The sequence below is a fragment of the Klebsiella sp. 141162 genome, assembly GCF_050600755.1.
GTDB classification, from domain to species: domain Bacteria; phylum Pseudomonadota; class Gammaproteobacteria; order Enterobacterales; family Enterobacteriaceae; genus Klebsiella; species Klebsiella aerogenes.
Map to the genome: position 1 here is coordinate 167568 of NZ_JAQIRI010000003.1, position 115343 is coordinate 282910.

Consider the following 115343-nt stretch of genomic DNA (forward strand, 5'->3'; position numbering starts at 1 on the left):
TGCACCCGCGCGAGGGGTGGCTACAGGGACATCCGCAGGCGGTTTTCGCGGGCGTGGACGGCGAATTACCCGCCATTCCCGATACCTTTAGCGCCCATCGTTCGCGCAATAATCAACTGCTGCTGGCGGCGCTGGCGCAAATTCAGCCGCAGGTGGATGACGCCATCGCCCAATACGGGCGTGAACGCGTTGCCGTAGTGCTTGGCACCAGCACCTCGGGGCTCGACGAAGGTGACGCGCACGTCACGTTGACCCTTAGCGGCGCGGAAAGCGCGGCCTGGCAATATCCGCAGCAGGAGCTGGGAGACCCGTCGCGTTTTCTCAGCCACTGGCTGGCGCTGGATGGCCCGGCATTTACGCTGTCAACCGCCTGCTCATCCAGCGCCAGAGCCATTATCAGCGGACGCCGACTGATTGAAGCCGGGCTGGCGGATGTGGCGATTGTCGGCGGCGCGGATACCCTCAGCCGAATGCCGATTAACGGCTTTCACAGCCTGGAGTCGCTCTCCACGACTCAGTGCCAGCCGTTTGGCCGCGATCGCTGCGGCATCACTATCGGCGAAGGGGCGGCGCTGATGCTGCTGACCCGCGAGCCGCAGCCTATCGCGCTGCTGGGTATCGGCGAGTCCAGCGACGCCTGGCATATTTCCGCCCCGCATCCTGAGGGAGAAGGGGCAATTCGCGCTATCCAGCAGGCGCTGGACGATGCGGGCATCGCCCCTGAACAGGTGGGCTATATCAACCTGCACGGCACCGCCACACCGCTGAACGATCGGATAGAGTCTCACGTCGTCAACGCGCTATTTGGCGAGCAGGTGCCATGCAGCTCCACCAAACATCTGACCGGGCATACGCTGGGCGCGGCGGGGATCACCGAAGCCGCCATCGGCATGCTGATCCTGCAACGCAATCTGCTGCTGCCGGCGCAGGACTTCAGCCAGTCGCCGCGCGACGCGACCCTTCCGCCGTGCGGGATTATCGAACGTCCCCTACCGTTGCCGCGGCCGATTATCCTGTCGAACTCGTTTGCCTTTGGCGGTAATAACGCCAGCATTCTGCTCGGGAGCATTTAATGAGCCACTACTTATCGCCCGGCGCTTATCTACCGCACAAGCCGCCAATGCTGCTGCTGGAAGAGGTCGTCAATGTCACCGACGAAACCGCTACCTGCCGGGTCACGGTCTCGACCCATGGCGTCCTGGCGCCGTTTATTGATGCCGAGGGCAATCTCCCCGGCTGGTTCGCCCTGGAACTCATGGCGCAAACCGTTGGCGTCTGGTCCGGATGGCACCGCCAACAACAGGGGCAAACGTCCATCTCACTAGGCATGGTGCTTGGCGCGCGCGAGTTAGTCTGCGCGGCAGGATACCTGCCGGGCGGCAAGGCGCTGTCCATCACCGTAAAGCTGTTAATGCAGGACGAGCGTTTCGGCAGCTTCGAATGTGCCATTACGGCAGACGATGAAGAACTGGCAAGCGGACGGGTCAATACTTTCCAGCCGACGCCAACAGAACTTAACACCCTATTTCAACAAGGAGCGTCAGAATGAGTCGTTCAGTTTTGGTCACCGGCGCCAGTAAAGGCATCGGTCGCGCTATCGCCCGTCAGCTGGCGGCGGATGGCTTTGTGGTCGGCATCCACTATCATCGCGATGCGTCGGGCGCACAGCAAACGCTGGAGGCGATTACCGCCGCTGGCGGCTCGGGTCGTCTGCTGAGCTTTGATGTCGCCAACCGCGCGCAGTGTCGCGACGTGCTTGAGCAGGATATGGCCGAACACGGCGCATGGTACGGCATTATCAGCAACGCCGGCATCGCCCGCGACGGCGCTTTCCCGGCGCTCGGCGAAGAGGACTGGGACGCGGTGATCCACACCAACCTCGACAGTTTCTATAACGTCATTCATCCCTGCATCATGCCGATGATTAGCGCGCGCCAGGGCGGGCGTATCATCACGCTCTCGTCCGTATCCGGCGTCATGGGCAACCGGGGTCAGGTCAACTATAGCGCCGCTAAGGCGGGGATCATCGGCGCCACCAAAGCGCTGGCCATTGAACTGGCGAAGCGTAAAATCACCGTCAACTGCATCGCCCCGGGGCTTATCGACACCGGGATGATCGAAATGGAAGAGACTGCGCTAAAAGAGGCGATGTCGATGATCCCGATGAAACGCATGGGACAGGCGGACGAGGTGGCAGGGCTTACCAGTTATTTAATGTCGGATATTGCGGGATATGTCACCCGACAGGTCATTTCAATCAATGGAGGGATGTTATGACACGTCGTGTGGTCATTACCGGGATGGGCGGCGTCACCGCCTTTGGCGACAACTGGCAGGATGTTTCGGCGGGGCTGCAGCGTTATAAAAACGCCGTGCGCGCCATGCCGGAGTGGCGTATTTACGAGGGTCTGCATACGCTACTGGGCGCGCCAATCGATGATTTCACCCTACCGGCCCACTATACCCGTAAGCGTATTCGCGCGATGGGCCGCGTGTCGCTACTTTCTACCCGCGCCACTGAACTGGCGCTCGAGCAGGCCGGGCTTATCGATGATGCCGTGCTGAGCAACGGCGAAACCGGCATCGCTTACGGCTCGTCAACCGGCAGTACCGGCCCGGTGAGCGAGTTCGCCACTATGTTGACGGAAAAGCACACCAACAATATTACCGGCACCACCTACGTGCAGATGATGCCCCACACCACTGCCGTTAATACCGGGCTGTTTTTCGGTCTGCGCGGCCGAGTTATTCCAACGTCAAGCGCCTGTACCTCCGGTAGCCAGGCGATTGGTTACGCCTGGGAAGCGATTCGTCACGGCTATCAAACGGTGATGGTCGCCGGCGGCGCGGAAGAGCTATGCCCGTCGGAAGCCGCGGTATTCGACACCCTGTTCGCCACCAGCCAGCGTAATGAACAGCCCGACCTCACCCCCGCCCCGTTCGATGAACAGCGCGATGGGCTGGTGATCGGCGAAGGCGCCGGTACTCTCATACTGGAAGAGCTGGAGCACGCCAAAGCGCGCGGCGCGACTATCTACGGTGAAATCATCGGCTTCGCCACCAACTGCGATGCCGCGCATATCACCCAACCGCAGCGTGAAACCATGCAGATCTGCATGGAACAATCGTTAAAAATGGCAGGCTTAAGCGCCCGGGATATTGGCTACATTTCGGCCCACGGCACCGCAACCGATCGCGGCGATGTCGCCGAAAGCCAGGCGACGGCGGCGATTTACGGCGACAGCGTGCCGATCTCCTCGCTGAAAAGCTATTTCGGCCATACCCTTGGCGCCTGCGGGGCGCTGGAGGCGTGGATGAGTCTGCAGATGATGCGCGAGGGCTGGTTCGCGCCTACGCTGAATCTGCATAAGCCGGATGCTAACTGCGGCAATCTTGACTACATCATGGGCGAATCGCGCAAGATTGATTGTGAATTCCTGCAGAGCAACAACTTCGCCTTCGGCGGCATTAACACCTCAATCATTATTCAGCGCTGGCCGTAAGATGTATCAGCTTATCCTCGGCCACATCTCAGCCCTTAGCGCCCTGCCGCTGCCGCCTGTGCTGATGGCGCAGGCGCCGGACGGCCCGCGGCGGGCCAGCTGGCTTGCCGGGCGCGCGCTGCTGGCGCATGCGACTACCCCGCTAATGGATATTCAGTATGGCGAACAGGGTAAACCGGCATTCCCGCCCGGTAGCGGGCGGTGGTTTAACCTTAGCCACAGCGGCGACCATATTGCTCTGCTGTTGAGCGATGAAGGCGAGGTTGGCTGCGACATTGAAGTGATTCGTCCGCGCAACGGCTGGCAGCGGCTGGCTAACGCCCTGTTCAGCGAAGGCGAGCACCAGGAACTGGAGCGTGAACCGCCGGAGCGGCGGTTAGTCGCCTTCTGGCGTATCTGGACGCGCAAAGAGGCCCTGGTGAAACAGCGCGGCGGCAGCGCCTGGCAGATGGTCTCTGTTGACAGCGCCTTTCACGGCGCGCTGTCTTTAAGCCAGATTCAGTATGAAGGGTTAAGTATTGCGGTCTGTACGCCAACGCCGTTTTCATTGACGGCGGCGCGCATTCAATGTTTTAACGGCGCGGCTTAACCGGCCAGAAGATAGTCAGCACGCCAGCGATAATAATCAGCACGCCCAGCAGCGATTGCCAGTAAAACGGTTCATGCCAGCCGGGCAGCCAGATGGCGGCGGCCCACACCAGAATGTAGCTCAGGCTTAGCAGCGCGTAAGCTTTGGCCAGCGGTAAGCGGTGTAGCGCGAAATACCAGCAGACCATCGACAGCAGATAGCCAACCAGGCCGAAACCCAGGCTGAAGGTACCAGTGCGAAAATGCAGCAGATGATTGAGGAAGGTCAGGATATCGGTCAACGGCGGCAGTTCGACCATCGCGCTGCGCAACAGCAGCTGTGCGCCGCTGACCAGGCCAACGCTCAATAACGCCCAGATTAAACCCATCAGACGCTACTCCCCAGAACGGCGATACCGACGACGATCAGCCCGACGCCAAGCCAGTGGCGGCGCGCCACTGGCTCGCGCCAGATGCCCCATGCCGCCAGCGTCACCCAGACAAAATTGAGGCTCAGCATCGGATAGGCAATACCGACCGGGATTGCCTGCAGTACCCCCAGCCACAGCAGCATACCGCCGCCGAGCGCCAGCAGGGCTAATCCCAACCAGACCAGGATATGCCGCCCGCGCCGTCCGCTACGGGACGGCCGGGTTGCCTGCTTCTGGCACAACTGACCGGCGCAGCTAAGCAGGCTGGCGAGTACCAGACAGAACCAGACACTCATTGCGGCAGATACTGAATAAATACCACGCGCCCCAGCACGTAGGAGTTATCAGGTTTCGGTAACGCCAGTTCGTTCATCGTTTCACCTTTATCCATCAGCAGCACCAGAGAGATGGGTCCCTGCTGGCGGTGCGCTGCCAGCCAATCAGCAAATTCGTGAGTCGCCAGGAATTTGCTCTGCGCATCCGGCCAGCCGAGGCCATATTTTAGCTCCCCCTGCTTGTCATACAGGATGATGTCGTCACGCTTGAGCTCCCACGCCAGCCCCGCGCCGATACCGACGCTGTTGGTCAGTACATAGCGGCTTGGCGCCAACGATTCACTCACGATATCCACCAGGAACTGCGGCTGTTTACTGTCAATAACCCGATCCGGAATAGCGAAGCCCACCAGCAGCGCCAGCCCCAGCGGGCAGATGGCGGCCAGCGGCCAGCGACGACCGTTGTCCTTGATTGCCAACCAGCCCATTAGCGCCCATACGGCAAAGGCGATCGCCGCCAGCAGACATTTATACAGCTCGATCTTCGTCCACACCGGTTTATGCATGACGCCCCACGGTGAGACCACCAGCACCGCGACCAGGCCAATCAGACCAAAACCGAGGTTGATCATGCCGTTGATGCGCAGCGCTTTCGCCCCCGCCTTCGCGGCATCCAGCGCGTAGCGGGCCATCAAAATCGACAGCGGCATAAAGCACGGCAGAATGTAGGTCGGCAGTTTTCCTTTGGCGATGCTGAAGAACAGGAACGGCATCGCCACCCAGCCTAGCAGATACAGCGCGCCGCGGGCATCATCGCGTTCGCTCCAGCCGCGCTTGAGCGCGCCCGGCAGCAGCGCCAGCCACGGCAGGCTGCCGGCTATCAGGAACGGAATGTAGTACCAGAAGGGCGCTTTATGCTGCGCGTCTTTCTCGGCGAAACGTTGGATATGTTCGACCCAGAAGAAATAGCGCCAGAAATCCGGTTCGCGATTAGCGATAGCCAATCCCCACGGCAGCACCACCAACGTACAGACCACCACCGCCAGCCAACCGTAGGTTAGCACCTCGCGCCAGCGCTTACGCGCAATCACCCACGGCAGCACGCCAACTACCGGTACCGCCAGCGCCAGGAAACCCTTGGTCATCACCCCCATCCCGCAGGCGAAGCCCAGTACGATATAACCCAACAACTTCCCGCCGCGGCTCTGCGCCTGGGAGGCACCCCAGAAGCTGCACATCGCCAGCGCCATCCACATGGTGATCATCGGATCCAGCACCGCATAGGTGCCAATCGCGTAGACCAGCATCGCGGTGAGGAAGATAACCGGCGACAGGATCGCCACGCGTTTATCGCGGAAAATACGCCACGCCAGCCACGCCACCAGCAACGCGCTGACGGTAATGGCGAAAACCGCACCGAAACGCACGCCGAAGTTATTATGGCCGAACAGCCACTGGCCAATACTGTTAATCCAGTAACCGGCAATCGGCTTTTCAAAGTAACGCAGGCCCAGCAGATGCGGCACCACCCAGTCGCCGGAGGCCAGCATTTCACGGCTGATCTCGGCATAACGGGTTTCATCAGGCTGCCACAGCAAACGGAAATTTAACGGCAATAAGTAATACAGCGCAAAGAGTACAACCAGAGAGACGCCATAACGAATGCTTTTCATACACCCGAGCCCAGTAATTGTTCACGTCCAAGCCAACCTTCCCGGCCAGCCAGTTCACCACGGACCACTTTGCCTGACGGCAGCTCGCTAAAGTCAGCGGGCAACAGCTGGCTCAGTGGGCAAAATTGTATTTCTTCTTCCTCCGCCATGGCCAGCAGCGCATCGAACTGGTCGGCGTAGGCAATGCCTTCCACTTCGGCGTGGATGGTATAGACCGGCGTTCCCTTGTCGCGATGGATGCAGTCCAGCAGATAGCGGTTAAAGCCAGCGCTATCTACGGCGCTACCGACCACTTCATCCCAGGTGGGAAGCGTCACCGGGATTTGTACGGTGCCGGAGGCCCCGCCGCCAAGCTGCGGCAGGAATGGCCGCGTGCCGCGACAATCGCTGTTGTAGAGGAAATCGAAGGATTCTTTCGCTTTTACCACCCGCTGGTCGGCACGCCAGCCGGCGACGGCTGAGCAGGTTACCGGGCGACCGATAATGCGTTCCAGTTCGAGCAGACCGCGTTCCACTTCCAGCGTCAGACGTTCCTGCGGCCACACGCCGCTCCATGCCTGCCAGCTGTAGTGGTCCCAGGCATGCAGGCCCACTTCATGGATCTGCGCGGCGGCGCGAATAACCTCTTCGTTACCCGCGCCAATCCTGCGCCCCGGCCACGCGGTACCGGCCAGCAGAATATCCCAGCCGTACAGCGACGCCGCGTTAGAGCGCAGCATTTTCCACAGAAACTTCGGTTTTACCAGGCGCCATAAATGGCGCCCCATATTGTCCGGCCCGACGCTGAAAAAGAAGCTTGCCTGAATTCCATGCTTGCCCAGCAGGGCCAGCAGCCGCGGTACGCCATCACGCGTCCCGCGAAAGGTATCGACATCTATGCGTAAGCCGACTTGTTTCATGAGTTTTTATCGTCCGTGAGCTCAACGGTGCGCAGGAAGAAGTCCAGAGTATGCTCAACGGTCTCTTCCATCTCGACGGTCGGTTCCCAGTTCAGGCAGCGTTTTGCGTTACGAATGCTCGGCTTACGATGCTCAACGTCCTGGTAGCCTTTACCGTAGTAATCGCTGCTTTCCACTTCACGGAAGCCGGCGAACGGCGGGAAGCGATCGCGTAGCGGATGACGCTCGAAGCAGTCGAGCAGCATTTCCGCCAGCTCTTTGATGCTCGCCTCGTTTTCCGGGTTACCGATGTTGATGATCTGTCCATCGCAGCGACCATCTTTATTCTCAATGATGCGGAACAGCGCTTCGATACCATCGCTGATATCGGTGAAGCAGCGCTTCTGCTTGCCGCCTTCGATAAGCTTAATCGGCGAACCTTCCACCAGATTAAGGATCAGCTGAGTGATGGCGCGGGAGCTACCGATACGCGCGGCATTAAGGTTATCCAGACGCGGCCCCATCCAGTTGAACGGACGGAACAGGGTGAACTTGAGGCCATTCTTATCGCCGTAGGCCCAGATCACGCGGTCCAGCAGCTGCTTAGAAACCGAGTAGATCCAACGCTGTTTGTTGATCGGCCCGACCACCAGATTGGAGGTATCTTCGTCGAAATTTTTGTCGGTGCACATGCCGTACACTTCCGAGGTCGACGGGAAGATGATGCGCTTATTGTATTTCACGCAGTCGCGGATAATTTTCAGGTTCTCTTCGAAGTCCAGCTCGAACACGCGCAGCGGGTTACGGGTGTATTCGATAGGCGTGGCGATCGCGACCAGCGGCAGTACCACGTCGCATTTCTTAATGTGGTATTCGATCCACTCGGAGTGGATACTGATATCGCCTTCCACGAAGTGGAAACGCGGGTTATCGAGGAAACGGCTGATGGCGTCAGAGCCGATATCCAGGCCGTAAATCTCATAGTTGTCGTCCTGCAACAGACGTTCGGTCAGATGGTTACCGATAAAGCCATTAACGCCGAGAATCAGCACGCGGGTACGGCGCTTCACCGCCACCACCGGTTTGCTGCTCAGCACCGCGCTGGTCACCAGCCCCAGCGCCTGCGCCAGTTGGGTACCCTGCATATAAACGCCGCGTTCGGTCTGGCCGGTGACAATTTCCAGCGCCCCCTGCTGACAGGCAACCACCAGCGGCGCGACAGAGATCACGGTGCCGGGCTTGGCTGCCGGCAGGTCGGCGCGCACGCGGGATTTCCAGACGATAAATTTGTTCGCGCCGGCATAGGCGAAGGCGCCAGGCCATGGATCGGACACCGCGCGCACCAGATTGTGCAGAGTCTGCGCCGGTTTGTCCCAATCGAGACGCCCATCTTCCGGGGTACGACGGCCAACGTAGGTCGCCTGGCTGTGGTCCTGCGCGCGTTCCTGAGTCTTACCCTCACGAATAGCCGGCAGCGCCTGGCCCAGCAGATCGGAGGCGGCGGCGCACAGTTTACGGTGCAGCGCCAGCGCCGCTTCATCCGGACCGATAGCCACAGCTTGTTGGGCGACGATATCGCCCGCGTCGGCGCGGTTAACCATTCGGTGCAGGGTCACGCCGGTTTCACTTTCGCCGTTGACCAGCACCCAGTTCAGCGGCGCACGACCGCGGTATTTCGGCAGCAGAGAACCATGCAGGTTGAAAGCCCCTTTCGGCGCGATATTCAGGATCTCATCGCACAGCAGGTTGCGGTAGTAGAACGAGAACAGCACATCCGGCTTCATCTCGCGAATACGTTCAATCCACAGCGGATGGTTAACATCTTCCGGCGCCCATACCGGGATACCTTGCTCGGCGGCAATACGGGCAACGGAACCAAAGAAATGGTTTTCGCCAGGGTTATCCGGATGGGTAAAAATAGCGGCGATTTCATAACCGGCATCCAGCAGTGACTGAATACCTGCGCAACCCATATCGTGATAAGCGAAGACTACTGCTTTCATGAACGATCTTCCTCTTGAGACGCCGTTTCCGGCTGACGAACAACACGTTGAATAAAGTAACGGGGACGGGCGCGGACATCGTTATAGATGCGGCCGATATACTCCCCGAGCAGGCCCATACCGACAAACTGGGCGCCGATAAACATGAACAGCACGGCGAAGAGCATGAACACCCCTTCCGCCGCCCACTGTGGACCGAAGGCCAGACGCAGCACCACCAGCAGCAGGCCGAAGGCGAAGCCCAACAGGGCTATCACGCTGCCGAAAATGCTCAGTAAACGCAGCGGGGTGGTGGTCAGACAGGTCACCAGGTCATACATCAGGTTAATCAGACGCATGAAGCTGTATTTGGAGTCGCCGAATTCGCGCTCGGCGTGCATCACCGGGATCTCGACCGCCCGGCGGGCGAAAGTATTCGCCAGAATCGGGATAAAGGTGCTGCGCTCATGGCAGTTGAGCATGGCGTCGATGATATGGCGGCGATAGGCGCGCAACATGCAGCCGTAGTCCCCCATGGCTTTACCGGTGGTACGCTGGATCAGGCGGTTAATCATCTTCGAGGCAGATTTACGGAAGATGCTGTCCTGACGGTTCTGGCGCACGGTACCGACCACGTCGTAGCCTTCATCGGCTTTTTCCACCAGCCGCGGGATCTCTTCCGGCGGGTTTTGCAGGTCGGCATCGAGGGTGATGATCAGATCGCCGGTGACATGGCTGAAACCGGCCATAATCGCCGAGTGCTGGCCGTAGTTACGGTTCAACAGCACCGCCACCACGTGGCTGCCTTCGGCTTCGGCGGCCTCGGTCAGCATGCGCGCGGAATCGTCGCTGCTGCCGTCGTCGATCAGCAGAATTTCATATTGGCGCCCTAGCGTCGCACAGGCGGCGTCGGTACGACGCAGCAGCTCCGGCAGACTATCCTGTTCGTTATAAACCGGGATAACCACCGAGACTTTTTTTACGGGAGGATAAGTAAGCATATCAACGTCCTGACAACTGATGCAGCGCGGTAATGACGCGGGTGACATCGTCGTCGGTCATATCCGGGAACAGCGGGATGGAACAAATGCGCGCGCTGTTCCATTCGGTATTCGGTAACGAAACTTCAGGAAAACGCTCGCGGTAATACTTTTGCGTATGGGCCGCGCGGAAGTGCAGACCGGTGCCTATGCCCATGGCTTTGAGTTTTTCCATCAGGGCATCGCGGCTGATGCCGCAGGCCGCTTCATCAACGCGGATAATAAACAGGTGCCAGGCGTGCTGGTGATCCCATGCCGGAACGGTCAGCGGCTTAAACGGGGTATCAGCCAGCTCGCGCAGGTAGCGCTGGGCGATTGCAGCGCGACGTTGATTCGCCTGCGCCAGCTTATCCAGCTGCACCAGCGCCAGCGCGGCGTTGATATCGGCCAGATTGTATTTGAAGCCGGGGGTAATCACTTCCGCCTGCGGCGCGCGGCCGTGGGTCTGGCGGTCGTAGGCGTCAACGCCCAGGCCGTGGAATTTGAGGCTGCGGATGCGGGAAGCCAGCTCGTCATCATCGGTGACGATAAGCCCCCCTTCGGCGCAGGTCATATTTTTGATCGCGTGGAACGAGAAAATCGCGGTGCCGCGCCAGCCGACGTGGCGGCCCTTATAGTGCGTTCCCGCGGCATGCGCGGCATCTTCGATAACCGGAATACCGTGGCGCTCGCCAACGGCGCGGATCGCATCGATATCCGCAGGTGCGCCCGCGTAGTGGACGGGAATAATCGCTTTCGTCCGCGAGGTGATCGCCGCTTCCACCGCCTCGGGGGTAATCATCAGATTATCGTGATCGACATCGATCATCACCGGCGTAGCGCCCAGCAGACAGATCATATTCAGCGTCGACACCCAGGTTTGCGAAGGGGTGATCACTTCGTCGCCAGGGCCAATGCCCATCGCCATTAGCGTGACGTGCATACCGCCGGTAGCGGAGCTGACGGCGATGGCGTGGCGGTTGCCGGTCAGTTGGCAAAATGCCTCTTCCAGCGCCTGGTTTTTAGGACCGGTAGTAATCCATCCTGATTGCAAAACTTCACGCAGCGCAGCCAGCTCTGCGTCGCCCATCGACGGGCGCGAAAACGGCAGAAATTCGCTCATCTTTTTCCTGTTCTATTAATAACCCACTAAAAAAGGGGGCCGGTAGAAAGAAATATCCTGCGCCAGCGGACTTAAACAAAATGAAAATGAAGTCGGTTCACCGCCACATTTCATTCCAGGGTATTTCGACGGTTATAAATCTAGTCGCTGTTGCTTAGGATAATATTAAGAAATTAATATTTTTCGCGAGAATAGTAATATCTCATTGAGAATCAGATAGATAGTATTTTCTTATGACAGGAATCAGCAGCAAAAAGCCCCAGTTTCATAGAGAAAACTGGGGCTTAACGGGTGAAAGTAAACGAATCGTCAACCAGCCCGCAATAAATATTTATTTACGTTTTAATCTATCGGTAAAAATTAGTGTTAGATCACAGAATTATTTCTGCTGTATTACAAATTTGCAGGAAAATCTGCGGGTAATTCATTAGCCGGGCAATTAATTACATCGTTATTATCCGCGCCACAATCGCGAACAAAGGTGATAGTCGCGAATTCATCAATCACTTCGGTCGGGTAGGCCGGGCCGGCGTCACGATAGGCGTTCATTAACGGAATATGATCGTTCTGGAAGCAGACGGTTTTTTCCGGGTTATTCATGATCCAGCGGGGGAAGAATATAGTGCCGTGGAACAGTTTGTCGCCCAGGTTGACGATCAGGCTGACGTCGGTACCGGTTGGTTCGGTCCAGGAAATTTTATAAATGCTTTCGCCTACCCGCACGATGTACGCATGCTGGTCTTTCACCCAACGGTTGGCAACGATGCCGCTGTGAATACGATAGTCCAGAGTGGTGCCATTTTTAACGTAAATTTCGTAGTTCCAGCCGTTGTCGTAGGTATAAACCAGATGTTTACCGATAAAGCCGCTGAGGTCATGTTTGTCAAAAGTGCTCATTATTTATTCTCCTCTGTTTCGTTGAGGTAAGAATACGGCTTTAAAAATTGAATGAATAACGCTATGTTTGGATGAAAATAATCTAATTTTTAGATGAATCATGCACAAGACCACGCTGGAACAATGGGCGCTATTGGAAAAAGTGATTGAGCTGGGCAGCTTTGCCAAAGCCGCGGAAGAGACCAACCGCAGCCAGTCTTCGGTGAGCTATAACCTGGCGCTGCTGCAGGAACGTTTAGGAGTGGCGCTGCTGGCGCCGTCCGGACGGCGAGCGGTGCTGACGCCCGCTGGCGAACTGCTGCTCAATCAGGTGAAACCGTTACTGAAGGCCTTTTCGTGGGTTGAGACCCACGCCGCGACGCTGCGCAACGGTGTGCGCACCCGTCTGGATCTGGTCGTCGACAGCATTTTCCCCCGCCAGCGGCTGTTCGCCATTCTGCGTCAGTTTCAGCAACGCTACCCGCAAACTCAGGTTCGGCTGACCGAAGTGCTGGAAAACGTCGATGAGGCAAGCGCCGCCCGCAGCGAGGCCGACGTGATGGTCTTAACCCGTCGCCAGGATATTACCGGACGCGGCGAATGGCTGATGAATATCGACTTTATCGCGGTCGCCCATCGCGACCATCCGCTGTCGCAATCGGATGAATTGCTGGACGACAACGCGCTGGCCCCCTGGCCGCTGATCCGCATTGCCGACCGTAGCGGCGATGCCTCATCCACCCGCGATGCCTGGACCTTTTCTACTATTGATGCCGCCATTGATGCGGTGCTGTATCAGGTGGGATTCGGCTGGTTGCCGGAGGAGCGGATACGCGCACATCTGGAACAGGGCGTGCTGAAAGCGCTGCCGCTGAGCCATGGCGCCCGCCGCGCCACGCCGCTGCATTTGATAGTCAAGCAGGACCTGGCGCCGCTCGATGAACAGGTCACCACCCTGCTGGATTTGTTCAGACAATCGTAATCATATGCTACATATGATTTTGTTATGGTTTTCTCCAAACATATTGATCCAGGTTACTCCTTAAGTATGACAAATTATTAAAATCGTCATACTTTTCGTTCCTTCTGGATGTAAACCTTGTCTATTTTCCGCACCACCTTGCTGGCGCTTTGCGCCTGCATTCCTCTGCTCGCGCCCGCCGCCATGCATGAAATCGCCATCGCCTGGCCGGTTAACGTCGGTCCTCTCAATCCACATCTGTATACGCCGAACCAAATGTTCGCCCAAAGTATGGTGTATGAGCCGCTAGTCAAATATCAGGCTAATGGCCGGGTTACCCCCTGGCTGGCTACCCGCTGGATCCACTCAGCCGATGGTAAAATCTGGCGTTTCACCCTACGTGATGATGTCTACTTCTCCAACGGCGAACCTTTTAACGCCCAGGCCGCGGTGGCCAATTTTCAGGCGGTGCTGGCCAACCGCCAGCGGCACGCCTGGCTGGAGTTGACCAATCAGATAACGGACGTTCAAGCGCTCAGCGATAACGAACTACAAATCACCCTGAAAAGCGCCTACTACCCGTTCCTGCAGGAACTCGCCCTTCCCCGCCCGTTTCGTTTTATCGCCCCCTCGCAGTTTGTTGACGGTAGTACCCAACGAGGCATCAAGGCGCCCATCGGCACCGGTCCGTGGATGCTGGCCAGCTCGCAGCTTAATCAGCAGGATGTACTGGTACGCAACCCGCGCTACTGGGGAAAAAAACCGGCGCTTGAGAAAGTCACCGTGAAAGTGATCCCCGATGCCACCAGCCGGGCGGTCGCCTTTGAAACCGGTGAAGTTGATCTGCTGTATGGTGATGAAGGGCTACTGCCGCTGGATACGTTCGCCCGTTTTCGCCAGCAGGACGCGTACCGCACGCGTCTTTCCGCCCCGACGCAAACCGTGATGCTGGCGCTCAATACGCTGCAAGCGCCAACGAATGAACTGGCGGTACGCGAGGCGCTTAACTATGCCGTCAATAAACAGGCGCTCATTGACGGCGTGCTGTACGGCACTCAGCAGGTCGCCGATACGCTTTTCGCGCCCTCGGTACCTTACGCGCCGGATAACCTGCTGGCGCGCCGCTTCAATCCGGATAAGGCCCGTACGCTACTGGAAAACGCCGGCTGGACGCTAACGCCCGGCAAGGATATTCGTGAAAAAGACGGGCGCCCGTTGCGACTTGAACTGGCTTTTATCGGCACCGATGCGCTGGCTAAGTCGATGGCGGAAATCATCCAGGCCGACCTGCGCCAGGTAGGTATCGATGTCGGGTTGGTCGGCGAAGAGGAGAGCAGTATCTATGCCCGCCAGCACGATGGCCGCTTCACGATGATCTTCAACCATACCTGGGGAGCGCCGTTCGACCCGCACGCGTTTATGAGTTCGATGCGCGTCCCTTCGCACGCCGACTATCAGGCGCAGCGTGGCCTGCCGGATAAGGCAATCATTGATCAAGAGATAGGAGAGGTCCTGACCACCACCGACGAGAGCCGCCGTCGCGAACTGTATCGCGATATCCTCACCCGTCTGCACAACGAAGCGGTCTATCTGCCGATAAGCTACGTCTCGCTGATGTCCGTCGCCCGCAAAACGCTGGGCGAAGTGCCCTTCGCGCCGGTGACCACCGATCTGCCGTTAGAGCTGATTACGCCGGTGGCGCCATGATGCTGAAATATCTTCTTCGCCGCCTGCTCCCGCTGCCGTTGATGCTGCTTGCCGCCTCGGCGATCATCTTCCTGTTGTTACGTCTTGGCGCCGGCGACCCGGCGCTGGACTATTTGCGCCTCTCCAACGTGCCGCCCACCAGCGAAATGATTGCCGCTACCCGCGAGCAGCTCGGGCTCAATCAGCCGCTGGCGCGGCAGTATCTACACTGGCTGTGGCGCGCGCTACATCTCGATTTCGGCGTCTCCTACGCCAGCCAGCGCCCGGTGCTGGACGACCTGCTGCATTTTCTGCCGGCGACGCTGCAGCTCACCGGCGCGGCGCTGGTGATTATTCTGCTGACCTCGCTGCCGCTGGGGATCTGGGCCGCGCGCCATCGCGACCGCTTACCCGATTTCGCCGTACGATTGATTGCCTTCCTCGGCGTCTCAATGCCCAACTTCTGGCTGGCGTTTTTGCTGGTAATGTTCTTTTCCGTCCATCTGCGCTGGCTACCGGCGATGGGCTACGGCGGCTGGCGACATCTGCTGCTGCCGGCGTTCTCCATCGCCCTGATGTCGCTGGCGATCAATGCTCGCCTACTGCGCGCCAGCATGCTGGAAGTGTCCAGTCAGCGCCACGTGGTCTGGGCGCGTCTGCGCGGGCTGAGCGAAGGTCAGATTGAGCGGCGACACGTGCTGCGTAACGCGACCTTGCCGGTGGTGACGGCGCTGGGTATGCACATCGGCGAGCTGATTGGCGGCACGATGATCATCGAAAATATCTTCGCCTGGCCCGGCGTCGGTCGCTATGCGGTTTCCGCGATTTTCAATCGCGACTACCCGGTAATCCAATGCTTTACCCTGATGATGGTGGCGGTGTTCGTGCTGGCCAATCTGGCGGTCGACCTGCTTAACGCCGCGCTCGATCCGCGCCTGCGCCGCCATGAGGAGGCCGCCGTATGACGCTGTTCGCGACCTTCCGCTGGCCGGTAAAACTGGCGCTACTCATTATTGTGCTGTTGGCGGCAATCGCCATGAGCAGCGGCTGGTGGCTGCCCTATGACCCGGCGGCCATCGATCTCCATCAACGTCTGCTCTCTCCAGGCGAGGCCCACTGGCTCGGTACCGATCACCTCGGCCGTGATATTTTCTCGCGCCTGCTGGCCGCCACCCGCGTCTCGCTGGGCGCGGTGATGGCCTGCCTGCTGCTGGTGCTGCTGATAGGCCTTACGGTCGGCGGCAGCGCCGGGATGGTGGGCGGCCGCGTCGATCGCGGCCTGATGCGCCTGGCCGAGCTATTTATGACCTTCCCGACCTCAATACTTTCGTTCTTTATGGTCGGCGTACTCGGTACCGGTCTTAGCAACGTGATTATCGCCATTGCGCTGTCGCACTGGGCCTGGTACGCAAGGATGGTGCGTAACCTGGTGGTCTCTCTGCGCCAGCGCGAGTTTATTCTCGCCGCACGCCTGAGCGGCGCGGGCCATTGGCCATTGTTCCGTGACCATCTGGCCGGTGCGGTGCTCCCTTCGCTGCTGGTGCTCGCCTCGCTGGATATCGGTCATATGATGCTCCACGTAGCCGGGATGTCGTTCCTCGGCCTCGGCGTCAGCGCGCCAACGGCGGAATGGGGGGTGATGATCAACGACGCCCGCCAGTACATCTGGACGCAGCCGCTGCAAATGGTCTGGCCCGGACTGGCGCTGTTTATCAGCGTGATGGCTTTTAATCTGGTGGGCGACGCGCTGCGCGATCGTCTCGATCCTCAGCTGATCGCGGAGCATAACCACTGATGCCGCAAAAGATCCAACTGGAACAACTTTCGCTCGTCGCCGACCGTCCGCTGGTCAGCGACGTTTCCCTTACCCTGCGCCGCGGTCAGGTGCTGGCGCTGCTCGGCAGTAGCGGCAGCGGTAAATCGCTGACCTGCGCCGCCACGCTCGGTATTTTACCGCCCGGCGTCAGGCAAACCGCGGGCCGGGTGCTGCTCGACGGTATCCCGGTGTACGGCGAACAGCTGCGCGGCGCGACCATCGCCACCATTATGCAAAATCCGCGCAGCGCCTTTAATCCGCTGCACACCATGGCGGCGCATGCGCGGGAGACCTGCCGGGCGACGGGTTACGAAGTCAACAACGCCGCCCTGCTGGCAACGATGGAAGAAGTGGGGCTGGAAAATCCGCTCTCGCTGCTCAAGCGCTACCCCTTCGAGATGAGCGGCGGCATGCTGCAGCGGATGATGGTGGCCCTGACCCTGCTCAGCCGCGCGCCGTTTATTATCGCCGACGAGCCGACCACCGACCTTGATGCCGTCGCCCAGGCGCGCATTCTCGACCTGCTGGCGGATATCGTCGCCAACCGCGGACAGGGACTGCTACTGGTGACCCATGATATGGGCGTTGTCGCCCGGCTGGCACATGACGTGGCGGTGATGGAAAACGGTCGTCTTGTTGAACGCTGCGACGTTAACACGCTATTTAGCGCCCCGCAGCACTCGCTCAGCCAGCGCCTGCTGGCCGCTCATCTGGCGCTGTATGGCCTGGAGAAAACACCATGAATTTACTCAGCGTAAACGCAGTGAGCCACGATTACCCCCATCATGGCCCGGTATTGCGCGATATCCAGTTCGACATCGCCTCCGGTGAAACGATGGCGCTGCTCGGGCGCAGCGGCTGCGGCAAAAGTACCCTGGCGCGGATGCTGGTCGGTCTCGAAACGCCGCGGTATGGCGAGGTCGCCTGGCGCGGCGCGTCGCTGACCTCCCTGAAGGGGGAGGCGATCGGCGCCTTTCGCCGCGATATTCAGTTGGTGTTTCAGGATGCCATTAGCGCGGTGAATCCGCGCAAAACGGTGCGCGAGATTATCAACGAGCCGCTGCGGCACCTGTTTAGTTTATCGCACGATGAGCGTACGCAGCGGGTGGAGGAGATGCTGCTGGCGGTTGACCTCGCCCCGGCGCTGCTCGACAAGCGTCCGGCGCAGCTCAGCGGCGGACAGCTGCAGCGCGTGTGCCTGGCGCGGGCGCTGGTGGTCCGGCCGCAGCTATTAATTCTCGACGAAGCGGTATCGAATCTCGATCTGATGCTTCAGGCGGAAATTATCGCCCTGCTCAAACGCCTGCAGGCGCAGTTCGCCACCGCCTGCCTGTTCATCACCCACGACCTGCGGCTGGTGGAGCGTTTTTGCCAGCGGGTGCTGGTGATGGAGAGCGGACGTATCGTCGAAACGGCAACGGTTAGTCTGCCGCTGCGCCTTACATCCGCTGCCGGACAGGCGCTACAGCGCGCGGTGCTCCCGCCCTTTCCCCACACTCTGCTTAACGAGGCCATGCCATGCAGCGCGTAACCCTGACTCTGGATGATGACCTGCTGGCCGCGCTCGACGCGCACAGCGCCCGCCGCGGCTATCACAACCGCTCAGAAGCGGTGCGCGATATTCTGCGTGACGCGCTCCACCACAATCCGCTGCAACAGGCGGCGCAGCGCGGCTATGCGGTCCTGTCGTACGTGTATGAGCATGAAAAACGCGAACTGGCGAGCCGGCTGGTCGCCTCTTCGCATCAGCATCACGATCTCTCGGTCGCCACGTTACATGTCCACATCAATCATGATGACTGTCTGGAGATCGCGGTGCTAAAAGGCAACATGGACGAAGTACAGCATTTTGCCGACGAGGTGATTGCCCAGCGCGGCGTGCGGCATGGGCATTTGCAGTGTTTAGCGGATGATAATTAAAACGATGGCAATTTGATGCAGACTGTTTTAAGCCTGTTTGAGACGTTCATTGAGCGTCTCAAGGATCCAGGTATTTACGGAAACCTGCTCCTCTGCAGCGGCGGAGCTAAGACGCTCACCAAATGATTCAGGATAGCGCAATGTGAAGGTTTTCAGCTTTTCCGGCTGAGCGTAAGGCTCGATGCCCGCTTCACGACAATCAGCAAGATATTCCTGTAATGATATCTCGCCCTCCTGTTGTAACCCTTGAATGCTATCGGAAACAAAATCGCAATATCCTGATAATCCCAGGAACTTACCGCGGAATGCATTGAGTTCAGGCACGTAGTTGATAACTGCAGGCTGCCCGGCAATCTCCATTGAATTTGGCGTTTTAGGTTTGATCATGGTTTTACCCCTCCTTGCCGCATGAGTTCACCTACTGAAATCATTTTTCTGATAGCACAATGTGAAGTCAACTTCTTACCAGGCAAACTTTGTTTATCAACAGTTGATAAACCACATAAACTATACACTTTGTTAATTATCCCTGTTCGCCAATAATGGCGCCTCATTTAACGATCTCGTTATGGCGAGGCTCCTGCATAAATACAAGTTACCGCCCTGTTGGTATCGAGAGAGACCACTCAGGGAAATACAGGCTTCCATCGAATCAAGGTGTTGCCAAGGTAACTTCTGGCGGTATTAACCGTTCAGATACGTTATGCAGTGCTAAAACCAGGACGTAGGGATCTGCCTGCGCTAACCCTGTCTTGTTCGCCCCTATGAGTGATTTTTTATAGGGATTTTAATCATGTCTTCCATTCAACTCTGCGCCGCGCATCAGGCGACCTCTGGCTTCGACGGCGATGCGATCGCCCAGTACATGCGTACCGATTTTATTACGTTGCAGGAACATTTCAGCGTCCATGAGGCGCGTGAACACTTTATCTCGCAGCTCGCCAGCGACGATATCCCCGGCCAGGTATTTGTCGTCGCCGGTAACAAGCTGCGCGGCAGCTTATCAGTCAAAAAACTATTGCAGGAGGTAGAGGTAGGCCAGTCTATTCGCTACCTGATGGACAGCTGTCTGTTCCGCGTTAAACCCGACGATGAGCGCCCTCAGGTCATTGCCGAACTCACCGAGCGCGGCCTCGATCTGGTGCCGGTTGTCGATAAAGGCGAGCTGGTCGGCTGCCTGATGGAAAAGGAGATAGCCCATCTGCTGGAGGATGACGTCACCGAAGACGCCCAGCTGCAAGGGGCGACGCTACCGCTGGAAAAACCGTATCTGGAAATCAGTCCGTGGACGCTGTGGAAGAAACGCTCGGTCTGGCTGCTACTGTTATTTGTTGCCGAAGCCTACACCAGCAGCGTGCTGCAGCATTTTGAAGAGGCGCTGGAATCTGCCATCGCGCTGGCCTTCTTCATCCCGTTACTGATCGGCACCGGCGGCAACAGCGGAACTCAGATAACCTCAACGCTGGTGCGTTCGATGGCGTTGGGTGAAGTCCGCTTACGTGACATGGGACGGGTTATCCGCAAAGAGGTGTCGACCTCGTTTCTGATTGCCCTGACCCTGGGTCTGGCGGGCTGCCTGCGCGCCTGGATGATGGGGATTGGCATGGAAATCACGCTGATCGTCAGCCTGACGCTGGTCTGCATTACTCTGTGGAGCGCGGTGGTGTCTTCGGTTATTCCGATGTTGCTTAAGCGGATCGGTATCGACCCGGCGGTGGTTTCCGCGCCGTTTATCGCCACGCTGATTGATGGCACCGGGCTGATTATCTATTTCAAAATCGCCCAGTATTTTCTTGGGCTGAACTGATCGAAACAGCCCGGGCGCCAGGGTGCCCGGGCTCTCGGATTAAATTTCCGCCAATGCCTGCGCGCAGGCCCAGGCGCTTGACCACGCCCACTGGAAGTTATAGCCGCCGAGCCAACCGGTGACGTCCATCACTTCACCGATAAAGTAAAGCCCCGGCGCTTTGCGCGCCTCCATGGTGCGTGACGAAAGCTCGTTGGTATCCACGCCGCCGAGCGTCACTTCCGCAGTACGATAACCTTCAGTGCCGTTCGGCTGCACGCGCCACGCGGTTAGCGTCTCCACCAGTGCCTGCTGATCGCGAACGTTCAGTTGCTTCAGTGTCACATCAGGTATTTGCCCAAGCTGCTGTAAACATTCGACCAGCCGCTTCGGCAACTGCATCGCGAGGGTATTTTTCAGGCTTTGGTTCGGATGAGCGCCCCGCTGCTCGTTGAGGAACGCCTCAAGATCGCAGTCCGGCAGCAGGTTGACGGTGACAAACTCGCCGGGCTGCCAGTAGCTGGAAATCTGCAGCACCGCCGGGCCGGAAAGGCCGCGATGGGTAAACAGCAAATTTTCGCGGAACAGCGTACCGTTCTCGGCGGTAATGGTAGCAGGAACCGAAACGCCGGAAAGCACCTGCAGCTGTTCAAGCAGCGGTTTATGCAGGGTAAACGGCACCAGCCCGGCGCGGGTCGGCAATACCTTCAGGCCAAACTGCTCGGCTACCTTGTAGCCAAACGGCGACGCGCCGAGCCCCGGCATCGACAGGCCGCCGGAGGCGATCACCAGCTTCTTCGCCGCCAGCGTTTCACCGTTAACCTGTAGCCGGTAGCCTTGTTCATCGCGCTCGACGCTAAGAATTTCGCTGCGCAGACGGATCTGTACGCCGCCCTTTTCACATTCCGACAGCAGCAGATTGACGATTTGCTCCGCTGAATCATCACAAAACAGCTGGCCCAGCGTTTTCTCATGCCAGGCAATGCCATATTTACCGACCAGTTCTATAAAATCCCACTGGGTGTAGCGCGCCAGCGCAGATTTGCAAAAATGCGGGTTTTGGCTGAGATATGCCGCGGGTTCGACATACATGTTGGTAAAGTTGCAGCGTCCGCCGCCGGACATCAGGATTTTGCGCCCCGGCTTTTTGCCATTATCGAGCAGCAGCACCCGGCAGCCCAACTGCCCCGCCTGCGCCGCACAAAACATTCCCGCCGCACCGGCGCCGATCACAATGGCATCAAACCTTTCCACTCAACTTTCCTCATTCCCGAATTGTCGGGAATTGTAAATATTTCACTCTGGTCACACCAGCACGAAAAAAACAACATTCAGTTACGTCTTTGAAAGATATAGGATTACTCCCAACCGGGTAAAACCCAAACAGGAAGAAAATCAAAAAAAGTCTATATTTCACTTTGCCCGCGCCGCTAAAGTCACTGATAATGCGCCGCGTTCATGTCCTCAAAATGGCGTAACGTCCTATGCTACATTTATTTGCCGGTCTGGATTTACATACCGGACTATTATTATTGCTTGCTTTAGCTTTTGTACTGTTTTACGAAGCGATTAACGGTTTTCATGATACCGCAAACGCTGTTGCAACGGTGATCTACACTCGCGCAATGCGGTCGCAGCTTGCTGTTGCGATGGCGGCACTCTTCAACTTTTTCGGCGTTCTGCTGGGCGGTCTCAGCGTAGCCTATGCCATCGTGCATATGCTGCCAACGGACCTGCTGCTTAACATGGGTTCCGCACATGGCCTCGCCATGGTGTTCTCTATGCTGCTGGCGGCCATCATCTGGAACCTCGGAACCTGGTATTTTGGCCTCCCGGCCTCCAGTTCTCACACCCTGATTGGCGCCATCATCGGTATTGGTTTAACCAATGCGCTGATGACCGGTACGTCAGTGGTTGATGCGCTGAATATCCCGAAAGTCATCGGCATTTTTGCCTCGCTTATCGTCTCGCCGATCGTTGGCCTGGTGGTAGCGGGCGGCCTGATTTTCATTCTGCGTCGTTACTGGAGCGGTACCAAAAAACGTGCTCGTATCCACCTGACCCCAGCGGAACGCGAAAAGAAAGACGGTAAGAAAAAACCGCCGTTCTGGACCCGTATCGCGCTGATCCTGTCCGCTATTGGCGTGTCGTTCTCGCACGGCGCCAACGATGGGCAGAAAGGCATTGGTCTGGTCATGCTGGTACTGATTGGCGTCGCGCCGGCGGGCTTCGTGGTCAACATGAACGCGTCAGGTTACGAAATCACTCGTACCCGCGATGCGGTCAACAACGTGGAAACCTTCTTCCAACAGCGTCCTGAGCTGCTGAAGAAAGCCACCGGCGTTGATCAACTGGTTCCGTCACCGGAAACCAACACCGCGGCCAACGGCGAGTTCCACTGCCATCCGGCGAACACCATCAACGCGCTTGACCGCGTGAAGACGATGCTCACCGGAACGGAAAGCTACGATTCGCTGTCAGTGGATCAGCGCGGCCAACTGCGTCGTATTATGCTCTGCATCTCCGACACCACCGACAAAGTGGCCAAACTGCCGGATGTGAGCTCTGACGACCAGCGCCTGCTGAAGAAACTGAAAACCGATATGCTGAGCACCATCGAGTACGCGCCAATCTGGATCATTATGGCGGTCGCGCTGGCGCTGGGTATTGGTACCATGATCGGCTGGCGCCGCGTGGCGACCACTATCGGCGAGAAGATTGGTAAGAAGGGTATGACCTACGCGCAAGGTATGTCCGCACAGATGACCGCTGCGGTGTCTATCGGCCTTGCAAGCTACACCGGGATGCCTGTTTCTACCACCCACGTGCTCTCCTCCTCGGTTGCGGGGACGATGCTCGTTGATGGCGGCGGCCTGCAGAAGAAAACCGTCACCAGCATCCTGATGGCATGGGTCCTCACCCTGCCGGCAGCCATTTTGCTGTCAGGCGTGCTGTACTGGCTGGCTCTGAAGCTTATCTAAGCAGTAGTCATGCGAAAAATGGGTCAGGAAACTGGCCCATTTTTTTTTGCCGTCTATTCAGCGCAGCTCAATGCCAGATAAGCAGCGCAATCATACTCACCAGCACCAGACCACATAGCGCGCTGGTCAGGATGAACTGCCGGCGAACACGCTCACAGCGACGAATAAACTCGTCATCATGATGATCGCGATATCGTTGGGCATAGATATACCAAACCAGCCGCATTTGTTTACTGGGCTGCCCATGCGAGGTGAAAAAACCTCCGCCATCAACATATTGATAGAGCAAGGGATCGCAACCACGTAGCACAACCAATAATGCACGCAACGATGAGAAGTAGCGTGCCATATTCACCACACAAACGATACACAGGGCCCAAAACAGCGCAACAGTGCTGATCATACTTCCTCCCCGGCGACCCATCCACGGAGATCCCTCCGGGACTACCGCTCCCCAATATCATCCAACCCACCGTACAGTAAAAGAGTGCGATACCGGTCACGTTTATTTATCCAACCGGCTCATTAAATAGTGTAGGAGATCAGTTAATTTTTTTACCACAAGGTTAATCGTTATCAATACGTAAGACGGAATAATTTGTTTAACTAACGGTGAACCAGGTGCATTGACGGAGTGCGAGGGGCGCTATATTGTAGAAATTATCTTCTACAATTAAGTCCTTAAAGGCTTAGCCCCCCGCGAATCTAGCTTGCAGGACGCGGGCGAATCGGCAGCACAGGCTGTCTGGTCCAACGGTCATCGACAACTTATGGAAGGAGTAACACTATGGCTTACAAACACATTCTTATTGCAGTAGACCTATCACCGGAAAGCAAAGTGCTGGTAGAGAAAGCGGTTTCTATGGCGCGTCCCTACAATGCGAAAGTTTCCCTGATTCACGTGGATGTGAATTACTCCGACCTCTACACCGGTCTTATCGATGTCAATCTGGGCGACATGCAGAAACGCATCTCTGAAGAGACGCACCACGCGCTGACCGAGCTTTCCACTAACGCCGGCTACCCGATTACCGAAACCCTGAGCGGCAGCGGCGATCTTGGCCAGGTGCTGGTCGACGCGATCAAAAAATACGATATGGACCTGGTGGTCTGCGGTCACCATCAGGACTTCTGGAGCAAGCTGATGTCCTCCGCGCGTCAGCTGATCAACACCGTTCACGTTGATATGCTGATCGTACCGTTGCGCGACGAAGAAGACGAATAATCCGCTTCTCCTCGCCAGCCAACGCCCGCACCTGCGGGCGTTTTTGTTTTTATGCTGTATCCCGCCTGAAGCGCACCGACCACATCAGGATATCAATCCAGATAATTAATGTCGGTTAGTGTGATCAACCATTTATTAGAAATAATATCTATATAATAATCTATGCATTCAGCCAATGACCGCATCATCATGGGTCATCAGACTTTTTCGGCGCGTTTTGGCAGACGCGTTCATACTTTTTGGGATAGCACTAAAAGGCGAAGGAATATGAAAACAACTGCACCTACGGGCTTGCTGCAGCAACCCCGTCCGTTCTTCATGATCTTTTTTGTAGAGTTATGGGAGCGTTTTGGCTATTACGGCGTCCAGGGCATCCTGGCGGTGTTCTTTGTTAAACAGCTTGGTTTCTCTCAGGAACAGGCATTTATCACCTTTGGCGCCTTCGCGGCGCTGGTCTACGGCCTCATTTCCATTGGCGGCTATGTCGGTGACCATCTGCTGGGGACCAAACGCACGCTGGTGCTCGGCGCCGTCGTGCTGGCTATCGGCTACTTTATGACCGGCCTGTCGCTGCTCAAACCCGATCTTATCTTTATCGCGCTTGGCACGATCGCCGTCGGCAACGGTCTGTTTAAAGCCAATCCCGCGAGCCTACTGTCAAAATGCTATCCGCCTAAAGATGCCCGTCTCGACGGCGCCTTCACCCTGTTTTATATGTCGATTAACATCGGTTCGCTGCTGTCGCTGTCGCTGGCGCCGGTTATTGCCGATAAGTTTGGCTACGCGGTAACCTACAACCTGTGCGGCGCCGGGCTTATCGTCGCGTTGCTGGTCTACTTCGCCTGCCGCGGAATGGTGAAAGATATCGGTTCCACCCCGGACCATCAGCCGCTGAGTTTCCGTAATCTGCTGTATGTGCTGGTCGGCACCGTGGTGATGATTTTCCTCTGCGCCTGGCTGATGCATAACGTTAAAATCGCCAACCTGGTGCTGATTGTGCTGTCCATCGTGGTGACGATTTTCTTCTTCCGCGAAGCTTTTCGCCTCGATAAAACCGGCCGCAACAAGATGTTCGTCGCCTTCATCCTGATGCTCGAAGCGGTGGTGTTTTATATCCTGTACGCCCAGATGCCGACCTCGCTCAACTTCTTCGCCATCAATAACGTGCATCACGACATTCTCGGCATGACGATTAACCCGGTGAGTTTCCAGGCGTTGAATCCGTTCTGGGTGGTGGTCGCCAGCCCGGTACTGGCGGCTATCTACACCCGTCTTGGCAACAAAGGCAAAGACCTGACCATGCCGATGAAATTCACTCTCGGCATGTTCCTGTGCGCGCTGGGCTTTCTGACCGCCGCGGCGGCCGGGATGTGGTTTGCCGACCCGCAGGGACTGACCTCGCCGTGGTTTATCGTGCTGGTTTATCTGTTCCAGAGTCTCGGCGAACTGCTGATTAGCGCCCTGGGACTGGCGATGGTTGCCGCGCTGGTGCCGCAGCGGCTGATGGGCTTTATTCTGGGGATGTGGTTCCTGACCCAGGCCGCCGCGTTCCTGATGGGCGGCTATGTCGCGACCTTCACCGCGGTACCGGAAAATATAACCGACCCGCTGCAGACGCTACCGATCTACACCAATGTGTTCAGTAAAATTGGCCTCGTGACCCTGGCGGTGACGGTGGTGATGGCCTTTATGGTGCCGTGGCTGAACCGGATGATAAATACCCCAGCCAGCGCCGAGTAACCCGTTAGCCGCCCCGGCGACAACCGCCGGGGCGAGAATAAAAGGCGGCAACGGCCGCCATTATTTTAATCTAGAGAACAAATGAAAAGCTGGCTTTAATATATATTTATAATATGTCTGTAGTAGAGCAAGCATAATTCTCAGTTTTCTCCCCACCACACTTTTTCCCCGCCTTATTATGCTAGAGTACATTACAGCGCGTCAGGCCTCACCTCATAAAAATGGCAAACTACGTTCATATTTATACGTAATCATGCGGCGAATAATATAAAAGGAATTATTATGAATAATGGGTTTAAAAGGGATAACTTGCTCCAGATACTGAGCGAATTATTGCCAAATGAAACCATTGATGAACGGAAATATGTTCATGGTCTTATTCGTTCGAAGCCAGCGGTGCTGTACTTCGCCGATACACAAATAGTCCAGCTTAATCTTTCATTGTTTTATGATTACAAAGATAATTACCAGCGCATCCCTTATACTGATATACGCGAAATTAAAATGCGCAACGTTCTCTGGCGAAAGTTCGCGCTCATATATACCAATCCGATCGCGCCCATTGAAGTTGAAATGCCCGGCAAATGCCTCGGTTGCCCATGGCAGGCTGAAAACTTAAGCTATCTATTAGAGAATGATTTCTTTCAGAATAGTTGGCCTCATTAGGCCTTATTAAGTAGATACTGTTATCGGTTTGCAACTTTTTAAGGGTTTTTCCCGGACGCGGCGCGTTGCGCCTTCTCCGGGCTACCAAATCGCATCGTGCTGTAGCCCCGGTAAGCGGCAGCGCCACCGGGGGATTTTGAGATCGCCAGCACCAGTAGTGTCAGCCATCATGGTGAATTAATTAAAGGCAGGCCGCACGGACCGTAGGTCGGGTAAGGCGTTAGCCGCCACCCGACAAAAAACGACACCGCGAGTAGCGAGCCCAGGTAAGGCGTAAGCCGTAGCCCGGATAAGGCGCGTTGCGCCGCTATCCGGGAGATACCATCACGGCGTAATATTACTCCGGCGTACCGGCATAAATATCAAACCGATGCCCTTTGGTGACCACCGCGTTCGGCGTGGCGACATCCGCCAGCGGCGGCGCATAATCCGGACGCTTCACCACCACTCGTTTGGTCGCCAGCTGTCGCGCCGGCGCCAGCAGGCCATCGGCGTCTAAATCCGGCCCCACCAGCGACTGAAATACCCGCATCTCTTTTTTGACCAGCGCGCTTTTCTGCTTATGGGGAAACATTGGATCCAGATACACCACCTGCGGGCGCGGGGTGATATCGGTCAGCGCATTCAGACTGGAAGCATGAATCAGCTGCAGGCGCTCCTGCAGCCAGCCGCCGATCTCCGCATCGGCATAGCCACGTTTCAAACCATCGTCGAGCAGCGCGGCGACCACCGGATTACGCTCCAGCATCCGCACGCGGCAGCCGACCGACGCCAGCACAAAGGCATCACGCCCCAGGCCGGCGGTGGCGTCGACAACATCCGGCAGATAATCGCCTTTAATGCCGACCGCTTTGGCTACCGCTTCGCCGCGGCCGCCGCCAAACTTGCGCCGATGGGCCATCGCCCCGCCGACGAAATCGACAAAGATGCCGCCAAGTTTGGGCTCATCACGCTTGCGCAGTTCCAGATGCTCGGCCGTCAACACCAGCGCCATCGGATTCTCAGCATCATGCTCCAGCCCCCAACGGGCGGCCAAAACAGATAAGGCGCCGTCACCGGCGCCTGTTTCATCAATTAAGCAGATCTTCACGTAGCAATCAGCCTTTGATCCCGTAATGCTCAAGCATCGCGTCCAGCTGCGGCTCGCGCCCGCGGAAGCGTTTGAACAGCACCATCGGCTCTTCGGAACCGCCGCGGCTCAGGATATTGTCGAGGAATGACTGACCGGTTTCGCGGTTGAAAATCCCCTCTTCTTCGAAGCGCGAGAAGGCATCCGCCGCCAGCACGTCGGCCCACAGGTAGCTGTAGTAGCCCGCCGCGTAGCCGCCCGCAAAGATGTGGCTGAATGCATGCGGGAAGCGGCCCCAGGTTGGGCCAGGCACCACGGCGACCTGCTTTTTAATCTCGGCCAGCGTCTCGAGGATTTTCGCCCCCTGCTCCGGCGAGTATTCCGCGTGTAGACGGAAATCGAACAGACCGAACTCCAGTTGGCGCAGAATAAACATCGCCGCCTGGTAGTTTTTCGCCGCCAGCATTTTCTCCAGCAGTTCCTGCGGCAGCGGTTCACCGGTTTCGTAATGACCGGAGATAAAGGCCAGCGCTTCCGGCTCCCAGCACCAGTTTTCCATAAACTGGCTCGGCAGCTCGACCGCATCCCACGGCACCCCGCTGATGCCGGAAACGCCAGCGGTATCAATGCGGGTCAGCATGTGGTGCAGACCATGGCCGAACTCGTGGAACAGGGTAATTACTTCATCGTGCGTGAACAGCGCCGGTTTGCCGTTTACCGGGCGGTTGAAGTTACAGGTCAGATAAGCGACCGGTTTTTGCAAGGAGCCATCCAGTTTACGCATCTGGCCGACGCAGTCGTCCATCCACGCCCCGCCGCGTTTATGTTCGCGAGCATACAGGTCGAGATAGAAGCTGCCGCGCAGCTCGTTATTTTCGTCATACAGCTCGAAGAAACGCACTTCCGGATGCCACACATCGACATCGGTACGCTCTTTGGCGGTGATGCCATAAATGCGCTTAACCACTTCAAACAGGCCGTTAACGGCTTTGTTTTCCGGGAAATACGGGCGCAGCTGCTCATCGCTGATGCTGTAGAGATGCTGTTTCTGTTTTTCGCTGTAGTAAGCGATATCCCACGGCTGCAGTTCATCGACGCCAAACTCGGCTTTGGCGAAAGCACGCAGCTGAGCTAGCTCTTTCTCGCCCTGAGGACGCGCGCGTTTTGCGAGGTCGGTCAGGAAATCGAGCACCTGCTGCGGGTTTTCGGCCATTTTGGTGGCCAGAGATTTAAAGGCGTAGCTGTCAAAGCCCAGCAGTTGCGCCAGTTCGTGACGCAGCGCGAGGATCTCCGCCATCACCGGGCTGTTATCCCATTTCCCAGCGTTCGGGCCCTGATCGGAGGCGCGAGTGGAATAGGCGCGATACATCTCTTCGCGCAGCGCCTGATTGTCGCAGTAGGTCATCACCGGCAGATAGCTCGGGATATCCAGCGTCAGCAGATACCCTTCCTGCTCTTTCGCCTGCGCCTGGGCCTGAGCGGCGGCCAGCGCGCTTTCAGGCATGCCAGCGAGATCGGCGACGTCGGTCACCAGCTTGTTCCAGCCCATGGTGGCATCAAGCACGTTGTTGCTGTACAGATTGCCAAGCTCAGAGAGGCGCGCGGCGATTTCGCCGTAGCGTTTCTGCGCTTCTGCCGGCAGGCCAATACCGGATAATTCGAAATCGCGCAGCGCGTTATCGACCGCTTTTTTCTGCGCGGTATTCAAGGTGGCGTAGTTATCGCCGTCGCGTAGGTCGCGGTAGGCTTTATACAGGCCTTCATGCTGGCCGACCCAGGTGCTGTACTCGGAGAGCAGCGGCAGCGTCTGTTCGTAGGCTTCACGCAGCTCCGGGCTGTTTTTTACCGAATTTAAATGGCTGATTGGCGAGAAGATGCGTCCCAGCACATCGTCCACTTCCGCCAGCGGCTGGCAAAGATTTTCCCAGCTATACGGCGCGCCGTGCGCCACCGCGCTTTCCACCGCGGCCCGGCAATCATCCAGCGCTTTGGTGACCGCAGGGACCACGTGCTCTGGTTTAATCGCAGAAAAAGGCGGCAATGAAAAAGGCGTCAGTAATGGATTGGTCATATGCGCTGTCCTGTTGAAGAAGGTGAATGAAGCGCGCGTTCCGGCGCTTTTGCATGAGATCTAGAATGGGGGATAGTTGCGGGAATTTCAATGACAGGCGGTGCGACAGCGGCAATCCTGGGCGAACTGCGGTAAACTGTCGGTTAACTTGTTTACTTCCCGGAATCTCTGCATCCATGCTCAGTTATCGCCACAGCTTTCACGCAGGCAACCACGCCGACGTCCTTAAACACACCGTTCAGAGTTTGATCATTGAATCGCTGAAAGAGAAAGAAAAACCGTTTCTCTACCTGGACACCCACGCCGGCGCGGGCCGCTATCAGCTGAGCGGCGAGCACGCCGAACGTACTGGCGAATACCTTGAAGGCATCGCCCGTATCTGGCAGCAGGACGATCTGCCGACCGAGCTGGAGCCGTATATTTCGGTCGTCGAGCACTTCAACCGCAGCGGCCAGCTGCGTTACTACCCGGGTTCGCCGCTTATCGCGCGCCAGCTGCTGCGCGAGCAGGACAGCCTGCAAATGACCGAATTGCACCCGAGCGACTTCCCGCTGCTACGCGCCGAGTTCCAGAAAGACAGCCGCGCGCGCGTCGACAAAGCCGATGGCTATCAGCAGCTGAAGGCCAAGCTGCCGCCGGTTTCCCGTCGCGGTCTGATTCTTATCGACCCGCCATACGAAATTAAAACCGATTATCAGGCGGTGGTCACCGGGATTAACGAAGGTTATAAACGCTTCGCCACCGGCACCTACGCGCTGTGGTATCCGGTGGTGCTGCGCGCGCAAATCAAACGCATGATTAAAGATTTAGAAGCCACAGGTATTCGCAAAATTCTGCAAATCGAGCTGGCGGTGCGTCCGGACAGCGACCAGCGCGGCATGACCGCCTCCGGGATGATCGTCATCAACCCGCCGTGGAAGCTGGAACAGCAGATGAATAACGTGCTGCCGTGGCTGCACAGCAAACTGGTTCCAGCCGGTACCGGTCACGCGACCGTGAGTTGGATCGTACCGGAGTAATCGCAACCATCGGTGGAACCTTTTAAGCCTCGCGCTACAATCGCGGCAATTAACGATTAAGGACATATGGGCATGAGCAAACATTATGATTACCTCGCCATCGGCGGCGGCAGCGGCGGTATCGCCTCGATTAACCGTGCGGCGATGTACGGCCAGAAGTGCGCGCTGATTGAAGCCAAAGAGCTGGGCGGCACCTGCGTCAACGTCGGCTGCGTGCCGAAAAAAGTGATGTGGCATGCGGCGCAGATCCGCGAAGCGATTCATCTGTATGGCCCGGATTACGGTTTCGATACCACCATCAATCATTTCGACTGGGATAAGCTGGTCGCCAGCCGCAGCGCCTATATCGACCGTATTCATACCTCTTACGACAACGTACTGGGTAAGAATAAAGTTGATGTTATCAAAGGCTTCGCGCGCTTTGTCGATGCCCGCACCGTGGAAGTCAACGGCGAAACCATTACCGCCGATCATATCCTGATCGCCACCGGCGGCCGCCCGAGCCACCCGAACATTCCGGGTGTGGAATACGGTATTGATTCCGACGGTTTCTTCGAACTGCCGGCGCTGCCGAAGCGCGTAGCGGTAGTCGGCGCGGGCTATATTGCCGTTGAACTGGCTGGCGTGATTAACGGCCTGGGCGCCGAAACCCACCTGTTCGTGCGTAAACACGCGCCGCTGCGCAGCTTCGATCCGCTGATCGTTGAGACTCTGGTGGAAGTGATGAACGCCGAAGGCCCGCAGCTGCACACCAACGCTATTCCGAAAGCGGTAGTCAAGAATGCCGACGGCAGCCTGACTCTGGAGCTGGAAGATGGCCGCAGCCAGACCGTAGATTGCCTGATTTGGGCGATTGGCCGCGAACCGGCGACCGATAACTTCAACCTGGCGGCAACGGGCGTTAAAACCAACGATAAAGGCTACATCATCGTTGATAAGTTCCAGAACACCAACGTACCGGGCATCTACGCGGTGGGCGATAATACCGGCGCCGTCGAGCTGACGCCGGTCGCCGTGGCCGCAGGCCGTCGTCTGTCCGAACGCCTGTTTAACAACAAGCCGGAAGAGCACCTCGACTACAGCAACATCCCGACCGTAGTCTTCAGCCACCCGCCAATCGGCACCGTCGGCTTAACCGAGCCGCAGGCGCGCGAGCAGTACGGCGATGACGCCGTGAAGGTGTACAAATCGTCCTTCACCGCGATGTATACCGCCGTGACCTCTCACCGCCAGCCGTGCCGTATGAAGCTGGTCTGCGTCGGTCCGGAAGAAAAGATTGTCGGTATTCACGGTATCGGCTTCGGAATGGATGAGATGCTGCAGGGCTTTGCGGTAGCGCTGAAGATGGGCGCCACCAAAAAAGACTTCGACAACACTGTTGCCATTCACCCGACCGCAGCGGAAGAGTTTGTCACCATGCGTTAATCCGCACAGCCCCGTCTCAGGACGGGGCTTCATTATTGCTCCGTCACCAGATTACGCAGGATCTGATGGCCGATGTAGTTACTCCAGTTAAAGCTGTTTTGCAGCACCACCACCGCATTCTGATTCGCTTTATCGAAGCCGATATAGCTTGAATAGCCGCCGATGTAACCCACCTGATAGGTCAATTGCTGCTGACCAAACGTATCGGTCACCCAGGCAATGTTCGCTGCTTCAATTTGCCGCGGATAATAATCGACGCTAACGTCCCTGAATGCCTTATCCAGCGCCGTCTGCCCCGTGGGCGCGAAGTGAGCGCGGGCATAATTAATCAGATCGCCGGCGTCGCTGTACAGACTCGCCGCGCCAACCATGTTATTGGTGAACTGCCAGTCCGGCGTCAGCGCGCCGCGCGGTTTAAATTTCGGCTGATCGCCTGCATGTCCCAGCGCCCGCCACGGGTATTCGCGCAGCGTTTGCGGCTGGAAGCTGGTATTCCCCATCGCCAACGGCCGGAAGATCATCCGTGAAGCCAGCGTCTCAATCGATTCGCCGGTTTGGTATTTGAGGATATATCCCAGTATCGCAAAACCAAGGTTGGAGTAGCCCGGCTCGCGTTCCTGCGGCGCATTGAAGTTGCTCAGATAGCTCAACACGCCATCGGCATCGAGCTCGTGATAGAAGTTTTCACCGTCGTTAAGATAGGCCAATAGATGCTCAAGCGACAGCATATTCATCGGCTGACGCGGCAGCCCGGAGGTATGGGTGACCAGCTGCAGCAAGGTTATCTTACGGGCATCTTCGCTCAGCGCCGTACCCGGCGGCAGCAGAGTTTGTAAGGTGTCGTTCCAGTGCAAGCGTCCCTTGTTAACCAGCATCGTCACCACTTCAGCGGTTACGCCTTTACTTAACGAGCCGAGGGCAAAAAGCGTTTGCGGGATTATCGGGTAGCGCTGCTTATCATCTGTCACGCCGAAGCAGTGAAATTCAGCCGGACCGTTGTGATGAATAACCGCCACCACCACGCCGCTAACCTGCTTTTCACGCATGTAATGGCTGACGAAAGCGTCGATGGAAAGCCGCTGCCCATCATTTCCCACCAGGCTGGTTTCATTGCTGGGCGGACTCATTTGCGACAGCGTACCGGAACAGCCTGAAACCAACAGTAATGCCAATAGCACAAGGCCTAACCGCCTGTTCAAACTTCACCTACCTGCCGCGCATTTTGGGATGAGATAAAAAATAGACGCGGATCGTAGCGGTATTACTCCGCCAGCGCAAAGCGAATACGCTGAAAAATAAATAAGCTCCAGGCTTAGGACGCTACGCCACGCCGTTATTGCCGTGGCGCATAAATGCCGGACGCTGGTTAAGGGCCATATACCAGCGTTCGACGTTTGCCATCTCCGGGTGGGCGAACGGCGTCATTTTCCAACGGTGCACCGAAAGCCCCAGCACGATATCCGCCAGCGTAAACGTCTCGCCGGTCAGCCACGCGCCGGTGCGCTGTAGCTGGTTGTCGACAATCTGTACGCAGCGCGTCCACGCGGCGATACTCTCTTTAATGGCCGAGGGGTCCTGGAAACGCGGGTCTTTACGCACCAGCCCCGTGAAAGCGTAGCGCCAGGCGCTATTAAACTCCGTCGCCTGCCAGTCCATCCAGTGCTCTACCTGCGCCGCGGCACGTAACGCCGAGGGTAGCAAATCCTCACGTCCGGCCTTACGCGCCAGATAGCGGCAGATGCTGTTCGACTCCCAAAGGACAAAATCGTCATCCACCAGCACCGGCACTAACGCATTCGGATTGAGCGCCAAAAATTCCGGCGTATCAAGCGGGCTATAGCCGCTGCCATAATCTTCCTGCTGATACTCGATCCCCGCCTCTTCGCAGGTCCAGAGGACTTTACGCACGTTAATAGACGAGCGTTTACCCAAGATTCTTATCATCGTCAGCAACCCTTTTTCGTAATATGGCAGACATGAAGCTTGCCGGATAATGTGTATAGTGGATTGCAGAATAATTATCCACTACAGGTACTCTTACACATGGTCACTCCCTTCAACATTTTAACGCCCGGCAATATCCGCTTTGGCCGCGGGCAGGCCCGCAGCGCCGCGCCGTGGCTGGCGCAATATGATGCCCCGGTGCTGCTGGTTCACGGCGCGACCAAAAGCCGCGCCCAGTTTTTATTGAGTGAACTGACCGCATTGCATCTTCAGGTCAGCACGTTTGCTATCGCCAATGAACCCACGCTGGACGATATAGAACGCGGCGTACGGCTGGCGCGCGAGCGCGGCGTCGGCGCGGTGGTCAGCCTTGGCGGCGGCGCGGTCATTGATGCCGGTAAAGCCATTGCCGCGCTGGTCCCGGCAAGCGGGCCTGCCGTCGACTATCTGGAAGTCGTCGGAACGGGGAGAATACTGGAAGCCAGCCCGCTACCGTTTGCCGCTATTCCCACAACGTCCGGCACCGGCGCGGAGGTCACTAAAAACGCGGTCATCAACGTCCCGCAGCAGCAACGCAAAGTCAGCTTGCGTGACGACCGCATGCTGCCGCAGCTGGCGATTGTCGATCCGGCGTTAACGGATAACGCCCCCCGCGCCGTCACCCTCGGCTCCGGCCTTGATGCCTTAACTCAGGTTATCGAACCCTGGCTGTGCACCCGGGCGACGCCCTTCACCGATGCTCTGTGCCGTGAGGCGATCCCCCGCGGCATCGCCGCGTTAAAAACGCTGATGGAAAAAGAGTGTGCCGACAGCCGCGACGAGCTGGCCTGGGTCAGCCTGTGCGGCGGGCTGGCGCTGGCCAACGCCGGGCTGGGCGTGGTTCACGGTCTTGCGGGGCCGCTTGGCGGGCTAAGCGATGCCTCCCACGGCGCGCTCTGCGGCTGCCTGCTGCCCTTTGGGCTGGAACTCAATGAGTCGCAGGTAACCAATCCGGCGCTGCGCCAGCGTTTCCTCGACGTGCGCCAGTGGATCGCTGCCGGACTCGGCGTCTCGCCGGATGACGCCTGGCAAAGCCTGCGCGAATGGAGCCAGCGCTCGGGGCTCGGCAATTTACGCGACCTCGGCGTGCCGCGCGAAGCGCTGGAACCCGCCGCGCTGGCGGCCAGTAGTTCATCGTCGATGAAAGCCAATCCGGTCACGCTGGATTCAGAGCAACTGCTGGAGATGCTGGAAGCCGCCTGGGAATAAACGAGCCAACCGCCTGCGTTTACCCGGGGCGGTTCAAATTTTGTTGCATAATGAATGCTCCGAATTTCGTTTTCGCGCATTCACGATACCGGTAAATATTCACCCTTTAATTTCAAAGACCTGCTCTACTTCCCTGTCGTTTTTATGCACTGAAAAGCGTGACCTGACGCACAGTTTGTCTTCCGCAGACCGAAGCGAGTGTCTACGCTTATTAGAGAGCCCGGGCATGCCCGGCCCCTAAACTCACGCTATCCGGAGGCCTGTATCGCTATGTTCAGCCAGAAACTACGCAACGTTGATGACGACGAGTTGAGGATCGAAAACGATCCGTGCTACGAAGCCGATCCGTATGAGTTAAAACTGGATGAAATGTTCGACGCCGAACCGGAGCCGGAGATCATCGAAGGGCTACCGGCGTCCGACGCGCTGACCCCCGCCGACCGCTATCTCGAGTTGTTTACCAACGTCCAAAAGTCGCGCATTTTTCTTGATAGTAAAACCTTTCCCGACTGCGCGCCGAAACACGATCCGCTGGATATCCTGATGCACTATCGACGGGTTAAGCGTACGCCGGAGTTCGATTTGCGTCAGTTTGTGGAAGACAACTTCTGGCTGCCGGATAACCGCGCCGATGATTACACTTCTGATCCGAAACTGACGCTAAAAGAGCATATCGATAAGCTCTGGCCAGTCCTCACACGTGAACCGCAGGATCATATTCCGTGGTCGTCGCTGCTGGCGCTACCGCAGTCATATATCGTCCCCGGCGGGCGTTTTAGCGAAACCTACTACTGGGATTCCTACTTCACCATGCTGGGGCTGGCGGAAAGCGGCCGTGAAGATTTGCTCAAATGTATGGCCGACAACTTCGCCTGGATGATTGAAACCTACGGCCACATTCCCAACGGCAATCGCACCTACTATCTCAGCCGCTCCCAGCCGCCGGTGTTCGCCCTGATGGTTGAACTGTTTGAGGAAGATGGCGTTCGCGGCGCGCGCCGCTATCTTGACCATCTCAAATTAGAGCACGCCTTCTGGATGGACGGCGCGGAATCGCTGATCCCTAACCAGGCCTACCGTCACGTGGTACGTATGCCTGACGGTTCGCTGCTTAACCGCTACTGGGACGACCGCGATACGCCGCGCGATGAATCCTGGCGAGAAGATGTAGAAACGGCAAAACATTCCGGCCGCCCGCCGAACGAGGTCTATCGTGACCTGCGCGCCGGCGCGGCTTCCGGCTGGGACTACTCCAGCCGCTGGCTGCGCGATATCACCCGGCTGGCGAGTATCCGCACCACCCAGTTTATTCCCATCGACCTCAACGCTTTTCTGTTTAAGCTGGAAAATACCATCGCCAATCTCTCCGGCCTGAAGGGCGATCGCGAAGCTGAAGCCGAATTTCGCCGTAAAGCTAACGCACGCCGGGAGGCGGTGACCCGCTATCTGTGGGATGAAGAGTGCGGCTGTTTTCGCGATTACGACTGGCGCCGTGAGCAGTTGGCCTTGTTCTCCGCCGCCAGTATCGTCACGCTATATGTCGGGATGGCGACTCACGCCCAGGCCGAACGGCTGGCGGATGCCGTACGCGCGCGTCTGCTCACCCCTGGCGGCATCATGGCGACGGAATATGAAAGCGGAGAACAGTGGGATAAACCCAACGGCTGGGCGCCGCTGCAGTGGATGGCGGTACAGGGATTCAAAATGTACGGCCACGACCCGCTCGGCGATGAAATCGCCCAGAGCTGGCTGCAGACGGTGAATCAATTTTATCTCAAACACCACAAGCTGATTGAGAAATATCATATCGCCAGCGGCGTCCCACATGAGGGTGGCGGCGGGGAGTATCCGCTGCAGGATGGCTTCGGCTGGACCAACGGCGTGGTACGGCGACTCATCAGCCTGTACGGCGAGCCGAGGTCTTCATGAGGCACTTTCCGTCGGCATGCTGTGCTGCTAAGGTTTTATTTTCCCCTTGCCAGAGCCGACAACATGCCCGAACTGCTTACGCCGCGGCTGCGCTGCTCGCCGCTGCAGCTTGACGACTGGTCTTTTTTTCTCAGCCTGCAACAGGATCCGCAGGTGATGCTCTATGTCGCGGATAACCGGCCCATCGCCGATATCCGCGCCGCGTTTGATACGCGCCTGCCGGCCTGGTCGCCTAAGGCCGCGCACTGGTTATGTCTGGTGGTTCGCGATCGGCAAAGCCATACGCCCCTCGGCCTGACCGGCTATTGCCACCACGATGATGATATTGCCGAAGTGGGCTTTCTCTTCGCCCCACAGGCGCAGGGCCAGGGCTACGGATATGAATCACTGCGGGCGCTATGTGATTACGCGTTTTCTACAGGCGGCATCCGTCGCCTGACCGCCAGCGTCACCGCCGGGAACCAGGCCTCAAAACAACTGCTGCTAAAAACAGGATTTATTCAGGAAGGAGAGCTACGCGAGAGCTACTGGCTACATGGCCGTTGGCACAATGACTGGCTGTTTGGCCTGATGCGCCACGATTACCAATAAGGCCCTGGGCCATCCGGCGAATGGGGGCAACCCCGCTTTTCCTCTACACTGCCGCCAACCACAGAGGAAAAGATCATGACCGTCACCACGTTAAGCCTGCCGGGGCTGCGTTTTATCCAGCAGACGCAAGGGCTGGCGCTACTGCCGTATCAGGACAAATTTGGGCAATGGCGGGTCGGCTACGGCCACGCTATCGGTGAAGATGAGAAAGAGACGCCCATCACCGCCGAACTGGCGATGATGCTATTGACGCTAGACCTGCTGCGGTGCCAACAGATATTACAGCGAAGGTTAGTCGTGGAACTGACTCAGCCGCAGTGCGATGCCCTGCTGGCGCTGGTATTCAGTTTAGATGGCAGCGCCCAACCGGAGTTGGAGGCTATTTTGCGTTCACTTAACAGCCACAACATAACGCAGGCGCTGGCGATATGGCGGAAAATTGACCGCGATAACGCCTTCCGCCTGCAGGAGTGCGAGTGGTTTTCTCAGACCAGTTAATTTTCACCGACGCTATTAAATGCCATCGCCGCCTGGGTCCGATTTTTCACATCCAGCCGCCGATATAACGACTCAAGATGCGCTTTCACGGTCCCGGCGCTGATATTTAACGTACGGCTAATTTCCTTATTAGAGCTGCCTTCCGCCAGCAGTTTTAAAATTTCCTGCTGGCGACGACTTAAATGCACAGCGTGTTTCCCGCGCTCCGCCGAAGTCATTAACCAGGTGCCAGGCAGACACATCATACCCAACATGATGCTATTAATGATCTGGGCAAACATATCGGCGCTATCCTCACGTTGGGCAATGGCGCGCACGTTCCACGCCAGCGCTCGTTGCAGCCAGCTTTTATTATCATCCGAAACCACTAATAATACTTTGGCATGCGGAAAACGCTGCTGCTTCTCCTGGAGCAACCAGCAACAAAATTCACTATTCAGGTCGCCATCAAGGATAAGAAGCGCCTGCGGATGAGCCGTGAGCAGTTGCCACAGCTGTTCTGCCTGACAGGTGCTATGAATATTAATTTCAGGAATACGTTGTTGTAAGCCGACCTTCATTCCATGAATAAATATTGACTGCCTGTCAAACATGATTACTTGCATGGACTGCTCTCCATCGAAAAAATACCCCTTAAAAAGTGGGGGAAGGGTAATATCAGCCGACAAAAATAAGAACTCGCCGTATGACCTAAGCCATTTTACCGATGGAGTAGATGATATAAACATCATGAAGATGAATAGTTACACGCCAGCGCGGAACGATTACCCATTCATAATATTTATTACATTTGATGTAAGGAATTCCTTAATTAAACGGACAGCTAAGCGGAAAATAATATTATTTCCGCCAGTGTAATCCACTCGCGAAAAATCAGCGATATGCATGAGGAAAAAGAGTGTTACGGAATAATAAAACGCACAATATGAAGGCGCCCTACGCTATTATGCGCAGGGCGTTCTCATTACAAAAACATTCCGCCGGAAACCTCAATGCGCTGAGCGTTCATCCAGCCAAGCTCGTCGCTCAGCAACGCGGCGATAGCATCGCCGATATCATCCGGCAGACCGACGCGTCCCAGCGCCGTCTGGGCGGCAATATGCTGGTTAAGCTGGGCATTATCACGCACCGCACCGCCGCCAAAGTCGGTTTCAATTGCCCCGGGAGCGATAATATTGACCGATATCCCGCGCGCGCCGAGCTCTTTGGCCTGATAACGGGTTAATACCTCCATCGCGCCTTTCATCGCCGCATAAGCGGAATAGCCCGGCAGCGCAAAACGCGCCAGCCCGCTGGAGACGTTCAGAATGCGCCCGCCATCTTTAATCAAAGGCAGCAGCTGCTGGGTAAGGAAGAACGGTCCCTTAAAGTGGATGCTCATCAGCTCGTCAAACTGCGCTTCGCTGGTCTCGCTAAACGGCGCAGTCAACCCGATGCCGGCATTGTTCAATAAATAATCGAAGCTATCGCGCTGCCACTTCTCCTTCAGACATTGCGTCAACTGTTGCGTAAAGCCAGCAAAACTGGCGCTATCGCCGACGTTAAGCGGTAATGCTGCTGCTTTCGCGCCTGTTTGCTCAATTTCGCCCACCACTTCCAGCGCCGCCTGCTGGTTACTGTGGTAGGTCAGAATAATATCGGTTCCCTTGGCCGCCAGCTTCAGCGCCGCGTTTTTTCCCAGACCGCGGCTGCCGCCGGTCACTAAAGCGATACGTTGTGTCATCAGAAACCTCTTCGTCATTACGTGTGTGTGAATAAAGAGCTTATTAGCAGACGCAGTAACAATAAATGGGCTAAATTACGTTTTACTGTTTCAGTATTAACAACAATAGGCAGTAAGTATGGATAAAATTCACGCAATGCAACTCTTCATCCGCGTCGCGGAGCTGGAGAGTTTCTCTCGCGCCGCCGATACCCTTGGGTTGCCCAAAGGTAGCGTATCGCGACAGATCCAGGCGCTGGAAAGCCATCTCGGCGCCCGCCTGCTCCACCGCACCACCCGCCGGGTGCAGCTGACTCAGGACGGCATGGTCTATTACGAACGCGCCAAAGACCTGTTAAGCAATATCGAAGAGCTGGATGGTATGTTTCAGGGCGATCCGTCGAGCATCAGTGGCCGCCTGCGTGTCGATATGCCGATCAGCGTCGCCAAAAAACTGGTCATCCCGAAACTTCCCGCGTTTTTACAACAGTATCCCGGTATTGAAGTCGAACTGAGCAGTAGTGACCGGCTGGTCGATGTGGTGCGCGAAGGTTTCGACTGCGTGATCCGGGTGGGTACGCTTAAAGACTCGGGACTCATCGCCCGCCCGCTCGGCAAGCTCACGCAAATTAACTGCGCCAGTCCGCATTATCTGGCGCGCTTCGGCTACCCGGAAAGCCTCGACGATCTGGCGGATCATGCCCTGATCCACTATGCCAGCAACTTCGGCGCGCGGCAGTCAGGTTTTGAGGTCGTCAGCGACGGCGTCGTGCGCTGGGTCAAAATCGGCGGCGTGTTGACCGTCAATAGCACCGAAACCTACCAGGCCGCCTGTCAGGCCGGGCTCGGCATTATTCAGGTTCCGCGCATTGCGGTACGCGAACCGCTGCGTACCGGCGAGCTGGTTGAGATCCTGCCGCAGTACCGCGCCGAACCGATGCCGGTGTCGATTATCTATCCACATCGGCGTAATCTCTCCCGCCGCGTACATCTCTTTATGGAGTGGCTGGGCGGATTGATGAAAGGTTATGTCGATTAATCGGCGCGGGTCGTCAACACCCGTCGGGCCGATGGGCGCCTGCAAGATGCGTCGTTTAAGGTATACTTTTGGCTGAATATCGCTGTAAAGAAAGGAAGAAATCACTTATGACGCCGGAAAACGACGATCGCCAGCCGCCACAGGAAACGGACCAGCTGCCGGAGAAAAACAAAAGTACGCTCGCCGCCATCAACGATTCCGCCGTTGGGCAGAAAGCTAACCAGGCGCTGAAAACGGTCACCGGAACAGCGGCGAAAGTCCAACGAAATCCGGTGATAGCCCACCTGCTGCGCGCCGCCGAGCGCTTCAATGACAGGCTTGGCAATCAGTTTGGCGCGGCCATTACCTATTTCTCATTCTTGTCGATGATCCCGATTCTGATGGTCTCGTTCGCCGCCGCCGGTTTCGTACTGGCCTGGCATCCGACCCTGCTGCAGGACATCTTCGATAAAATTCTGCAGAACGTCAGCGACCCGACGCTGGCGGCAACGCTTAAAAACACCATCAACACCGCCGTGCAGCAGCGTACCGCCGTCGGGCTGGTCGGCCTGTTGGTCGCGCTCTACTCCGGTATTAACTGGATGGGCAACCTGCGTGAAGCGATTCGAGCCCAGTCGCGCGACGTGTGGGAACGTACGCCGCAGGATCAGGAAAAAATCTGGGTAAAATACTTCCGCGATCTGATCTCGCTGATTGGCCTGCTGGTCGCGCTGGTGATCACCCTGTCGATTACCTCCGTCGCCGGATCCGCGCAGCAGATGATCATCTCCGCGCTGTATCTCGATTATATTGAATGGCTTAAACCCGCATGGCGCCTGATTGGCCTGGCGATTTCCATCTTCGCTAACTATCTGCTGTTTTTCTGGATCTTCTGGCGATTGCCGCGCCACCGTCCACGCCGCAAAGCGCTGTTCCGCGGTACGCTAATTGCGGCGATTGGCTTTGAGATTATCAAAATCGTGATGACCTGGACGCTGCCGGCGCTGGTGAAATCCCCATCCGGCGCCGCCTTTGGCTCGGTACTGGGGCTGATGGCCTTCTTCTACTTCTTCGCCCGTCTGACCCTCTTCTGCGCCGCGTGGATTGCGACCGCAGAGTATAAAGACGATAAGCGGATGCCGGGGAAAACCCACGATTAAAGTCATTATCGGGCTGAATAAAGACGCAAAATTCAGCCCGACCTATCATTTCAGCAGATAAATCCAGTGCGTAACTTTTATTTAACCTAAAACTGGTTTTATTCTCTAATATTTTAATTATGTGAAGCATTTCATAGAAGATATTTTCTCAGGGCGAAAATTATCCGCTTTTTGCCTGTTTTTTGCGCAATGGCGAGTTTTGTTACAGATTGAAATGTCTCTTTTGCTGTGGCTATATGGCTTTTCGTTCGCTCAAAAATAAGAAAGATCTATGCAAGCCACAGCCACTACTATCGACAACGCGCAAGACGCCACGCCGGTTAACTCGCGTAATAAAGTCGTCGTCGCCTCGCTCATCGGCACCGCCATTGAGTTCTTCGACTTCTATATTTACGCCACCGCCGCGGTTATCGTCTTCCCCCATATCTTTTTCCCACAGGGTGATGCCGCCGCCGCGACGCTCCAGTCGCTGGCGACGTTCGCCATCGCCTTTGTCGCGCGCCCGATTGGCTCAGCGCTATTCGGCCACTTCGGCGACCGTGTAGGCCGGAAGGTCACACTCGTCGCCTCGCTGCTGACCATGGGGATATCCACCGTGGTCATCGGCCTGCTGCCGGGCTATGAAAGCATTGGCATTCTGGCGCCGATGCTGCTGGCGCTGGCGCGCTTTGGTCAGGGTCTCGGCCTGGGCGGCGAATGGGGCGGCGCGGCGCTGCTGGCGACGGAAAACGCTCCGCCGCGCAAACGCGCGCTATATGGCTCCTTCCCGCAACTGGGGGCGCCAATCGGCTTCTTCTTCGCCAACGGCACCTTCCTGCTGCTGTCGTGGCTGTTGAGCGACCAGCAGTTTATGGAATGGGGCTGGCGCGTGCCGTTCATCTTCTCTGCGGTACTGGTCATTATCGGTCTGTATGTTCGCGTGTCGCTGCATGAAACCCCGGTGTTCGCCAAAGTGGCGGCGGCGAAAAAACAGGTCAAAATCCCGCTGGGTACGCTGCTGACTAAGCACGTACGCGTGACCGTGCTCGGCACCTTCATCATGCTGGCGACCTATACCCTGTTCTATATCATGACCGTTTACTCCATGACCTTCAGTACCGCTGCCGCGCCGATTGGTTTAGGTTTGCCGCGTAACGAAGTGCTGTGGATGCTGATGATGGCGGTCATTGGTTTTGGCGTGATGGTGCCGGTGGCGGGCCTGCTGGCGGATGCCTTTGGCCGTCGTAAGAGCATGATCATCATCACCACGATGATTATTCTGTTCGCGCTGTTCGCCTTTAAACCGCTGCTCGGTTCCGGCAACCCGCTGCTGGTCTTCGCCTTCCTGCTGCTGGGCCTCAGCCTGATGGGGCTGACCTTCGGCCCGATGGGCGCGCTGCTGCCGGAGCTGTTCCCGACGGAAGTACGTTATACCGGCGCCTCTTTCTCCTATAACGTGTCGTCGATCCTTGGCGCGTCGGTCGCACCGTATATTGCCGCCTGGCTGCAGGGCAATTACGGCCTGCCGGCTGTCGGTATCTACCTGGCGGCGATGGCGGCGCTGACGCTTATCGCCCTGCTGTTGACCCACGAAACCCGCCATCAATCGCTGTAAGCTGCAGGCCCTGACGCTGTTGCCGTCAGGGCCATCACTCATCCCATCCTTACTTTTTCATCTGTGACAAAATCGTCCGGCACTGATTCGCCTCGCCTTCCGCCGGCGAGATCAGCGCCAGTAAAGCGGCCGCCGGCGTAACCAACGTCGCCAACGCTGCCGCCACCGCGCCGCGGGCAATCAGCGGCCCGGCTTTCACCCCGGCATCCGGCGATTTAAATGTGCCGCGCACGTACAGCGGCGAGCGCAGGGTAATCACCCGCAGGCCCTTACTTTCCGGGTCAACGGTCAGATCCAGCTGTTCAGAGGCAAAGCTGGCGGTGCCGGTCACGTTAATCAACGCGTTCTCGGTATCGAAGGCGAAAATTTGCGGTCGCGCCACGCCGTTGACCACATCGATATTAGCCGCCGCACAGTTCACCCGAACCTCCTCATCGCCGAAAATCTGCCCGATGATAAAATTACCGACATTTAAGCCGAGAATTTCCATCAGGTTGCGGCTAATCAGACCATCATTCATCAGCAGCTTAAGGTTGCCGTTGCTGTTGCCAAGCAGCGCCGCCACCGAGTTACCGCTGCCGCGCAGTTGCACATCGCCGCTCATCTCACCGAGCGTTTTCTGCATCATCTCGACGTTCGGCATCAGCGCCTTAAGCTTAAGCCGCCGCGCCTGAAGATTGGCCTCGCCCTGTAGCGGTTTTTTATCGCCCTGCAGATGCACGCTGCCGGCAATCGAACCGTTGGCCAGGCCAAAGCGCACCGGCTGCAGGCGCAGGTCGCCGCGTTCAAGAATAATATGGGTCGCCAGGTCGCTGATGGGCAGAGTACCGCCGTGTTCGATTCGCCGCCCCTTGAAGCGCACATCGGCGTCCATCACCTGCCATTTATCCGTCTCAAAGCGATCGGCCGGCAGGACTTTCCCCGCCGGCTGTACGGCATCGCCCGCTTTACGTGATGAGGATTTCTTCGCCCCGCCGCCGGAATCAACGCCAATCAGCGGGCCGAGGTCCGCCAGCCGCAGCTGTTTAGACTCCAGATCGCCGGTGAGCTTCGGTCGCGGTTTGCCGGTGGTATAGGTCAACGAACCGTGGATATCGCTGTCGCCAATCCGGCCGTTAAAGTCGCGATAGGCAAAACGCATGCCGTTTTTGTGCTTAAAGTCGGCGCGCAGGCGGCCATCGGTGGAAAAGGACGGCGTTTCCGGCAGCAGAACGCCGGTCAGATCGTAGAGGTCGCGCAGCGAGTCGCCGGCGAATTTCAGCCGCAGATCGAGCCCGCCGACGTTAAGCGGATCGCTGACCGTGCCGCTAAACGCAATCCGGGTATTACCAGAGTGAAAATCCCCTTGTAGCGGGAACGGCGTACTATCGCTACGCAGCGCCAGCATGCCGCCAATTTTGCCGCTGCCGCTCAGCGGCTGGCCTTTATAGCGCCCCTTCACCGACAGGCCAAAGATATAGTCGCCGGCTTTTTTCGCCTGCGCTTTGTCGCCCGCACCGGTAACTTCGCTAAACGGCAGCGCTTTGCCGAGCGGATCGACCACGATCGCGATATCGCTGCGGGTTACCTTATCGTCAATGGCGATGTTACCGCGGTCGAAGAGAATATTATCAAGGCGGAAAGACCAGGCCGATGGCGGGTTGGCTTTTTCGGGTGCCGGGTCAGAAGCTAATTTAAAGGTCCAGTTATTGCTGTTTTCCGTCAGCCTTATCAGCCGGACGTCAGGCTGTTCGAGCTTAATCCACGGCAAATAGACCGTTTTGCTCAGCAGCGCCAGCGGGGCCAGCGTCGCTTCCACGCGCGGCAGATGCACCATCGTCACTTGCGGAATGTCGGGTGGGTTACCCAACACGATATCTTCGGCATGCACGTGCGGCCACGGGATCCAGCTGCGCCAGCCGCGCTCCTCGGGCTGTCGCTCCCACACCACGCCAAGGTCGCCGCGAATGGCGAATGGCCGATTGAGTTCGGCGGAGACTTTCTGATTGATCGTCGGCTTGAGCCGGTTCCAGTCAAAGGTCGCCAACACGATGAAAAAAAGAACGATTAACAGCACAATCGTTCCCGAGATAATAGCAATCGTTTTACGGGTTCTGGTCATCCCCTCTCCGCTCCTTTTGCGTCTCGTCACTCCTCACTATAGTTGAAGAGCGGAGATTCATCCGCCAAATGCGCTTTTCGTCACATTTTGCGCGTCAGGTCAAAAAATAATGGAACGATGTTTTAATATGATTGACCCTGCCGGGTGCCCAGCGCAAACTACCGCTAATTTCGATTCAATTTCAGGTCAGCACTATGTCTAAGAAAATTGCCGTGATTGGCGAATGCATGATTGAACTGTCAGAGAAAAACGCGGCGGTGAATCGCGGTTTCGGTGGCGACACCTTAAACACATCGGTCTACATCGCGCGCCAGACCAGCGCGGATGCCCTTAGCGTGCACTACGTGACCGCGCTGGGCACCGACACCTTCAGCCAGCAGATGCTGGAATCCTGGCAGGGCGAGCAGGTAAAAACCGATCTGATTCAGCGCATGGCTGACCGCCTGCCTGGCCTCTACTACATTGAAACGGACGAGACCGGCGAGCGCACCTTCTACTACTGGCGCAACGAAGCGGCGGCCAAATTCTGGCTCGAAAGCGAGCGCGCGGACGCCATCTGTGAAGAGCTGGCGACCTTTGATTACCTTTATCTGAGCGGTATCAGCCTCGCCATCCTCAGCCCGTCCAGCCGGGAAAAGCTGCTCACGCTGCTGCGCGAATGCCGCGCTAACGGCGGGAAAGTGATTTTCGATAACAACTACCGTCCGCGCCTGTGGGCCAGCCAGCAAGAGACTCGCCAGGTGTACCAGCAAATGCTGGAATGTACCGATATCGCTTTTCTGACGCTGGATGATGAGGATGCGCTGTGGGGAGCGGTACCGGTTGCCGAGGTTATCGCCCGTACCCACGCCGCTGGCGTCGAAGAGGTGGTGGTGAAGCGCGGCGCCGACTCCTGTCTGGTGGCGATTGCCGGCCAGCCGCTGCTGGAGGTGCCCGCGGTGAAGCTGGCGAAAGAGAAAGTGGTGGATACCACCGCGGCGGGCGATTCGTTCAGCGCCGGCTATCTGGCGGTGCGCCTGACCGGCGGCGACGCGGAATCCGCGGCGAAACGCGGACACCTCACCGCCAGCACGGTTATCCAGTATCGCGGGGCGATTATCCCGCGCGAAGCGATGCCGGACTAAGCTCCGATTCCCCCTGCTTGCGCTGCGCTTAGCAGGGCTACCAAATCGTACAGTGCTGTAGCCCCGGTAAGCGGTAGCGCCACCGGGGATTTTGAGGCCACCAACCGCGGCAGTTTCAGTAGCCATGGGGACAGAGGTAGAGTTAACAACTCCAGCTCGCAATGGCACGAACCGTAGGCCGGATAAGGCGTAGCCGCCATCCGGCGCAAAAGCGGATCCGCACCCGCTTCCTGTGTTACTGCGCTGGAGGAATATCCGTCGCCTCATTATGCGCATCAGCCGCATCCGGCGTGGCGCTCACCGCCGCAGCGGGCGCTGGCGCCATCAGTTTTTCCCACGTCGCTTTCAGATCCTTCATGTTGTACTCCGGCTCGCCTTTCGGCTGCTGCAGCACCAGCGCCATATCCTGCGATAACTGCTGGCGCAGATACTGGTTCAACATGTCGACCGTCAGTGAATTGAGGAACTCCTGGCGCAGTTTCTGATACTGCTCCGGCGCGATATCCACCACCTGATTTTGCAGCGAACGCATGCGTTGGCTAATCAGAATATCGGTATCCGTGCGCGCATAGGTAGCGAACAGCTTTTGCAGTTCGAGGTTTTTCTGCGCAATCAGCGCATCAAACTCTTCCTGCGGCAGGCCGTTGTCGCGCACCTTCGCCAGCTCGCGCGATACCGCGCTCAGGTTGGCGTTCAGGCGTTCGCCCGGCGAGTCGATATTGATTGCGCACTGGGCGCGCTGGTACAGCACGCGGCAATCAAAACCGAGGCCGATATCTTTTACGTTGCTTTTGCTCAGGTTCTGCTGCACATGCCAGAACAGCGCTTCCCGAGCCAGGTCATCGCGCCAGTAGCGCTGCAGCGCGGCGGAATCGCGGATCGGCTGCCATGGGGAATCCCACATGATCGACAGCTTATCCTGACGCACGGCATCGGTCATGATGCTGACCGGCGTAGCCGGCAGAGGTGACAGCGTTGGCACCGCCGCCGGCGTCTCGCGTTTACCTTTCAGTTCGCCGAAGATTTTGTTGATTTGCTCCGCGACGCTGCGGCTATCGACGTTGCCGACGACAATCAGCGTCATCGCGTCCGGGGTGTACCATTTCTGATAAAATTCTTTCAGCTGTTTAATATCAACCGGTTGTTTCAACGGCGCCGCCGGATCGTGGCCGAGCATCGTCGAGCCCTTCAGGCGATAGCGCCACCAGCCTTCCTGAGTATCCAGCGGCCAGGTCGCCACCATATCGCTGCCCTGCAGCGCATGATTGACCGCTTGCTGGGTGATGCTCAACTTACCGTTAGCATCCGCCAGCCAGTTCAACGCCTCTTTAAGCAGGTCGTTGCGGTTGTTCGGCAGGCTCAGATTAAACAAGGTGAAATCGTACGAAACGATCGCCGGCGGCAGAGGACGCTTCGGGTCAATACTCTGCTGCCACAGCGAACGCGCCTGCATCGTCGGGAGGCTGCCGCTTTGGGTCAGCGCCAGGCGCGGAATGAAATGACTGAAGCCGCTCTGCTGAGTGCTTTCGCTCAGCGAGCCAATATTCACAGCCAGGCGGACTTCGACGCGATCGCTAGGACGCTGCGGCGTGGCCAGTACCTGCCACGAAAAACCGTTCGCCAAAGTCCCCTGTTGCCAGGCCGGGTCCGGCTGGAGCGCTTCTGCCTGCACAGAACCGGCCGTCGCTATCATCAGCAAACCACCGGTTAAGAGTCGAATTTTTGTGCCCTGCATGTGAACCCCTGATGAACATTCCTGGTTACATAGGCAACCCATCGTCGGATTGCCGAAAAAGGTGGTGAATCAAATACGTCGGTTAGACCACGCGAAGGCGAAAATGTCACATGAAGACGTAAAATAATCATGAGGTATCATTCCCCCAGAAGGGGAATGATACCTAATTTTGCGCAGGAGCCCATAGTTCATGGGCATAACATGAGGAATTACGAGGATAATTCTTGTGATTTGTCCGCGGGAACGCGGTTATTCAACACATCATCGAGCTGTTTGGCATCGAGTTCTTTCACCCATTTCGCGACGACCACGGTCGCCACGCCGTTACCCACCAGGTTGGTCAACGCGCGCGCTTCCGACATAAAGCGGTCGATACCGAGAATCAGCGCCAGACCCGCCACCGGCAGATGCCCCACCGCGGAGATGGTTGCCGCCAGTACGATAAATCCGCTACCGGTAACGCCCGCCGCCCCTTTCGAAGAGAGCAGCAGCACCACCAGCAAGGTAATCTGATGGAAGATATCCATATGGCTATTGGTGGCCTGGGCGATGAACACCGCCGCCATCGTCAGGTAGATGGAGGTACCGTCGAGGTTAAAGGAGTAGCCGGTCGGTATTACCAGCCCCACCACCGATTTGCGGCAACCCAACTTCTCCATCTTATCCAGCATTCGCGGCAGCGCGGACTCCGAAGAGGAAGTACCCAGCACAATCAGCAGCTCTTCGCGGATATAGCGAATGAACTTGAAGATGCTAAAGCCGGTGGCCCGCGCGATAGAACCCAGCACCAGCACCACGAACAGAATACAGGTGATGTAGAAGCAGATGATCAGTTGGCCCAGCTGTACCAGAGTACCGACGCCGTATTTACCGATGGTAAATGCCATGGCCCCGAAAGCACCGATCGGCGCCAGGCGCATAATCATGTTAATGATGCCGAAAATGACCTGCGAGAAGCTTTCAATGACGTTGAAAATCAGCTGGCCTTTGCTACCTAAACGATGCAGCGCAAAGCCAAACAGGACGGCAAACATCAGTACCTGCAAAATATTACCGCTGGCGAAAGCGCCAATCACGCTGCCCGGGATAATATCGAGTAAGAAGGCGACAACACCCTGATCTTTAGCCTGCTCGGCGTAGACCGCCACCGCATGCGCGTCCAGCGTCGCCGGATCGACGTTCATGCCCGCGCCGGGTTGCACCACGTTGACAATGATAAGACCGATAATCAACGCAATGGTACTCACCACTTCAAAGTAGAGTAACGCCACCGCACCGGTACGACCGACGGCCTTCATGCTTTCCATTCCGGCAATCCCTGTCACAACGGTACAGAAGATAACCGGAGCAATGACCATTTTAATCAGTTTTACGAAGGCGTCGCCGAACGGTTTCATCTGCGCGCCAAGTTCCGGGTAGAAATGGCCCAGCAAAATACCGATGGCTATGGCCGATAAAACCTGGACATAGAGGCTTTTGAAGAGAGAGAGTTTCATAGGGTGTCCTTTGGGAATAACCACAGACAATGAAAGGTTATCTGTGTCTGTGGCTTAAAAATAACACCCTGGAAACATTTCAGAAATAAGTAACCGCGAAGTTGCAACGGAATTGTTAAAATATTTGAGCTGACTCGCACAAACAACTAAAAATGTTACAAACTTGCATCATCCTTTTCAGCGTGCAGGAAGCGCTGCATAAAGCTTTCCAGCGGTAAGGCGCAACCAAACAGGTAACCCTGAGCGATGTCCACCCCCGCCGCTTGCAACCATTTCAGCTGTTCTTCTTTTTCGACGCCCTCAGCGACAATCCGCAGCTTGAGCCCGCGTGCGAGCTGAATTATCGCCGGGACCATGCTGGTATCATCCGGCACCATATCAATAAACGCCTTGTCGATTTTCAGGATATCCACCGGCAGCGATTTCATATGTTGCAGCTGGCGCAACCCGGCATAACCCATGCCGAAATCATCCAGCGCAATGCGCGTACCGGCGTCGCGCAGCGGGCGCAGCAGGGCAATCACCGCCTGCGGATCGTCAAGACGGCGGCTTTCCGTCACCTCCAGCACCAGCGTGCCCGGGGCGATACGGTAGCGTTCAATGAGCGCCAGTAGCTCAACGCCGCGCTCGGGATGCAGCAGTTGCAGGAGAGAGACGTTCACCGACAGCGGCAGCATGATCCCTTGTTGCTGCCAGGCTGCCAGTTGACGGCAGGCTTCTTCCATTACCCAATAACCTACCGGCACCATCAACCCGCAGTTTTCAATACGCTCGATCAGATCGCACGGTAGCGACCAGCTGCCATCGGCCTGTCGCTGACGCAGCAGAACTTCCGCACCGCAAATATCGCCGCTGGCAATATCCACCTGCGGCTGGAACCAGATGGCGAACTGCTGATTATCGAGCGCGGTGAGGATGTCATGCTCTTCCATTAACCGGCGCTGGGCTTTTTCCATCTGCTCAGGGTCAAAGAACTCGATCTGATTTTTACCCTTACGCCGCGCCGTCACCGCGGCGGAAACCGCACGGCGATAGAACTGCTCGGCATTCAGCTCGCTATTAAACATCGCGATGCCAACGCTGGCGCAAGGGCGCAGCTGGACACCGTGCAGCGGCAATCGCTCGCTAATAGAAGTGAGCACTCGCTTACTTAGCGACACCGCTTCCCAAGGCTCGCTAAGTCCGGGCGCGTAAATGGCGAAATCGTAACCGCTCACCTGCGCCAGTACCATATTGGCCGGGATAACCGCTTTTAGTTTCTCGACCAGCGTTAAGAGCAGCATCTCGCGCTGGCTCTCTTTCAGGACGCCCGCGGCATCTTGCAGGGTTTCACACGCCACCACCAGCAGCGCCGAAGGCTGCGGACGGGTCGCGGTCTGCTCCAGCATCGCCATCAGAAAGGCTTTGTTGGGGAGCTCAGACACCGGAAAACGGGTCGATTGCAGCGATAGCTCATCATGCTGGCGCAACAAGGACTGCTGATTGCGGTTGTAGCAGCGCACCAGCATGCCGATTTCATCGTCCTGGTGCAGTCGCGGTAGGCTCAGTTGATGCCCGAGACGATCCTGAGGCGGAATATCGTTGAGCTCGCGAGCGATGGCGCGCAGCGGGCGAACAATCAGTCGGTTGATGCACCAGGTGAGCGCTACCGTTAAAACCAGCACCAAAAGTAAGTAAGTAGTCACTAACGTCGCAAGCGCGCTCATGACGAATTTGTACATGCGATAGGAATCCGCCTGCAGCACCAGATAAGCCAGCGGCTGCGGGTTAGCCGGACGTTCCAGCGAGTAGATTGGCAGAGATATCTGCACCGGCAGTTCAAACAGGCGAGTGATCATCACCGGCACCGGGCGTTCGGGAATAAAGCGCATCCGCAGCGCCTGGAATTGATTCGGTAGCACCACATCCGCCCGGCTGACGATGCCAGCAGGCTGAATGCGGCCCAGAATGGCTTCCGCTTCGGGAATGTCGGCTTTCAAAATTGCCGCCGACAGCGGTTCGCGAACGGAACGGGCGATACTTTCTAATTGCGTGGCCGTGGTATAGCGACTCTGTTGCACAAAGTGAAACAGTAAAATGGAACAAAAGACCAGGACAAACGCCATGGACACGCTCGCGACCATCGCCATCTGTTTAATTGTAAGTGAGCGGCTGACGCGCAACTGTGTTCTCCACTGAAACTGAACGACTATCCGGCGAGATCCATCACTACCGGTCGTTTTCAGGCTGATTATATACGCAAATTGTTCGCTCTCGCCCGCAAGACGGGTTCTTCCCGAAAGCGGCGGGCGAGGTACGGCGAGTATACGCGAACAGCGGGGTGGATTGGCGATTAGCCGTAGAAATCAGGCTAATCTGCTACCAATCCGCATAAGGCACCAACGGCTGCGGCGGCATATCCATGTCGCCCTGCCAACCGGAAGCGGAATAGCGCACGTACAGCAGCGCGTGGCTCGGCGTGTAATCTTTGGCCTGCTGAATATCCACCGCCGCGCCGACAAACCAGTTGCCGGTAACTCGCCGTTCCACCAGCGCCCGTGCGGTATAACCGAAGCCCTGGCTGCTGCCGCCCTCTTCTTTTAGCTGGCTGGCCTCGTAGCGATACTGCGACGGAATCAAATTCAGCAACGGATAGCGCGCCTGAGTTTGCGTGCGCGAATGGGACCATGACACCGAACCGCCGAGTTCCCATGACCAGTTTTCGGTACGCTGACGCCAGATGACCGGCACCGAGAAAGAGAGATACTCCTGCGGGCTGTAGTAACCGCCCTGACCCAGCGTGTAGCCGCTGAGGTCTTTGTCGTAGTGCCAGATCATATTGGTCAGGCCGACGGTCACCCGGCGATTATTTTCATTGATCGCTTTATAGTAGTAACCGGTCATCCAGCGCACGCGCCAGTTGTCCTCGACGTTTTTGCCGGTGAGTTGGTCCGCACCCAACGATGACCAGATGCCGTTCGCCTCGCCTTTATCGTAGCTCAGGCTGATACCGCCGCCGGCGGCGCGTACCCCGCCCCAGGTAGTACCGGTGTGGCCGTCGTTAGGGTTATCTTTTTGCCCGCCGAAGGAGAGCAGCGAGCTGGAAATGGGCCGCCGGTGGACGTTGACGGTATAGCCGACCGGCCCGGCATCGCCGCTATAACTCAGTCCCCCCACGACATCGACCACGTTAAAGCCCATCGGCGTGGTGCCGATATCGCCGCTCCAGGTGTCGTTCTTCCAGCCGACCGCCACGCTGGCGCCGCCGTCGCTCTGATTTTTGCTACCGCCATAGCAGCTAATTTCGCCGCAGGTCCCCCAGCTCGGCGAGTAGCCGCCGTCGCTATTGGTGGAAAACGTCCCGGCGTTCATATTCACCACATCGGTACGGAAGAACATCCGTCCGTCATACAGCGGCGCGTCCACCTGCAGCATGGTGGTGTGCGCTTTGAGGTCTGAATAACCGCCGGTGCCGCTCGATCCCCAGTAGTCGTGCTCAAGGGTAACGTTAAGATCCTGCTGCCGATAAAGATCGGCGGCGTCGCTGCGGATCCCGCGCTTCAGCCAGTCATCCTGGCTATCGTTGCGGGTCAGGCGGGTAAAGGCGTCATTATCCTGCGGGCGAACGCGGGTCACACCAGAGGCTACCATCGCGTCTTTATAGCTTTCCAGGGCCTGCTGTGGTTGATCGCTTTGCGTCTGGAAGCGCGCGGCATCACGCAGCACCAGCGCGCTTTCCATCGACGGCGGCTGGCTTTTCGCCTGCGGCACGATGCGGTCGAATATTTGTTGCGCGCCCGCGGTATCGTCAAATCCGGCGCGGGCCAGCGCTACCCGGCGCTGCATGTTGATCGATTCCGTATCCGCATCCTTCAACTGCGCGACCTGCGCGCGGGCGGCATTTTTATCGCCCTCGGCAAGATAGACTTCCGCCAATCCCAGGCGCGCATCGCCATTATCAGCCTGCTGGCTCAGCACCCGATGGTACTGGGCTATCGCCTCTGCGCTATCGCCGCGCTGCTGCGCCCAATCCGCCAATGCCAGATCGTAGCGTACCGATTCCGGCTGCCGTTTAATCAAGGCAATAGCCTGCGCTTCCTGCCCGCTATCGCGAAGTTGGTTGGCCTCGCGCATCACTTTGTCGCTTTGCAGACGCCCTTCCAGTTCACGGATATTATCGGTCCACTGTCCGCGCGGCAGCGCGTTAATTTGCGCCAGCGCCGCATCATCCTGATTATTACCGGACAGATAGAGCCCGTAGGCGTAAACCCGTTCGGCATCGCCCGGCTTGCGGTTGGCCATGTTACGCATCAGCGCGTCCGCTTCCGGCCGCTGGCCGGCGCTGACCAGATCTTTCGCCAGCCGATAGGTTATCCACACGCTTTCGGGATCCAACGCCAGACGCCGCCGCTGCACCTCCGCGGCCTGCGCCCAACTGCCCTGGCTTTCCAGCGCTTCAGCCTGTTTTTCCAGCCGATCGTTGGTGAGACTGCGTTCGATATCATCAATACTGCGCCGCTGACTAGCGGATAGGCTGGCAATATAGGCGCTGGCTTTTTCAGGCGACTCACGGCGATAAACATTCGCCAGACCGCGTACCGCGAGGTTATTGCCGCGATCCATCCGCAGCGCCTGTCGATAGTAGCGCTCGGCGGCGGCGTCATCTTTGCGCGCCGCGGCGACATCGCCTAACCCCAGTACCGCGTAGCTGTCGGTGTTATCCACCCGCTGCGCCTGGGCGTAGGCGTTTTGCGCCTGCGCCAGTTGGCCTGCTTTCAGCGCGTTATCACCCTGTTTAATCAACAGCCAATAGCGGTTGGTCTTCAGCAGACTGTCCCACTTATCGCGATTCGGGCTTTTCGGATCCATCGCGATCGCTTTATTGAGCTGCGCCACCGCCCGCGCCCGGTCGCCGCGCTGTGAGTAAGCGGCGCCCAGCGCGCCGACGGCATCGCTATCGCGGGCATCGGCGCGTACCGCCTGCTGCAGATCGGCCACCGCCTGCGCCGCATTGCCGGATTTCACCGCCGCCAGTCCTTCGCTTTTAGCGCGGAAGGTCGGATCTTTCAGTTGAGTTTGTTGCTGCGCCAGCAGCAGCCGGGCATTAGCGGCGGCGGATCCGGCGGGGAACAAGAGCAGGAATCGCTGTAATGCCTGAACGCTGCCGCTGCTGACCGGCATAGTTTTAATTTCGCCGAGCCACATATCTGCCGCGATACCGCGACCTGAAGCCGAACGCGCCATCTGTTCCAGATAGGCGAAGCCTTCCTGCTGCTTGTTATCTGAAAACATCTGCTTCGCCAGCGAGGTCAGCAGAGTGACGTTATCCGGGGTACTGGCATTGAGTTTTTTTAGCTGGCTAACGCCTTCACTATGGCGAGCGGGCAATCGCGCCACCAGCGTCCAGTATTCGATAGCCGCTTCGGTATCCGTCGGGACGCCGCCGAAGAGCTTTTCATAGGCGGCGATGGCTTCATCGACCTTTCCGGCCACGCCGAGCAGGCGCGCCTGCTGCAGCTCTTGCTGTCCTTTGCCTCCGCTGAGATCGATCTCGCTGCGCGTCGCTTTCAATGCCGCTGAGTCAGGGGCCAGTTTCGCCAGCAGATCGAGCTGCTTTTGCGCGCCGGCGGTGTCGCCCTGACGCAGGAGGTAGCGAGCCCGCGCGGCGAGATAATCCGGGTTATTCGGGTCGATCAATTCCAGTCGATAAAGCGACTGACGTACCAGGTCTTCACGGCTGCTTGCCTCGCCGAGACGCACTTGTTCCAGCAGATGCTGCTGCGCAGGGGTATTCGCCGCCTGCGCCAGCGGCAGTAGTGCGAGACCGACAGACAGCGTGATGAAGCTTAGTGAGAACTTGCGCATTCCTGGTTCCAGTCAGGTTGTAATTCGCCACCTGCGGCGAAACGAAAACGATGTTGATCCCACCCCTGGCCGAACAGCGTCAGCACCGCGCTATAGTAGGCATCCGCGTCGGGATAATGATCGGCGACCCGTTGGCGCTGTAGCGCGCGGGCGTCCTCATCTTGTAAAAACGGCAAAATGGAAGCAGAGAAACCAACCGGACCCTCGCCAGTCGTTTTCCCGCTGGCGATATTGGTTTTTTCCGGCGGCAATCCCTGTTTGATCGTCTGAGTCGCCATCGGTTTGAAACGCGCCAACAGCGGCGCTTTTTGTTTATCGGCGTTATTGAGCATCCCGACCCACAGATAGACGCGAATAGCGTCATAGCTACCAATAATCGGCTTATCGGTTTTCAGCTGCCAGCCGCTGCCTTTCTCATAGCGCACCCAGTCCGGCGAGAAGCCTTTCGGCGCCGTTTCCAGCAGCAGCCGCAGATTGCTGTCGCGGATCTTCGGCCACGGCGCGCCAAAGCGGGTAAAGTAGGTGGCGAGCTGCGGCGGCAGATAGCTTGGATTAAAGCGCCAGCCCTTGTCGTCCGCGAAACCGACTTTCCCCGGCAGTACCGACGGCCCCAGTCCCGGAACATCAGCGACTTCTTCATCGGCAATCCGCGCCAGCAGCGCTTTTCCTACCTCAGTATAGTTATCAACCTTCCACAGGCGTCCGGCTTCCAACAGCGCCCAGGCAATCCACAAATCAGAATCCGATGCCGAATTGGTGTCCAGCACCGTCCATTCATCCTCGCTCTTTTTCCCCCATAGCCATCCCGGCAGATGGGCGCGCAGATCGCCCTGCGCCAGGTTGTTCTGCGTCCACTGAAATAGCTTATCGAAGCCCTGACGATCGTTGGCCGCCAGGGCGAAGAACAACGCATAGCTTTGCCCTTCGGAGGTAGTGATTTTGCGCGCATCGCTGGGGTCGATGACTCGTCCTTCGGCGCTGACATACGCTTTTTTAAACTGCTCCCAGGCGGGCCACTGGCAGGCGGCGCTCACCTGCCCCGCCGCCAGCATTAAAACCGAGAGAAGTACCCCACGAAATGCGTTCATCAGCAATTACTCATCATCAGGATCAAGACGGCGACGGCTGAGAATACGCAGCATGCGCCACAGCACCCACGCCAGCAGCACAATGCTGACGGCCGCCAGAATCGCCAATAGTATCGGATGGCTGGAGAGCGCAAACCAGATGCGCTCGAACCACGGCAGGTGGCCGACATAATAGATATCGCCAACCCGCAGGCTATTGACGCCGGATTCACGAATCACCGCCACCGAACCGAACATCGCCGCCCGTTTACCGCTGTCATTTAAGGCGTTTGTGAGCAGCTCGTTACCGCGTGGGCTATCGGCCATCAGGGCGATCACGCTGCGCTGATCGTTGTACGGCGACTGGAAGCCAATAATGGCCGCCATCGGCCCGGAAGAGGTGATGTCGGTTCGCGTATGCGGCGTGCGCGCGTCATCATCCGGATAGATGCTGGCCAGGTCATAATGACGCATCGGCGTTTTCACCCAGCTTTTGGTCGCCTCGACCAGTAGATTGATTTTGGTATCGTCTTTCAGCGACGGCGGAATAGCGCCAATCAGCATCAGATCGGCATCTTTGCCCTTAATCTGGTTGCCGTCGTCGGTCATCTGCACGTTGATAGCCGCCAGCCCGGTCTGCGCGCCGATGCCGCCTACCGCCTGCAGCAGCGTCTCAACCTGACCCGCATCAGGCGTTTTCGGCACCACGATTAGCGTCTGAGAAAGATCGGCCATGCGGGTATACGGGAAACCGGCATTAGCGAAGACGCGCAAATCCGGCATCGCCAGGAAGTGGTAATACTTCGAAAAGTCGATGGTGGAGTCATCGCCGATCACCACGTGGTTCTGCACCGGCTGGAAGGTAATACAGTTATCGATGTTGCCGCCGGGCATCGGGTTCATGTACTGAAAATCGAAGCGCAGCTGGTTCATCGCACCGAGACGCAGCGCGGGTATGGTCACCTGGTTCTGGCCATCCAACAGCCCCTGCAGCACCGGCAGGCGTAAAATTAGCTTATTCACATCCTGCGAGCTATTGAGGCTAAACGACTGCAGGAACTGATCGTTAAGGCTGATATCCATCCGCGAGCTGTCTTTGATAGGCGGCATGGTATAGCGATATTTCAGATCCATATCGATGCCGTTGGCGCGAAGCAGGTATAGATCCGGCGGTAGGTTCAGCGCCAGGTTAATCGAATCTGGCACCAGGCCGCTTGATTGCAGCTGCTGCTCATAGGTTTTCAGCTCGCCGAAAGTCACCGGTCTGTCGGTACGGACCCAGTTCGGCGCGTCATACGGCTGGCGCGCCTTCAACTCTTTCACGCCATCCACTACCACGCTATCGCCGCGGAACAGAATATTTCCCTGGGCAATACCCTTCGCCGCCACCAGCAGGTCTTGATCGTTGCGACCGAAGATCACCAGCAGCTTGACGTACGGGTTGCTCGGGTGGTTGACCATTTCGATGGTCGGCGCTTTCACCGGCGGATGGTCGCGCAGGAAGTCCGGACGCTTATCGTTGGTGGCGAAGATGATAGCGTTGCGTTCCGGTATCTCATTGAAGTGGACCGGGAACTGCTGACCGCGCCAGCCGGCCTTGCTGCCAAACCAGGAGGCGACAATCGCCGCCGCCTGCTGCTGTTTGACGTCAGGCGCAGCAGCAAAAACCATCGGCAACGTCAGCGGACGGTTGTCGCGCGAGTCGTAGAACGGTACCGGGAAGTGGGACAGGTCGTTACGTACCTGCAGCGACTGATAGGTTAAATCCAGCGAGCTCTCACGGCCGATATCGAGCCACAGCGTACTGCTGGCCGGGTTTTCGCAAACGTCGCGATAGTGGCCGACAAACTCCAGCCGCACGCGGTTAAAATCGGTGATATACAGTGGATCGACGGGGATCTGGGCGCTCACTTTTTTACCCAGTTGCTCTTTGGTGACCGGCAGTACGCCCATCAGCTCGTCGTTGAGATAAACCTTCAGCTGCGACTGCACCGGCAGCAGCGATGGCGAAGGCGTGTAGTCAAGATTGAGCAGCGCTTTGGCGACCACTTCATCACTGCGCATGCCGAATTCCACGGCGCCCTCTGGGTGCGAACCGCGTAGCACCATACTCCCCGGCGGCGGTGCGATTTGCGCAAAAGTCAGCTTCACGTCGCGAGAGGGAATGTTGTCCGCCACCACCACCGGCGCGGCAGGTTCGATAACCGCCGCCGTCGGCTGGCCATCGATAATCACCGGCGCTGGCTGGGCCGCCCCCGTTGTGACGGGAGCATCGACCACCGCGGCATTCGGCGTCGCCGCCGGAGCCGAAAATGTTGCGAAGGGGTACCAGCTGCTCATTCCCACCGCCACTGCACAAATCAAGGAAAGTTTTCTTTTCATCGCATTATCATCATTGTTGAGCCATTGCTGGTTCTGCCGAAAGCACCGCCGCGGCGCGTTCGGGACGGCGCGGCAAAAACGATACAATCCAGGCCACCAGCGAGGTGAGCGAGCGGAAAATAACCTTCACCGACGGCGGCGAGAACTCCGCCAGGTGACGATATCCACGGAACCCCAGCTTGAGGATATCCAGCAGGCTTTCCATCGGCTTATCTTCCGGGAAGCTGTCCTGCCAAAGCGCCCACGTATCAGCGCGGGCAAACGTACACTGCACAAAATCAATATGTTGCTGGTTAGTCAGCGGCAGCAATTGCAGGCCGACTTCACCGCCGTTGACCCGCGCGACGCGAACCGGGAAGACGTATTCTTGCTGTCCGCGTTTGAGCAGCAAATTCACGTGTTGCCCTTCCAGTACCCGCGCGTCGCCGTGAATTTTTATCCCCAGGCCGCCGTCAGAGTAGTCATGAACGGTACAGGAGAACAGGTGGCCATCCGGGCGGGCAATCGCCGCCGGCATCGACATCTCTACGCGGTGCGAACGCCGCACCTGCTTGCTCTCCACCGACACCGCCACGGCGCCGCCGAGGATGATTAAGTTATAAAATACCCAGATGATGCTGACCCAGACGGTTAAAATTTCGTTCTCGGGTCCGTACATAAAGCGCCAGATGCCGACCGCCACGCCCACCAGATTAAGCAACACCAGATAAATATAGGGGCGTGAGATAACCCAATCGACATACTCATCTTTCACTAGTCCGCCTTTGGCGGTGACGTTGAACTTGCCTTTGTGCGGGTTAATCAGCGCGACGAAGGTCGGTGGCGCGATATACCATGCCAGCACCGTTTCGTAGATTTCACTCCAGAAGGAGTGGCGGTACTTGCCCTGGATCTTCGAGTTCGTCAGGCTGGCATGGATCATATGCGGCAGCACGAACAGCGCGATCATAAGCGCCGGCGCATAGATGATATAGGCGTGTAACAGCAGGAATGCCAGCGGCGCGGTGAGGAAGATAAGCCGCGGGATACCGGACAAAAAGTGCAGCATCGCGTTGACGTAGCAGATACGCTGCGCCAGCTTCAACCCTTTACCAAACAGCGGGTTATCAAGACGGAAAATCTGCACCATTCCGCGCGCCCAGCGAATACGCTGGCCGATATGCGCCGACAAGCTTTCCGTCGCCAGCCCCGCCGCCTGCGGGATGCGCATATAGGCGGAGGTATGGCCACGACGATGCAGGCGCAGTGAGGTGTGGGCATCCTCGGTGACCGTCTCGACGGCGATACCGCCGATTTCATCCAGCGGGCCGCGGCGAATGACCGCGCAGGATCCGCAGAAAAAGGTCGCATCCCACATATCGTTGCCGTCCTGCACCAGGCCGTAAAACAGCGTCCCTTCATTTGGCGTTTTACGAAAACGGCCCAGGTTGCGTTCGAACGGATCCGGCGAGAAAAAGTGGTGCGGCGTCTGCATCATCGCCAGCTTTTTATCCTTCAGGAACCAGCCCATGGTCATCTGCAGGAAGGAGCGGGTCGGCACGTGGTCACAGTCGAAAATAGAGACGAACTCGCCCTTCGCATACTTCAACGCATTGTTGATATTACCGGCCTTGGCATGTTCGTGGCTGGTACGCGCGATGTAATGGACGCCGACATCTTTCGCGAACTGGCGAAACTCTTCGCGCCCGCCGTCATCAAGGATCCAGATATTGAGCTTATCCTTTGGCCAGTCGATACCCTGCGACGCGTAGATAGTATTTTTCACCACGCTAAGATCTTCGTTGTAGGTCGGGACGAAGATATCCACCGTCGGCCATTCGTTCATATCTTCCGGCAGCGGCACCGGCTGGCGATTGAGCGGCCACACCACCTGGAAATAGCCCAACACCAGCACAATCCAGGCGTAGGTTTCGGCAAACAGCAAAATCAACCCGCACACCAGGCTGACCGGATCGTTCCAGTTCAGCGTGGAGGTATAGCGCCACCAGATGTAGCGACAGGAAACGGTCAGCGACAACACGATCAACATCAGGGCGGAGAAACGCCCCGGAATACGCCGCACCAGCAGCGCGACGCCCCACAACAGCAGCAGGAAAATAAATTGCGACAGCGGGTTAAACGGCTGGGTGATACACAACAGCGCCAGAATCAGCGAGAAGAAGGTGATGGTACCCAGCACCAGCCGCCGCAGCTGTGGATGCAGGTGCTCAAGCTCTTTCTGCTTATCGAGATGGCCGGTACGGGTGTTGACCTTTTCCGGTAATTTTTCCATCCACTGCGCGTAGCGCCCGTGAACCCCTTCCAGCGCCGCCAGCGAGCGCCAGTTAATTTTTTTATCCGGTTCCGGCACCCGGGTCGCCAGTAGCCAGAGCGACTGCAGCAAATAGCGTATGGGATCTAACGGGCGTGGGCGATGCGGATTAATATGCGGAAAATAGTCGCCGTGGTGTTCGCGAATAGCTTGCCAGCGCGGCGTCTCAAGCGGCATTAACGCCCACGCCAACGACACCCACAGGCAACCGAGAAAAGCTGAAAGCACCGACGCGCCATGCTGACGATAGTCATCATAACGTGCGCTCAAGCGCTCGCCCACCGGCGGCGCCAGCAGCAACGTACTCAGGCGGATCATGCCGCTCCCTCTCTGGCATAGTGCAGCAGACACCAGTTGGCCAGCGTCAGCACCTCTTCCGCCGCCAGCGAATCCTGGCGATATTCGCCAAGCGGCTGTTTAGCCGCCAGACATTCCGCCATCGCTTCATCGCGGTGAATCGTGACCGGCAGAATACGGCGCTGGCTTTCCAGCCACAGTTGATAGAGATCTTCCTGCAGCTGGCTGCCGACGCGCAGGTCGTTAATCAAAATATCCGCATTAGCAGGCAGCGCCTGCTGATGCAGGCGAATATGGCTGTTGCCGTCGGGATGCACAACCTGTAGAGCGCGATGGCAAACGTTCAGCAATTCGCGGGTAAGCGGAGAGTAGCCTTCGGGTATATCAATCAGCAGCCAGCGGTGGCTCCCCTGCTGGTCGAGCAATTTGATTTGCTCCGCGATAGGTTCCAGCGTCGGACTGAACTTATCAACGTGCTCACGTTCGCCAGGCGTCAGGCGGCCAAACGGCAGAAGATCGATATGCGCGGTGTAGCGCAGCCCGGCGTCGCGCCAGTCACCTCCGTCAATCAACGAGCGCGCCCAGCCGTTGCGATGGTCGAAATCAACGTTGAAGAAAAAGCGCAGCATATTGTCCGGGCTGGCATCGACCACCAGCACGGTTTCACCGAGCAGCTGTAGCGCCCAGGCCAGTGCGGCGGTAATAGATGTGGTGCCTACGCCGCCGCGTATGCCTTGTAATCCCAGAATCGCCATCGACGGCTTCCTTACTTTTTCTCAGCTAATTCGGCCAACAGCGGCCAGCGTTGCAACGCCGCAGCGAGCTGTTCGCGTCGGGAAATGTCGTGGTAATCAATATCCGGCAGGGAAAATGCCCGGCTTAATGCCAGGAAATCATTTTGGAAGGTATATCCCAGCGTTGCATCGCCAGGTACCGTAGGGTCTTTTTCCGGCATTTCTCTGTCCATTCGAAAAACACATTATAAAACCAGGAAGTGGAAACCGCTCATCCCTAAAATTACGTGTACATGCTAAAACTGATGTCCTTTAATTTCAATGTTAGGTTTACTCTCACGCTTTCGCTAGTAAACTAATCATTGTAAATAGGGCACGCGAGGAACATCGTGGATATTGTATATACATTGGGTATTTCATCATTATGGGACGAAGTATGCCATATGCCCGTTGGCGGGGTATGGTGGCTTAATGTCGACCGCTATGCCGACGCCGTCAGCCTGCTGAATCAAACGCTGGAAAGCCAGGCTCTGGAAAGCAAGGTCTCCGCCATAATAATGGGTAAAAAACCTAATGAAGTCATATCCTTAAGAAAAGATCGCGGTCCTGATAAAATCGCACTATTCACGATGCCAGATCGCCCGGAAGGCCTGCAGGAGTTGCACCGCGACATACTTTGTTCTATGGAACCTGGCAACTATTTATTTATTCTGCTATGTACAGAAAATTCCTGGCAAAATATAAAAACAGAAGAATTACTCCATTGGGTAGAAAAATCTAATCGATGGGCCAAATACCATAACTGCTCTCTTATGGTACTTAATTCGGCTAATGATACCGACAAACAACTTTCTCCGTTATTACGCCAGTACCGCGCCCTTTCCGGGCTGGCGAGCATTCGTTATCAGGGCGATAGCCATCTATTTGATATCGCGTGGTGGGGCAGTGAGAAAGGTATTAGCGCGCAGCAGCAGCTGGTTATTTTACACGATGATGAGGGCTGGCGGCTGGCGCAGAGCGAAGAAGCGGCAGTGCAACCGCGTAGCGACGAAAAAATCGTCCTCAGTAATTTGCGCGTGCTGGAAGGGGCGCCTGCGCTTTCCGAATACTGGACGCTGTTCGAAACCAATGACGCCGTCTTTGAAGCCGGTCGTACCGCGCAGGCGGCCACCTTGCTATTTTCCATTACCCAAAATGAGCAAATAGAGCAGCTCGGACGCTATATCCATACCCTGCGTCGCCAGCGCGGCAGCGCCTTAAAAATCGTGGTACGTGAACAAACGCCGAGCCTGCGCGCCACCGATGAACGCTTGCTGTTAAGCAGCGGCGCCAACATGGTAATCCCCTGCAGCGCCGGGCTTTCTCGCTGCCTCACGCTTATTGAAAGCGTGCAAAAGCAGAAATTTACTCGCCACGTTCCGGAAGACTTCAACACGCTGTTGACCTGGAGCCGGCCGCTTAAACTTCGCGGTTATCAAAAGTGGGACGCCTTCTGTGAAGCGGTCAGCAATATCATGGCCAACACGCTGCTGCCGCCGGATAGCAAAGGGGTAATGGTGGCGCTGCGCCCCGCGCCGGGGCTACGTGTCGAACAGGCGTTAACCCTTTGTAAACCCAACCGCATGGGCGATATCGCGACGATCGGTAATAATCGATTAGTGCTGTTTTTATCGTTTTGCCGGGTAAATGACCTGGACACGGCGTTAAACCATATCTTCCCTTTACCGACCGGAGACATTTTCTCTAACCGTATGATTTGGTTCGAAGATAAGCAAATTTCCGCGGAAATCCTGTTGATGCGCGGCATATCTCCTGACAACTGGAACACGCCGCTGCCGATTACGGTGGGCAAAAACGAAGCCCTTAACGTTAAACACGATGGGCGCCAGTGGCGGCGAATCCCTGAACCCTGGCGACTCTCCACCGACGGAGAACCGCGGTCATGATGTCTATCGCCGATATCATTCAGCTGATCGTATTGTGCGCCCTGCTATTTTTCCCGCTGGGATACCTGACGCGCCATTATCAGCGCCGTATTCGCACCACTTTACGTTTGATGTTCTTTAAACCCCGTTTCGTGAAACCGGCCGGCGTACTGCGCCGGGAGAGCGCGACCAGGCAGGGCAAACCGAAAAAATGACTAAAGCAAAAACTACCGCTACGCCGCTTCCGCTATGGCAGTACTGGCGCGGCCTGTCCGGCTGGAACTTCTATTTTCTCGTGAAGTTTGCCCTGCTGTGGGCGGGATACCTGAACTTCCATCCAATGCTCAACCTGGTGTTCCTCGCCTTTTTGCTGGTGCCGATCCCCCGTGAAAAACTGCACCGGATACGCCACTGGATAGCGATTCCGCTCGGCTTTGCCCTGTTCTGGCATGACACCTGGTTACCGGGTCCGGAAAGCATCATGAGCCAGGGCTCGCAAATCGCCGGTTTCAGCGCCGATTACATCTGGGACCTGATCACCCGTTTTATTAACTGGAATATGGTCGGCGCCTTCTTTGTGCTGCTGGTGCTGTGGCTATTCATCAGTCAATGGCTGCGCGTTACCGTCTTCGTTTCGGCGATCATGGTCTGGCTGGTTATCAGCCCGCTGCTGCCCTCCTTTACTTTATGGCCCGCCGGGCAGCCGACCACCGCAGCGGCCACGCCGGCGGCAACGACCGGTGGAACGACAACAGCCGCGGCATCAACCAGCGCCGCCGCCAGCGGCGATATCCCGCCGCAGACCGAACCGCCAACCTCAGCTAACCTTAGCAATTGGCTGAAAACTTTCTATGCTTCTGAACAGAAAAGAAAAACACCGTTCCCGGATCAGCTGCCTGGGGATGCGCAGCCGTTCGATCTGCTGGTTATTAATATCTGTTCCCTGTCATGGTCAGACATTGAGGCTGCCGGGTTGATGGATCATCCGCTGTGGAAACATTTCGATATCCTCTTCAAAAACTTTAACTCCGCCACTTCCTACAGCGGCCCGGCAGCCGTTCGCCTGCTGCGCGCCAGCTGCGGCCAGCTATCGCATAACAACCTGTATCAGCCGTCTGGCAACGAGTGCTACCTGTTCGAAAATCTGGCCAAACTCGGCTTTACCCAACAGCTGATGCTGGGGCATAACGGCGTATTCGGCGACTTCCTCAAAGAGGTTCGCTCGCTCGGCGGCATGCAGAGTCCGCTGATGGATCAGAGCGGTTTACCGGTAATCCTGCAAGGCTTCGACGGATCGCCGGTTTACGACGACCAGGCGACGCTCGATCGCTGGCTACAGTCTACCGAGAAGCTTAACACGCCCCGTACCGCGACCTTCTACAACACGCTGCCGCTGCACGATGGCAACCATTATCCCGGCCAAAGCAAAACGGCCGACTATAAGGCCCGCGCGCAGAAGTTCTTTGATGAGCTGGACGCCTTCTTCACCGAACTGGAAAAATCGGGGCGTAAAGTGATGGTGGTGGTGGTGCCGGAACACGGCGCCGCGCTGAAGGGGGATAAGATGCAGGTTTCCGGGCTGCGCGATATCCCAAGCCCGTCGATTACCAACGTACCTGCGGCGGTGAAATTCTTCGGCATGAAGGCACCGCATCAGGGCGCCGCGGTGGAAATCACTCAGCCTTCCAGCTACCTCGCGGTTTCTGAACTGGTGGTGCGCGCCCTGGACGGTAAGATGTTTACCGAAGATAACGTCAACTGGCAGCAATATACCGCAAATCTGCCGCAGACCGCGGCGGTATCAGAAAACTCCAACGCCATTGTCATTCAGTATCAGGGCAAACCCTACGTGCAGCTAAACGGCGGCAGTTGGGTGCCGTATCCGCAGTAAAGACGAAAAAGGCCGCAGGAGAATTCCTGCGGCCTGTTCGGGCGCAAATTGCCAACGCAGCAGACTCACGCCCGCCGGTCCGTCACTTCTGGTTGTGCATCCAGCTGACGATAATGCTGACCACGATGCCAGCAATTATCGGCGCCGCCAGATCGTCCCATAAGATCAGACCTAACTGTGTGAGCGTCATAGAGCCGCCTGTATTGCAATGGCAACCGTTCGCGGCTATCTTTAACTTGTCTGGAGTTATGATAGCCCTCGTTCAGTTGCCTGGTTAACACCAGCAACGTGCGAGGGTTTTCTCTTTCCAGCAACTTATCTATGCCGCCGGGGTTCAAGCCCCCGCAACATTGCGCCTCACCGGGCGAACCCGGCTTGGCGTCAATTCTACTGCTCCGAGTCATCGCCTTCACCACGCCCTTTGGCAATCTGCGAGGCGCATTCCAGCTCTCCCCCGCAGAAATCATCACGCGACAACCCGCTTCCCATCACGCCCGCGCTTTCTCGGGATTCTCATCCTGATCAACGGCAAAGCAAGCCACCAGTTGGCCGCCGTAATCCTTAAGCTGCGGCTGAAGCTGGGTGCATGGGCCAAAGCGTCGGCGGCAGCGCGCATTGAAGGCGCAGCCCGGCGGCGGATTCAGCGGGCTCGGCAGTTCGCCGGTGAGCTTAATGCGCTCGCGTCGATCGTCCGGGTTCAGACGCGGCGTCGCTGACAACAGAGCCTGAGTATACGGATGACGCGGGTTATTAAAGATCTGGTCCTTGGTCCCCTTCTCCACGCAGCGGCCAAGATACATCACCATGACTTCATCAGCGATGTGCTCGACGACCGAGAGATCGTGGGAGATAAACACGTAGGACAAGCCTAAATCCTGCTGCAGGTCCATCATCAGGTTCAGCACCTGCGCACGTACCGAAACATCCAGCGCGGAAACCGGCTCATCGGCTATCACCACATCCGGATCCAGCATCAGTCCGCGGGCAATAGCGATACGCTGGCGCTGGCCGCCGGAGAACATATGCGGGTAGCGATCGTAATGTTCCGTTTTCAGGCCCACCTTCGCCATCATCGCCAGCGCTTTTTCACGCCGCTGCTCTTTGCTCAGGCTACTGTTGATCAACAGCGGCTCTTCCAGAATCTGCCCCACTTTTTTACGCGGGTTCAGCGAACCATATGGATTCTGAAACACAATCTGGATTTTTTGCCGCCGCAGCTTTTGCGCCTGCGGGTCGTGCTTGAGCAGATCCTGCCCCTGATAATACAGCTCGCCGCCGGTGGGAATTTCAATCATCGTCAGCAAACGACCCAGCGTCGATTTGCCGCATCCCGACTCCCCCACCACCGCCAGCGTTTTACCGCGTTCAAGGGTAAAGGAGACGCCGTCCAGCGCTTTCACCAACCGTTCCGGAGCAAACAACCCTTTCTTCACCGGATAGTGTTTTTTCAGATCAATGGCCTGCAACAGCGGTTGTTGCGTGGCGGCCTTTTGCGTACTCATAATCCAGGCCTCCCGGCATCATCGAGTGGGTAGTGGCATTTTGACTGACGGCCGCCGTCGAGATCCGCGAGCGCGGGCTCTTCACTCCGGCATTTATCCGTGGCATAGGGGCAGCGCGGGTTCAGCAGGCAGCCGTTTGGGCGGTCATATTTCCCCGGAACAACCCCCGGTAGCGATGCGAGACGCGCCTTATCCTGGGCAAACTCCGGCAGCGCGCGCAGCAGCGCCTGGGTGTAAGGATGGCGCGGCGCGCGGAAGATATCTTTCGCATCACCGGTCTCCACCACCTGACCCGCGTACATGACGATAATTTTATGCGCGGCTTCCGCCACCAGCGCCAGGTCATGGGTAATCAACACCAGCGCCATATTTTCTTGCTGCTGCAACTCCAGCAGCAGTTCGATAATCTGCGCCTGAATGGTCACATCCAGCGCGGTGGTCGGTTCATCGGCAATCAGCAGTTTTGGCCGGCAGGCGATAGCCATCGCGATCATCACGCGCTGGCTCATCCCACCGGAAAGCTGATGCGGGTAAACGTCCAACCGCGACGCCGGGTCAGGAATACCCACCAGGTTCAGCAGGTCGATCGCCCGCTGGCGGCGGGTTTGCTTATTGCCGCCCTGATGGACCTTAATCGCTTCCATTATCTGATAGCCGACGGTAAAGCACGGGTTGAGGCTGGTCATCGGATCCTGGAAGATCATTGCCACTTCCGCCCCCACCAGCTGACGCCGCTCTTTTTCCGAAATTCGCTGCAGATCGCGGCCGTTAAATTCCAGTTTGTCCGCCATCACCCGACCTGGGTAGTCAATCAGGCCCATAATCGCCAGCGAACTCACCGACTTACCGGAACCCGACTCGCCCACGATACCGACCACTTCGCCCTGCTTCACGCTATAGCTGATGCGGTCCACGGCGCGGAACGGCGCATTTTGCTCGCCGAAATGCACCGATAATTTATCTACATTTAATAACGCCATCTCGAACCTCTTACTGCTTCAGTTTGGGATCGAGCGCGTCACGCAGACCGTCACCCATCAGGTTAAATGCCAGCACCGTCAGCAGGATCGCCACGCCCGGGAAGGTCACCACCCACCAGGCGCTTTGTGCGAACTGCAATACGTCGGAAAGCATGGTGCCCCACTCAGGCGTCGGCGGCTGCGCGCCCATGCCGAGGAACCCCAGCGCTGCCATGTCGAGAATGGCGTTAGAGAAGCCCAGCGACGCCTGAACGATCAACGGCGCAAGACAGTTAGGGAGAATATTAACGAACATCTGGCGCATCGCGCCGGCGCCCGCTACGCGGGAAGCGGTCACGTAATCGCGGTGCACTTCCACCAGCACCGCCGCGCGCGTCAGACGCACATAGTGCGGTAGGGCAACGAAGGTGAGCGCCAGCGAAGCATTGACGATTGACGGCCCGAAGATAGCCACCAGCACCAACGCCAGCAGCAGGCTGGGCAGCGCCAGCATGATATCGACCACGCGCATGATGATGGAGTCCACCACCCCGCCGAAATAGCCAGCAACCAGCCCCAGCACTACGCCGAGGATCAGCGACAGCACTACCACCAGACAGCCCACCAGCAGCGACAGGCGCGCGCCGTACATCAGGCGCGAGAGAATATCGCGCCCCACGTCATCGGTGCCAAGCAGGTGCGCCATACTGCCGCCATCCTGCCAGAACGGCGGCGCCAGCAGCGAATCACGGAACTGATCCGCCGGGTTATAAGGGGCGAGAAAGTTGGCGAATACCGCGATGATAATCATCACCGCCACGTATACCAACCCGACGACTGCCCCTTTGTTGCGTTTGAAATAGTGCCAGAACTCCTGCAGCGGGGTCATTGGCACCGGCGCGGCGACAACTTTATTTTCTGTAATTTGTGACATGATGGCCCCTTACTTCTTATGCCGGATACGCGGGTTCACCACGCCGTACAGCAGGTCGACCAGCAGGTTGACGAGAATAATCATCGTCGCCACCAGCAGCACCCCGCCCTGCACAACTGGATAATCGCGGCGCTGTAGCGCATCGATAAGCCAGCGGCCTAAACCTGGCCACGAAAAAATCGTTTCGGTCAGAATGGCGCCCGCCAGCAGCGTGCCCACCTGCAGACCAATCACCGTAACCACCGGCAGCATCGCGTTGCGTAGCGCATGGATGACAATCACCCGCATGCGGGTTAACCCCTTAGCGCGAGCGGTACGGATGTAATCCTCGCCCAGCACTTCCAGCATCGACGATCGGGTCATACGCACGATCACCGCCAGCGGAATCGTACCCAGCACGATGGCGGGTAGGATCATATGCATTAAGGCATCGATAAAGTCGCCCTGTTCACCCCAGATGGCGGTGTCAATCAGCATAAAACCGGTCAGCGGCAGGGTATCGTCAAGGAATACCGTATCGCTGATACGCCCGGAGACCGGCGTCAGGTTCAACTGTACCGAAACCAGCATAATCAGCATCATGCCCCACCAGAAGATAGGCATCGAGTAGCCGGTCAGCGCCAGGCCTACGGCGGTATGGTCAAAGATGGAGCCGCGTTTTACCGCAGCCAGCACGCCCACCGGAATACCGACGGCGACGGCGAAAATCATCGCGCAGACGCCCAGTTCGAGGGTGGCCTTGAAGCGTGGCACAAACTCTTGCCACACGGGAATGCGGCTTTTCAGCGAGATCCCTAAATCACCGTGCAGTACGCCCCAAATATAATGGGCATATTGCTGCCACAGCGGCTTATCGAGGCCCATTTCGGCCAGCAGCTGCGCGTGACGTTCGGGGGAAATACCACGTTCGCCCGCCATAATCATCACCGGATCGCCGGGGATCATATGCACGAAGGCAAAGGTGAGAAGGGTAATACCGATAAATGTCGGGATGACGAGTCCCAAACGTCGGAGAATAAACTGCAACATAACCCGGATTCTCTCTAGTGACGCCAGGCCTGGTGACAAGGCGTCTGTATTGCTCACAAATGTATTCCCCGAATAGCGGGAATACGCCCCCCGCCTCTCCCACGCGGGGAGAGGGGGTCAGGCATCGTGCTTATTATTCGACAGAGACGTTATCGAAGTGGTGTTTGCCAAGCGGATCAACCACATAGCCTTTGACTTCTTTACGCACTGGCTCGTAAACGGTGGAGTGGGCGATGATCAGCGCCGGAGCCTGGTCATGCATCACTACCTGAGCCTGTTTGTACAGTTCAATACGCTTGTTGTGGTCGTCGGTGGCGCGCGCCGGTTGAATGAGGTCTTCAAACGGCTTGTAGCACCAGCGAGAGTAGTTAGAGCCGTCTTTCGCCGCGGCGCAGCTGAACAGAGTTGCGAAGAAGTTATCCGGATCCCCGTTGTCGCCGGTCCAGCCCATCATCACGGTCTGGTGTTCGCCCGCTTTTGCACGTTTCAGGTACTCGCCCCACTCATAGGTGACGATCTTGGCCTGTACGCCGACTTTCGCCCAGTCAGCCTGGATCATTTCAGCCATACGGCGCGCGTTCGGGTTATACGGACGCTGTACCGGCATTGCCCACAGGTCGATGGTGAAGCCTTTTTCCATGCCCGCTTCTTTCAGCAGCTGCTTCGCCTTTTCAGGATCGTAGGTGTAGTCTTTAACGTCATCGTTATAGCCCCACATGGTCGGCGGGATCAGGTTCTTCGCCGACTGGCCGGCGCCCTGATAAACGGCTTTGATGATCGCTTCTTTGTTCACCGCGTAGGTCAGCGCCTGGCGAACTTTGACGTTATCGAGCGGTTTTTTCTCGGTGTTGAAGGAGAGATAACCCACGTTCAGACCCGGCTGTTCCAGCAGGTTGATGTTTTTATCTTCCTTCATGCGCGCGATGTCAGCCGGGTTCGGATAAGGCATCACCTGGCATTCGTTTTTCTGCAGCTTGGCGTAGCGTACGGAAGCGTCAGGGGTGATGGAGAAGACCAGACGATCGATCTGCGGCTTGGTGCCCCAGTAGCCCGGGAAGGCTTTATACAGAATGCGCGAGTCTTTTTGGTACTGCAGCAGTTGGAATGGGCCAGTGCCGATTGGGTTAAGGTCTACTTTTTCCGGCGTGCCGGCTTTCAGCATGTTGTCGGCATATTCTTTCGACAGGATAGAAGCAAAGTCCATCGCCAGGTCAGCGAGGAACGGCGCTTCCGGGCGAGTCAGCACGAACTGGACGGTATTATCGTCCACTTTCTTCACTTCGCTAATCAGGTCCTGCAGGCCCATCCCTTCGAAGTACTCATAGCTGCCGCCAGAGACTTTATGGTACGGGTTTTTGTCATTTTTCTGACGGTCGAAGGAGAACACCACGTCGTCGGCATTCAGATCGCGCGTCGGTTTAAAATCTTTATTATCCTGCCACTTCACGCCTTTACGCAGGTGGAAAGTATAGGTTTTACCATCCTCGCTGACATCCCACTTCTCAGCCAGGCCAGGAATAACTTCGGTCGTACCGGTTTTGAATTCAACCAGGCGGTTGTAAATAGGTACCGAGCTGGCGTCATAGGTGGTACCAGAGGTGAATAGCTGTGGGTTAAAGCCTTCCGGCGAACCTTCAGAACAATAAACCAGGGTTTTAGCTTGTACGCTTGCGGCGACGGTCATGGCGACCAGGCTCAGACCAAGCTTCAGCATCCCTGACTTTTTCAAGGAAATACTCATTATTCTGCTCCAAAACTGTGATGTTGTTTGCATATAGCCGCCAGACCTTTATTTATTTTTTACCCGGTCTGGTCGGTGGTGCCCGAAGGCGTTGAGAGAGATGGGGATTCCGTTCGCTAAAACGACTGAGTTGCAGTACGGATTCTCCATGAAATGCCCCTCATGCCGTACAATCTGTCAACAGAATGGAGAAACGTCAATACAGCTAACCGGGTTTTGCGTCAGGGGTGAGAATCGGTGGGCAAAGATTAAAAAAACTTGATGGCGCTATTTTCAGCAGAGAAATTTATGCTACCGGCAATAAACCAGAATAAAGCCCTTAATAGTTTGCAACATCTGGTGATAAACAATTCTTAAAAATGGTGAAAATTTCTTCCCATGTGGCCATTATGTGAGCGATTAATAGCGCGAACGTTAAAACGCACAGCGGAAAATGCTGTACTTAGTCATAAGCTTCGCGAAAAAAGATCTATTCATCGATAAAAAAAAGCAATGGAAGATGTCACAAAACAGCGAACAGCTGGCGAGATGCGCGGGGAAATGCGATTTTTGTGATTCTGACAAGGTTTTCACCCCGGCTTGCGCTGCGCTTAGCCGGGCTACCGGGCTGGTTATGCGCTGTGCGAATGTAGCCCTGATAAGGCGCTTGCGCCGCGATCAGGGAAGCGCTCGAGTCGAACCTCTGCCCCCGGAGGTTCTCATCCTCTTCGGGCCACAGATGCAAAAAAGCCTGCTCGTTGAGCAGGCTTTTCGAATTTGGTCGGTGATAGAGGATGACTCGCCACTTCGTGGCTCGCCCTACGGGCCGTTGCTGACGCAACGTTCTCTCGCTACGCTCGAGTCGAACCTCTGCCCCCGGAGGTTCTCATCCTCTTCGGGTCGCAGATGCAAAAAAGCCTGCTCGTTGAGCAGGCTTTTCGAATTTGGTCGGTGATAGAGGATTCGAACCTCCGACCCCTTCGTCCCGAACGAAGTGCGCTACCAGGCTGCGCCAATCACCGAATGCGGGGCGCATCTTACTGCTGGGATGCACACCCGTCAATGCCTTATTAGCAAAAAATCAATCAAGCGGCGAGAATCTCGCCACTGCAGCTATTCTTTCACCGCTTTCTTCGAAGCCGGCACGCGACACCAGTTATTGTTTTCATTAATCCCGCCGTCCGGCGAGGTATAACCAAGACAACCCATAATGGTGTCATACAGCTCAACGTGACGGTGCGGAGCCTTCGTTGCCGCCTGCTGCTTGAGACGCGCAAAGGAGGCGGCATGGTCCGGGTTCGCCAGATACTTATCCGACATCCAGACCATCATCGGCACGCGGAACTGTTCCGGCGGCGCCATCATGCGCGGCGTACCGTGCAGATGTTCGTGTTCATTAATCGACTCGCCGTGATCGGCGGCGTAGAACACGATAGCCTTTTTATCCCGCAGTTGGTCCAGCACGCTAACGATAAAGTGATCCACGTAGGTGACGCTATTATCGTAAGAGTTTATCAACTCGGCCTTCGAACATTTGCTGTCCACGCCGATACACTCCGGTTTCCATTGCGCGAAGCTGCGCGGATACCGCTGGGTGTAGTTAAAGTGCGATCCCTTGGTATGCAGGATAATCAAGCGCTTGCCATCAGGATTTTGCTCCATACCGCGCTTCATCTCATCGACCAGCAGCATATCATCCACGTTCTTGCCGCGGTTGCGCGGCTCGGCGCCGATCTGCTCGCGATAGGCGATATTGTTGGCCATCGTATTGCTGTAGAACCACATCTCGCTCTGCATGGCGTACAGGTCGCCGGCAAAACCTAGCTGGTGCAGAACAGCGAACACATTCTGCTCTTTCAACGTCCGCTGCGGATTATCATCCGCCCCGCCCTCGCGCACAAACATACAGCGCAACGACAGCTTGGTGGCGGTATCGCAAGAGGTGCCGCGGAATGCGACAAGATTCTTCTCTTGCGCCAGCTTCGGCGTGGTATTGCGGTTATAGCCGAGGATACCCATATGATCCCAGCGGGTGGTCTCGCCGATAATAAACACCACGTAAGTATCATCAAGATCCTGCGGCGCCACGTAGGTGAATTTTTTCGCTGGGTTAATCAGCGACTTGTTATCAGACGATTCATCCACCTGCGCCCAGGCGTACAGCCCGAGCGCCGACAGCCAGTTTGAAGGCAGATACGAGTTGGCAATGACGCCGCCGTAGCTTGGCATATCGACCTCTGAATTGCGCTCAACGTTCTTCTGGCGCACTTCCAGCAGGCGAATCGGCCCCCAGACCATCAGCCCGGCCAGCACGACTATCAGGATATTTTTCACCCGCTGCCCCGGCGTCTTGACCTGTTGCAGTAGCGTCTTACGGCAGCGGTTGCTCCAGATAAGAAGGAGCGGCAACACGCTAACCGCCGCCAGCCAGAGGATCAGATGCCAGCCGATAACCTCTTTCGACAGGTCAATATCGGTAGTCATCACCGAAGCGATAATTCCGTAGCCAATGACCACATTGAGGAAAGTCATGTAATAACTTGCCCCAGCGGAAAACAGCACCACCAGCGTGGCTAAGATGCGCCAGACCCGACGGCCAAATAACGAGAGCAGACGCAGCAGGAAGAAGGTGACCAGCACCGTCGCCACCAGTTCCACCACTCCGGACAACCCTTTCCAGACGGTAAACTCTTGAGCGTAACCATCGAAACGACGGAAAAACACCGCGGCGTTCATAAACCAGCCGATGTACAGCGCAAGCCAAAAACTCAGCTTCTGCTGCGACATCGTTTTAATGTATTTCATGCAAGCAAACCTGGGAAACGAAGAGATAAAACCGCCCTGATTAAAACGATATAAACAGGAAGATTAATTAAGTGCGTCTGGGTTGGTTATCGGAAACCTCTACAAAGCGCGCTAAGTAGACCACAGCAAATGGGAAAAGTATCCGCGAGGAATGTGATTCAGCCAGATATTTACAAAATATCTGGCTGGTAAGGCATTATTCGCTTAGGAAGGGCGATGCTATCAGGCGTGCGCCTGGTGGTAAATTTCGCTTTTCGGCTGACGAATGGTAGTGGAAAGCGCCAGCGACAAAATCAGCAGAGCGAAGATGACGCAGAAGGTGACGTAGAAGCCGCCGAACACGGAGGCAATCAGCGAACCGCAAATACTACCGATACCGAAGCCGAGATAAATCACGCCGTAGTTTTTCGCCAGGTTATTGAGGCCAAAGAACTCGCTTACCAGCGACGGGAAGACGGTAATGGTGCCGCCGAAGTTAAAGGCCACACAGGCAATCGCCGCAAAGAAGGTCATCGCATTTAGCGGCGCGAACAGCAGGGCCGCCATACCAACCAGGGAGACCACCTGACCGATGGTAATCACGCGGATACGGGAGATTTTGTCGGACAGGATACCCAGCACCAGGCGGCCGCTCAGGTTAGCGATAGAAATCACGGTAACCGCATTCGCCGCCGTCGCCACGTCGAGATGCACCATGCCCTGCGCGATATCTTTTGCTACACCAATCACATACAGACCGCTCATGCAGGCCGTCAGGAACATCACCGCCAGCATCCAGTACTGCGGTTTACGCATGGATTCAGCAAGGGTGAAATCATTTTCGACAACGCCGTTGGCGGTAGTGGTCGCGGGATGATTCGGCGCATCTTTCATCATGGTGGCGCCAAAGACGATCATCACCAGTACGATAGCGCCCCAGATAACAAACGTTTTTTCCAGCCCAACCGTCGCCAGCAGGTGACTATCGATAAATTTAAAACCGAGGCTGCCAAGGCCATAAGCGCCAATTGAGAAGGCGGAAATCAGACCTTTACGCTCGGGGAACCACTTCACGCAGTTCGACAACGTCAGCAGATAGCCCGCGCCGTCCGCCAGACCGACCAGCAGGCCGGCGCTCAACCACAGCATCATCAGGCTGTTGGCATGGGCGGTGAGGAAAAAGCCGACGCCAAGCAGGATGCCGGATGCCATGGTGACGCGTTTCACGCCAAAGCGTTCCTGCAATTTACCGGCAACGGAAGAGGATAGCGCCAGCCCAAGACTTAACAGGCCGAAGGAAAATGCCACCTGGCTTACTGGCTCGTCCAATTTGCTGGCCAGAGAACTATTAAACAAACTCCATGTATAAACCGATCCCAGAGCGAATTGCGTAATGATCGTGCCAATCAGCGTGAGCCAACGGGTATATTGAGTGTTTGCAGCGTTCATAGCAGATGTCCTGAAGGATTAACTGCCGCCACAATAACCAAATCCCCAAATCCGGTGGGGGAAAACGGCATGAACTGCCATCAACGAGGAATGAAATGCATTTATGGCGGAATGAATGACATTGCAAAACATTCATTCCCTAAATTTCACTCAAAAAGTTAGTGTGCGCTACCTCACAGAAACGCGCCGTTACTGAGATTTTACAGTAACGACTGCATTTCAAATGCGTAACAAATTCGGTCAGAAATTGGCGCTGACGCCCATCAGATACAGCGTATTTTCACCCGACGGAACGTTATCTGCCTGTGAAAGTGTGGCCCACGCCGCCAGATGTGAACCCAGCGGCATATCTGCGCCCAGCGTGACGTCGCCCCAGCTACCGTCTTTTCCGCGGCTAATCGACGCATTGTTATCGATAGAGATAGACTGGTTATAGCTCACCTGCGCCCATGGATGCACGCCCCATAGCTGTTGGTAATCCATACGCCAGCCGAGCGTGTTGACGTAAATACTTTCGCCCGCGCGACGCGTCGCGGGCGGCGGGTTGAGATCGCTACGCAAGCTGGCGACCGGCCCGGAGGTCACGCCGCTGGCCAGCGAGTAGTTCCATCCCACGCTCATGCCGTGACTCAAATCCGGCGGCGCCAGCGCCTGATTCAACGCCAGTCCGGCGGGCGCTTCTGACGCCCTCATTCGCTCGGCGAGAATATCTTCATAACGCGGTTGGTGATCGCTATCCCATGTATAGCGTTCCGACGTATTACTTTTTGTATCGTTAGCGATATATTCCTGTTGCCAGGCATTGGCGCCTGAAACACACGACACCCAGATAGTGATGCACGCCGGGGCCAACCCACCCCGGAGGCCATTGCATTTCTTTATTATCATTAATGCGACTCCAAAAGAGCCGAATCGGCAATGTTGCTGTGTTTTTATACTCAAAATAATTCGAGCTGCCGCCCACTTCTACGCAACTTGAAGTATAAGGAGTTGATGGGAAGTGGTTTCCCTGTATTAACTATTATCTTTATCTTTCAGCCGTCAAGGCGGATGAAAAAGTTTTCTGACGAAAGGGAGAGAAACATGCAACGTTGCGGATGGGTAAGCCAGGATCCTCTTTATATCCAGTATCACGATAACGAATGGGGAGTCGCCGAGAGAACGCCGCAAAAGCTGTTTGAAATGATCTGCCTCGAAGGCCAGCAGGCGGGACTCTCATGGATAACCGTACTGAAAAAACGGGAAAACTATCGTCAGGCCTTTCACCAGTTTGACCCGGTTCGCGTAGCGGCCATGGATGAAGCAGACGTCGAGCGTCTGCTACAGGATGCGGGCATCATCCGCCATCGGGGGAAGATCCAGGCCATCATCGGCAATGCTCGGGCGTTTCTCGCCATGGAAGCCAACGGTGAAGCATTCAGCGATTTTGTCTGGTCGTTTGTCGATAATCAGCCGCAAATTACTCATGCCGCGACGCTCGCCGAAATCCCCACCACCACACCAGCCTCCGATGCTCTATCTAAGGCGCTGAAAAAGCGCGGCTTTAAATTCGTCGGCTCCACTATCTGTTATTCATTTATGCAGGCCTGCGGGTTAGTCAACGATCACGTGACCGGTTGCTGTTGCCACCCCGGGAGACCAGCATGATCAAAAAATGGGATGCCGCAGAGACCGGCCCGCTACTCGAGTTGTGGCTGGAAAGCACTATTTACGCGCATCCGTTCATTGCAGAAAGCTACTGGCGGGAGAGTCTGGAAGTCGTGCGCGATGTCTATCTTCCCGCCGCCGCCACCTGGGTGTGGCAGGAGAATGATGCGCTGAAAGGGTTTGTCAGCGTGATGGATTCGCGCTTCGTCGGGGCGCTTTTCGTCACCCCGCAAGCGATCCGCCACGGTATCGGCCGCGCGCTGCTTGATGAGGTCAAGCAGCACTACGACTGGCTAAGTCTGGAGGTTTATCAGAAAAACGTGCGGGCGGTGAATTTCTACCACGCGCAGGGCTTCCGTATAGAAGACTGCGCGTGGCAGGACGACACCCAGCATCCGACCTGGATTATGCATTGGCCGGCGGGTCAAATGCGCTGAGCGCCAGCGCGGGTCCATCATATTTTTCCAGCCATGCCAGCGCCGTATTCCCGGCGCAACCGTTGCCCAGACGCGAGGTCGGAATATCTTTCGTCAGCACGTTCACCGCGCCGTTTTTGCAAATTCCGGCATCGGGGTCGATATCCGGCCACGCGCCTTCATGCAGGCAAATCACCCCCGGGCGAATACCTTCCGTGACCACCGCGCCGGCCAGTACCTGACCACGTGAATTCCACACCCGCACCAGATCGCCGTCGGCGATATTGCGCGCCTGCGCGTCCAGCGGATGGATAGTCAGCGGTTCACGCCCGGCGACGGCGTAGCGTTCTCGCAGCGAAGTCTGGTTCAACTGGCTATGCAGGCGGTGCGCCGGGTGGGCGGAAAGCACCTGTAGCTGACCCGCCTCGGCGTTGCCGTGCCACTCATCAGGTTCGAGCCACATCGGGTGCGGCGGACAATCGGCATAGCCAAACCCGGCAATGGTCGGCGAGTGAATTTCAATTTTCCCGCTCGCGGTTTTTAACGGGTTAGCCTGCGGGTCTGCGCGGAATGCCGCGAAGCGGGAGAATCGGGCATTGTCCGGGTTTTCCGGCATTTCTATTAGCTGATTAGCCTGCCAGAATTCGGCAAACGGCGGCAGCGTCACCTGCTGCTGCGCCCCGCGTTGGGCGGCAATCTGGTAGAAGGTTTCCAGCCATTGCAAATCGTTTTTTCCTTCGGTGAAACGTTCGCGACCGCCCGCCTCCCAGCGTTCGCTCAGATCCGCAAAGACATCAAAATCGTCGCGCGCTTCATCGCGCGGCGCGACCACCCGCTTCATCGGCACCAGATGCTGATTGCTGTAATCGCCGGTCATGGTCAGATCGTTGCGCTCAAACGAAGTGGTCGCCGGTAAGACGATATCGGCATGGCGCGCGGCGGCGGTCCAGAAGCATTCGGAAATCACAATCAGCTCCGGCTTCTGCCAGGCCTCAATCAGTCGGTTGGTATCCTGATGATGGGTAAAGTTGGCGCCGCCCGCCCACCAGATAAAGCGGATGTCGGGAAAGCGACGCGTCATCCCGTTGTGCTGATAGCTTGCCCCAGGGTTTTCCAGCGCCTCAACGATACGGGCGACCGGGATTTTCTCCACCGCATCGGTTCCTCCCGCCACGCTCCCCTGCATAGAGGCCAGCACCGCGGCGCGGCGCGTCGGGTTGCCGCCGTTGGCAAAGTGGTAAGAAAGACCAAAACCGCCGCCGGGCGTGCCAATCTGCCCCAGCATCGCCGCCAGCGTCACCAGCATCCAGTGTTTTTGCTCGCCAAACTGCTGGCGCTGCATGCCCCAGCCGGACATCAGCATGGTGGTATTTTCATGGAAAAGTTTTGCCAGTTCGCGGATTTTATCCGCCGCTACGCCGCAGATCGCCGCAGCCCATTCGGCGGTTTTGGCGACGCCATCGCTTTCACCACTCAAATAGCGGGCGAAAATGTCATAACCGCTGGTACAGCGGGCGAGGAATTCATCGTCCTGCCAGCCATGCTCGACCAGGGTATGGGCGATCCCCAGCATCAACGCGACGTCAGTGCCCATATGCGGGGCGATCCACTCCATTGATTCGCCAAAGAAATCAACGCTTTCCGATCGCATGGGATCGATACAGATCAGCCGTTTGCCGCTCTTGCGCAGGCGATCAAACCAGGGGATCCCTTGTTCATCCGAGGCGTTCCAGGCAATTTTCAGCGTATTCAGCGGATTAGCGCTCCACAGCACCACCACCTCGCTGTGCTCCAGAATAAGCGGCCAGCTGGTCTGCTGCTGATAAACTTCATTACCGCCTACCACGTAAGGCATGATCGCCTGCGCCGCGCCGGTTGAATAATCGCCGAGGTGTCCGGTATAGCCCCCGGCAAGACTCATATAGCGCTGCAGCAAGGTTGCCGCCTTATGCAACACGCCGTTAGAACGCCAGCCATAGGAACCGGCGAAAATCGACTGCGGGCCGTAGCTTTCGCGGATCCGTCGATGCTGGGCATCAATCAGATCAAGTGCCTGCTCCCAGCTTACCCGCACGAATTCATCCTGGCCGCGTACGCCCTGCGGCTGTTGCGGCGAGGCGAGATAGCCTTTTCGCACCATCGGATAGCGAACGCGAGTTTTACTATGCACCTGTTCGCGCACCGCCGTTTGCAGCGAGTTGGCGAAGGGGGTGTCCAGCGCGCCGCGGGACGAAATCACATTTTCACCATCCGTCTCCACCAGCATTGGCCCCCAGTGGGCCGCGGTTAGGATGGTTTTAGTTGCAGATGAGGTTGGCAAAGCAGGCTCCTGGGTCAGCGAATGCAGGTGTTGTGGCGGTTTGTTAGTCAACCGTTCAATGTTACTTACAAAAAGAGATACCCTACGGGGAATTTTCTCCGTATTCGGACGTCATAATCAACCGTCACGCTTGCGGTGGCAAAGAATAAAAAGGATTAAGGAAATAAGATGAAAAAACGCGTACTGATGATTGCTGCTATCGTTAGCGGCACACTGGCTATTTCTGGTTGTACTACCAACCCTTATACCGGCGAACGCGAAGCAGGAAAATCCGGCATCGGCGCGGGTATCGGCTCCTTAGTGGGCGCAGGCGTCGGCGCGCTCTCCTCTTCCAAACATGACCGCGGCAAAGGCGCGCTGATTGGCGCAGCGGCAGGCGCGGCGCTCGGCGGCGGCATCGGTTATTACATGGACGTGCAGGAAGCGAAACTGCGCGAAAAAATGCAGGGAACCGGCGTCAGCGTGACGCGAAATGGCGACAACATCGTGCTCAACATGCCGAATAACGTCACCTTTGACAGCAGCAGCGCCAACCTGAAACCTGCAGGCGCCAACACCCTGACCGGCGTCGCGATGGTGCTGAAAGAGTACGAGAAAACCGCCGTTAACGTCGTCGGATATACCGATAGCACCGGCAGCAACGATCTGAACATGCGTCTGTCACAACAGCGTGCCGACAGCGTCGCCAGCGCGCTCATCACTCAGGGCGTGGCGGCTAACCGTATTCGCACCACCGGCATGGGCCCGGCGAATCCGATCGCCAGCAACAGCACGGCGGAAGGCAAAGCGCAGAACCGTCGCGTGGAAATTACCCTCAGCCCGCTGCAGTAATCTTCTCGTTTCCGGCCCGGCAGCCTTCCTGCCGGGCAAAATGCTTGATATCGCTATTTTTCGCGCTAAGGTGTTGGCAGATTTTCAGCAAAGGAAGCCATCATGGCGAAAGCGGCGCGAGCAACCATCAGCGACGTGGCGAAAGCCGCGAAGACCGGTAAAACCAGCATTTCACGCTATCTCAACGGCGAAAAGCATCTGCTATCCGACGATCTACTGGCGCGGATTGAAAAAGCGATTGCCGAGCTCAACTACCGTCCCAGCCTGATGGCCCGTGGCCTGAAACATGGCCGTACCCGCCTGATTGGCCTGATCATCGCCGATATCACTAACCCTTACTCCGTGAACGTGTTAAGCGGGATCGAAGCCGCCTGCCGCGAAAAAGGCTTCACCTTGCTGGTATGTAATACCAACAACGAAATCGATCAGGAGCTCCACTATCTCGACCTCTTACGCAGCTATCAGGTTGAAGGGATTGTGGTTAATGCGGTCGGCATGCGCGAAGAAGGCCTCAACCGTCTGCAGCAATCCGCGCTGCCGATGGTGCTTATCGACCGTAAAATCCCCGATTTCGCCTGTGATGTCGTGGGGCTGGATAACACCCAGGCCGCCACCACCGCCACCGAGCATCTGGTAGAAAAGGGTTTTGAAGCGCTGCTGTTTTTAAGCGAGCCGATTGGCTCCGTTAACACCCGCCGCGAACGTCTGGACGCCTTCCGCGCCACCCTACAGCGCTATACTGGCGTAGTGGCGGAAAACGCCGAGGTGCCGCTCAACGACGGCGCCATGATGGATAACGTCCTGCGCCAGTTCCACGCCCGCCACCGCGGAATGCGCAAAGCGGTGATTTCCGCCAACGGCGCCCTGACGTTACAGGTAGCCCGCTCGCTGAAGCGCGTTGACCTCATCTGGGGCAGCGATATCGGCCTGCTGGGCTTCGATGAGCTGGAATGGGCGGAGCTGGCCGGCGTCGGCATCACCACCCTCAAACAACCAACCTGGCAGATTGGCTATGCCGCAGTCGAACAGGTCGTCAGACGTATCGAAGGCGGCAGCGACCCCATCTGCGAGCGGGTGTTCTCCGGCGAGCTCATTGTGCGGGGATCAACTTCTCGTTAACGATTCATCGTGATGACGATCATAAATTAAACATCCTGGCCTTTTCTTTGGAACCGGTACCATCTAGCGTAATAGGGAGTTAAGCCCCACCACGCCAGGAGTTTGTTCAATGGCCAGAAAAATCATTGTCGTCACCGCCGCTTATGGCAACGACCACGTTAAAGCGCTTGGCGGGCAGTCCGCCGTATTACCCTTTATCGCCGGTTCCGGCGCCGATGGCGTGGAAATTCGCCGCGAGCTGTTCAGCGCGGCGGAACTGAAGCAGTTGCCGACGCTGGCGGCCGACATTGAAAAACGGGGCCTGCTGGCCTGCTACTCCGCGCCGCAAGCGCTGTTCGCCGACAATGGCGAGCTCAATCCTAATCTCCCGTCATTACTTGAGGAAGCGCAAACCCTCAACGCCCTGTGGCTGAAGCTCTCCCTCGGTCATTTCATCCATAATCAACAGCTGGAGACGCTGCGCGATATTCTGAGCGACAGCGGCATGGCGCTGGTGGTGGAAAATGACCAGACCGATTGCGGCCAACTGGCGCCGATGCAGCGCTTCAAAGCCGCCTGTCGGGTCCATCAGATGCCGGTGACGCTGACTTTCGACATGGGGAACTGGCTGTGGGTCGGCGATTCGCCGGAAGAAGCCGCACGCCATCTGGCCCCCGCAGTCAGCTATATTCATGTGAAGGCGGCGGAGCCTCATCATGAGAAGTATCGCGCCGTCCCGCCGGACCTGGCGGACGCACGCTGGCTGGCGCTGCTCGATAACCTGCCCGCCGACGCGCCGCGCGGTATTGAATTCCCGCTGGTCGGCGACGACCTGACCGCCGTCACCCGCCATTACGTTGATCTGCTACGCGAGGATTAAGCCATGGAAAACTTAGATGTCATTACCATTGGCGAAGCCATGGCGATGTTTGTCGCCACCGAAACCGGCGAACTGGCGGAAGTTGAACGCTTTATCAAACGCGTGGCCGGCGCTGAACTGAACGTGGCGACCGGACTGGCGCGACTGGGGCTGAAGGTGGGCTGGGTGAGCCGCGTCGGCAACGATAGTTTTGGCCGTTTCGTGCTGAATTCACTGGCCAAAGAAGGTATTGACGCGCGCGGCGTAGCCGTTGACGAGCGCTACGCTACCGGCTTCCAGATGAAATCTAAAGTCGAAAATGGAACCGATCCCATCGTGGAATATTTCCGTAAAGGATCGGCTGCCAGCCATCTGTCGACGGAAGATTTCCGCGCCGATTACTTCACCAGCGCCCGCCATTTGCACTTAAGCGGCGTCGCCGCCGCGCTGTCCGACAGCTCGTATGCATTGCTGGAACATGCGGCCAACGTAATGAAAGCCGAAGGGAAAACCCTCTCTTTTGACCCAAACCTGCGCCCGGTACTGTGGAAAAGCGAAGCCGAGATGGTGGAGAAACTGAACCGCCTCGCCTTCCAGGCTGATTGGGTTTTGCCAGGCTTAAAAGAGGGGGTGATTCTTACCGGCCAGCAGACGCCGGAAGGTATCGCTGATTTCTATCTGTCGCGCGGCGTTAAGGCGGTGGTGATTAAAACCGGCTGCGACGGCGCCTGGTTCAAGACCGCTGACGGCGAACAGGGCGCCATCGCCGCGATTAAAGTCGATAACGTGGTGGACACCGTCGGCGCGGGCGATGGCTTTGCCGTCGGCGTGATCAGCGCGCTGCTGGAAGGCAAAACGCTGACGCAAGCCGTGAACCGTGGTAACAAAATTGGCTCGCTGGCCATTCAGGTCCAGGGCGATAGCGAAGGGCTGCCCACCCGCGAAGCGCTGGGCGAATAATCTTTTCACCTAAAACAGCCGTCCTGTACCCTACATGCAGTGCGGCACAGCAGCGCCCGTCCCGGCGGGCGTATGTCACCTCATTGACAGAGGCAAGCCTATGAACAGTTCAACAAATGCAGCAAAACGTTGGTGGTACATCATGCCTATCGTGTTTATCACGTATAGCCTGGCGTACCTTGACCGCGCCAACTTCAGCTTTGCATCGGCCGCGGGCATTACCGAAGACCTTGGCATCACTAAAGGCATCTCATCGCTGCTGGGCGCCCTTTTCTTCCTTGGATACTTCTTCTTCCAAATCCCCGGAGCGATTTACGCCGAACGCCGCAGCGTGCGTAAACTTATCTTTATCTGCCTGATCCTGTGGGGCGGCTGCGCCTCGCTGACCGGCGTAGTGCATAACATCCCGGCGCTGGCGGCCATCCGCTTTATTCTAGGCGTGGTGGAAGCGGCGGTCATGCCGGCGATGCTGATTTACATCAGTAACTGGTTCACCAAATCAGAGCGTTCGCGCGCCAACACCTTCCTGATCCTCGGCAACCCGGTCACCGTACTGTGGATGTCGGTCGTATCGGGTTATCTGATCCAGGCCTTCGGCTGGCGTGAAATGTTTATCTTTGAAGGGATCCCTGCAGTAATTTGGGCCTTCTGCTGGTGGGTACTGGTGAAAGACAAACCGTCGCAGGTGAACTGGCTGGCGGAAAGTGAAAAAGCGGCGCTGCAGGAACAGCTGGAGCGCGAGCAGCAGGGTATCAAAGCGGTGCGTAACTATGGCGAAGCCTTCCGTTCACGCAACGTGGTGCTACTGTGTATGCAATATTTCGCCTGGAGCATCGGCGTGTACGGTTTCGTACTGTGGCTGCCGTCAATCATCCGCAGCGGCGGCGAAAACATGGGGATGGTCGAGGTAGGCTGGCTCTCTTCAGTACCCTATCTGGCGGCAACGATTGCGATGATTGCCGTCTCCTGGGCTTCCGATAAGATGCAGAACCGTAAGCTGTTTGTCTGGCCGCTGCTGCTCATTGGCGGGCTGGCGTTCATCGGCTCGTGGGCCGTCGGCGCCAACCATTTCTGGGTCTCTTATACCCTGCTGGTGATCGCCGGCGCGGCCATGTACGCCCCGTACGGTCCGTTCTTTGCGATTATCCCGGAGATGCTGCCGCGCAACGTCGCCGGCGGCGCGATGGCGCTGATCAACAGTATGGGAGCGCTGGGTTCCTTCTTTGGCTCATGGTTCGTCGGCTATCTCAACGGCGCAACCGGCAGCCCGTCCGCCTCGTACATTTTCATGGGTGTGGCGCTTTTCGCCTCGGTATGGCTTACTTTAATTGTTAAGCCTGCTAAGAATCAAAAACTTCCGCTTGGCGCTCATCACGCCTGAACTACTTACGCTACGGAGATTCGCATGAAGCCGTCTGTCATTCTCTATAAAACGCTTCCCGACGACCTGTTACATCGTCTGGAGGAACATTTTTCCGTCACCCAGGTGAAAAACCTGCGTCCGGAAACCGTTTCACAGCACGCGGAGGCTTTCGCCCAGGCGGAAGGTTTACTGGGTTCGAGTGAAAAGGTTGACGCCGCGTTACTGGAGAAAATGCCGAAGCTGCGTGCGACCTCTACCGTGTCTGTCGGCTACGACAATTTTGATGTCAATGCGTTGAACGCGCGCAAGATTTTGCTGATGCATACGCCGACCGTGCTGACCGAAACCGTCGCCGATACGGTGATGGCGCTGGTGCTGAGCACCGCGCGTCGGGTGGTTGAGGTCGCTGAACGCGTGAAAGCGGGCGAATGGACCAAAAGCATCGGGCCGGACTGGTTCGGCTGCGATGTACACCATAAAACCTTAGGCATCGTCGGCATGGGCCGCATTGGCATGGCGCTGGCACAGCGCGCCCACTTCGGTTTCGGCATGCCGATTCTGTATAACGCGCGCCGTCAGCATCCGCAGGCGGAAGAGCGCTTTAACGCCCGCTACTGCGATCTGGATACCCTGTTACAGGAAGCGGATTTCGTCTGCCTGATCCTGCCGCTGAGCGAAGAGACCCACCACCTGTTCGGCGCAGCGCAGTTTGCCAAAATGAAATCTTCCGCCATCTTCATTAACGCCGGGCGCGGTCCGGTGGTTGACGAGCAGGCGCTGATTGCGGCGCTGCAGGCCGGTGAGATCCACGCCGCCGGTCTTGATGTCTTTGAACATGAACCACTGGCAAAAGATTCGCCATTACTGAAACTGTCGAACGTGGTCGCGCTGCCGCACATTGGTTCCGCTACCCACGAGACGCGTTATAACATGGCGGCCTGCGCGGTAGACAATCTGATTGACGCGTTGAACGGCAAGGTAGAGAAGAACTGTGTGAACCCGCAGGTGAAGTAAGCGAGAAAAGCAGAAGCCCGGCCGGCGGCGCTTACGCCGTCAGCCGGGAGAACAGCGATATACCGATTAACGCGTGGCGTTAACCGCCGCCGTCCAGGCCTGATTAAAGGCCTGATGCTGTGCGGCCAGCGGGGCGATCAGCGCATTGTACTGGCTCGCCTGCTGTGACGTCGGGAACTGAATACCGTTGGCCACGAAGCTCACCTGCGTCCCCTGCTGAGCGACAAAATCACCCACCTGGACCAGCTGCTGAGTAAAGATCTGCGCGGCCGGGATCAGCGGCTGCAGCGCATTCGCCGGCGCCGTCACGACTTTATTAAACACCTGGTCATAAACCGGCTTAAGGTCATCAGCCTGCTTCAGCGCACCATGCGCGGCATCGGCCTGCATTTTGGCGTTTTCCAGCTGCTGGCTCAGCACGCCCAGCGCGCCGTTAGCCTGACGCAGCGGTTCACGCTGAGTGGTATAATCCTGCGCCACGCGAATGGCGTTAACGCTATCAACCACCGGGCGCAGACCTGCATCCATCGCCTGGCTGACCTGCTGTGAATAAGCGTAAATCACCGCATAATCGGAAACGAAGGGGCCGAACTGTTTTTTCTGATCGGCGGTAAGCGTTGGCAGACGTTCGCCGCTACGCATTGCCGTATTCTGCAGGAAGTCGATGAACGCTTTGCGCTGATCGCCTTCTTTATCAAAACACCCACTCAGGCTAACCACCATTAATATGGCCGCAACGGCCGCAAACCAGCGAGAGCAGGACTTTCCTGTCGCCATTTTTTTACTCCTTCAGCCAAAAAAAGCGCAAACAGGCACACGCGTGCCAGACGCTGACAAGGATAGTCCAGGACGGGCTTGCAGGATACCCTTTCCTGATAATCTTACCGTGGAAAATGCCCTTTTTTGCACCCCGGCGCCAGCCATGTCCGCTGTTAAGTTCATCACATTTAACGCGATAACTTAACCGGCAAAAATAGTAAATATCTTTTTGATTTAATTAAAATTAATAAAATCATCGGTGAATGAATTGGGCAAAGCGGACGATAATCGCACGCTTCCTGACGGCGGCACATTGTCTACAGGCAGGTTCAATGGTTTGATTAATGAGCGATTAACGGCGTTATGTTCGATTATCGCACAAACAACATCAATGATAGCGAGGGAGACTATAACAATACCTCTGTCCCCCGCTCAGCCTGCCAGGAATGCCGTATGAAGAAAACAACCATCGATATTCAGGCTTTTATCAACGAACATCCATTCACTAAGTACCAATGGATGATTCTCGCCTTATGTTTTATTACCGTCGCGATGGACGGATTTGATACCGCGATTATCGGATTTATTGCTTCAGACCTGGTACAGGAATGGGGCGTTGAGAAATCCGCGCTGGGCCCGGTAATGAGCGCCGCTCTGGTCGGGCTCGCCGTCGGCGCGCTGACGGCCGGGCCGCTCGCCGACCGTATTGGCCGCAAGAAAGTGCTGATTATGTCGATCCTGGTGTTCGGCGGCTTTAGTTTGTTAACCGCGTTTGCCAGCAGCCTGAACCAACTGACATTATTACGCTTCCTCACCGGTCTGGGCTTAGGCGCGGCAATGCCGAATGCCGCGACGCTAATGAGCGAATATGCTCCGGAACGCCGCCGCGCGCTGATGGTAAACCTGATGTTCGTCGGCTTCCCGATGGGATCGTCGCTCGGGGGCTTCCTGTCAGCCTGGATGATCCCGCACTATGGCTGGCAAAGCGTGTTAGTGCTTGGCGGCGTGATGCCGCTGCTGCTGGCCGTGGCGTTAATGTTCCTGCTGCCGGAATCCGCCCGCTATATGGTCGTGAAACGGCAGCCGGCACAACGCATCGCCGCCATCCTGAAGCGTATCGCGCCGCTGCCGGATGCGGTTGAATTTGAGCTACGTGAAGCAGGCCAGGTGAAGGAAAAGTCGGCCATTGGCGTGATTTTCTCCCCGCGCTACGCCGTGGGCACCGTGATGCTGTGCCTGACCTATTTTATGGGATTATTGATTTTCTATCTGCTGACCAGCTGGCTACCGCTGCTGATCCGCGAAACCGGCGCCTCGATGAGCCAGGCTTCTATCATCACCGCGCTGTTCCCGCTCGGCGGCGGGATTGGCGTACTGATACTCGGCGCGCTAATGGACAAGATCAACCCTAACAAGGTGGTTGCCGTCGGCTGGCTGCTCACCGGCGTCTTTGTTTGCCTGGTCGGTTTCTCAACCAGCAATCTGCTGCTGATGGGAGTGATGGTGTTCATCGCCGGCAGCATTATGAACGGCGCGCAATCATCAATGCCGGCGCTGGCTGCCGGGTTCTATCCAACCCAGGGCCGTGCCACCGGCGTTGCCTGGATGCTGGGTATCGGCCGCTTCGGCGGGATCCTCGGCGCCTTCAGCGGCGCTTTCCTGATGCAGGCGCAATTGTCGTTTGAGACCATCTTCACGATGCTGGCGATCCCGGCGTTTTTATCCGCCATCGCTCTGCTGGTGAAATACAAAATGAGCCAGCGCCAGCCAACCGTCAGCGAAAATGACAGCAAGAATTTACAAAAAGCCTAATCAATCCAGCCAGCGCTCTGCGCTGGCTTTTTCTTGCCGCTAACCATCATTTACATAAATTTTCTAAAGCCGCTGTCGATGTTAGGAATCATCACCTTAGCTTTTACGCACGCCGCTTTTCCGGGTGATTAACGAAACCACGCCAACAAATAATCACTGCTGTTATTATTTTCCTTGCTTTTGCGACTATTCTTAAATGGCTCGATGTATTTTCCTCTCCGCAGTGAGACAGAATAGGAGCTCTCAATGGAATATAAAGATCCCGTATTTGATTTGTTGAGTAACCTGGAACAAATTGTTTTTAAAGATCAGCCGCAAACGGCCACGCTTGCCCGTACCCCAAGCGTTTTTAATGAATTTGAACGGCTGCGTAAAGGCACAGGGCTTAAGACCGATGATTTCGCCAATGCCATGGGCGTCAGCGTCGCAATGGTCGAAGAGTGGGAGTCGCGACGGGTAAAACCGTCATCCACGGAACTCAAACTGATGCGCCTGATGATGGCCAATCCGCAGCTCTCAAGGCAGCTAATAGATTGAAAAACTGGTTTACTATCTTCTTTTGGTAACGGTCCTGATGCAGGGCCGTTTTATATCCTGATGAAAAAAAGTTTGCTATCCGACTGAGAACATGCGTTAATGCTCGCAGGTTTGATGTACAGACCACAGAGCAGTCGAATAGAGCAGTCCTTCAAAGGTTATCCATTAGATATCCCCGTAGTGAACTTTCCCTTTATCGCTTTAAATCTGTAGTCCAGACCACTACGCCGCAAGGCTCACTAATTTTTTTAAAGGTAATTCACTATGTCCGGTAAAATGACTGGTATCGTAAAATGGTTCAACGCTGACAAAGGCTTCGGCTTCATCACTCCTGACGATGGCTCTAAAGACGTGTTCGTACACTTCTCTGCTATCCAGAACGATGGCTACAAATCCCTGGACGAAGGTCAGAAAGTTTCCTTCACCATCGAAAGCGGCGCTAAAGGCCCGGCAGCTGGCAACGTAACTTCTCTGTAAGTTCAAGCCGCTAAGAATAATAAATCCCTGCCTTATGGCGGGGATTTTTTTTATCTATTCCGGCGCCACAATCTCACTGATAAACAGTCGCAAGGACAATCCAGATCTGGCAGATTATCCGGCACCAGGTGGGAACAGCACTTACCGTCGCAGCCAGTGACAACATCACAACCATCGCAAGCATCGCGCTTTCTTCCCGGTTTACGTCTTTTTTTACCCGCTGGGTTAGCCGCGAGTTTTTGTTGCTGTAGGGTTTCCGCAGCCACCCGACAGTCGGCGAATCGCTGACGAATTTCTCGCCAACCGTCAACGACGCCTTTGTTATGAATAATGTCTTTTACCGCACCTGAACAACCCTGCGTATGATGTAAAACGCTATAGGCGCAGCGGTAGCCTTTGCGTGGAGAGATAATCCGTTGATAAAAAGCAATTAATTTTAATATTAGGTTGTCCATATATACCTAAAATGTGCGGGCTATCAGTCATCATATCCCTCCCGATCGCCCGACGGGTATAAATGAATTCCCAAAAACGGAGGCTTTTAAATGGCAGTGAAATGCCAGCCCGTATCCCGCCACTCCAGACTATGAGTCAGCTTCAGGCCTTGTAAAAATGCCTCGTCATGCGATACCACCAGCATCGCGCCGGAAAACGCCGCCAGCGCGCTTTCAATTGCCTGAGTCGAAGCCAGATCGAGGTGATTAGTCGGCTCATCCAGTAGCAGAAGTTGTGTTGAGTCCCGCCGCCAGAGCGCGCAGGCAAGCGCCGCTTTCAGTCGCTCGCCGCCGCTTAACGCCGCCAGCGGAAGGCTGACCTTGTCAGCCCCCAGCTGGAGCTGCGCCAGACGGCTACGCAGCATTCCTTCATCCAGCGGAGTGTTTCCTAAGTTCAGGTGCTCCATTGCCGATAGTGATAAATCAAGCTGCGACAGATGCTGATCGAGATACGCCGCGCTCACCGACAGCCGAACATCGCCAGAGGTTGCCTGCTCCAGCCCCATCAGGGTTTTCAACAATGTTGTTTTGCCACAGCCGTTTGGCCCCTTTAGCGCGATGCGCATCGGGCCATCCACCCGCCAGTCGAGCGGCGCGGTGGATGAGTGAGCTAACTGCAGTGATTCCAGCACCAGTACCTGCTTGCCGGCGGCCACTTCACTGCCCGGTAGCGTGAACATCACCGGACTATCTTCTTCTACCCGCTCCCACGCCTGCTGCACGGCGGCATTCAGGCTGCTGTTCTGTTCACGATGCTGACGGCGCAGCGTGCCCGGGCGCTCTTTTGCGGCCCCCTTGTACTTCACACGTTCGAAAGAGGCGATATTCAGCGTATCGACAGTACGCAGCGTCTGCGCCGATCGCCGCTGGGCCGCATCATGCTCCTTTTGCATCCGCGCCCGGGTGCGCCGCCGTTCGATAGCGGCATGCTCCAGCGCCGCTCGGGCGGCCTGTTGCTCCGCTTCGCGCTGCTGCTGATATGCGGCATAATTACCGCCGTAGCTGCGCAGCGCCGCCGGCGTTAGCTCAATAATCTTCGACATCCGAGCCAGTAATTCACGGTCGTGGCTGGCGATTAATGCCCCGCCCCGCCAGATTTCCAGCTGCTGATACAGCCACTCCCTGCCCTGACGATCGAGATGATTCGTGGGTTCATCCAGCAACAGATAGTCCGCGCCGGAAACAAATGCGCCGCACAGCAGCGCCTTCATCCGTTCGCCGCCGCTGAGCGAAAAAGCGGGACGATCGGCGGAGAATGCCGGGAGATCGGCATCGCGAAAGGCTGAACTCAGGCGATCGGGCAGATCCCAACGACCATCTAACAGTTCGAAGTCATCTGCCAGTCCTTTCCCCTGTTCAAGACGGGACAAAGCGTCAAATAGCGGTGCATAACCCAGTAGCGAGGCAATGGTGGTCCCGGCCGTGAGGGTCGGCTGCTGCGCCACCCAGGCAACCGTAGCCGACCGTTCGATATGTCCGCTGGAAGGAGAATCGAGGCCCGCCAGCAGACGCAACAGGCGTGTCTTGCCAACGCCGTTGCGTCCAACAAGGCCGCAAAGCAACGGTTCCAGCGATAAATTCAGCGGCCCAAAAAGCGTCTGTCCCGTCGCGAACTGACAGGTGACCTGATGTAAAACAAATGAGGGGGTGTGGGCGCAATGAGCCATAAGCACTCCTGAATGAAATCAATACTCCCCTACCCGCAGCGTCTGCAAGGTAAGGCGTGAAATTCATCAGTCGTGTTTGTTCATTTGTCGTGCGCGCTCCAGTGAGACGAGGGATTCGTCGGGACATAGGATAGCCAGGCCTGAACCTGGATTTCAAGATTATTTTTTCACCATCGCGATAAGGCAAAAAAAAGCCTGCCGGATGGCAGGCTTTTGACCTTTCTCGAGATAGTTACTGCAGCAGCGAAATATCCGCAACCTGCAGGAACAGCTCGCGCAGTTTGGACAGCAGCGTCAGACGGTTGATGCGGACATCTTTGTCTTCAGCGTTAACCATCACATTTTCGAAGAACTCATCAACCGGCTCGCGCAGCGCAGCCAGCTCAATCAGCGCATCCTGATAACGGCCTTCGGCGAAGTATGGCTGCAGCTTATCACGCAGCACCACCAGATTCCCGGCCAGCTTGATTTCCGCCGCTTCTTTCAGCACCGAGGCATGAACGATATCGTTCAGGGTCTCGTCGGATTTCGCCAGGATGTTGGATACGCGCTTGTTTGCCGCCGCGAGGGCGGAGGACTCTTCCAGCGTACGGAAGTGCGATACGGCCTTCATGCGCGCATCGAAATCCGCCGGGCGAGTCGGACGACGCGCCAGTACCGCCTGAATAGTGTCAACGCCGTAGCCTTCGTCCTGATACCAGGCGCGGAAGCGTCCCAGCATGAAGTCGATGACGTCATCAACGACGTTGGCGTTAGTGAGTTTCTCGCCGTACAGACGCACCGCTTCTTCGGTCAGCGTTTGCAGATCGAGATTCAGGTTCTTCTCAACGATGATACGCAGCACGCCCAGCGCGGCACGACGCAGCGCAAACGGGTCTTTATCGCCTTTCGGATGCTGGCCGATACCGAAAATACCCGCCAGGGTGTCCATCTTGTCGGCAATAGCCACCGCGCAGGCAACCGGGTTAGACGGCAGCGCATCGCCGGCAAAACGCGGCTGATACTGCTCGTTCAGCGCCACTGCGACGTCTTCCGCTTCGCCGTCATGACGCGCGTAGTGCATCCCCATCACGCCCTGCGTGTCGGTGAACTCGAAGACCATATTGGTCATCAGGTCACACTTGGACAGCAGGCCCGCGCGGGTCGCATGGTTAACATCAGCGCCGATTTGCTCGGCAATCCAGCCCGCCAGCGCCTGAATGCGATCGGTCTTGTCGCGCAGGGTTCCCAGCTGCTGTTGGAACAGCACGGTTTCCAGACGCGGCAGGTTATCTTCCAGACGTTTTTTACGGTCGGTATTGAAGAAGAACTCGGCATCCGCCAGACGCGGACGAACGACCTTCTCGTTACCGGAGATGATCTGCTGCGGATCTTTGGACTCGATATTCGCCACGAAGATGAAGTTCGGCAGCAGTTTGCCGTCGTTAGCATAGACCGGGAAGTACTTCTGGTCGCCCTTCATGGTGTAAACCAGCGCTTCGGATGGCACCGCGAGGAATTTCTCTTCAAACTTCGCCGTCAGCACTACCGGCCACTCGACCAGAGAGGTCACTTCTTCCAGCAGGCTTTCGCTCAGGTCAGCGTTACCGCCAATCTTACGCGCCGCCGCTTCAGCGTCCGCTTTGATTTTGGCTTTACGCTCGGCGTAGTCCGCCATCACTTTACCGCGCTCCAGCAGAATCTGCGGATACTGATCGGCATTGTCGATGGTGAATTCCGGCTCGCCCATAAAGCGATGTCCGCGGATGATACGGTCGGAAGCGATGCCCAGAATGGTCGCCGGAATAACCTGATCGCCCAACAGCAGGGTCACGGTGTGTACCGGGCGCACGAAGTGAACGTCAGAAGCGCCCCAGCGCATCAGTTTCGGGATCGGCAGCTTCGCCAGCGAGGTTGCAACCATGTTCGGCAGCAGAGTCTGCGCGCTTTCACCTTTAACGTGGGCGCGATACAACAGCCATTCGCCTTTATCGGTGGTCAGACGTTCAGCCTGATCGACGGTGATTCCACAGCCGCGCGCCCAGCCTTCGGCCGCTTTGCTTGGTTTACCTTCCGCGTCAAACGCCTGGGCAATGGCCGGGCCGCGTTTTTCGACTTCGCGATCCGGCTGCGAGGCGGCCAGATTCGCCACTTTCAGCGCCAGGCGGCGCGGCGCGGCAAACCATTCGACGGCGCCGTGCGCAAGGCCAGCGTTGTCCAGTTCCGCAGTAAAGTTGGCAGCGAAGGATTCAGCCAGGCTGCGCAGTGCTTTTGGTGGCAGCTCTTCGGTGCCGATCTCCACCAGGAAAGTTTTCTCAGACATGGCCGCCTCTTATTTGTCTTTGTTGCACATCGGGAAGCCCAGGGCCTCACGGGAAGCATAGTAAGCTTCTGCCACTGCTTTGGTCAGGGTGCGGATGCGCAGAATATAGCGCTGACGCTCGGTGACGGAGATGGCTTTACGCGCATCCAGCAGGTTAAAGCTATGGGCGGCTTTGAGAATACGTTCGTAGGCAGGAAGCGGCAGCGGGTTTTCCAGCGCCAGCAGTTGCTGCGCTTCTTTCTCGTACTGCTCGAAGCAGGTGAACAGGAAGTCTACGTCCGCATATTCAAAGTTATAGGTGGATTGTTCCACTTCGTTCTGGTGGAACACGTCGCCGTAGGTGGTTTTGCCCAGCGGGCCATCGCTCCAGACCAGATCGTAGACGCTGTCCACGCCCTGGATGTACATCGCCAGACGCTCCAGGCCGTAAGTGATTTCTCCGGTAACCGGTTTACATTCCAGGCCGCCAACCTGCTGGAAGTAAGTGAACTGCGTCACTTCCATACCGTTCAGCCACACTTCCCAACCCAGCCCCCAGGCGCCCAGCGTCGGGTTTTCCCAGTTATCTTCAACGAAGCGGATGTCGTGGATGGTCGGATCCATACCCAGCTCTTTCAGAGATCCGAGGTACAATTCCTGAATGTTGTCCGGAGACGGCTTAATCACCACCTGGAACTGGTAATAGTGCTGTAAGCGGTTCGGGTTTTCGCCATAGCGACCGTCGGTCGGGCGACGAGAAGGCTGCACGTAGGCGGTCGCCATCGGCTCTGGCCCCAACGCGCGTAAGCAGGTCATCGGGTGGGAGGTGCCGGCGCCAACTTCCATGTCCAGTGGTTGAACAATGGTGCAGCCCTGACGAGCCCAGTAATCCTGTAAGGTCAGGATCAGGCCCTGGAAGGTCCTGGTATCAAACTTTTGCATATTATTTCGTGCTGGATACGTGTGGATTTAAAGGAAGGGATCAGTATACCCGCTGGCTGCGAGATATACAGTATGAAACGCCTTTGTTTAGCGAAATTTGAGCAAAGCGGCGCCATCATGCGGCGTTCAAGCCGCATTTAGCGCATAGAAAGATGCAAAAACTGGCCGTCTGGATCAAAAGAACAGATAAAACGTTCATTCCGCGAAGTCAGGCCGGAAAGCTCATAGCTCGCCTGGAACTGCTCGAAATGATTGACGTCGACGCGACGGGTGTCTGTGCTATAACGTAACGCCGCCTGATCCTTGCATAGTTTTTCCATATTCAGCGTCGTTTGCGGCGTGATACGTGCCTTTTGCGCTTTTTGGACAGGTTGAGCAGGTGTCTGGCTGCAGCCGACCAGCAGCAGCGCCACCAGGACTGATACGAAATATTTCATCACTATTTTTCTCAACCGCCTTGTTAGCCAATTGTTATCGTGCAGACCATGTAAACCCAGACAAACATTTTGCGAATCTCACTGATGCTCTACAAGAGTGTGGCGATAAACTCAGAATATTCCATTGTGATGACGACAAACTACGGGAGTCAGACTCTTTTTACGCAGGAGCCATGAGGTACAGATGCAGGAAAAAATAAGCTGGATTACCAACTTGCGCGGCATAGCATGTCTGATGGTCGTGATGATTCACAGCACCACCTGGTACATTACCCATCCGCATAGCATCAGCCTGTTTGAATGGGATATCGCTAACCTGCTTAACTCGGCATCGCGCGTCAGCGTCCCGCTTTTTTTCATGATTTCAGGTTATCTTTTTTTTGGCGAACGCAGCGCCCAGCCGCGCCATTATCTGCGCATCGTGCTGTGTATCCTGTTCTACAGCGCGCTGGCGCTGCTCTATATCACCCTGTTTACCCATATCAACGTTGGGCTGTCATTAAAAAACTTACTGCAGAAGCCGGTGTTTTATCACCTGTGGTTTTTCTTTGCCATTGTGGTGATTTATCTGCTCTCGCCGCTGATTCAGGTGAAGCAGGTCAGCGGCAAAATGCTGCTGGCGCTGATGCTGGTGATTGGCCTCATCGCCAACCCTAATACGGTAAGTATTAAAGCCGGCGGCATTGAATGGCTACCGATCAATCTTTATATCAACGGCGATACCTTTTACTACGTACTGTACGGGATACTGGGCCGGGCGATCGGCGCTATGAACACTGACAGAAGAGGATTAACCCTGCTGTGCGCGCTGCTGTTTACCGCCGCGGTGTGGGTTATTTCACGCGGCACGCTGCATGAACTGCAATGGCGCGGCGATTTCGGCGATACCTGGTATCTTTATTGCGGACCAGCAGTATTTGTCTGCGCGACCTCGTTGCTGACGCTGGGCAAAAACATCCTCAATAATCGCGAGCTCCCGGGTATTGCGTTAATTTCCAGACATTCGTTAGGCATTTATGGTTTTCACGCGCTGTTTATACACGCGCTGCGCGCAAGTGGTCTTGAGCTTAGCCGCTGGCCATTACTGGATATTGTATGGATTTTCGCCGCTGCGCTCTTGGGTAGCCTGGCGCTGTCTGTACTGGTTCAGCGAATTGACCGCCGCCGGTTAGTGAGCTAAAAAAGCGCCCGCCGTTCAACGCGGGCGCCGTCGGTTACTCTGCGGTCTCTTCGATTACTGCGTTCCCCTCGCTTAACGGCGAGCGATCCCAGGCGTCACGAATATTCTTCTGTACTGCTACCGCGCCGAACAGGCTCAAAAAGAATGCCAGGCCATAGAAGCCTTTCTCGCTTAACATCAGCGTTGCGTTCCACAATCCCACTACCAGCAGGCCTATCGCAATCACGAAGGCGATCAGGCAGGACATGTAATACATAGCGGTGGTTGGAATTTTGTCGTATTTATCACGTACCGTTTTCTGATAAGAAGCGGCGGAAAAAAGACCCAATACCAATACGGCAAAATAGTAGCCCTTTTCATTGAGCTCCATTGGCGCGTTCCACAGGCCAATCAAATACACGAGGATACCGCCCACCAGCGCAATCCATGAGATCAGGTGAAACGCGGGTGAATATGTCGTCGCTTTCATTTCCATTACTGACTACCTCTCTTCGCTGTCGACTGACAGCTTATTCCACTGAGCTATTGCGAGCTTTATCCGCGACTTTGGTGGGATAAGATATCGCTGAAGCGCCATACATACAGACAAACCATGCCATCACGTAAATGCTTTTTTCACGCCACGGCGCGGGGACAAACCAGGCGCCGACCAGCAGCAATCCCACCGATAGCAACAGCACCAGCCGGCACAGAGAGATAAAATCGTCGTCTCGCTGCGCTTCCAGCTCCGTTCGCTGATGCGTGAGCACGGCAAACATCCCCATCACCAGCACACCAAGAAAGTACCCTTTGCCGCTGAATAGCGGACACGTTCGCCAGATGCCGATTAAGTAAACCAGCGAGCCCAGCAGCATGACCAATCTTGCCGTCGTACGTTTTAATTTCATTGCGCCTCCCTGGCCATCGTAACGCTCATTATGACCGGGGAATTGCCAGTTGCGGCGGTTTCAGCGAATTGAAATCCACAATTCGGAATAAATAAATATGTGAATTAAATCAATGCAAAGTGAATCATTCAGAAAGGGAATTCGCCCCAATAAATGGGGCGAGAACATCTTATGACATCAGTGGCTTAAGCTGCTGATAGATCTGGCGGAATGTTTCACGACGCGGCGCATAACGGGCAAACCGTTGAGCATCAGGCAAGTGCGCCTGCTCCAGCGGCAGCTGCGGCAGGAGGTCAGAGAAAGCCGCACCTTGATGAACGCCCAGCTGCGCCAATCTTGCCGCGCCTAACGCCGGGCCGACATCGCCGCCGGTGCGGAAATTCAGCTGCTGCCCGCTAATATCGGCGAGCATTTGCCGCCAGTATGCGCTCCGCGCGCCGCCGCCGATAAGAGTGACGCTTTCCGGTTTCACGCCGCAGGAGTGCACAACATCCATACCGTCGGCCAGCGCGTAACCCACCCCTTCAAGCACCGCCCGCGCCAGTTCGGCGGGACCATGTTGATGGGTAAGGCCGAAGAACACGCCTTTAGCCTGCGGATTGTTGTGCGGGGTACGCTCGCCGGAAAGATAGGGGAGAAACCACACCGGATCGGCATTTTCGTCCGCCGCCTGCGCCGCGGCGAGCAGCGCCGGTACGCTGCCAAGGCCGGTCAACTTCGCCGCCCAATCCAGACAAGACGCGGCGCTGAGCATCACCGACATCAGATGCCAGCGGCCCGGCAGCGCGTGGCAGAAACTATGCACCGCGCTTTCCGGTTTACTCAGAAAACCATCGCTGACGGCGAAATAGACGCCGGAGGTTCCCAGCGATAACATCGCCTGCCCGGCATCGGCCATGCCAACGCCGACAGCGCCTGCGGCGTTATCACCGCCGCCCGCAACCACCAGCGCCCGCGGCATATTCCACGCCTGGGCTACCTCAGCGCGCAGTTGGCCGGTCACCTCACAGCCTTCAAATAGCGACGGCATATTGTCGCGGCTGAGCCCGCAGGCGGCGAGCATCTCATCGCTCCAGTCACGACGCGCAACGTTCATCCACATCGTGCCGGCGGCGTCGGACATATCGCTGGCGAATTCACCGCTCATGCGTAGCCGCAGATAATCTTTCGGCAACAGGACCTTATCAACCTGTTTAAAGATATCGGTTTCATGACGCTGCACCCACAGCAGCTTAGGCGCCGTAAAGCCCGGCATCATCAGGTTACCGGTGATTTGCCGCGAAGCGCCGACTTTTTCTTCCAGCAGCATGCACTCTTCGCCGCAGCGGCCATCATTCCACAAAATCGCCGGACGCAGCACCCGTTGCTGTTTATCGAGCAGCGTGGCGCCGTGCATTTGTCCGGCGATCCCTAAGGCTTTTACCTCACGCAGAGCGTGTTGCGATCCCAGCGCTTGCATCGCGGTATTCGTCGCCTGCCACCACTGTTCGGGATCTTGTTCGGACCAGAGCGGATGTGGGCGCGAGACGGTCAGTTTTTCGGTATGCGTCGCCAGTACGTCGCCCTGTTCATTGAGCAGAATGGCTTTTACGCCCGAGGTCCCTAAATCAATCCCGATATACATGCAGCGTCTCCTTAACACGAACGCCACGGCAAAGCGTGGCGCAGCAAAAATGGTTACAGCCAGCGCCCGGATTTAGCGGGCGCTTTTGTCGGCATTACTTATCGAACAGGTAATGATTCACCAGGTTTTCCAGCAGTTCCTGATGCCCGCTGTGGTGCTGCGGCGCCAGGTTATGCTGAGTCGCATAGTGCGCGATGTCGGTCAGGGTCATCTGGCCTTTAAGGATCTGCTGGCCCAATTCACCGTTCCAGCCGGCGTAGCGTTTTGCCACGCGTTTATCCAGCTCGCCGTCTTCAATCATGCGCGCCGCGACCTTCAGCGACAGCGCCATGGTGTCCATCGCGCCGATATGACCGTAGAACAGGTCGTATTTGTCGGTGCTCTGGCGACGAACTTTAGCATCAAAGTTCAGGCCGCCAGTGGTGAAGCCGCCCGCTTTGAGGATCTCATACATCACCAGGGCGTTCTCTTCCACGCTGTTCGGGAACTGGTCGGTATCCCAGCCAAGCTGCGCATCGCCGCGGTTAGCATCAACCGAACCGAACAGGCCCAGCGCAATAGCCGTCGCGATTTCGTGATGGAAAGAGTGGCCGGCAAGGGTGGCGTGGTTGGCTTCAATGTTCAGTTTAATCTCTTTTTCCAGACCAAACTGTTTCAGGAATCCATAAACCGTGGAGGCATCATAATCATACTGGTGCTTGGTCGGCTCCTGCGGCTTCGGCTCGATCAGCAGGGTGCCCTGGAAACCAATTTTGTGTTTGTGCTCAACCACCAGCTGCATAAAGCGGCCGATCTGCTCGCGTTCCTGACGCAGGTCGGTATTAAGCAGGGTTTCATAGCCTTCGCGACCGCCCCACAGAACATAGTTTTCACCACCCAACTTGTGGGTCGCATTCATTGCGGTGACTACCTGAGTCGCCGCCCAGCTAAAGACTTCCGGATCGGGGTTAGTCGCCGCCCCTGCGCCATAACGCGGGTTGGTAAAGCAGTTTGCTGTCCCCCACAGCAGTTTGACGCCGCTCTGCTGCTGTTTTTCCGCCAGCACGTCCACCATCTGCGCGAAGTTGTTGCTGTACTCTTTCAGCGAAGCGCCTTCCGGAGAAACGTCGACATCATGGAAGCAGTAATACGGCACATTCAACTTATGGAAAAACTCAAATGCCACTTCGGCTTTACGCTTCGCCATTTCCAGCGCTTCGCCCGGCTGCTGCCATGGTCGATCGAAGGACCCCACGCCAAACATATCCGCGCCATTCCAGCAGAAAGTGTGCCAATAGCAGGCGGCGAAACGCAGGTGGTCTTCCATGCGTTTACCCAGTACTAATTCATCCGGATTGTAGTGGCGGAAAGCCAGCGGGTTAGTCGATTTCGGGCCTTCATAACGAACGCGTTCGAGTTGATCGAAATAGGTCTGCATAGAGAACTCCATATTCAGGGGTGCGGCGAGTAACAAGTTATACGCCAATATAGAATTCCACTTTCGCCTTCCTCAATTACGTTATTTCACACCGCCATTGAGAGAATCCACAAACGTGCGCCAGCTCGCAAAAATAATTCCTCTCCGCATCATTTCTGGAATCCTATGATGGAAGAAGAATGAAATAATCTGCATACTCTTGAATAAAATACGATCGCGGTCATAAATTACAAAACAAACTAAATTTCATAATGCGAAAATAAGAACAGGTAATTGCCAGCCCTCGCTTCCCCGTTAAGAATCTGCAACGTATCTGCAACCTGAAGTTTATTCCTGTACGCCTTACCTACCCTTTGAAAAGGTATCGTTATTATGAAGATAAAGAACCTTTGCCTTACGCTCTGCGCCTCATCGCTCCTTCTCGCCAGCATGGCGGGTATGGCTAAAGAAGTTAAGATTGGGATGGCCATCGACGACCTTCGTCTGGAACGCTGGCAAAAAGATCGCGATATTTTCGTTAATAAAGCAGAATCCTTAGGCGCCAAAGTATTTGTGCAGTCCGCCAATGGCAACGAAGAAACGCAAATGTCGCAAATTGAAAATATGATCAACCGCGGCGTCGATGTTTTAGTGATTATTCCTTACAACGGCCAGGTGCTCAGCAACGTTATTAAGGAAGCAAAACAAGAGGGAATTAAAGTCCTCGCCTACGATCGCATGATTAATAATGCTGACATCGATTTTTATATTTCTTTCGATAATGAAAAAGTCGGTGAAATGCAGGCCCAAAGTCTGGTTGACAAAGTGCCGCAGGGTAATTATTTCCTGATGGGCGGCTCGCCGGTGGATAATAACGCCAAACTGTTCCGCGCCGGCCAGATGAAGGTACTCAAACCTTATGTCGATGAGGGCAAAATTAAGATCGTTGGCGATCAGTGGGTCGACGGCTGGCTGCCGGAAAATGCGTTAAAAATCATGGAAAACGCGCTGACGGCGAATAACAACAAAATTGACGCGGTAGTGGCTTCCAATGACGCGACCGCCGGCGGCGCTATCCAGGCGCTAAGCGCCCAGGGGCTGGCGGGTAAAGTCGCTATCTCCGGGCAAGACGCCGATTTGGCTGGCGTGAAACGTATTATTTCCGGCACCCAGACGATGACCGTTTATAAACCTATCACCACCCTTGCCACCAACGCTGCCGAAATCGCCGTTGAATTAGGCAACGACCAGCAACCCAAGGCCGACGCCACGTTGAATAACGGCTTAAAAGATGTCCCCTCGCGCCTGTTAACGCCAATTGAAGTCAATAAAGAGAATATTGACGCCACGGTAATTAAAGACGGTTTCCACAAAAAGAGTGAACTGTAATGGCTGACGCCCCGATACGGGGCGTCATTTTCGTCCTGCCGGATATCGCTTTTGCGGAGTCTCTATGTCCTGGTTACTCGAAATGAAGAACATCACCAAAGCCTTCGGCGCGGTTAAAGCCGTGGATAACGTCAGCCTGCGGCTGAATGCCGGGGAAGTGGTGTCGTTATGCGGTGAAAATGGTTCGGGGAAATCAACGCTGATGAAAGTGCTGTGCGGGATCTATCCGCACGGTAGCTACGAAGGTGAAATTATTTTCGCCGGCGAGACGCTGCAGGCGAATCATATTCGCGATACCGAGCGTAAAGGTATCGCCATCATTCACCAGGAGCTGGCGTTGGTGAAGCATCTCACGGTGCTGGAAAATATCTTTCTCGGCGCCGAGATCTCACGCCATGGCCTGCTGGATTACGAAACCATGACCCTGCGCTGCCAGAAGCTGTTGGCGCAGGTGAATTTATCGATCTCGCCGGATACCCGCGTCGGTGATTTAGGTCTGGGCCAGCAGCAGTTAGTCGAGATCGCCAAGGCGCTGAATAAACAGGTACGTTTGCTGATCCTCGATGAACCCACGGCATCGTTAACTGAACAAGAAACCGCGACGCTGCTGGCGATTATTCGCGATCTGCAAAACCACGGTATCGCCTGTATTTATATTTCGCACAAGCTCAATGAAGTTAAAGCCATCTCCGACACTATCTGCGTAATACGTGACGGTCAGCATATTGGCACCCGCGACGCCAGCGGAATGAACGAAGATGACATCATCACTATGATGGTCGGGCGCGAGCTCACGGCGCTGTATCCAAACGAACCCCATAGCCATGGCGAAGAAATCTTGCGTGTCGAGCATCTCACCGCATGGCACCCGGTAAACCGCCATATTAAGCGCGTCAACGACGTCTCATTTACCCTCCGCCGCGGCGAAATCCTCGGCATCGCCGGGTTAGTCGGCGCCGGGCGCACCGAAGCCGTACAGTGCCTGTTTGGCGTCTGGCCTGGGCGCTGGCAGGGAAGCATTTTTATCGATGGCCAACCGGTGACAATTAACAATTGCCAACAGGCGATTGCCCATGGCATCGCCATGGTGCCGGAAGATCGCAAAAAAGACGGCATCGTGCCGGTGATGGCAGTCGGCAAGAACATCACTCTCGCGGCGTTAAACCAGTTCACCGGCCCGGTGAGCAGTCTCGACGACGCCGCAGAGCAGCACTGCATCCAGCAGTCGATTCAGCGGCTGAAAATTAAAACGTCATCGCCGGATCTGGCGATTGGCCGCCTGAGCGGCGGCAATCAACAAAAGGCGATTCTGGCCCGCTGCCTGCTGCTCAACCCGCGCATCTTGATCCTCGATGAACCAACCCGCGGCATCGATATCGGCGCGAAATACGAAATCTACAAGCTTATCAATCAACTGGTGCAGCAAGGCATCGCCGTCATCGTCATCTCATCCGAACTGCCTGAAGTGCTCGGGCTGAGCGATAGGGTACTGGTGATGCACGAAGGCAAGCTTAAGGCCGATTTACTTAATCAAGGTCTGACCCAGGAACAGGTGATGGAAGCCGCGCTGAGGAGCGAACGCCATGTCGAAAAACACGTCGTCTGAAATCAAACTCACCCCATCCGCCCCTACCGCTTTTCCGGCGCTGAAAGGGCTCAATCTCCAGGTTTTCGTGATGATCGCCGCGATTATCGCCATTATGCTGTTTTTTACCTGGGTTACCGACGGCGCCTATTTGAGCGCACGTAATATTTCCAACCTCCTGCGGCAAACCGCCATCACCGGCATCCTCGCCGTCGGCATGGTGTTTGTGATCATTTCGGCGGAAATTGACCTCTCCGTCGGCTCGATGATGGGGCTGCTCGGCGGGGCGGCGGCGATTTTCGACGTCTGGCTCGGCTGGCCGCTACCGCTCACCATCCTCGTTACGTTGGTTATGGGGCTACTGCTCGGCGCGTGGAACGGATGGTGGGTCGCCTATCGTAAGGTGCCCTCTTTCATTGTGACCCTTGCCGGCATGCTGGCGTTTCGCGGAATTTTAATCGGCATTACCAACGGTACCACCGTCTCGCCCACCACGCCGGCAATGTCGCAAATCGGCCAAAGTTATTTACCGGACGGCATCGGCTTTGGAATCGGCGTTATTGGCATGGCGGCTTTTATCATCTGGCAATGGCGCGGACGGATGCGCCGACAGGCGTTAGGGCTGGCGACCACCAGTTCTGGCGGCGCTGTTGGTCGTCAGACCATCACCGCGGTTATCGTGCTGGGCGCTATCTGGCTGCTCAATGACTATCGCGGCGTGCCGACGCCGGTGCTCATACTCGCCGCTCTGCTGCTGGCGGGCATGTTTATGGCGACCCGCACCGCTTTTGGCCGCCGCATCTATGCCATTGGCGGCAATCTGGAAGCGGCTCGCCTCTCCGGGATTAACGTCGAGCGCACCAAGCTTGCGGTCTTCGCCATTAACGGCCTGATGGTGGCCATCGCCGGGTTGATTCTCAGCTCGCGGCTGGGAGCAGGTTCGCCTTCCGCCGGCAACATCGCCGAACTGGACGCTATCGCCGCCTGCGTGATTGGCGGCACCAGTCTGGCGGGTGGCGTCGGCAGCGTTGCTGGCGCGGTGATGGGGGCGTTTATTATGTCGGCGCTGGATAATGGCATGAGCATGATGGACGTCGCCACCTTCTGGCAATACATCGTCAAAGGCGCCATTTTACTGTTGGCGGTCTGGATGGATTCGGCTACCAAACGGAGAACATAACGGTATCACTATGAAAAATGCCCGAATAACTTGCGCCACCGCCAAACTTCGCAATAAGGCGCTTGAAATAATTCGGGCATTAGCCGGTATTGTATGACCGGGGTAAGAGCAGGAATATCATCTATGTTTGAAAAGCGTCACCGCATTACGCTGTTATTCAACGCCAACAAAGCCTATGACCGTCAGGTGGTTGAAGGCGTTGGCGAATATCTGCAGGCATCACAGCTGGAATGGGATATTTTTATCGAAGAGGATTTTCGCGCGCGTATCGAAAACATCAAAGAGTGGCTGGGTGATGGCGTGATCGCCGATTACGACGACCCGGAGATTGAAAAGCTACTGGCGGATGTCAAAGTGCCGATTATCGGCGTCGGCGGCTCTTACCATAAGCCAGAATGCTATCCGCCTGTTCACTATATCGCCACCGATAATGCCGCGCTGGTCGAAAGCGCATTCCTGCATCTGAAAGAAAAAGGCGTGAACCGCTTCGCCTTTTACGGGCTACCGACCTCCAGCGGCAAGCGCTGGGCGATGGAGCGCGAACACGCCTTCAGCCAGCTAGTCGCCAAAGAAAAATACCGTGGCGTGGTCTATCAGGGGCTGGAGACCGCGCCGGAGAACTGGCAGCATGCGCAAAATCGGCTCGCCGACTGGCTACAAACGCTGCCGCCGCAAACCGGCATTATCGCCGTGACCGATGCCCGGGCACGTCACGTCCTGCAGGCCTGTGAGCTGCTGCATATTCCGGTGCCGGAAAAATTGTGCGTTATCGGTATCGATAACGAAGAATTGACCCGCTATCTCTCCCGCGTCGCGCTCTCTTCCGTGGCGCAAGGTACCCGGCAAATGGGCTACCAGGCGGCGAAACTACTGCACCGTTTAATGGAAAACGAAGCGCTGCCGCTGCAGCGCCTGCTGGTGCCGCCGATGCGCGTCATTGAGCGGCGTTCCACCGATTATCGCTCACTCACCGACCCTGCGGTGATTCAGGCGATGCATTACATCCGCAACCACGCCTGCAAAGGCATTAAGGTTGAGCAGGTGCTCGACGCCGTCGGTATTTCCCGCTCTAATCTGGAGAAACGCTTTAAAGAAGAGGTCGGCGAGACCATCCACACGGTGATCCACAGCGAAAAGCTGGAAAAAGCGCGCAGCCTGCTGGTCTCCACCACGCTATCGATAAACGAAATTTCGCAGATGTGCGGTTATCCGTCGCTGCAGTATTTCTATTCGGTGTTTAAGAAAGAGTACGACGTGACGCCAAAGGAATACCGCGACCAGCACAGTGAAGTAATGATGTAGCGGGAAAGAAAAATGCCCGGGCTTACGCACCGGGCATTGATGATTACATATGAGCGGCAATTAAGCGCTGATTGTCATGATACATGGCGAAGAGATAGTTGTTGTAGCTCGACCCTTTTGTCGAATATCCCTTCAGCTTGTGGATCATCGCGCTGGCAGTTACTTCCTGATCCGTCTTACGCAGCTGTGCGCGAGACTTACGGAAGGATGAATAAGCCGGGTGCGTATTCAGGTTTTTTACATAAGCCTGAACCGACTGCTCGACAGATTCAAACTGGGAGTAGCCTTTCATTGCACCGCGACAGTTACCGCCGCCACACTTCATACCAAACAGGTTGTTGTTCTCACGCGCCAGCTTCGAGGTGCCCCAACCGCTTTCCGCCGCCGCCATGGTTGCCACCATGCTGTTCGGAATAATGTCGACGCGCTCAAGCAGCGAGTTCCATGGTATATGGCGAGTATTGCCAGACCACTTCACTTTATAACGTGAGGCGATGTCTTTCAGGCGCGCCTGCTCGCTCGGCGACCAACGGCCGTCGTATTGCTTAGAGACAAGCCAGTTACGATCTGCCGTGATCGCTTGATTTTGCTTTGTAATGTAAGGCATAACCGTCCGGAGAAACGCTTTTTTCCTTGGTGTCCCGGAAGGGTATTTTCGCAAATCAGGAAGTGAACTGCTCTTTACACTATTGCGAGAATACTCTTGTTTACTGCTAACCTTGATACTACTGGGCTTCTTTACTTTCTTAACTACTGAGGCTTTATGACTCTTTGTTGCTGTGTGCGTTGTCGCCAACACACTACCTGAAAATATACAGGTAAGTAACATGAGTATCGCAGCCCCATATCGTCGCATGGGAATCGATATCATTAGGTCTCCTGGTCGGATTTACTCATTCCAACACCTTGTTTTTCGCAAAAAATCGATAGTTGAATCGCGAATAGTATCAAAAATACCCAGAGAGAGCATCAAGAGAAATAGTCCAATTCCGAATCGCTGTCATCTGAAATCGGTTTCTACACCGTCGCGAAGGTGCAGAAATGCTATCTCCGTCTCATTTATAGCTCATTTTTTGAACTAAATCACTCACCCCTTTTCATCCTCCCCGCAAAATTACCGGCAGGATGAGTTCAACCTTATGGCGCGCAGGCACACTGTGATAAAAACCGCTAACAGGACTCCAGCATGAAACTCGCTGCGCTCGCCTCGCTACTGCTGCCCGGGATGGCTTTTGCCGCCTGGACAACCGCTGACTTTCCCGCCTTCACTGAACAGGATGCAGGCCGCTTCACGACGCAAAATGAGGTGACGAAGGGTACCCGCCCTTTGCGGATAAGTTTTGACCAACAGTGCTGGCAGCCTGCGGGGGCGATAAAACTCAATCAGATGCTATCGCTGGAACCTTGTCGGGATATGCCGCCGCAGTGGCGCGTATTCCGCGACGGGCGCTATACGCTGGAAGTCGATACCCGCTCCGGTACGCCAACGCTGATGCTGTCGCTGGCGGAGCAGGAAACAGCCAGCACGCAGCCGCTGGTGCGCCAGTGTCCGAAATGGGATGGTAAACCGTTAACGTTTGATGTCGGCCAGACGTTTGCCGAGGGAAGCCAGGTCCGCGATTTTTACAGCGGTAATCTCGCTACGGTGAAAGCAGGCAAAATCACGCTGCAGCCCGCCACAGGCAGTAATGGGCTCCTGCTGCTTGAACAAGCGGATAGCGCCGCCAGCGCGCCGTTTAACTGGCATAACGCCACGATCTATTTTGTCCTGACCGATCGCTTCGTCAACGGCAATCCGACCAATGACAACAGCTACGGGCGCCATAAAGACGGTATGCAGGAGATAGGCACCTTCCACGGCGGCGATTTACAGGGGCTGACCAGCAAGCTGGATTATCTTCAACAGCTTGGCGTCAACGCGCTGTGGATAAGTTCGCCGCTGGAGCAAATTCACGGCTGGGTTGGCGGCGGCGCCAAAGGCGACTTCCCCCACTACGCTTATCACGGTTACTACACCCAGGACTGGACCCGTCTTGACGCCAACATGGGTGACGAAGCCGATCTTCGGCAACTGGTCGATGAAGCCCATCGGCGCGGCATGCGCGTCCTGTTTGATATCGTCATGAATCATACCGGTTACGCCACGCTCGCCGATATGCAGGAATTTCACTTCGGTTCCTTGTACCTGAAAGGCGATGAACTGAAAAAAACACTTGGCGAGCGCTGGACCGACTGGAAACCGGCGCCGGGGCAAAGTTGGCATAGCTTCAATGACTATATCAACTTCAGCGATAAAGCGGGCTGGGAACAATGGTGGGGGAAAAAATGGATCCGCACCGATATCGGCGACTACGACAATCCAGGTTTCGACGATCTCACCATGTCGCTGGCGTTCCTGCCGGATCTGAAAACCGAATCGACGCTCCCTTCTGGCTTGCCAAATTTCTACCGTCACAAGCCGGATACCGCCGCCAAAGAGATAGCCGGCTACACGCCGCGCGACTATCTGACCCACTGGCTTAGCCAATGGGTACGCGACTACGGGATTGACGGCTTCCGCGTCGATACCGCGAAACACGTCGAACTGGACGCCTGGCAGCAGCTCAAAACCCAGGCCACGGCCGCGCTGGCAGACTGGAAAAAAGCGAATCCGCAGAAAGCGCTGGATGACGCGCCATTCTGGATGACCGGCGAGGCCTGGGGCCACGGCGTGATGCAAAGCGACTACTATCGCCACGGTTTCGACGCGATGATTAATTTCGATTATCAGGATCAAGCGGCGAAAGCAGCAAACTGTCTCGCAAACATGGACGCCACCTGGCAGCAAATGGCGGACAAGCTGCAGGATTTCAACGTGCTGAGCTATCTCTCCTCGCACGATACCCGCCTGTTCCGCGAAGGCGGCAGTCGGGCGGCGGAACTGCTATTACTCGCGCCAGGCGCCGTACAACTCTTCTATGGCGATGAATCTTCACGTCCGTTCGGCCCCACGGGTTCCGACCCGCTGCAGGGTACCCGCTCCGATATGAACTGGCAGGATGTTGTCGGTAGCGCATCCGATAACGTCGCGCACTGGCAAAAAATCGCCCAATTCCGCGCCCGCCATCCGGCCATTGGTATGGGTAAACAACAGACGCTGACGCTAGAGCAGGGCTATGGTTTCGTGCGTGAAAGCAGCGCTGATAAAGTGATGGTTGTCTGGGCCGGACAGCAATAGCAGTCGCTTACCGGGCTCCTTGCCGCTGGCGGGAGCCTTTTCAGCACAAATTACTAACATCTCCACTTTTAGCAGAACAAAAAATAGAACGCTCCCTCCTGTGCCGATTTGCACCGCGTTGACGCTGGCGTTATGGTAATTCCCTTTCCAGAAGACCAACAGAATATCCGCGATGACATTTTCACTTTTCGGCGACAAATTCACCCGTCATTCAGGCATCACCCGCCTGATGGAAGACCTCAATGACGGCCTGCGCACACCGGGCGCGATCATGCTGGGCGGCGGCAACCCCGCGCAAATCCCGGAGATGAATGAATACTTCAATAGCCTGCTGGCCGATATGCTGGATAACGGCAAAGCCCTTGATGCGCTTTGCAATTATGATGGTCCGCAAGGGAAAAGCGAGCTTCTGACCTTGCTTGCGCAAATGCTGCGCGAAGAATTAGGTTGGGAGATCGAACCACAGAATATTGCTCTGACGAATGGCAGCCAGAGCGCATTTTTCTACTTATTTAACCTGTTTGCCGGCCGCCGTGCCGACGGCACCACCCGCAAGGTGCTGTTCCCGCTGACGCCGGAATATATCGGCTACGCCGATTCCGGGCTGGAAGAGGATCTGTTTGTCGCCACCCGCCCCAACATTGAACTGCTGCCGGAAGGCCAGTTCAAATATCACGTGGACTTCGAACACCTGCAGATCACCGAAGAGACGGGAATGATCTGCGTCTCCCGGCCAACCAACCCGACCGGTAACGTCATTACCGATGAAGAGCTCATCAAACTGGATGCTCTCGCTAACCAGCATGGCGTCCCGCTGGTTATTGATAACGCCTATGGCGTACCTTTCCCCGGCATTATCTTTAGCGAAGCGCGCCCGCTGTGGAACCCGAATATTGTGCTGTGCATGAGTTTATCCAAGCTCGGACTGCCGGGCACCCGCTGCGGCATCATCATCGCCAACGAAAAAATCATCACCGCGATCAGCAATATGAACGGCATTATCAGCCTCGCCCCGGGCGGAATTGGGCCGGCGATGATGTGCGAAATGATCAAGCGCAAGGACCTGCTGCGGTTGTCCGAAACGGTAATTAAACCGTTCTATTATCAGCGTGTTCAGGAAACTATTGCTACCATTCGCCGCTATTTGCCGGAAGAACGCTGCCTGATTCATAAACCGGAAGGGGCGATTTTCCTGTGGCTGTGGTTTAAGGATCTGCCGATCTCCACCGAGCTGCTGTATCAGCGCCTGAAGCAACGCGGCGTGCTGATGGTACCGGGCGATTACTTCTTCCCGGGGCTGGACAAGCCGTGGCCGCATACGCATCAGTGCATGCGCATGAACTACGTGCCGGACCCGGAGAAAATCGAGGCGGGGGTTAAAATTCTTGCCGAAGAGATTGAGCGCGCCTGGCAGGAGCAAGACGCCTGATGATGTTCCCGGCCATCGCTGGCCGGGAACATCCAGTTACATTGCCTGCGCCGCCCAACGACGGCGCTCGGCGCTTAATCTTTCCAGCTCGGCGGGCTCAATACAGCGCAGCGCCTGAGTCGGGCAGGCCGCTACGCACGCCGGCCCCGTTTGCCGGTGCGCGCACAGGTCGCACTTCAGCGCCTGCACGCCTTCGTCGGTCAACATCACCGTCATCGCCCCATAAGGGCACGCCACCATACAGCTTTTACAACCAATGCACAGCCGTTGATCGACTCGCCAGACGTCGCCCTCATGGCGTATTGCCCCTTCCGGGCAGACGTTCGCGCAAGGGGCATCTTCGCACTGACGACACAGCGTCGCCGTTGATAACTCATCGCTCTTCACTACCCGGATCCGCGGCGCAAAGCGTCTTGCAGAAACGGTAGAACAATCCTGCCCCTGCTGATGCGACACCACGCAGGCCACCTCGCAGGTTCGGCAGCCAATACACTTTTGCGCATCGGCGATAATAAACCGGTTCATCCTCAACTCCCTTCGGGATAAAAACGCAGCGTGCCAGAAAAACCCCGCTGCGCGCTTTGATCCTGAATGGAATCAGCTGCGTTTTAGGCAAATACCCAGCAAGATCTCGCCAGTTGCCTTAGCCTTCGCGAATAACAAACCCCAGCTCGCGGGAAATCGCCTCTGCCGTTTCACGCAATGGTTTGAGCAGATTTTTCTCACCAACCTGTTTCAGGCGCGAAGTCGACAGCGAAATCGAAATGGCGTAAGGCACGCGACCGTGAATATCGAATACCGGTACCGCCAGGCACGAGACGCCGAGTTCGTTCTCTTCGCGGTCCATCGCCATATTACGTTCGCGAATCTGCGCCAGCTCGTCGTTCATCGCCGGCAGGCCGGTAATGGTGTTACGGGTCAACGGCTGAATAATATCCTGATGGCTATCCCAGTAGCTGGCAACGTAGTCAGGATGGCCGAACGCCATGTAGATCTTACCCATCGCCGAACAGTACAGCGGCATATGCTGGCCAATATAGGCGCGGGTACGCAGCATACCGGTAGTCGGCTCCAGCTTATAAATCAGAATCGCGTGGTCGTCCTCACGGCTGGAGAAGTTCACCGTCTCGCCGGTGGCGATGTTTAAAGCTTCAAGATGCGGCGCAGCGACATGAATAATATTCAGCGACGACAGCGCCTTTTGGCCCACGGCTATAAATTTGGTGGTCAGGCGGTAACTTCCGGCGGCAGGCGCCGGCGTAACGTAGCCGCAGGACTGCAGGCCCTGCAACAACCGATGCACGGTACTTTTGTTCAGGCCCGCCAGTTCAGACAGATGCGCCAACGGACAACCGTTTGGATAGTTACTGAGGATCTCAATCAGCATTAACCCGCGAAATAGACTCTGGCTTCCGGCTGGCCTCTCTTTCTCTTGCGTCATTTCACTCTCTTTTGTGCCCATCGCTTCGGCTTCCTTTTTAATCGCGCTCTGATGGTAGCGCAAAGTGTGGTTCAGTTCACGATCTGAACCGAAAAAACACAACCAACTGATTTTAATGATTTTTAAAAATAGCATCTGCCGTTGATCTGTCAAAAATTGATCGTTATATTTGAAATCAGATTTCGATATGTGAAACGTAAAGATAAAAAATCACTCAAACCCTAAGGGGAACACGGGAATGAAAGTAACTTTTGCGCAGCTAAAAGAGGCGTTCAATCGGGTATTACTCTCACGCGGTATTGCGGCGGAAACCGCCGACGCCTGCGCGGAAATGTTCGCCCGCACCACGGAATCCGGCGTCTACTCACACGGAGTGAATCGCTTTCCACGTTTTATTCAGCAACTGGATAACGGCGATATCATTCCGGATGCGAAACCTCAGCGCGTCACCAGCCTTGGCGCTATTGAGCAGTGGGATGCCCGGCGTTCGATTGGCAATCTGACGGCGAAAAAGATGATGGATCGCGCCATTGAATTGGCCTCCGACCACGGCATTGGCCTGGTGGCATTACGCAACGCCAACCACTGGATGCGCGGCGGCAGCTACGGCTGGCAGGCGGCGGAAAAAGGCTATATCGGCATTTGCTGGACCAACTCCATCGCCGTCATGCCGCCGTGGGGCGCGAAAGAGTGCCGCATTGGCACCAATCCGCTGATCGTGGCAATTCCCTCCACTCCCATCACAATGGTCGATATGTCGATGTCGATGTTCTCTTACGGCATGCTGGAGGTTAATCGCCTGGCTGGCCGCACGCTGCCGGTAGATGGCGGGTTTGATGATGAAGGTAATTTGACGAAGGAACCCGGCGTGATTGAGAAAAATCGCCGTATCCTGCCGATGGGCTACTGGAAGGGTTCCGGTTTATCAATTGTGCTGGATATGATAGCCACTCTGCTTTCCAACGGTTCCTCCGTTGCTGAAGTCACCCAGGACAATAGCGACGAATATGGCGTATCGCAGATTTTCATCGCCATTGAAGTCGACAAGCTCATTGATGGCAAAACTCGCGATGCCAAACTACAGCGGATCATGGACTTTATCACCACCGCCGAACGCGCCGATGAAAATGTGGCGGTCC

99 protein-coding genes, 1 tRNA gene, 1 other RNA gene and 1 riboswitch (2 of these 102 cut by a window edge) are annotated in these 115343 nt (G+C 56.5%); of the genes, 49 read left to right on the top strand and 52 right to left on the bottom strand.

Annotated features, from left to right (window positions below; genetic code table 11):
* The 5 genes in view from PGR23_RS12005 to acpT are tightly spaced (at most 1 nt apart) and all read left to right on the top strand, a layout consistent with a single transcriptional unit that may run on beyond the window.
* Positions 1–1073 carry the 3' portion of a beta-ketoacyl-[acyl-carrier-protein] synthase family protein gene (locus tag PGR23_RS12005; RefSeq protein WP_047078862.1) on the top strand. 94 nt of this gene lie to the left of the window's left edge, so the window shows 1073 of its 1167 coding nt (coding positions 95–1167); the start codon falls outside the window, past its left edge; it ends in the stop codon at positions 1071–1073.
* Positions 1073–1549, top strand: a complete 477-nt coding sequence (locus tag PGR23_RS12010; RefSeq protein WP_045397087.1) for a 3-hydroxy-fatty acyl-ACP dehydratase — start codon at positions 1073–1075, stop codon at positions 1547–1549. The genes PGR23_RS12005 and PGR23_RS12010 overlap by 1 nt, the downstream gene beginning before the upstream one ends.
* Positions 1546–2277, top strand: coding sequence for a 3-ketoacyl-ACP reductase FabG2 (locus PGR23_RS12015; protein ID WP_048964459.1), 732 nt, complete (start codon positions 1546–1548; stop codon positions 2275–2277). Before PGR23_RS12010 ends, PGR23_RS12015 begins: the two co-directional genes overlap by 4 nt.
* Complete coding sequence (locus PGR23_RS12020; RefSeq protein WP_063415714.1) at positions 2274–3503, top strand: beta-ketoacyl-ACP synthase; 1230 nt, start codon at positions 2274–2276, stop codon at positions 3501–3503. The genes PGR23_RS12015 and PGR23_RS12020 overlap by 4 nt, the downstream gene beginning before the upstream one ends.
* A 1-nt stretch (position 3504) precedes the next feature.
* Complete coding sequence (gene acpT / locus PGR23_RS12025) at positions 3505–4092, top strand: 4'-phosphopantetheinyl transferase AcpT (protein WP_063415716.1); 588 nt, start codon at positions 3505–3507, stop codon at positions 4090–4092.
* Here acpT and arnF read toward each other — a convergent pair.
* The 8 genes from arnF to PGR23_RS12065 all read right to left on the bottom strand — a co-directional run bounded on the left by arnF (position 4076) and on the right by PGR23_RS12065 (position 12351).
* On the bottom strand, positions 4076–4459 hold the full coding sequence (gene arnF / locus PGR23_RS12030; protein WP_045397099.1) for a 4-amino-4-deoxy-L-arabinose-phosphoundecaprenol flippase subunit ArnF: 384 nt from the start codon (positions 4457–4459) through the stop codon (positions 4076–4078). The genes acpT and arnF overlap by 17 nt on opposite strands.
* Entirely contained in the window at positions 4459–4797 is a 339-nt protein-coding gene (arnE, locus tag PGR23_RS12035) for a 4-amino-4-deoxy-L-arabinose-phosphoundecaprenol flippase subunit ArnE (RefSeq protein WP_045397101.1), read from the bottom strand. Before arnE ends, arnF begins: the two co-directional genes overlap by 1 nt.
* A complete protein-coding gene (arnT, locus tag PGR23_RS12040; RefSeq protein ID WP_047078859.1) occupies positions 4794–6449 on the bottom strand; it encodes a lipid IV(A) 4-amino-4-deoxy-L-arabinosyltransferase in 1656 nt (551 codons plus the stop codon). Before arnT ends, arnE begins: the two co-directional genes overlap by 4 nt.
* Positions 6446–7348 carry a 4-deoxy-4-formamido-L-arabinose-phosphoundecaprenol deformylase gene (arnD, locus tag PGR23_RS12045; RefSeq protein WP_045397107.1) on the bottom strand — a complete coding sequence of 301 codons (903 nt, stop codon included), beginning with the start codon at positions 7346–7348 and terminating at the stop codon, positions 6446–6448. Before arnD ends, arnT begins: the two co-directional genes overlap by 4 nt.
* Complete coding sequence (arnA, locus tag PGR23_RS12050) at positions 7345–9330, bottom strand: bifunctional UDP-4-amino-4-deoxy-L-arabinose formyltransferase/UDP-glucuronic acid oxidase ArnA (protein ID WP_063415718.1); 1986 nt, start codon at positions 9328–9330, stop codon at positions 7345–7347. Before arnA ends, arnD begins: the two co-directional genes overlap by 4 nt.
* On the bottom strand, positions 9327–10310 hold the full coding sequence (gene arnC, locus PGR23_RS12055; protein WP_045397114.1) for an undecaprenyl-phosphate 4-deoxy-4-formamido-L-arabinose transferase: 984 nt from the start codon (positions 10308–10310) through the stop codon (positions 9327–9329). Before arnC ends, arnA begins: the two co-directional genes overlap by 4 nt.
* Before the next feature lies 1 nt (position 10311).
* Entirely contained in the window at positions 10312–11451 is a 1140-nt protein-coding gene (gene arnB, locus PGR23_RS12060) for a UDP-4-amino-4-deoxy-L-arabinose aminotransferase (RefSeq protein ID WP_045397116.1), read from the bottom strand.
* Positions 11452–11844: 393 nt separating this feature from the next.
* Positions 11845–12351, bottom strand: coding sequence for a phenolic acid decarboxylase (locus tag PGR23_RS12065; protein ID WP_026612202.1), 507 nt, complete (start codon positions 12349–12351; stop codon positions 11845–11847).
* A 97-nt stretch (positions 12352–12448) separates the two neighbouring features.
* Here PGR23_RS12065 and PGR23_RS12070 point away from each other — a divergent pair, with 97 nt between their 5' ends.
* The 7 genes from PGR23_RS12070 (at position 12449) to nikR (ending at position 18710) form a co-directional block, all read left to right on the top strand.
* Entirely contained in the window at positions 12449–13309 is an 861-nt protein-coding gene (locus PGR23_RS12070; protein WP_396279328.1) for a LysR family transcriptional regulator, read from the top strand.
* A 117-nt stretch (positions 13310–13426) separates the two neighbouring features.
* On the top strand, positions 13427–14995 hold the full coding sequence (gene nikA, locus PGR23_RS12075) for a nickel ABC transporter substrate-binding protein (RefSeq protein WP_047078857.1): 1569 nt from the start codon (positions 13427–13429) through the stop codon (positions 14993–14995).
* Positions 14995–15939, top strand: a complete 945-nt coding sequence (nikB, locus tag PGR23_RS12080) for a nickel ABC transporter permease subunit NikB (RefSeq protein ID WP_045397197.1) — start codon at positions 14995–14997, stop codon at positions 15937–15939. The genes nikA and nikB overlap by 1 nt, the downstream gene beginning before the upstream one ends.
* A complete protein-coding gene (nikC, locus tag PGR23_RS12085; protein WP_063415725.1) occupies positions 15936–16769 on the top strand; it encodes a nickel ABC transporter permease subunit NikC in 834 nt (277 codons plus the stop codon). The genes nikB and nikC overlap by 4 nt, the downstream gene beginning before the upstream one ends.
* Positions 16769–17533, top strand: a complete 765-nt coding sequence (locus PGR23_RS12090) for a nickel import ATP-binding protein NikD (RefSeq protein ID WP_396279327.1) — start codon at positions 16769–16771, stop codon at positions 17531–17533. Before nikC ends, PGR23_RS12090 begins: the two co-directional genes overlap by 1 nt.
* Positions 17530–18321, top strand: coding sequence for a nickel import ATP-binding protein NikE (gene nikE / locus PGR23_RS12095; protein ID WP_213292951.1), 792 nt, complete (start codon positions 17530–17532; stop codon positions 18319–18321). The genes PGR23_RS12090 and nikE overlap by 4 nt, the downstream gene beginning before the upstream one ends.
* Positions 18309–18710 (top strand): nickel-responsive transcriptional regulator NikR, encoded by a 402-nt coding sequence (gene nikR / locus PGR23_RS12100; RefSeq protein ID WP_396279326.1) that lies wholly within the window; start codon positions 18309–18311, stop codon positions 18708–18710. Before nikE ends, nikR begins: the two co-directional genes overlap by 13 nt.
* Before the next feature lie 27 nt (positions 18711–18737).
* On the opposite strand, the gene PGR23_RS12105 is transcribed toward nikR, so the two are convergent.
* Positions 18738–19097, bottom strand: a complete 360-nt coding sequence (locus tag PGR23_RS12105) for a type II toxin-antitoxin system HicB family antitoxin (protein WP_015703740.1) — start codon at positions 19095–19097, stop codon at positions 18738–18740.
* 168 nt (positions 19098–19265) lie between these two features.
* Positions 19266–19447: riboswitch (M-box (ykoK) riboswitch) on the top strand.
* Between the two features lie 56 nt (positions 19448–19503).
* Here PGR23_RS12105 and PGR23_RS12110 point away from each other — a divergent pair.
* Positions 19504–20517 carry a magnesium transporter gene (locus tag PGR23_RS12110; protein WP_045397141.1) on the top strand — a complete coding sequence of 338 codons (1014 nt, stop codon included), beginning with the start codon at positions 19504–19506 and terminating at the stop codon, positions 20515–20517.
* A gap of 39 nt (positions 20518–20556) precedes the next feature.
* Here the strand turns inward: PGR23_RS12110 and PGR23_RS12115 are convergent, their stop codons facing one another.
* Entirely contained in the window at positions 20557–21750 is a 1194-nt protein-coding gene (locus PGR23_RS12115) for an NAD(P)/FAD-dependent oxidoreductase (RefSeq protein ID WP_047047843.1), read from the bottom strand.
* Positions 21751–21980: 230 nt separating this feature from the next.
* Between PGR23_RS12115 and pitA the strand changes: the two genes are divergently transcribed.
* Positions 21981–23477 (top strand): inorganic phosphate transporter PitA, encoded by a 1497-nt coding sequence (gene pitA, locus PGR23_RS12120; protein ID WP_045397146.1) that lies wholly within the window; start codon positions 21981–21983, stop codon positions 23475–23477.
* A gap of 67 nt (positions 23478–23544) precedes the next feature.
* On the opposite strand, the gene uspB is transcribed toward pitA, so the two are convergent.
* A complete protein-coding gene (gene uspB / locus PGR23_RS12125; RefSeq protein WP_015703743.1) occupies positions 23545–23880 on the bottom strand; it encodes a universal stress protein UspB in 336 nt (111 codons plus the stop codon).
* Between the two features lie 384 nt (positions 23881–24264).
* Between uspB and uspA the strand changes: the two genes are divergently transcribed.
* From uspA to PGR23_RS12140, 3 genes are all read left to right on the top strand, one after another.
* On the top strand, positions 24265–24702 hold the full coding sequence (gene uspA / locus PGR23_RS12130) for a universal stress protein UspA (protein ID WP_004145166.1): 438 nt from the start codon (positions 24265–24267) through the stop codon (positions 24700–24702).
* A 267-nt stretch (positions 24703–24969) separates the two neighbouring features.
* Entirely contained in the window at positions 24970–26442 is a 1473-nt protein-coding gene (gene dtpB, locus PGR23_RS12135) for a dipeptide/tripeptide permease DtpB (RefSeq protein WP_045397149.1), read from the top strand.
* A gap of 282 nt (positions 26443–26724) precedes the next feature.
* Positions 26725–27108, top strand: a complete 384-nt coding sequence (locus PGR23_RS12140) for a hypothetical protein (RefSeq protein WP_045397151.1) — start codon at positions 26725–26727, stop codon at positions 27106–27108.
* Positions 27109–27445: 337 nt separating this feature from the next.
* Here the strand turns inward: PGR23_RS12140 and rsmJ are convergent, their stop codons facing one another.
* Both rsmJ and prlC read right to left on the bottom strand, forming a co-directional pair.
* Positions 27446–28198, bottom strand: a complete 753-nt coding sequence (gene rsmJ, locus PGR23_RS12145) for a 16S rRNA (guanine(1516)-N(2))-methyltransferase RsmJ (protein WP_047078852.1) — start codon at positions 28196–28198, stop codon at positions 27446–27448.
* Between the two features lie 7 nt (positions 28199–28205).
* Entirely contained in the window at positions 28206–30248 is a 2043-nt protein-coding gene (gene prlC, locus PGR23_RS12150; protein WP_045397157.1) for an oligopeptidase A, read from the bottom strand.
* Between the two features lie 176 nt (positions 30249–30424).
* Between prlC and PGR23_RS12155 the strand changes: the two genes are divergently transcribed.
* Complete coding sequence (locus PGR23_RS12155) at positions 30425–31267, top strand: 23S rRNA (adenine(2030)-N(6))-methyltransferase RlmJ (protein WP_015703746.1); 843 nt, start codon at positions 30425–30427, stop codon at positions 31265–31267.
* Positions 31268–31339: 72 nt separating this feature from the next.
* On the top strand, positions 31340–32692 hold the full coding sequence (gorA, locus tag PGR23_RS12160) for a glutathione-disulfide reductase (protein ID WP_396279325.1): 1353 nt from the start codon (positions 31340–31342) through the stop codon (positions 32690–32692).
* A gap of 32 nt (positions 32693–32724) precedes the next feature.
* Here gorA and PGR23_RS12165 read toward each other — a convergent pair whose 3' ends face one another.
* Positions 32725–33819 carry a serine hydrolase domain-containing protein gene (locus tag PGR23_RS12165; protein ID WP_047078849.1) on the bottom strand — a complete coding sequence of 365 codons (1095 nt, stop codon included), beginning with the start codon at positions 33817–33819 and terminating at the stop codon, positions 32725–32727.
* A gap of 193 nt (positions 33820–34012) precedes the next feature.
* Entirely contained in the window at positions 34013–34636 is a 624-nt protein-coding gene (locus PGR23_RS12170) for a glutathione S-transferase family protein (protein ID WP_047078848.1), read from the bottom strand.
* Positions 34637–34735: 99 nt separating this feature from the next.
* On the opposite strand from PGR23_RS12170, the gene PGR23_RS12175 reads away from it, so the two are divergent.
* The 4 genes from PGR23_RS12175 (at position 34736) to PGR23_RS12190 (ending at position 38902) form a co-directional block, all read left to right on the top strand.
* Positions 34736–35884 carry an iron-containing alcohol dehydrogenase gene (locus PGR23_RS12175; protein WP_047078847.1) on the top strand — a complete coding sequence of 383 codons (1149 nt, stop codon included), beginning with the start codon at positions 34736–34738 and terminating at the stop codon, positions 35882–35884.
* A gap of 270 nt (positions 35885–36154) precedes the next feature.
* Positions 36155–37813, top strand: coding sequence for an alpha,alpha-trehalase (locus PGR23_RS12180; protein WP_047078846.1), 1659 nt, complete (start codon positions 36155–36157; stop codon positions 37811–37813).
* A gap of 63 nt (positions 37814–37876) precedes the next feature.
* On the top strand, positions 37877–38404 hold the full coding sequence (locus PGR23_RS12185; RefSeq protein ID WP_047047824.1) for a GNAT family N-acetyltransferase: 528 nt from the start codon (positions 37877–37879) through the stop codon (positions 38402–38404).
* Between the two features lie 75 nt (positions 38405–38479).
* The gene (locus PGR23_RS12190) at positions 38480–38902 is read left to right on the top strand and encodes a glycoside hydrolase family protein (protein ID WP_047047822.1); all 423 of its coding nucleotides are present in this window, start codon (positions 38480–38482) and stop codon (positions 38900–38902) included.
* On the opposite strand, the gene PGR23_RS12195 is transcribed toward PGR23_RS12190, so the two are convergent.
* Positions 38899–39507 carry a helix-turn-helix transcriptional regulator gene (locus PGR23_RS12195; protein WP_015703753.1) on the bottom strand — a complete coding sequence of 203 codons (609 nt, stop codon included), beginning with the start codon at positions 39505–39507 and terminating at the stop codon, positions 38899–38901. The genes PGR23_RS12190 and PGR23_RS12195 overlap by 4 nt on opposite strands.
* Positions 39508–39866: 359 nt before the next feature.
* Positions 39867–40625, bottom strand: coding sequence for an SDR family NAD(P)-dependent oxidoreductase (locus tag PGR23_RS12200; RefSeq protein WP_063415741.1), 759 nt, complete (start codon positions 40623–40625; stop codon positions 39867–39869).
* Between the two features lie 118 nt (positions 40626–40743).
* Here PGR23_RS12200 and PGR23_RS12205 point away from each other — a divergent pair, with 118 nt between their 5' ends.
* From PGR23_RS12205 to PGR23_RS12215, 3 genes are all read left to right on the top strand, one after another.
* Complete coding sequence (locus tag PGR23_RS12205) at positions 40744–41643, top strand: LysR family transcriptional regulator (protein ID WP_047047817.1); 900 nt, start codon at positions 40744–40746, stop codon at positions 41641–41643.
* 107 nt (positions 41644–41750) lie between these two features.
* Positions 41751–42782 (top strand): inner membrane protein YhjD, encoded by a 1032-nt coding sequence (gene yhjD / locus PGR23_RS12210; protein WP_045397187.1) that lies wholly within the window; start codon positions 41751–41753, stop codon positions 42780–42782.
* A 271-nt stretch (positions 42783–43053) separates the two neighbouring features.
* Complete coding sequence (locus PGR23_RS12215) at positions 43054–44376, top strand: MFS transporter (RefSeq protein ID WP_045397190.1); 1323 nt, start codon at positions 43054–43056, stop codon at positions 44374–44376.
* 49 nt (positions 44377–44425) lie between these two features.
* Here the strand turns inward: PGR23_RS12215 and PGR23_RS12220 are convergent, their stop codons facing one another.
* A complete protein-coding gene (locus tag PGR23_RS12220) occupies positions 44426–46477 on the bottom strand; it encodes an AsmA family protein (protein WP_396279324.1) in 2052 nt (683 codons plus the stop codon).
* Positions 46478–46671: 194 nt separating this feature from the next.
* Here PGR23_RS12220 and PGR23_RS12225 point away from each other — a divergent pair, with 194 nt between their 5' ends.
* Entirely contained in the window at positions 46672–47601 is a 930-nt protein-coding gene (locus tag PGR23_RS12225) for a sugar kinase (RefSeq protein ID WP_045397203.1), read from the top strand.
* 235 nt (positions 47602–47836) lie between these two features.
* On the opposite strand, the gene PGR23_RS12230 is transcribed toward PGR23_RS12225, so the two are convergent.
* The 9 genes from PGR23_RS12230 to bcsR all read right to left on the bottom strand — a co-directional run bounded on the left by PGR23_RS12230 (position 47837) and on the right by bcsR (position 63688).
* Positions 47837–49336, bottom strand: coding sequence for a M16 family metallopeptidase (locus PGR23_RS12230; protein WP_045390815.1), 1500 nt, complete (start codon positions 49334–49336; stop codon positions 47837–47839).
* Positions 49337–49545: 209 nt separating this feature from the next.
* The gene (locus tag PGR23_RS12235) at positions 49546–50832 is read right to left on the bottom strand and encodes a dicarboxylate/amino acid:cation symporter (protein WP_015369244.1); all 1287 of its coding nucleotides are present in this window, start codon (positions 50830–50832) and stop codon (positions 49546–49548) included.
* 155 nt (positions 50833–50987) lie between these two features.
* Complete coding sequence (gene hmsP / locus PGR23_RS12240) at positions 50988–52994, bottom strand: biofilm formation regulator HmsP (protein WP_047047804.1); 2007 nt, start codon at positions 52992–52994, stop codon at positions 50988–50990.
* 196 nt (positions 52995–53190) lie between these two features.
* On the bottom strand, positions 53191–56676 hold the full coding sequence (gene bcsC / locus PGR23_RS12245; protein WP_396279323.1) for a cellulose synthase complex outer membrane protein BcsC: 3486 nt from the start codon (positions 56674–56676) through the stop codon (positions 53191–53193).
* Positions 56658–57764 (bottom strand): cellulose synthase complex periplasmic endoglucanase BcsZ, encoded by a 1107-nt coding sequence (bcsZ, locus tag PGR23_RS12250; protein ID WP_396279322.1) that lies wholly within the window; start codon positions 57762–57764, stop codon positions 56658–56660. The genes bcsC and bcsZ overlap by 19 nt, the downstream gene beginning before the upstream one ends.
* 6 nt (positions 57765–57770) lie before the next feature.
* Positions 57771–60125 carry a cellulose biosynthesis cyclic di-GMP-binding regulatory protein BcsB gene (bcsB, locus tag PGR23_RS12255; RefSeq protein WP_396279321.1) on the bottom strand — a complete coding sequence of 785 codons (2355 nt, stop codon included), beginning with the start codon at positions 60123–60125 and terminating at the stop codon, positions 57771–57773.
* A gap of 10 nt (positions 60126–60135) precedes the next feature.
* Positions 60136–62754: a UDP-forming cellulose synthase catalytic subunit gene (gene bcsA / locus PGR23_RS12260; RefSeq protein ID WP_045390803.1), complete on the bottom strand. Its 2619-nt coding sequence runs from the start codon at positions 62752–62754 to the stop codon at positions 60136–60138.
* Positions 62751–63488, bottom strand: coding sequence for a cellulose biosynthesis protein BcsQ (bcsQ, locus tag PGR23_RS12265; RefSeq protein WP_047047797.1), 738 nt, complete (start codon positions 63486–63488; stop codon positions 62751–62753). Before bcsQ ends, bcsA begins: the two co-directional genes overlap by 4 nt.
* An 11-nt stretch (positions 63489–63499) precedes the next feature.
* A complete protein-coding gene (gene bcsR / locus PGR23_RS12270) occupies positions 63500–63688 on the bottom strand; it encodes a cellulose biosynthesis protein BcsR (RefSeq protein WP_045390797.1) in 189 nt (62 codons plus the stop codon).
* A 168-nt stretch (positions 63689–63856) separates the two neighbouring features.
* Here bcsR and bcsE point away from each other — a divergent pair, with 168 nt between their 5' ends.
* The 3 genes from bcsE to bcsG are packed head-to-tail and all read left to right on the top strand — an operon-like array spanning position 63857 to position 67283.
* Entirely contained in the window at positions 63857–65413 is a 1557-nt protein-coding gene (gene bcsE / locus PGR23_RS12275) for a cellulose biosynthesis protein BcsE (protein ID WP_396279320.1), read from the top strand.
* Positions 65410–65607, top strand: coding sequence for a cellulose biosynthesis protein BcsF (bcsF, locus tag PGR23_RS12280; protein ID WP_045390791.1), 198 nt, complete (start codon positions 65410–65412; stop codon positions 65605–65607). The genes bcsE and bcsF overlap by 4 nt, the downstream gene beginning before the upstream one ends.
* Positions 65604–67283, top strand: a complete 1680-nt coding sequence (bcsG, locus tag PGR23_RS12285) for a cellulose biosynthesis protein BcsG (RefSeq protein WP_047047789.1) — start codon at positions 65604–65606, stop codon at positions 67281–67283. Before bcsF ends, bcsG begins: the two co-directional genes overlap by 4 nt.
* Before the next feature lie 82 nt (positions 67284–67365).
* On the opposite strand, the gene PGR23_RS12290 is transcribed toward bcsG, so the two are convergent.
* The 11 genes from PGR23_RS12290 to PGR23_RS12340 form a co-directional block, all read right to left on the bottom strand.
* Complete coding sequence (locus tag PGR23_RS12290) at positions 67366–67473, bottom strand: type I toxin-antitoxin system toxin Ldr family protein (protein ID WP_015703763.1); 108 nt, start codon at positions 67471–67473, stop codon at positions 67366–67368.
* 298 nt (positions 67474–67771) lie between these two features.
* Positions 67772–68785, bottom strand: coding sequence for a dipeptide ABC transporter ATP-binding subunit DppF (gene dppF, locus PGR23_RS12295; RefSeq protein ID WP_015369233.1), 1014 nt, complete (start codon positions 68783–68785; stop codon positions 67772–67774).
* The gene (gene dppD / locus PGR23_RS12300) at positions 68782–69765 is read right to left on the bottom strand and encodes a dipeptide ABC transporter ATP-binding protein (protein ID WP_045390786.1); all 984 of its coding nucleotides are present in this window, start codon (positions 69763–69765) and stop codon (positions 68782–68784) included. The genes dppF and dppD overlap by 4 nt, the downstream gene beginning before the upstream one ends.
* A gap of 10 nt (positions 69766–69775) precedes the next feature.
* Positions 69776–70678: a dipeptide ABC transporter permease DppC gene (gene dppC, locus PGR23_RS12305; protein WP_045390783.1), complete on the bottom strand. Its 903-nt coding sequence runs from the start codon at positions 70676–70678 to the stop codon at positions 69776–69778.
* Between the two features lie 9 nt (positions 70679–70687).
* A complete protein-coding gene (dppB, locus tag PGR23_RS12310; RefSeq protein WP_002921786.1) occupies positions 70688–71707 on the bottom strand; it encodes a dipeptide ABC transporter permease DppB in 1020 nt (339 codons plus the stop codon).
* 133 nt (positions 71708–71840) lie between these two features.
* Positions 71841–73448 (bottom strand): dipeptide ABC transporter periplasmic-binding protein DppA, encoded by a 1608-nt coding sequence (dppA, locus tag PGR23_RS12315; protein ID WP_047047780.1) that lies wholly within the window; start codon positions 73446–73448, stop codon positions 71841–71843.
* 757 nt (positions 73449–74205) lie between these two features.
* Positions 74206–74338, bottom strand: a non-coding RNA gene (locus PGR23_RS12320) — RtT sRNA.
* 34 nt (positions 74339–74372) lie between these two features.
* Positions 74373–74449 (bottom strand) — tRNA-Pro (locus PGR23_RS12325).
* 91 nt (positions 74450–74540) lie between these two features.
* The gene (eptB, locus tag PGR23_RS12330; RefSeq protein ID WP_047067268.1) at positions 74541–76232 is read right to left on the bottom strand and encodes a kdo(2)-lipid A phosphoethanolamine 7''-transferase; all 1692 of its coding nucleotides are present in this window, start codon (positions 76230–76232) and stop codon (positions 74541–74543) included.
* 222 nt (positions 76233–76454) lie between these two features.
* Positions 76455–77660 carry an L-lactate MFS transporter gene (locus PGR23_RS12335; protein ID WP_045390772.1) on the bottom strand — a complete coding sequence of 402 codons (1206 nt, stop codon included), beginning with the start codon at positions 77658–77660 and terminating at the stop codon, positions 76455–76457.
* Between the two features lie 240 nt (positions 77661–77900).
* Positions 77901–78485 (bottom strand): autotransporter outer membrane beta-barrel domain-containing protein, encoded by a 585-nt coding sequence (locus PGR23_RS12340; RefSeq protein WP_161801957.1) that lies wholly within the window; start codon positions 78483–78485, stop codon positions 77901–77903.
* 258 nt (positions 78486–78743) lie between these two features.
* Between PGR23_RS12340 and tag the strand changes: the two genes are divergently transcribed.
* Together tag and PGR23_RS12350 are read left to right on the top strand one after the other, a co-directional pair.
* On the top strand, positions 78744–79307 hold the full coding sequence (gene tag / locus PGR23_RS12345; protein ID WP_047067270.1) for a DNA-3-methyladenine glycosylase I: 564 nt from the start codon (positions 78744–78746) through the stop codon (positions 79305–79307).
* On the top strand, positions 79304–79744 hold the full coding sequence (locus PGR23_RS12350) for an N-acetyltransferase (RefSeq protein WP_348876591.1): 441 nt from the start codon (positions 79304–79306) through the stop codon (positions 79742–79744). The genes tag and PGR23_RS12350 overlap by 4 nt, the downstream gene beginning before the upstream one ends.
* On the opposite strand, the gene PGR23_RS12355 is transcribed toward PGR23_RS12350, so the two are convergent.
* Positions 79713–82043, bottom strand: coding sequence for a molybdopterin guanine dinucleotide-containing S/N-oxide reductase (locus PGR23_RS12355; protein WP_396279319.1), 2331 nt, complete (start codon positions 82041–82043; stop codon positions 79713–79715). The two genes, PGR23_RS12350 and PGR23_RS12355, sit on opposite strands and share 32 nt — an antisense overlap.
* Before the next feature lie 168 nt (positions 82044–82211).
* Between PGR23_RS12355 and PGR23_RS12360 the strand changes: the two genes are divergently transcribed.
* The 6 genes from PGR23_RS12360 (at position 82212) to ghrB (ending at position 88168) form a co-directional block, all read left to right on the top strand.
* Positions 82212–82874, top strand: a complete 663-nt coding sequence (locus tag PGR23_RS12360) for an OmpA family lipoprotein (protein WP_015369222.1) — start codon at positions 82212–82214, stop codon at positions 82872–82874.
* 102 nt (positions 82875–82976) lie between these two features.
* Positions 82977–83993: a LacI family DNA-binding transcriptional regulator gene (locus tag PGR23_RS12365; protein ID WP_045390758.1), complete on the top strand. Its 1017-nt coding sequence runs from the start codon at positions 82977–82979 to the stop codon at positions 83991–83993.
* Between the two features lie 109 nt (positions 83994–84102).
* Positions 84103–84852: a sugar phosphate isomerase/epimerase family protein gene (locus tag PGR23_RS12370; protein ID WP_289577773.1), complete on the top strand. Its 750-nt coding sequence runs from the start codon at positions 84103–84105 to the stop codon at positions 84850–84852.
* 3 nt (positions 84853–84855) lie between these two features.
* Positions 84856–85791 carry a sugar kinase gene (locus PGR23_RS12375; protein WP_047047762.1) on the top strand — a complete coding sequence of 312 codons (936 nt, stop codon included), beginning with the start codon at positions 84856–84858 and terminating at the stop codon, positions 85789–85791.
* Between the two features lie 100 nt (positions 85792–85891).
* Positions 85892–87172 (top strand): MFS transporter, encoded by a 1281-nt coding sequence (locus tag PGR23_RS12380; RefSeq protein WP_045390750.1) that lies wholly within the window; start codon positions 85892–85894, stop codon positions 87170–87172.
* Positions 87173–87196: 24 nt separating this feature from the next.
* Positions 87197–88168 (top strand): glyoxylate/hydroxypyruvate reductase GhrB, encoded by a 972-nt coding sequence (gene ghrB / locus PGR23_RS12385; RefSeq protein WP_315711824.1) that lies wholly within the window; start codon positions 87197–87199, stop codon positions 88166–88168.
* Positions 88169–88234: 66 nt separating this feature from the next.
* Here ghrB and PGR23_RS12390 read toward each other — a convergent pair whose 3' ends face one another.
* A complete protein-coding gene (locus PGR23_RS12390; RefSeq protein WP_045390744.1) occupies positions 88235–88945 on the bottom strand; it encodes a DUF3053 domain-containing protein in 711 nt (236 codons plus the stop codon).
* 435 nt (positions 88946–89380) lie between these two features.
* Here PGR23_RS12390 and PGR23_RS12395 point away from each other — a divergent pair, with 435 nt between their 5' ends.
* From PGR23_RS12395 to cspE, 3 genes are all read left to right on the top strand, one after another.
* Entirely contained in the window at positions 89381–90739 is a 1359-nt protein-coding gene (locus tag PGR23_RS12395) for an MFS transporter (RefSeq protein WP_047067277.1), read from the top strand.
* 246 nt (positions 90740–90985) lie between these two features.
* Entirely contained in the window at positions 90986–91276 is a 291-nt protein-coding gene (locus PGR23_RS12400; protein ID WP_045390740.1) for an HTH-type transcriptional regulator, read from the top strand.
* 264 nt (positions 91277–91540) lie between these two features.
* Complete coding sequence (gene cspE / locus PGR23_RS12405) at positions 91541–91753, top strand: transcription antiterminator/RNA stability regulator CspE (RefSeq protein ID WP_000014594.1); 213 nt, start codon at positions 91541–91543, stop codon at positions 91751–91753.
* A gap of 50 nt (positions 91754–91803) precedes the next feature.
* On the opposite strand, the gene yidD is transcribed toward cspE, so the two are convergent.
* The 5 genes from yidD to PGR23_RS12430 all read right to left on the bottom strand — a co-directional run bounded on the left by yidD (position 91804) and on the right by PGR23_RS12430 (position 97574).
* Entirely contained in the window at positions 91804–92208 is a 405-nt protein-coding gene (yidD, locus tag PGR23_RS12410; protein ID WP_315711828.1) for a membrane protein insertion efficiency factor YidD, read from the bottom strand.
* 86 nt (positions 92209–92294) lie between these two features.
* Complete coding sequence (locus PGR23_RS12415) at positions 92295–93914, bottom strand: ABC-F family ATP-binding cassette domain-containing protein (RefSeq protein WP_315711830.1); 1620 nt, start codon at positions 93912–93914, stop codon at positions 92295–92297.
* A 232-nt stretch (positions 93915–94146) separates the two neighbouring features.
* Positions 94147–96216: a glycine--tRNA ligase subunit beta gene (gene glyS, locus PGR23_RS12420; protein WP_020077709.1), complete on the bottom strand. Its 2070-nt coding sequence runs from the start codon at positions 96214–96216 to the stop codon at positions 94147–94149.
* A gap of 9 nt (positions 96217–96225) precedes the next feature.
* Positions 96226–97137, bottom strand: coding sequence for a glycine--tRNA ligase subunit alpha (glyQ, locus tag PGR23_RS12425; protein ID WP_001168551.1), 912 nt, complete (start codon positions 97135–97137; stop codon positions 96226–96228).
* Positions 97138–97274: 137 nt separating this feature from the next.
* Positions 97275–97574 (bottom strand): YsaB family lipoprotein, encoded by a 300-nt coding sequence (locus PGR23_RS12430; RefSeq protein ID WP_045390734.1) that lies wholly within the window; start codon positions 97572–97574, stop codon positions 97275–97277.
* 184 nt (positions 97575–97758) lie between these two features.
* Between PGR23_RS12430 and PGR23_RS12435 the strand changes: the two genes are divergently transcribed.
* Complete coding sequence (locus tag PGR23_RS12435; RefSeq protein ID WP_047047740.1) at positions 97759–98754, top strand: acyltransferase; 996 nt, start codon at positions 97759–97761, stop codon at positions 98752–98754.
* 34 nt (positions 98755–98788) lie between these two features.
* Here the strand turns inward: PGR23_RS12435 and yiaA are convergent, their stop codons facing one another.
* From yiaA to xylA, 4 genes are all read right to left on the bottom strand, one after another.
* The gene (gene yiaA / locus PGR23_RS12440; RefSeq protein WP_045390728.1) at positions 98789–99229 is read right to left on the bottom strand and encodes an inner membrane protein YiaA; all 441 of its coding nucleotides are present in this window, start codon (positions 99227–99229) and stop codon (positions 98789–98791) included.
* Between the two features lie 34 nt (positions 99230–99263).
* Positions 99264–99641 carry an inner membrane protein YiaB gene (yiaB, locus tag PGR23_RS12445; protein ID WP_047047737.1) on the bottom strand — a complete coding sequence of 126 codons (378 nt, stop codon included), beginning with the start codon at positions 99639–99641 and terminating at the stop codon, positions 99264–99266.
* A gap of 169 nt (positions 99642–99810) precedes the next feature.
* Positions 99811–101265 (bottom strand): xylulokinase, encoded by a 1455-nt coding sequence (gene xylB, locus PGR23_RS12450; protein WP_063415764.1) that lies wholly within the window; start codon positions 101263–101265, stop codon positions 99811–99813.
* Positions 101266–101359: 94 nt separating this feature from the next.
* A complete protein-coding gene (gene xylA, locus PGR23_RS12455) occupies positions 101360–102682 on the bottom strand; it encodes a xylose isomerase (protein ID WP_047047733.1) in 1323 nt (440 codons plus the stop codon).
* Positions 102683–103054: 372 nt separating this feature from the next.
* On the opposite strand from xylA, the gene xylF reads away from it, so the two are divergent.
* The 4 genes from xylF to xylR all read left to right on the top strand — a co-directional run bounded on the left by xylF (position 103055) and on the right by xylR (position 108117).
* The gene (xylF, locus tag PGR23_RS12460) at positions 103055–104050 is read left to right on the top strand and encodes a D-xylose ABC transporter substrate-binding protein (protein WP_045390717.1); all 996 of its coding nucleotides are present in this window, start codon (positions 103055–103057) and stop codon (positions 104048–104050) included.
* A gap of 64 nt (positions 104051–104114) precedes the next feature.
* Positions 104115–105656 carry a xylose ABC transporter ATP-binding protein gene (locus PGR23_RS12465; RefSeq protein WP_045390714.1) on the top strand — a complete coding sequence of 514 codons (1542 nt, stop codon included), beginning with the start codon at positions 104115–104117 and terminating at the stop codon, positions 105654–105656.
* The gene (gene xylH, locus PGR23_RS12470; protein WP_047047728.1) at positions 105634–106815 is read left to right on the top strand and encodes a xylose ABC transporter permease XylH; all 1182 of its coding nucleotides are present in this window, start codon (positions 105634–105636) and stop codon (positions 106813–106815) included. The genes PGR23_RS12465 and xylH overlap by 23 nt, the downstream gene beginning before the upstream one ends.
* A gap of 123 nt (positions 106816–106938) precedes the next feature.
* Complete coding sequence (gene xylR / locus PGR23_RS12475; protein WP_045390709.1) at positions 106939–108117, top strand: D-xylose utilization transcriptional activator XylR; 1179 nt, start codon at positions 106939–106941, stop codon at positions 108115–108117.
* A gap of 43 nt (positions 108118–108160) precedes the next feature.
* Here the strand turns inward: xylR and PGR23_RS12480 are convergent, their stop codons facing one another.
* The gene (locus PGR23_RS12480; RefSeq protein ID WP_396279318.1) at positions 108161–108988 is read right to left on the bottom strand and encodes a protein bax; all 828 of its coding nucleotides are present in this window, start codon (positions 108986–108988) and stop codon (positions 108161–108163) included.
* A 315-nt stretch (positions 108989–109303) separates the two neighbouring features.
* Between PGR23_RS12480 and PGR23_RS12485 the strand changes: the two genes are divergently transcribed.
* A complete protein-coding gene (locus PGR23_RS12485) occupies positions 109304–111334 on the top strand; it encodes an alpha-amylase (protein WP_315711839.1) in 2031 nt (676 codons plus the stop codon).
* A gap of 172 nt (positions 111335–111506) precedes the next feature.
* Complete coding sequence (avtA, locus tag PGR23_RS12490) at positions 111507–112763, top strand: valine--pyruvate transaminase (RefSeq protein ID WP_015369199.1); 1257 nt, start codon at positions 111507–111509, stop codon at positions 112761–112763.
* Between the two features lie 36 nt (positions 112764–112799).
* On the opposite strand, the gene PGR23_RS12495 is transcribed toward avtA, so the two are convergent.
* Positions 112800–113288, bottom strand: coding sequence for a 4Fe-4S binding protein (locus PGR23_RS12495; RefSeq protein ID WP_045390701.1), 489 nt, complete (start codon positions 113286–113288; stop codon positions 112800–112802).
* 118 nt (positions 113289–113406) lie between these two features.
* Positions 113407–114225: an IclR family transcriptional regulator YiaJ gene (gene yiaJ, locus PGR23_RS12500; RefSeq protein ID WP_045390824.1), complete on the bottom strand. Its 819-nt coding sequence runs from the start codon at positions 114223–114225 to the stop codon at positions 113407–113409.
* Between the two features lie 217 nt (positions 114226–114442).
* On the opposite strand from yiaJ, the gene yiaK reads away from it, so the two are divergent.
* A protein-coding gene (yiaK, locus tag PGR23_RS12505; protein ID WP_047078827.1) for a 3-dehydro-L-gulonate 2-dehydrogenase crosses the window boundary here: on the top strand, positions 114443–115343 show its 5' portion. Its footprint extends 98 nt past the window's final position; only the first 901 of its 999 coding nucleotides appear in the window; its start codon is at positions 114443–114445; its stop codon lies beyond the right edge, outside the window.

Coding starts and splice junctions, on each gene's coding strand:
- xylA (WP_047047733.1), bottom strand. CDS start 102,682: ATGCAGACCTATTTCGATCAACTCGAACGCGTTCGTTATGAAGGCCCG.
- PGR23_RS12105 (WP_015703740.1), bottom strand. CDS start 19,097: ATGATCAAACCTAAAACGCCAAATTCAATGGAGATTGCCGGGCAGCCT.
- PGR23_RS12435 (WP_047047740.1), top strand. CDS start 97,759: ATGCAGGAAAAAATAAGCTGGATTACCAACTTGCGCGGCATAGCATGT.
- arnF (WP_045397099.1), bottom strand. CDS start 4,459: ATGGGTTTAATCTGGGCGTTATTGAGCGTTGGCCTGGTCAGCGGCGCA.
- bcsA (WP_045390803.1), bottom strand. CDS start 62,754: ATGATCCGCCTGAGTACGTTGCTGCTGGCGCCGCCGGTGGGCGAGCGC.
- xylH (WP_047047728.1), top strand. CDS start 105,634: ATGTCGAAAAACACGTCGTCTGAAATCAAACTCACCCCATCCGCCCCT.
- PGR23_RS12220 (WP_396279324.1), bottom strand. CDS start 46,477: ATGACCAGAACCCGTAAAACGATTGCTATTATCTCGGGAACGATTGTG.
- bcsR (WP_045390797.1), bottom strand. CDS start 63,688: ATGCCGGAAAAAGACCCTACGGTACCTGGCGATGCAACGCTGGGATAT.
- bcsQ (WP_047047797.1), bottom strand. CDS start 63,488: ATGGCGATTCTGGGATTACAAGGCATACGCGGCGGCGTAGGCACCACA.
- yhjD (WP_045397187.1), top strand. CDS start 41,751: ATGACGCCGGAAAACGACGATCGCCAGCCGCCACAGGAAACGGACCAG.
- yiaB (WP_047047737.1), bottom strand. CDS start 99,641: ATGAAATTAAAACGTACGACGGCAAGATTGGTCATGCTGCTGGGCTCG.
- PGR23_RS12020 (WP_063415714.1), top strand. CDS start 2,274: ATGACACGTCGTGTGGTCATTACCGGGATGGGCGGCGTCACCGCCTTT.
- PGR23_RS12170 (WP_047078848.1), bottom strand. CDS start 34,636: ATGATAAGAATCTTGGGTAAACGCTCGTCTATTAACGTGCGTAAAGTC.
- PGR23_RS12200 (WP_063415741.1), bottom strand. CDS start 40,625: ATGACACAACGTATCGCTTTAGTGACCGGCGGCAGCCGCGGTCTGGGA.
- dppA (WP_047047780.1), bottom strand. CDS start 73,448: ATGAGTATTTCCTTGAAAAAGTCAGGGATGCTGAAGCTTGGTCTGAGC.
- nikE (WP_213292951.1), top strand. CDS start 17,530: ATGAATTTACTCAGCGTAAACGCAGTGAGCCACGATTACCCCCATCAT.
- xylF (WP_045390717.1), top strand. CDS start 103,055: ATGAAGATAAAGAACCTTTGCCTTACGCTCTGCGCCTCATCGCTCCTT.
- yidD (WP_315711828.1), bottom strand. CDS start 92,208: ATGGACAACCTAATATTAAAATTAATTGCTTTTTATCAACGGATTATC.
- PGR23_RS12485 (WP_315711839.1), top strand. CDS start 109,304: ATGAAACTCGCTGCGCTCGCCTCGCTACTGCTGCCCGGGATGGCTTTT.
- PGR23_RS12010 (WP_045397087.1), top strand. CDS start 1,073: ATGAGCCACTACTTATCGCCCGGCGCTTATCTACCGCACAAGCCGCCA.
- PGR23_RS12180 (WP_047078846.1), top strand. CDS start 36,155: ATGTTCAGCCAGAAACTACGCAACGTTGATGACGACGAGTTGAGGATC.
- PGR23_RS12070 (WP_396279328.1), top strand. CDS start 12,449: ATGCACAAGACCACGCTGGAACAATGGGCGCTATTGGAAAAAGTGATT.
- PGR23_RS12465 (WP_045390714.1), top strand. CDS start 104,115: ATGTCCTGGTTACTCGAAATGAAGAACATCACCAAAGCCTTCGGCGCG.
- arnA (WP_063415718.1), bottom strand. CDS start 9,330: ATGAAAGCAGTAGTCTTCGCTTATCACGATATGGGTTGCGCAGGTATT.
- arnC (WP_045397114.1), bottom strand. CDS start 10,310: ATGCTTACTTATCCTCCCGTAAAAAAAGTCTCGGTGGTTATCCCGGTT.
- gorA (WP_396279325.1), top strand. CDS start 31,340: ATGAGCAAACATTATGATTACCTCGCCATCGGCGGCGGCAGCGGCGGT.
- nikR (WP_396279326.1), top strand. CDS start 18,309: ATGCAGCGCGTAACCCTGACTCTGGATGATGACCTGCTGGCCGCGCTC.
- PGR23_RS12480 (WP_396279318.1), bottom strand. CDS start 108,988: ATGATATCGATTCCCATGCGACGATATGGGGCTGCGATACTCATGTTA.
- PGR23_RS12365 (WP_045390758.1), top strand. CDS start 82,977: ATGGCGAAAGCGGCGCGAGCAACCATCAGCGACGTGGCGAAAGCCGCG.
- PGR23_RS12370 (WP_289577773.1), top strand. CDS start 84,103: ATGGCCAGAAAAATCATTGTCGTCACCGCCGCTTATGGCAACGACCAC.
- PGR23_RS12495 (WP_045390701.1), bottom strand. CDS start 113,288: ATGAACCGGTTTATTATCGCCGATGCGCAAAAGTGTATTGGCTGCCGA.
- bcsB (WP_396279321.1), bottom strand. CDS start 60,125: ATGAAAAGAAAACTTTCCTTGATTTGTGCAGTGGCGGTGGGAATGAGC.
- dppF (WP_015369233.1), bottom strand. CDS start 68,785: ATGAGTACGCAAAAGGCCGCCACGCAACAACCGCTGTTGCAGGCCATT.
- arnB (WP_045397116.1), bottom strand. CDS start 11,451: ATGAGCGAATTTCTGCCGTTTTCGCGCCCGTCGATGGGCGACGCAGAG.
- PGR23_RS12015 (WP_048964459.1), top strand. CDS start 1,546: ATGAGTCGTTCAGTTTTGGTCACCGGCGCCAGTAAAGGCATCGGTCGC.
- dppB (WP_002921786.1), bottom strand. CDS start 71,707: ATGTTGCAGTTTATTCTCCGACGTTTGGGACTCGTCATCCCGACATTT.
- PGR23_RS12375 (WP_047047762.1), top strand. CDS start 84,856: ATGGAAAACTTAGATGTCATTACCATTGGCGAAGCCATGGCGATGTTT.
- bcsF (WP_045390791.1), top strand. CDS start 65,410: ATGATGTCTATCGCCGATATCATTCAGCTGATCGTATTGTGCGCCCTG.
- PGR23_RS12395 (WP_047067277.1), top strand. CDS start 89,381: ATGAAGAAAACAACCATCGATATTCAGGCTTTTATCAACGAACATCCA.
- PGR23_RS12400 (WP_045390740.1), top strand. CDS start 90,986: ATGGAATATAAAGATCCCGTATTTGATTTGTTGAGTAACCTGGAACAA.
- acpT (WP_063415716.1), top strand. CDS start 3,505: ATGTATCAGCTTATCCTCGGCCACATCTCAGCCCTTAGCGCCCTGCCG.
- PGR23_RS12380 (WP_045390750.1), top strand. CDS start 85,892: ATGAACAGTTCAACAAATGCAGCAAAACGTTGGTGGTACATCATGCCT.
- eptB (WP_047067268.1), bottom strand. CDS start 76,232: ATGAAATACATTAAAACGATGTCGCAGCAGAAGCTGAGTTTTTGGCTT.
- PGR23_RS12235 (WP_015369244.1), bottom strand. CDS start 50,832: ATGAAACTCTCTCTCTTCAAAAGCCTCTATGTCCAGGTTTTATCGGCC.
- avtA (WP_015369199.1), top strand. CDS start 111,507: ATGACATTTTCACTTTTCGGCGACAAATTCACCCGTCATTCAGGCATC.
- uspB (WP_015703743.1), bottom strand. CDS start 23,880: ATGATCAGCACTGTTGCGCTGTTTTGGGCCCTGTGTATCGTTTGTGTG.
- PGR23_RS12090 (WP_396279327.1), top strand. CDS start 16,769: ATGCCGCAAAAGATCCAACTGGAACAACTTTCGCTCGTCGCCGACCGT.
- yiaA (WP_045390728.1), bottom strand. CDS start 99,229: ATGGAAATGAAAGCGACGACATATTCACCCGCGTTTCACCTGATCTCA.
- PGR23_RS12175 (WP_047078847.1), top strand. CDS start 34,736: ATGGTCACTCCCTTCAACATTTTAACGCCCGGCAATATCCGCTTTGGC.
- uspA (WP_004145166.1), top strand. CDS start 24,265: ATGGCTTACAAACACATTCTTATTGCAGTAGACCTATCACCGGAAAGC.
- nikB (WP_045397197.1), top strand. CDS start 14,995: ATGCTGAAATATCTTCTTCGCCGCCTGCTCCCGCTGCCGTTGATGCTG.
- dppC (WP_045390783.1), bottom strand. CDS start 70,678: ATGTCACAAATTACAGAAAATAAAGTTGTCGCCGCGCCGGTGCCAATG.
- PGR23_RS12185 (WP_047047824.1), top strand. CDS start 37,877: ATGCCCGAACTGCTTACGCCGCGGCTGCGCTGCTCGCCGCTGCAGCTT.
- PGR23_RS12165 (WP_047078849.1), bottom strand. CDS start 33,819: ATGAGTCCGCCCAGCAATGAAACCAGCCTGGTGGGAAATGATGGGCAG.
- PGR23_RS12430 (WP_045390734.1), bottom strand. CDS start 97,574: ATGAAATATTTCGTATCAGTCCTGGTGGCGCTGCTGCTGGTCGGCTGC.
- PGR23_RS12110 (WP_045397141.1), top strand. CDS start 19,504: ATGTCTTCCATTCAACTCTGCGCCGCGCATCAGGCGACCTCTGGCTTC.
- pitA (WP_045397146.1), top strand. CDS start 21,981: ATGCTACATTTATTTGCCGGTCTGGATTTACATACCGGACTATTATTA.
- PGR23_RS12195 (WP_015703753.1), bottom strand. CDS start 39,507: ATGCAAGTAATCATGTTTGACAGGCAGTCAATATTTATTCATGGAATG.
- bcsG (WP_047047789.1), top strand. CDS start 65,604: ATGACTAAAGCAAAAACTACCGCTACGCCGCTTCCGCTATGGCAGTAC.
- PGR23_RS12415 (WP_315711830.1), bottom strand. CDS start 93,914: ATGGCTCATTGCGCCCACACCCCCTCATTTGTTTTACATCAGGTCACC.
- bcsC (WP_396279323.1), bottom strand. CDS start 56,676: ATGCGCAAGTTCTCACTAAGCTTCATCACGCTGTCTGTCGGTCTCGCA.
- PGR23_RS12205 (WP_047047817.1), top strand. CDS start 40,744: ATGGATAAAATTCACGCAATGCAACTCTTCATCCGCGTCGCGGAGCTG.
- xylR (WP_045390709.1), top strand. CDS start 106,939: ATGTTTGAAAAGCGTCACCGCATTACGCTGTTATTCAACGCCAACAAA.
- arnD (WP_045397107.1), bottom strand. CDS start 7,348: ATGAAACAAGTCGGCTTACGCATAGATGTCGATACCTTTCGCGGGACG.
- xylB (WP_063415764.1), bottom strand. CDS start 101,265: ATGTATATCGGGATTGATTTAGGGACCTCGGGCGTAAAAGCCATTCTG.
- tag (WP_047067270.1), top strand. CDS start 78,744: ATGCAACGTTGCGGATGGGTAAGCCAGGATCCTCTTTATATCCAGTAT.
- dppD (WP_045390786.1), bottom strand. CDS start 69,765: ATGGCGTTATTAAATGTAGATAAATTATCGGTGCATTTCGGCGAGCAA.
- PGR23_RS12190 (WP_047047822.1), top strand. CDS start 38,480: ATGACCGTCACCACGTTAAGCCTGCCGGGGCTGCGTTTTATCCAGCAG.
- PGR23_RS12350 (WP_348876591.1), top strand. CDS start 79,304: ATGATCAAAAAATGGGATGCCGCAGAGACCGGCCCGCTACTCGAGTTG.
- nikC (WP_063415725.1), top strand. CDS start 15,936: ATGACGCTGTTCGCGACCTTCCGCTGGCCGGTAAAACTGGCGCTACTC.
- PGR23_RS12215 (WP_045397190.1), top strand. CDS start 43,054: ATGCAAGCCACAGCCACTACTATCGACAACGCGCAAGACGCCACGCCG.
- prlC (WP_045397157.1), bottom strand. CDS start 30,248: ATGACCAATCCATTACTGACGCCTTTTTCATTGCCGCCTTTTTCTGCG.
- glyS (WP_020077709.1), bottom strand. CDS start 96,216: ATGTCTGAGAAAACTTTCCTGGTGGAGATCGGCACCGAAGAGCTGCCA.
- glyQ (WP_001168551.1), bottom strand. CDS start 97,137: ATGCAAAAGTTTGATACCAGGACCTTCCAGGGCCTGATCCTGACCTTA.
- PGR23_RS12155 (WP_015703746.1), top strand. CDS start 30,425: ATGCTCAGTTATCGCCACAGCTTTCACGCAGGCAACCACGCCGACGTC.
- PGR23_RS12230 (WP_045390815.1), bottom strand. CDS start 49,336: ATGCAGGGCACAAAAATTCGACTCTTAACCGGTGGTTTGCTGATGATA.
- PGR23_RS12140 (WP_045397151.1), top strand. CDS start 26,725: ATGAATAATGGGTTTAAAAGGGATAACTTGCTCCAGATACTGAGCGAA.
- PGR23_RS12225 (WP_045397203.1), top strand. CDS start 46,672: ATGTCTAAGAAAATTGCCGTGATTGGCGAATGCATGATTGAACTGTCA.
- PGR23_RS12390 (WP_045390744.1), bottom strand. CDS start 88,945: ATGGCGACAGGAAAGTCCTGCTCTCGCTGGTTTGCGGCCGTTGCGGCC.
- PGR23_RS12360 (WP_015369222.1), top strand. CDS start 82,212: ATGAAAAAACGCGTACTGATGATTGCTGCTATCGTTAGCGGCACACTG.
- bcsZ (WP_396279322.1), bottom strand. CDS start 57,764: ATGAACGCATTTCGTGGGGTACTTCTCTCGGTTTTAATGCTGGCGGCG.
- arnT (WP_047078859.1), bottom strand. CDS start 6,449: ATGAAAAGCATTCGTTATGGCGTCTCTCTGGTTGTACTCTTTGCGCTG.
- PGR23_RS12335 (WP_045390772.1), bottom strand. CDS start 77,660: ATGAACGCTGCAAACACTCAATATACCCGTTGGCTCACGCTGATTGGC.
- ghrB (WP_315711824.1), top strand. CDS start 87,197: ATGAAGCCGTCTGTCATTCTCTATAAAACGCTTCCCGACGACCTGTTA.
- yiaJ (WP_045390824.1), bottom strand. CDS start 114,225: ATGGGCACAAAAGAGAGTGAAATGACGCAAGAGAAAGAGAGGCCAGCC.
- cspE (WP_000014594.1), top strand. CDS start 91,541: ATGTCCGGTAAAATGACTGGTATCGTAAAATGGTTCAACGCTGACAAA.
- PGR23_RS12290 (WP_015703763.1), bottom strand. CDS start 67,473: ATGACGCTCACACAGTTAGGTCTGATCTTATGGGACGATCTGGCGGCG.
- dtpB (WP_045397149.1), top strand. CDS start 24,970: ATGAAAACAACTGCACCTACGGGCTTGCTGCAGCAACCCCGTCCGTTC.
- arnE (WP_045397101.1), bottom strand. CDS start 4,797: ATGAGTGTCTGGTTCTGTCTGGTACTCGCCAGCCTGCTTAGCTGCGCC.